Source organism: Arthrobacter sp. Y-9 (assembly GCF_029690065.1).
GTDB lineage: Bacteria > Actinomycetota > Actinomycetes > Actinomycetales > Micrococcaceae > Arthrobacter_E.
Genome location: NZ_CP121463.1, coordinates 3361739 through 3473744, shown reverse-complemented (window position 1 = coordinate 3473744; position 112006 = coordinate 3361739). Strand labels below are relative to the sequence as shown.

The following is a 112006-nucleotide window of genomic DNA, read 5'->3' as shown; positions in this document are numbered from 1 at the left end:
CGAGGCTGGAAGAGTCGGGTTGTCTGGTATGCAACGAAAGTTTTCACCATGGTATGGCCTGGATCACATTTTAATCAAATGGCATTTGGTTTTAGGTCGTGCGGGCGTGAACTGGAATACTCGGACCATGGCCAGACCCCGGACGCGTCTACTCTCGCGCGACATCATTCTGGACGCGGCGCTGGAACTGATCGACCGCCACCATGACTTCACGATCCAGGGGATCGGCAAGCACCTGGGCGTGAACCCGTCGTCGCTGTATCACCACCTCAGTGGCGGGCGGGACGAGATCATCAACGCACTCCGCGAGCGGTTCTACCGGAAGATCAGCCTTGACGCGCTGCGGGACGCGGACCGCCCCTGGCAGGAGCGCGTGGAGCACTGGATCCGTTCGTACCGCGAGGCCGTGGCGCAGTACCCCGCTGCGATCCCGCTCCTGATGGGGCGCATGGTGGATGACCGGCCCACGCTCGCCGTGTACGAGACGCTGGTCGCGCTGCTCGCGGAGGCGGGGGTGCCGGTCCGGCAGCGGGTCACGGTGGTGTCGATGCTCGACGCCGTCGTGTTCGGTTCGGCGGCCGACGCCGTCTCGCCGGACCCCCTCTGGCTCACGTCCCCGCTGTCGCAACCGGCGCTTCACGAGGCGGTCGCCGCCGCGACGCCGTCCGAGCGGGTGGCCGAAGGGCTCACCCTCGCCATTCAGGCGTCCGTCGCCTGGATCGAAGTCCTGGCAGCGAAAGCGTCCGAGGAGGCTACGCCGTCCCGGCCCCCGGCGCCCGGCGACGCATGAGCGCGCGGCCCGGCACGCCGTCGTACACCCGGGTGAAGCCAGCCTGCTCGAAGAGCGTCACCGTCCCGTGGAACAGGTCCGAGGAGGTCGCCTTGGGACGGTCGGCGGTGTCCACCGGGTAGCCCTCCACCCAGTCGGCGCCGTGCTCGGCCGCGAAGGCGACCGCCGCATCCAGGAGCGCACGGGCCACCCCGCGGCGGCGGTGCGTCCGCGCCACGACGAAACAGCTCACCACCCAGTGCTCGCCGTCCTCAGGCGGGACGGCGCGGTCGGCCTTCTGGACGAGCTGCAGGTGCTCCACGCGCGGGTAGCAGCGGCGCGGTGCGACGGCGGCCCAGCCGACCGCCGTCCCGTCGGCGAACGCCAGCACGCCCGGGGGCACCTCGTCCCGCTGGAATTGCTCGCGCAGCAGCTCCTTGCGTTCAGCGCGCGGCTGGCTCTTCCATTCGGCCGGACGCAGGGTGAACCACTGGCACCAGCAGCCCGCCGCGTCGCCGCCGAGGGAGAAGAGGCGCTCCACCTCCTCCCAGTCGGCAGGAGCTGTCCTGATGCCGTCGGGCCGGGGTGCGCGCGTGTCCACGGTGCTCATGAATCCACTCTGACGTGGGTCGGGTGTCCTGTCGAGAGCCGGGGTCCGTACCATCAGAAGGTGCGACTTCTCCTGATCGGCTTCGGTCTCCTTCTCCTCGGCGGCATCGCGGTGCTCACCGGTGTGCTGCCGGCCACCGAGGCGCTCGCGCTGGGCGAGCGGGTGCTGCCGGTACTGCTGTTCGCGGGAGGAATCACCGTGGTGGCCGAACTCGCCGCCGACGCCGGGGTGTTCCGCGCGGTCTCCGGCCTGCTGGCGGGCCTGGCCCGGGGCCGGACCGTCCTGCTCTGGCTCCTGATCGTGCTGCTCTCCATTCTGTGCACCGCGTTCCTTTCGATCGACACCACGGCCGTGCTCCTGACACCCGTGGTCGTCCTCCTCGCATCGCATGCCGGACTGCGGCCGTTCCCGTTCGCCCTGACCACCGTCTGGCTGGCCAACACCGCGTCGCTGTGGCTGCCCGTGTCCAATCTGAGCAATCTGCTCGCCACCCACCGGCTCGGCGACGGCAGCGCCGGGGGTTTCCTGCAACTGCTCTGGGCGCCTGCGCTGGTGGCGAGCCTGCTCCCGGCGCTCCTCATCTTCCTGCTGTTCCGGCGGGAGCTGCGGGGCACCTTCACACCGGAGGTGGTGAAGCCGCCGGAGGACAAGGTGCTCTTCTGGATCTCGGCGGCGGTCACGGCGGTGCTGCTGCCGCTGCTCACGAGCGGCCTGGAGCCGTGGATCCCGGCCTGCGCCGCCGCGGTGGCGCTCCTCGTGGTGTTCGCCGTGCGACGCCGGGCCTCCCTGAGCTGGCGGCTGTTCCCCGGGCCGCTGATCGTGTTCGTCTGCGGCCTCTTCCTCGTGGTGCAGTCGGTGCACTCGCTCGGCGTGACGAACGTCCTGAGCGGGCTGGGCAACCAGGGCTCGGGCCTTCCGCAGCTCCTCGCCATGGCCGGCAGCGGCGCCGTCGGCTCCAACGTCGTGAACAATCTGCCGGCCTATCTGGGCCTGGAGCCGTTCGCGACGTCGCCTCAGCTGCTCGGCAGTCTGCTGATCGGCGTCAACACGGCGCCCCTCGTGACGCCGTGGGCGTCCCTGGCCACGCTCCTGTGGCACGACCGCCTCAAGACGGTCGGCGTCAGCGTCAGCTGGGGCGCGTATGTCCGCCTGGGTCTGGTCGCCGCCCCGCTCGTGATGGTCGCCTCGGTCCTGGCCCTCTGGCTCACGCGCGGCTGAGGCGTCACCCTCGTTCGCTATGGTTGCTGTAGTCAACCGATCCCAGGAGGTCTCATGTCGTACATCGTGGATTTCGTCAACGTCTCCACCACCGGACTGGAGTCCTCGCCCGTCGTGGACGCGCTCGCCGGACTGCGGGCGAATGAGGCCCGGTACTTCAAGAACAAGTACGACCACGTCTTCACCGTCCAGCCCGCCGCCGAGGCGCCCGAGGTCCTGGAGCGCGTGAACCGCATCCTGCGCGAGGAGCGGGACATCGTCATCGCTTCCACGCCGTTGGAGGTCTCCTCCTTCGAGGTGGACGGGATCCGGATGGACTACGTCATCTACGAATCGGGCCTGGTCCTCAACGTGATGTACACGCTGGAGGACGGCGGGAAGCGGGCCGTTGGTTTCAAGCTCTCCCAGGGTATGGAGGTCCCGGAGGAGCTGGCGTCCCGCTTCAAGTTCGCCCGTCAGAAGTCGAAGCTGGCCGGCGAGATCCGCGGCTCGTACTTCGTGATCAAGGGCGAGTACTGAGCCCCCGACTGCCGAGCCCCGTCCCTGAACGGGCGGGCCGCCGCCCTCGTGAAAGGAAGTCCGGTCGTGCCCTCATCCCAGGCATCCCCGTCCCGGCCCGCCGTGCGCGCCGCCGGAGTCCTGCTCCTGCTGGCCCCGTGCTGGTACCTGTTCTGCGAGACCATCGCCGCGCTCGGCTTCCCCGGGTACGACTACGCCCGCAACTACATCAGTGACCTCGGCGTCCCCGCCGGCGGCGTGTTCGAGGGCCGGGCGATGGAGTCCCGCCTCGCCGAGGTGATGAACGCCGGCTTCGTCGGCGAGGGACTGCTGATCACGCTCGCCGTCGTCGCGCTCCTTGCGGCGGACGCCGGACGACGACGGCGCCGCGGCGCCCTCTTCGCCCTCCTCCTCGTGCACTCCGCCGGCATCGCCGTGGTGGGCCTGGTGCACGGCTCGCCGGAGAACGCGGCCAACGGGCTGATGCTGTTCCACGGCCTGGGGGCCGTGGCGGCCATCGGGGCCGGCAATGCCGCGGCGCTCGTGGCGGGGACCGGCGACGCGCTCGCATTCCGCGACCAGCCCGGCGGCGCGCTGTACCGGAGGATCAGCGCAGTCCTGGGCGCGGCGGGCTTCGTGTTCGCCGTGCTCCTGACGACGCACACCTGGCTGCCGGACGGCGTCTGGGAGCGTGGTTCCGTCTACACGATCATCGCCTGGGAGCTGGTCACGGGCATCGCCCTGCTCCGCCGCACCGGTCGCTGACCACTTCCGTCCCGCTCCCTCATCGCGAAGGAACAGCTCGCGCCCTTTCCCGCGCAGGGAAGGGGCGCCAGCTGTTCCTTCGCGGCGCGTTCAGGAGGCGCGAAGGGGAGACGTGCTCAGGGCGCGAGCCGGTAGAAGACCGAGCCGAGCTGATGGCCGGGTTCGGTGGCGGGGTCCCACGCGACGCCGTCGGGGGTGGCGGGGTTGCCTGGCTGGGAGTTGCTGCTCTGGGGCCAGACGAGCAGTTTCCAGTAGCCCGGCAGGTCGAGCCGGAACGAGCCGAGGGTGGCTCCGAGGTACACGCCGGAGGCATCGCTCACGTAGTCCGGGACGGTCAGCGCGCGCGGTGCGGGCGTGACCGAGGCGGCGGCGCCGGATTCGTGGACGAACTGGAAGAACACCGAGGTGGTCCGGTCGTTGCCCTCCGCGGGGGTGCGCCCGGAGGTCTTCGCACCGACGAAGAAGCGGTTGCCGTCGATCAGCCCGTCCGAGCCCGCGTCGATGACGTTGCCCCAGCCGGTCTGCGAATCGGGGCCGGGGTATCCCGGGACGCCCGCGGTGATGGTGTCCCAGGCGTTGACGCCGAGGGGCCGGCCGTCGCTGCCGAAGTGGATGTGCTCGAACGGCATGGACAGCGTGGTCACGGCGCCGTCGGGCCAGGTGGCGCGGATCGGCCACGAGTAGGAGCCGAACGGGGCGTTGGGGACGTCCGCGTCACCCCGGGCGGAGAGGAAGATCCGCTCGAAGTCGTCGTCCAGGCGCTGGGCGTGCACCATGTCGTAGCGCTGGCCGGTCGGGGGAGCGGTCGGACTCAGGACCGTCCAGCCGGCACCGGCCTCCGGGTGGAAGAGGTACTCGAGGCGGCGGGGGCGCACGCCGCGGGGGACGATCGCCGTGAAATCGGCACGGAACTCGTCGGGGCCGCCGCCGATGGCGTTGATGCCGCCGAGGAGGGCCATCGAGTACACCGCCTCCACGGTCAGGACCGCCGTCGCCGTGACGCTCGTCCCCCGGATCTCCGCCGCCACCGACGCGGTCCCGGCCACGGTCCCGGCCCGGAACGGCGGCACGGTGAACGCGCCGTCCCCTCGCCCGACCACACGCGGCAGGCCGGCGCCGCCCGCGCCGTCCACCCAGACGAAGCCGGTCGGCAGCGTCACCGCGACGTCCTGGCCGCCGGTCGCCGTCGCCGTCGTGATCACACCCTGCACCACTGCCCCCGCGACGACGACGCCCGGCACCCCGGTGAGCGCCAGACCGGGAGCCGCGCTCGCGACGGCGGCCGGCGCCGCGACAGCCGCAGCGATCACCGGGACCGACCACGCGGACGCCCGGACCACCGAGCGCCGGGAGTGCTGCGGCCGCCCGGGGCCGGTCGGACGGTCCCGGGGCCCGGGACCCGCCTCCGCCGGGGTCCGGTGGTGGGTGTGGAAGTGCTCGGTCATGGGTGCTCCTGGAAATCTCCGGCCCGTCGGCTCGCTGCGTCCGGGACTGCGCAGGGCCTCGGAAGGGCCTGCCTGACCTGGAGAAACTATCCGGGTGGACGGGCGGCAGAGCGGGATCTGAGTGTTTTTCCACCGGGCTTTCCACCTGCTGCGGCCGGGTCCGTGAGGCCCGTCACGCGGGGTGGTGAACGGCGTCTCAGCTTTCGAAGAAGCCGCCGCGTTCCAGAAGTTCCACGGCCTCCTGGCGGGAGTTCACCTGGAGCTTTCGGTAGATGGCGATCGCCTGGGACTTCACGGTGCTCGGGGCGACGTGGAGTTCCTGCGCGATCTGCGGGAGCGGTGTGTCCGAGCGGAGCATCGTGGCGACGAGCCGTTTCCGCTCGGACAGGGCGGGCAGCACGAGCGCCGGCTCCGCGGTCTGCAGCACGTCGTCGGCCTGCCGGAGCAGGAGCGCCGCGTCGGCTGTCAGCTCGGGGGAGTGCTGTGCCAGCCGGGTCGCGAGGTATTCGAGTTCCGGGAGCGGGGTGGTCAGCAGGGCCGGGCCGGACGCCGACAGCCGGAGGAGCTGCACCGCGTCGCCGAACTCGTGAAGGGCCGTCTGGGTGTTACCGAGACGGAAGTTCGCGATGGACCGACGCAGCAGCACCTGGGGCAGCGTCCAGAGGTTGTGGGCGCTGCGCAATTGGAGGCAATCGCTCGTCCCGCTCAGGACGCCCCGGTAGTCCTGAAGCTGCAGCGCCGCCGACGCGCGCAGCGTGCCGGTGCAGAGGAAGTGGTTCTCCGAGGATTCCAGACCCCGCAGCACGCCCTGCGCGCGAAGGGGATCGCCGCGGAGGATGAGGAGGAACGCCTGAAGGGACACCGCGTAATCACGGAGGAGCTTCGGCGTGAACGGCTGGCTCTTGCCCATGGCCAGCAATGACGCCTGGGCCATGGCCTCGTGGAGCCGGCCGTGCAGGACATGGCACAGCACGGACACCATGGCCACGAGCGACGCGGCGCTCGCGTCGGCCTCCTGCAACGCCTCGACCCGGGGCAAGAGCCGGTCCATCCTTCCCCGGTCCGCCTGCGTGAAGGCGAGGAGGGACTCCGCGATGCCCTCCATGTACTCGGCCCGGCGGGTGTCCCAGCCCTGTTCCCGGGCAAGACTCCGGAGGGCGTTCAGATGGTCCTCCGCCAGAAGATGCTCGCCGCCGAAGGCCGCGGCCGTCGCCAGCAGCCCGTGGGCCCGCTGCATCCAGCGCGGATCCCCGTGGGCCGCGGCGTAGTCGGCGAGCCGGACGCCATGCTCCAGGGCGCACGTGGACAGGCCGGCGGCGAGGGCGGCTTCGGACAGTGCCGCCTCCAGGGCCAGGAAGGCGGGGACGGCGTCCGTCGCAACGGGCGCGACCGCCAGCCGGGATTCGCGCACCGTTTCGGCCAGGTCCAGGGCGGCCGTCAGGTCGTTGACGCGGACCTGGGCCATGATCATGGCCGCGCCGATGCTCTGGCGTTCCGCCGCGGAGAAGGCGAAGCGGTCCAGGGAGGACGGCTTGACGAGCCGCAGCGTGTCGATCATGAACCGCGGGACCGTGGTGCCCCCGTGCAGGGTCGAACCGATGAGGTGTTCCGTCGCCTGGAGGATCCAGACGCGATGTGAGGACTGTTCCGCGGCCATGCTCGACCTCCCCCGTCGTCGGCCCTGCGAGCCGGGGCTGCCCGAGCTGACCAGAGGAATCCGCTGAGAGCTCGGTCCCGACGTCTGCGGTGGGCGGGTCCCGGTCCTCCGGTTATACCCCACCCGTTCCTCCGCTGCCACGCCGTGAAGCCGTGCGCCGCGAGCGTGCGGCGCTCGCCGCCGTCGCGCCTCCCGCTCCACGCGAGAGAACACATGGTGCCCCTTCCCATGCTGGGAAGGGGCACCATGTGTTACTTCGCGGGATGGAGAGGGATCAGATGCCGACCGAGGTGATCGCGTTGTTCACCTGGGTGCAGTCTGCGGTGGTGGTGCCGGCGACGCCGTTGGTGACGTTGGCGGTGCAGGCCTGCTTCAGTGCGCTCTTGAGGGAGGCGTACGTGGCGTTGGACGGCAGCAGGGTCTGCGTGGTCCAGTACAGCTCGGCCGCCTTGTGGACGCCCAGGCCGGTGATGGTCTGACCGTTGAAGGTCGCGCCGTCGGTGATCAGGTAGGCCAGCTTGTTGCCCACGCCGCTGTTGGTGTGGACTCCACCGTAGTCGTTGTTCTGGTTCGGGTTGGTGCTGGTCGCGTGCCAGTAGGTGCCCTTGTAGATCTCCGGCTGCTGGTAGTTCTTCGGGCTCTTCATGTCACGGATGACGCCCAGCGAGCTGCCCTCGCCCATCTTCCACCGGTTGGCGGCGGTGTCATCGGAGCTGCCGTTGCTGATGTCGGTGAGTTCGCCGAAGATGTCGGACATGGACTCGTTGATGGCGCCGGCCTCGTTCTGGTACTGCAGGCCGTTGGTGCGGGACGTGACGCCGTGGGTCAGCTCGTGGCCGGTGACGTCGTCGGTGGTGACACCCTCGCCGTAGACCATGGCGCTGATCTCATCGGACCAGAAAGCGTTGGTGTACGGGCAGGCGTCGCCGCTGACACACTGACGGACGCTGCCGCGGATGGCGGTGCCCAGGCCGTCGCTGTAGTTCGCGCCGACCAGGGTGGTCAGGTCACCGGCGTTGGTGTTGGCCGCGTAGAAGGAGCTGGTGTCGCCGAAGAAGTTGTAGACGGCGTTGACGTCAGCCACGGTGGAGGCCGCCTGGCCTTCCTTGCGCTTCAGGACGTTCTTGGTGCCCACGCCGCACTTGAGGTCGTCGTAGGTGACGCCGCTGTTGCGGTTGGCGTCACACACGGCGCGGTTGAGCTCGTGGGTGTTGGTGGCAGTGGCCAGGACCGTGGGTGCGCCGGTGGCGGCGACGGTGACGGTGAAGCTGGCGTCCTTGTTGCTCACCACGACTTCGTAGGCGGGCTGGCCGACGGTGCCGCCCTCCGGGAAGCCGGCGAGGGCCGGCGCGTACCAGACGGTCTTGGTGACCTTGGCCTTGGAGGCCGGGAGCTTGACCTGCGTGGCGGCCGCTTCCTTGGCGGCCTTCTCACCCTTGGCCAGGTCCCGCTGCTGCGGGAAGGTGGCGCTGGTGGTGCCGGTGGCCACGGAACCCATGGCCTGGATCAGGGCCCCGTCCTTGTCGAGGGTCTGGGCGATCGAGGAACCGGCCACTTCGTGACCGTCGATCACCTGCACGAAGCGGGCGAGATGACCGGTGCCGAGCTGCTGGTCACGGACCTGCTTGAACTGGGATCCGGGCGCCGAGCCGAAGGACTCCTCCAGCATTCCGCTGACGGTATTGCGATCGACACGATGTGACTTGCTCTTGAACACGAAGCTCTCGGCCTGGCCTGACTTCGAGGTGAACGCTTGGCTGTCATCCGGGTTGTTCTGGCCGGCCCAAGCCGTGTTGACGGAAAGGCCGACTGTGGCGAGTGCGCCGACAGCACACATGGTTCCCAGCCTCTTGAGGCCTGACGTGGATCGCACGATGATTCCTCCTGATTTTGATTGGTGTTGCCCCCCGACTGAGAATGCAGGAGAAGTTAACTCGCAGTCAAGAGGTTTTTAAATTTGTCATGAAATGACATCTTCAAAAAATCGGCGTGAACTGAGAGTCCACTCCGCCACTTCCGCGGGATGACGCGGGAAGAGCGGGTCATCGCCCGCCGCTCCGGGCTCCCGGGGAACTTCGCGCTAGCCTTGGAAGGCGGCGTGTGTCGAAGCCGTGTCACACCGTCCGGAGGGAGCTTTACCGATGCGCGAGCCGTCCAGGACCACCGCCCACGGCACGGTCCCCCCTCTGCATCTGGACCCCCGGGCGATCGGCTGGGTCTTCGGCGGTGGAGTGCTCGGCGCCTATGCGCGGTACGGACTGTCCGTGGCCGTCCCAGCTCCTGGCGACTGGCCCTTGGCGACCGTCCTGATCAACGTGCTGGGCGCCTTCCTGCTCGGCCTGCTGCTGGAGTCGCTCATCCGCCGCGGCTCGGACATCGGCTGGGCGCGCCGCATCCGTCTCGTGGCCGGCACCGGCTTCCTGGGCGCCTTCACGACGTACAGCACCTTCGCCGTCGACGCCGTCCATCTGCTGCAGGCCGGCCGCCTCTCCGAGGCGTTCGGCTACCTCGCCGCGACGCTCCTGCTCGGGGGCGCCGCCACGGCGCTCGGGATCTGGCTCGCCGCGCTGAGCCATCGCCTGCGGGAAACGCGCCGGGACGGTCGCGCGACGCCGGGAGGAGCGGCATGAGCGCGCTCGTCCCGTTGTGGCTGGCTCTCGCGGGAGGCGTGGGCGCGGTCGCGCGATTCATGCTCGACGGCGCGGTGCGGCGCCGCTGGCCCACGGACTTCCCCTTCGCGACCCTGGTCATCAACGTGACCGGGTCCTTCGCCCTGGGCGTGCTGGCCGGGGCTGTGGCGGCCCAGAGGATCGGCCCGGAAGCCCTGCTGATCGCCGGTACCGGGTTCCTCGGCGGGTACACGACGTTCAGCACGGCGAGCCTGGAGACCGTCCGGCTTCTGCACAATCGCGAGCCGCTGCGGGCGGTGCTCTACGGCCTGGGCGGCGCGGTGCTGTGCCTCCTGGCCGCGTGGGGCGGGATCCTGCTCGCCTGACACAGGGCCGGCCGGTGCTCACGGTTCAGGCACACGGTTCCGGTCACACGAAAGCCCGTCCGAACCGGCGGTGTCACCGGTTCGGACGGGCTTCGTGGTCAGGCCGTCAGAGCCTGCCCATCGCGCCGACGATCGGCCGTGGGTCAGGCGGCGCCGTCGGCACGGACACCGGCTTCGATCCGTTCGCCGACCTCCTGGTCGATCTTCTTCCAGTATTCGAAGACCCGGCTGAGGACCGGTTCCACGACCTGGCCGGACACCATGCCGACGACCGTGTCCACGAGGCGGTCCCGCTCGGCGTCGTTCATGACGTCGCGGACCAGCGTGTGGGCCTGACCGAAGTCGTCATCCTCGGCGTGCAGCGTGTACGCGGAACGGACCAGCTCGCCGTCGGCCTCCCAGCCGTTCTCCGCCCGGCCCTCCGTGTCCTGGTACGGGCGGCCGTACGAGTTCGGCGCGTAGACGGGGGCCGCGCCGCTGTGATGGTACTGCAGGGTCCCTTCCTTGTCGTAGGAGTTCAGCGGTACGGCCGGGCGGTTGACCGGCAACTGGTTGAAGTTGGTCCCGAGGCGGTTCCGCTGCGCGTCCGGGTAGGAGAAGGTCCGGGCCAGGAGCATCTTGTCCGGGGAGACACCGGTGCCCGGCACCAGATTCGACGGGCTGAACGCGGCCTGCTCGATCTGGGCGAAGTGGTTCACCGGGTTCTGGTTGAGCGTGAAGCGGCTCACCGGGATGCGGGGGTAGTCCTTCTTCGACCACACCTTGGTCAGGTCGAAGGGGTTGAAGCGGTAGCTCCGGGCCTCCTCGTACGGCATGATCTGGACCTCGACGCGCCAGGACGGGAACTCGCCGCGGCCGATCGCCTCGAAGAGGTCCCGGCGGTGGGCGTCGGCGTCCTCGCCGGCCAGGGTGGCGGCTTCGTCGTTCGTGAGGAACTCGAGGCCCTGCTCGGTCAGGAAGTGGTACTTGACCCAGAAGCGCTCGCCGGCGTCGTTGACCCACATGTAGGTGTGGGAGGAGTAGCCGTTCATGTGGCGCCAGCTCCGCGGGATGCCGCGGTCGCCCATGAGGTAGGAGACCTGGTGCGAGGATTCGGGGGAGAGCGTCCAGAAGTCCCACTGCATGTTGACGTCCCGCAGGCCGGAGTCCGGCAGGCGCTTCTGGGAGTGGATGAAGTCGGGGAACTTCATCGGATCGCGGACGAAGAAGGTCGGCGTGTTGTTGCCGACGATGTCGTAGTTGCCGTCCTCGGTGTAGAACTTCAGCGCGAAACCGCGCACGTCCCGCCAGCTGTCCGGCGAGCCGAGTTCGCCGGCCACCGTGGAGAAGCGGGCGAGCATCGGGGTCACGGCGCCCTGCTGGAACAGCTTCGCCTTGGTGTAGGCCGAGACGTCCTCGGTCACCTCGAGCTGCCCGAAGGCGCCGGAGCCCTTCGCGTGGGGGCTGCGCTCCGGGATGCGTTCCCGGTCGAAGCGCGCCAGCTTTTCGATGAGCGCGATGTCATGGAGCAGCAGGGGGCCGTCCGGGCCGACGCTGAGCGAGTGGGCGTCGCTGTCGCGACGGGCTCCCGATTCCGTGGTCGACGGCACCGGGGCGTCGAGTTGCGAGTCACTGTCGAATGTCATGTCGTGCTCTCCTTCGGTTGTTCGGGTCAATCCGTTCCCGGGCGAGGTGCACTCGGCGCCGAAGGAGAACCCCCGGCAGTCCGGATCCGCGGGGGACCGGAGCGTGGCGCCATCGCTCTGAGCTGGGGTTTCCCTCTCCGGACGGCACCGGGTCGCGAGATGCGCCTCGCACGGCCATTCTTCAAGAAACCATCACGAGCGTCAAAGGCATCGGTCCCGCTGGGTATGGCGACCGTGCGGGGAACGGGGTTTCATGCGCCGGCGCCGGAGGAGTTCGGGCGGATGTCCGGTGTCCAGCGTGAAGTGGGGATCATCGCCTGTCAGATCGCAAGGCGGCATGTCTGAAGCGAACCGTCCGCTGGGGGATACGGCGAACGAACGAGGAGCCCTTGACTCGCTGCTCCGTTCCTTTAGCGACGAAACCACGCGCACTCTGCGCCCTTTGGTCAGAGGAGCCCGCGTGTGAAACGCGGCTTTCCGGGCCAGTGGAAACGCTGAAGCGGGAGCACGGTATCTGGTCGGCAATCTCGTGGGCATCCTCAGCTATTTTGAGCCCCGCCTGAAAGCACTCATGACGAGCGTTAATGGGGGACAGCGGCTCGTTGGCCAACGGCCTGTCGGCGTGCACTATGTGTGGCTGGCCGTAACCGGTTGACTCAGACTCATCGTGCTAGCCACATCGATGATGCGCGGGGATGAGGGCCGTACGCCACCCGCGAAGCCGTCACGACCAACGACGGCTCGAAGGCCCGGACGATGGCTTCGACCCTGCGCCTACTCAAGGCCGAGCAGCAGTCCCCAACGAAAAGCTCAGCTACCTGCGCCGCGCGGCAGAGAACTAGGAACGCGGAGCCCGGGCGCGCACCTGCGGCGACGTCGCCGTGCTCGCCGGGCACAACCGAGCCCACCACCTGGTCTACCGGCCTTGGGCCGGTCCTGGAGGCCGCCGAGCTCGCGCAGCGCTGGCGGGGGACCTGGCCGCCGGGGTGGACGCCTTTCGGGACCGCTACAACACCCCCGAGACCGAGGCGACTCCGATCCCGGAGACCCTCAGGGAGCAGGAGATCGCCAAGGACCTTCACGAGCGCGTCGTGGCGACGTCCCGGACCGCGCATGCCAGCCGCACCCATGCCAAGAACGATGACCTCGTTCTTGACGGCATGAAGGAGGTCGAGAAGGCCGCGGAAACCCACAGGCACCGTCCAGTCACCGACACCCAAGCCACGCCTCATGACCCGGATGGAACGCCTCGCCGCGGAACGGGTCGAGAAGAACCGCCAAGCCCGCGAGGCCCAACGTGCAGCCGAGACGCCCGAACAGACACGGAACCGTGAGGTCGCCGAATGACTGGCCGCGGAGCAGGCGCGAGAGGCTGCCGAGCTTGCACACGGTCACGAGCTCTGATCAGCTAGGCCGATGTACCGTTCACCAGGGCGGTTGCAGCGAGGATTGCGAATAGCTGAAGTGGGCCCGGCAGGAGTACGAAAGGATAAAGATGACAGATGGGGGAACATGATGCTGCAACAAAGAAGGATGTGAAAGAACACGGCAATCAGCAACCCTTACAAAGGTCACTGAGTGCGGTTCTTCAAGATTTCATTACTGTAAGCGGGATCCTAACGCTTGCCACTATGATGATTATTGGCATAATTGCAGCCGATAAAACCAATGAAAAGTTTTTCGATCTAATGGAAAAGATCGGCATGGCTGTACTTGAAAACTACGGCTGGGCTTTCGGAGGCTACGTTAGTGTCCTCTTGGGTTTCTACGTCGTAGTTATCGGCGGCCAATTTATTGGCGATAGTGTTTTCCAACACAAAATTCGCCAAGACCTCGGTTCAATTGGACTGATTATTGCAGGAACTTTGGTCCCGTCGGTTACCCTTATCGCGCTTGGGTGCGCGGCCAAACCGGAAAAGGCTGGCGCGCTTTTCCTCGTAGCCCCGTCGGCACTTCTTGTGGGATTCCTTGCAATTCGATTGGCCGCTCTTGGTGTTTGGGAGAAGAACCTCAGGCTAGCTGCCGCGCGGGAGGATCGCATTCGAGCGAAACAAACGCTGAGTAGGCTGAAAGTTCGCTCAGACCGCAATCCAGTGGCAGTGGGAACTGTCAACGCATCCGTGGCTCTAATCTTTGGTTTTGCCGTTGAGTATCTAACCATGGGAATGCGTTTTTTGTCTGATCCTGTCTTAGCGTTGCTAACGCTTGGCGCTAGCGTAATGGTGGCATATTTGCTTGTACACGTAGCAATATTTTTCCACAGGAGAAATCTCCACTATGTTGGCTCGCAGCGTAAACTCATGCCGTGGTTTTTAATTGTAGCGACATATGTATGTACATTTACCACAATTGTGAGATTGCTGACCAGAGGCGTCGTTCCTGGTTTTGCATTGTTGGTTTCGACGGCCACGTTCCTGCTTGTGGTGACTACCATTCGAGGACGAAAGAATGGCTCTTTTTTTACACGGTGGTCTCTTTGGGGTGCAGCCGTACGTATGGCAATCAACGACACAAGGGCTACGTTGAGTCGCGCGGATCGTGAAATTCGAGAGCTAACCAACGTGTGGGTCAATCACTGACCGGACTAGCTGCTGACCTTCAGTTCGTCGGATTTTTTCGAGCGATGCGGCTCAATGCGGCCTCCGTCCTTTTTCTCCGCCGGTCGATGACCTGCGCCGTTCGTGCGGCGGGTAGGTCATGAACCCTGGAAGTGTATGCGCTGCGCCTCGAGCACAGCCCGGAGGCTAATCCCCAATGTAGGAGACGCGCTCGTCCCAGCCCTCCGGACCTGTGCGTCGTACTGGCCCCTGGCAGACTCTGCCAGGGGCCAGTACGACGGCCTCCGCGATCACCGCCCGCGAGACGCCAGCCTGGTGGATATCACGGATCCCGGAGACCACCAGGTCGTCGAGCCTGTTCACCAGGCCGAGCGCCCCGTGATGCGAGCTCGCCGCGTTGTCGGGGCTGGGGACCGAAGTCAGCCCTGCCTGATTGTCTCCCCGAAGCAAACCGAAAATCCCCCGGCCGGCGCGCCACTGCGCGCCGGCCGGGGGATTCAAACCCGGAGAACCTTCAGGATTCAGCCGGGGTAAGGCTTGATCAGTGGTGCTTCTTCTCGTCGCCCTCTTCGCGGCGGCGGTCCTGGGAGCCGAGCTCGGCGCCGTCGGTGCCTTCGAAGAAGTCGCCATCGCGCCGTTCCTGGCGCTGCTCTTCCTGCTCGTTGTGCTCTTCGCGTAGTTCGTCGTTCTTGTCGTGTCCCATGACAGCTCCTTGATCCGCTCGGTGTGAGCCATTCGGTGTGGTCGGTCTCAGGCTATACCCGCCGAGTGGTAACGTTCCTGTCGAAAATCGCAGTCCCGCAGGGGCGTTCCAAGGCTCCCTTACGCCGGAATGACCGGGCCTCCGGCGGCACTCCGGAGAAGTGCGGGGCTCCACGCGCCGGATGTCCGACGGCCACGCCCGCTGAACGGCGTCGTGAAGTTCTATGGTGGCTGTCAATCGGTGCGTGGTCGCAGGGGAGAGCACCCGCTCGCCCCTGCGACCGGCGCCTAGCTCAGGAACTCACGGGCGGCGGCCACCAGGGCCTTCACGCCGTTGTCCAGTGTCGGGTCGATCACGGGGGCGAAGAACGGCGAGTGGTTGGAGGGGATGTCGTCGGGCATCCGGCCGGTCTTCGCCACGATCTCCGCGAGGGACGGCTCGCCGCCGCCCAGGAACCAGTAGACCAGCGGCACGTCGGCGGCCGTGGAGAACTCCCCGACGTCCTCGCTGCCGGAAAGCGGCCCCGGGTTCAGCACCCGCTGCTCGCCGAGCACGCCCCGCAGCACGGTGGCGACCCGCTCGCTCGCGGTGGGGTCGTTGACCGTGACGGGGAAGCGCTCGAAGTACTCGATCGTCGGTTCCTTCGGACTGGCCGAGGCCTGCGCCTCCGCCTTGGCCACGCGCTCCACGCTCTCCAGGACCTTGGAACGGACCTCCTCGCGGTAGCTGCGCACCGTCAGGCCGAGGGTCGCCTTGTCCGGGATGATGTTGTTCTTGGTGCCGGCGTGAACCTGGCCCACCGTCACGACGGCGGTGTCCAGGGCGCTGATCTCGCGGGACACCACGCCCTGCAGGCGGTTGATGACATTGGCCGCGAGGTACACGGGGTCCACCGTCGCCTCGGGGCGGGAGCCGTGTCCGCCCACGCCGTGGAGCGTGATGCTGAGGCTGTCCGCGGCGGCCATGGCCGGGCCGGGCGTGAGACCGATGAAGCCGGCCGGGATCGGCGCGACATGCTGCCCCAGCACCACGTCAGGACGCGGGAAGCGGTCCAGGAAACCGTCGCGGAGCATCTCCGCGGCGCCGCCACCGGCCTCCTCGGCGGGCTGGAACACGGTGACGAGCGTGCCCGACCACTCCTCGCGGAACCCGGCCAGCAGTTCGGCCGCCCCGAGCAGGCAGGTCACGTGCACATCGTGGCCGCAGGCGTGCATGACGGGGACGTCGTTGCCGTCCGGATCGGTCCCGCGGGCGGTGCTGGCATAGTCGAGGCCGGTCTGCTCCTCGACGGGCAGGCCGTCCATGTCCGCGCGCAGCAGCACGGTGGGGCCGACGCCGTTGGCCAGGACGCCGACGACGCCGGTCCGGCCCACGCCCTCCGTCACCTCGAAGCCGAGCTCACGCAAGTGCCCGGCGACGATGCCGGCCGTGCGGGTCTCCTGGAAGGAGAGTTCCGGGTTGCTGTGGAGGTCCTTGTATATGGCGGTGAGATCCAGAGTCATGTCCCCAGGCTAGTTGCGTTGAGCAACCACAGGAAGCGCCGCGCCGGACGCACGGCCACCTCGCCAGCCAGGTTCTCTGGCCAACGGGAGCCGGGCGGGCGAGGCTGCCGGACGTCTGGTCAGCCGACGACGACGCGCTGCGCGCCGAGGCCCGGGGCCTCGATCTCGACCACGTCACCGTGCTTGAGGTAGTCGAACCGGCCGGACATGGCGACGCCTTCGGGGGTGCCGGTGATGATCACGTCGCCCGGCTCCAGGGCCATGAACTGACTGACGTGATGCACCAGGAACGCGGCGCGGAAGACCATGTCCGCCGTCGTCGAGCGCTGGCATTCCACGCCGTTCACGCGCGTGGCGAGGGGGAGCGAGGAGACGTCGAAGGGTGTGCCGTCCGCGCCGACGGCAGGGACCAGCCACGGGCCGAGCGGCGTGGAGCCGGGCAGCGACTTGCCCTTCGTCCACTGACCGCCCGCGCCGCCCAGCTGGAGGGAGCGCTCGGAGAGGTCGTTGGCGAGGACGTAGCCGGCGATGGCGGCCTGCGCCTCGTGTTCGTCGGCCAGGAGGTGCGCGGGGCGGCCGATCACCAGGCCGAGCTCCACCTCCCAGTCGAGCTGCTCTCTGCCGGGCAGGCCCGGGAACTCGTCGTAGGGGCCGGCGACGGTGTTGGCGGGCTTGAGGAACACGACCGGCGACGCCGGCGGCTCCAGGCCGGACTCCGCGGCGTGGGCCGCGTAGTTCAGGCCGATGCCCACCAAGGTTCCGGGGCGGGCCACCGGGGCGCCGATCCGGGCGGACGGCTCGACGGCGGGCAGCCGCCCGGCGTCGAGGGCCAGCTGGGTCTCGGCCACGAAGTCGCGGGAGAGGAAGGCGGAGTCGATGTCCTGCGTCAGGGGCAGGAGGCTGAAATGCCGGGTGCGGCCGTTGGCGTCATCGACAACCACCACGGGCTCCTCGGCCCCGAGGGAGCCGAAACGGGCGAACTTGAGGGTCATGCCACCAGTGTCCGGGCAGGCCGGGGTGAGGGTGAAATGTGACTGCGACGCGCGTCACGGGGAACGGGCGCCGGGGCTGCAGGCCCCGGTCGCTCCGGCCGCCCGGACCGACTCACCGCGGGGCGCTCGTGGAGGCCCGCACGATCAGCCGCGGCTCGATCGAATCGACCGTGAGCGTGGCCGGATCGGAGATGTGGCGCAGCAGATGATCGACCGCCACCCGTGCCATCTCCTCGAACGGCTGGGCCACCGTAGTGAGGGGTGGCGAACAATATTCCGCCAGCGGAATATTGTCCACGCTCACCACGGAGATGTCCTCCGGGACACGTCGGCCGAGCTCGTGCAGCGCCTTGATCACACCGAACGCCATCTCGTCGCTCGAGACGAAGACGGCCGTCACTCCGGGCCGGCGTCCCAGCTCCAGCCCGAGGCGATGACCGGACTCCGGTGACCAGTCGCCCACCAGTTCCTCGGGCGGGACGATGCCCGCGGTCTCGAGGGTCTGCCGCCAGCCGGCGCTGCGGCTCGCGGCGTCATGCCACTCCGGCGGGCCCGAGACGTGCCACACCGAGCGGTGCCCCAGATCCAGCAGGTGCCGGGTGGCCAGCTGGGCGGCCTGGGTCTGGTCGACGGCCACGACTTCGGTGGCGGAGGTCCGGGAACCGTCGATCGAGACGGTCGGGATCGCCCGCGTCAGCTCTTCAATGCCGCGCGTGGCATGTATCAGGGGAAGGGCCAGGATGATGCCCTCGACCCCCTGATCGGCGAGCACCGACATGGCCTCCTCGATGGCCGCCGGATCCAGGGAGGGACTCGTGGCGGCACTCAGCGAATAGCCCGCCTCCCGCGCCGCGGCCTCGACGCCCGAGATGATCGCCGTCCGCGAGTAGTAGCCCGTCTGGAGCTGCACGATCCCGAAGGCCCGGCTGCGGCCCGAGGACAGGGCGCGCGCCGCGTTGTTGCGGCGGTAGCCGAGCTGCTCGACGGCGGCCAGCACCTTGTCCCGCGTGCTGTCCTGCACATTCGTCTGCCCGCGGAGCACCCGCGAGACCGTCTGGGCCGAGACGCCGGCGAGTGCCGCGACGTCGACCATCCCCGGCGCCCTGCGGGGCTTCTTCACAGGCTCGATCACCCCGTGATCCTAACGCGGCACGGCCCGGGACGGACGGTCGTGTCCGGCCCGGGCCGTGTGTCACCGCGCGGGTGTCAGGTCCCGTGCGTCAGGTCAGAGGCTCAGCCGAGCGTCCACCGCTGGTTGGCGTTGCCCGTGCAGGTCCAGAGCTGGATCCCTGCGCCATTGGCCGTGGAGCCGTTGGTGACGTCGAGGCACAGCGTCGGGGACAGGGCCGAGCGGATGGTGCCGTCCGCGTTGACCGTCCACTGCTGATTGGCGCCGCCGTTGCAGTCCCAGATCTCCACCGCAGCGCCCGCGCTCGCCTGGGAGTTCGGCACGTCCAGGCACTTGGCGCCGTACACCTTCACGGTGCCGTCCGCCGCGGTGGTCCACTGCTGGTTGGCGCCGTTGTTGCAGTCCCAGAGGTCCAGGAGCGTGCCGTTCGCGGTGGCAGAGTTGGGGACGTCCAGGCAGCGTCCGGAACCTGCGCCACGCACCTGGCCGGTGGCCGGGACCTGGGCGAGCGTGATGGTCTGGGCTGCCGGGGTGCTCGTGTCGCCGGCGCTGCCGCTGTTGGTCCACGTCCTGGCGGGCGCCGTCTTGCCGGAACCCGTGAGGCTCAGGACGAGGCCGCTGTAGCGGTTGACCAGGCTGTACGTGCCGGTGCTCACGGCCGCGCCGGAGCTGCTCGGCGTGCTCACCTTCGAGATGACGAACCACTGCTGGCCCTGGGTCGCCCCAGCGGAGGGCAGCGAGGCGAGGCTCAAGGCGGTGCCCCAGGCGCGGTTGGCGGTGGAGCCGGAGTTCACGCCGAGGGCCAGGCCGGACGAGGTGTTGGTGATCGTGTAGGCGCCGTCGCCGGTGGGCGTGAACTTCCAGGCGGCCGTGCTGCCCGCGGTGGAGGTCGTCACCGTGGAGAGGGTGGAGGTCCCGCTCTGGTTGAGGGACTGACCGGCGGCCGACTGGATGCGGTACGACTTCGTGGCGTCGATGGTCCGCGCGGGGTTCGCGGTGTCGATGGTGACGTTGACGTACTCCGAGCTGGAGGCCTTCGTCGATCCGGACGGGATGGAGCAGGCGAAGTAGCAGTAGGACCGGAAGGTCTTGCCCACGATCGCGGTGCTCGTGGCGTTGGTCCCGTCCAGGAGCCAGCGGTACCAGGACTGCTGCGTGTAGTTCGGCGCGGTTCCGAGATCCACCCACTTCTGGGTGGCGAGATCCGTGGTGCCGTAGAAGTGCAGCGGTCGGTTGACGCCGTCGCCCAGATCGGTCTGCGGGGTGCCGATGTACATGCCGAGGTAGGCGTTGTAGGAGACGTTCAGGATGAACAGGTCGGAGCCGTTCGCGGGCAGCTGGCCGGCCTGCGCCTGGGCGGCGACACTGCCGGTGTTGGACGGCTTGTACTCGAGGCTCGAGGGCAGGTAGCCGGTGCTGCTCTGCGAGGTGGAGACGATGGTGCTCTCCGCCCCGCCGACGCCGGGGGTGGACCAGCTGCCGTTGTAGTACTTCTGCCAGGACGACGGCGCCATCTTCTGGCTGATCGGGGCGCGCGCCACGTGCTCGGCGAACCCGGGCGCCGCCCAGCCGCCGTTCTTGTTGATCACGCGGGAGCCGTAGAAGACGTAGAAGTAGCCCGAAGCGGTGTCCACGACGAGCCGGGGGTCGCCGTCGCCGTAGTAGTAGGTCTGGTTCGGGAACGCCGTGGTGTCGTTCCGGGTGGTGCTGTAGGGCGAGGTGATCGCGTGGCCGGCGATGGTCCACGTCTTGCCCTGGTCGGTCGACTTCGCGTAGTCGATCGCGTCGTAGTGCACGCCGTCGCCGAACGGCTTGGGCGTGAACTCGTTGTGCACGAGTCCGTACCAGTCACCCGTGTCGGGATCGACCCAGACGCCCGTGAGGTCGCAGTAGTTCTTCTGGGAGTAGGACGAGGTGTCCGGGGCGAACGTGGCGGAGGTTCCCGTGGGGCTGTTGTTGCAGCGTGAGGTGGTGTTGCCGTTCGAATCCGAGGAGTTCGACGGGTTGGTGTAGTTGCTCAGCGTCGAGTTGAAGGTCGCCGTGTCGAGCGTGGTGCCGGTGTAGAAGTCCCAGCGCCGGGCCTCGGTGGCGCCGTACAGGGCCGCCGATTGCTGGAAGTAGAACGACCCGTCCTTGTCGAGGTAGGGCCAGGCGGGGGTGTCCGTCGCGTGGCCGACCTGGACGACGGACCCCGTCGAGACGGTGTAATCCGAGGTGGTCGAGGCCGAGGCGGGCGCGGCGGCGGTGAGGGTGCCTCCGAGGAGACACGCCACCACTGCGGCGGTGCCGAAGCTGGCTGTTTTCATGAGCGATTCCTCTGCGTTGAGCTGGTCGGTGTGCCGCCACAAACCTGAGGACGCCCCCGGAGTTCGGCGCGGAGCCCGGGCGATCCACGGGGGATCGCGGGCTCTTTCGTCGCGCCGACCTCTCATCCATCGTTGAGAACATGCGTGGCATCGATAACATTACGACACGAATCCCCGTCCGGGAATAGCCTTTCGGCGACGGTTTCCCGGACGGGGAGCGTGGGTGTGGTCAGAGAGGGCGAGCGGCGGACGCCAGCAGTCTCCTGCGCTCGGCGGGATCCTGGGCGGCGCGGGCAGCCGCGGCGGCGAGCCCGTACGCGGCGTCCACGACAGCCAGGTCCGCCGACGCCCCGGCGCCGGCCAGGGCGAATTCCGCCGTGTGATGCGCGGCCCCGCCGACGTCGTAACCGACCATCGGGTGGATGCTCGGCACCCGGTGGGAGACGTTGCCCATGTCGGTCGAGGCGACCGCCTCGCCGCGCACGGGAACGCTCCGGCCGCGCCGTTCCATGGCCTCCGCGTAGGCACCGGCGAGGAAGCCGTCCTGCCGCAGATCGGCGAAGACGTTCCCCGACTGCTCGATCTCCAGCGAGCACCCCGTCGCGTGGGCGCCCGCTTCGAAGCACCGCCGCACGGCCGCCCACGCGGCGTCGAGCTGGTCGCGCCGTGGCGCCCGGACCTCGAGCCGTGTGGAGGTCCGGTCCGGGATCACATTGGGCGCCGACCCGCCGTCGGTCACCACCTGGGAGACGACGACGTCGCGCGGCAGCTGCTGCCGCAGGAGCCCCACCGCGGTCTGGGCGATGACCAGGGCGGACAGGGCGTTGACGCCCTCCTCCGGCGCGGTGGCGGCATGTGCGGCCCGACCGTGGAACGTCAGGTCCCAGCAGCCGAGGGCGAGGGAGGAGTTGCCCACGGCGTCCTCCCCGCTCGCATGGACCATGAAGGCCATCGCGGCGCCGTCGAACATCCCTTCCTCCAGGAGGTCGACCTTGCCGCCGTGGGACTCTTCGGCTGGGGTCCCGAGCACTCGGACCGTGAGGTCCAGCGGCCCGGCGGCGGAGGCCAGGGCCAGGGCGGCTCCGAGCGTCGCGGCGGCGTTCACATTGTGACCGCAGGCGTGGCCGATCCCCGGCAGGGCGTCGTACTCGATGCAGAACACGGCCACCAGCTCACCTTCGCCAAACTCCGCCCGCAGCGCGGTGGGCGCGGCCGGCTGCGGGACGTCGAGCCGGAACCCGGCTTCCGCCAGCAGCGCCCGCACCCGCTCCGCCGCCCGGTGTTCCTCCCCGCTGAGCTCAGGATCGGCGTGCAGGCCGTGGCTCAGGTCCAGCATCCGGGGCCGCCAGCGGTCCACCGCTTCGGCGATCAGGGTCTCCGCCCGGAGCTCCGTCGCGCCGCTCACGCCCGGACGCCTTCCGGGAGGGCTGCGGTCCGCTTCGGGTATCCGAGAGACACCACCCCCGCCAGGACGGCGCCCAGACCGAGGACCACCCACAGGGTGGCGAAGCCGCTGAGCGGGATCCTCCCGTCCACCGCGGACGCCGCGGAGATCAGGCGGACCACCGCGGCGCCGATCGAGATGCCGACGGAGAGGGCCAGTTCGTTGAGGCCGGCGGCCGTGGAGGTCTCCTCGACCGGGACGCCTTCCACGCTGAGGGTGCGGGTGGCGGACTGGTACATGCCGAGACCCAGGTAGAAGACCCCGAATCCGGCCACGTACCCGGACGCCGATCCGTGGAGCAGGCCCATCAGCAGGAAGCCCAGAGCCAGCACGGCCGCGGCGCATACGAGGCCTCCGCGCTCGCCGATCCGCGCCATGAGCGGCGGCACGGCGAGGGAGGACAGGAAACCGAGGGCCGAAGCGGCCGCCAGCACGACGGCGATGTCCAGCGGACCCATGCCGAAGCCGAACCCCGCTGTGGTGGCGTCCGCGTGCAGGAACAGGCCGTTGCTGCCGAAGTAGCTGATCGAGGAGAAGCCGAAGAGGAACGTCGCCACGGTGACCGTCCGGACGCGGGGGACCGCGAGCAGGTGGAGATCGATGAAGCGGCGGGGCGCCGCCGTCGTCGTGCTCTTGCGCAGGTCGAGCTTCACCCACAAGGCCAGGAGGGCGACGCCGAGGAGGCCGCTGAGCAGGGTCGGAGCGGACAGCCAGCCCCAGTCGGGGCCCATGGACAGGGCGGTCACGAGGCCGATGAGGCCCAGACTGCACAGCGCGAGGGGCAGGAGCGCGAGGGGTTCGCGCGTGGCGGGCAGACCCTCCGGCAGGAAGAAGGATGCGACGAGCGCGAGGGCGGCGAAGGGGACGGCCACCCAGAACCCGAGGGTCGGGCGTTCGGCGCCCACGATGCCCGCCAGCAGACCGCCGACACCCACCGTGATCATGAGCGTCCCGATCATGGCGCCGACCCCGTTGCGGGTGCTCTCCGGCCGGGTGGCGCGCAGGATCCCCATCATGAGCGGGATGAAGCCGACCACACAGGTCAGCAGCACGACGCCCACCGAGATGGTGAGCAGGCTGGGGGCGACCGCCATCAGGACCGCGCCGGCGGCGACGGTCACGGTGGAAAGTCGCAGGACCCTGCGGCATCCCCAGCTGTCCCCGAGGCGCGAGATGATCGGCGTGAGGACGGCGAAAGCGACGTTCGAGATGAGGAAGAGCCCGTTGATCGTGGGGTCGTCCAGGTGGAGCTCGGGACCGAGGGCGGGCAGGATCGGGTTGAGGTAGCCCTGGGTGATCCCGGACAGGGCCTCGACGAGCGCCATGGCGACGATCAGGCCGAGGACGCTGGTGCGGGTGGAGGGCGGGACGGAAGTGCTGGTGTTCATGGCGGCAACTCTCAGGACGGCGCTGTGGGGCGCCCGTGATGGACATCACTAAGCTAGGAGAATCCGCCTCCACTGCGGCGAAATTGCTTGAATCCTCCAGAGATGGCGTCCTGATGACCGAAAATGCCGAAATATCCGAAGTCGACCTCGCGCTCGCGGGTGCCTTGGAGGTCAATCCGCGCGCGGAGTGGTCCGTGCTCGGGGCCACGCTCGGTCTGGCGCCCACCACCGTCTCCCGCCGTTGGGCAGCGCTGAGCGCGCGGGGCGAGGCCTGGGTCACCCTCGCCCCGGGACCCCGCTATCTGGACGCGGGCTCTTCGGCCTTCCTCTTCCTCTCCACCGCCCCGAAGCGCCAGGAGGCGGTGCTCGACGCGCTCTGCGCCAGCCCCACCTTCGGGACGGTCTCGCGGATGACGGGCGAGTTCGACGTCATGGCGGACTGCTTCGCCCCGGACTATGACGAGCTCATGGACGCGGTCTCCGGCGTCCTGTCCGGGCTGCCGGGGGTGAGCCGCTGGGAGGTGGTCCTGGCGACCCGCCTCCATCGGGAGGGCGCCCAGTGGCGGCTCGGAACCCTGGATCCGGGCCAGGAGCGGGCGCTGGGCGGCGGCCCGGCCGGCCGCAGGCCTGGCAGGCTCGGCGCCGTGGATGCGGCCCTGGTGGCCGCGCTGAGTGAGGACGGCCGGGCGGGCTGGGAGAAGCTGGCGGCCCGGGTGGGGGTGTCCCCGCAGACCGCGCGACGGCGGACCGAACAGCTCCTCGCCGGTGGTCACGTGACGCTGCGGTGCGATTTCTCCACGGCCTTCCGCCCACGCCACCGGGAGGTGACGATCGTGCTGAGCGTGCCCGCGGCGCACCTCGAGCAGGCGGGCCGGTTCTTCGCGGACCAGCCCAGCTGCCGGGTGAGCGCGCAGGTCCTCGGACGCGGCAACCTCCTCGCCACGTTCTGGGTGCGGGACCTTCTGGAAGTCCACGCCCTCGAACTGCGGGTGCTCCAGCAGATCCCGAGCGCCGTCGTGCTCGGGCGACAGGCCGTGGTGCGGACGGACAAGAGGTCCGGGCACCGGCTGGATCGGGCGGGGCGTTCGATCGGCGTGGTGCCACTGCCGCTGGGAGGGTGAGGTGGTGGGCCGGGCGTCTCAGTTCCCCCGCAGGCGGTCCATCTCGCGGCGGTCCTTCTTGGTGGGGCGTCCGGTGCCCCGGTCCCGGACCGGGATGCCGAGCTGCGGGGCCAGCGGGCGCGGCGGAGTGCGGTCCGTGAACGCGTGCGACGCCGCCTCCGCCCCCACGCGCTTGGCGATCAGCTGGCGCACCTCGAGGATGCGCTCGTAGCCGGGCATGCGGATGCGGACCTCATCGCCGGGGATCACGATCTGTGACGCCTTGACCGGATTCCCGTTCAGCCGGACGTGGCCCGCCCGGCAGGCCGCCGTGGCCGCGGAGCGGGTCTTGTAGGCGCGCACGGCCCAGAGCCACGCATCCACTCGGACGGCGTTGGGCGCGGACTTGGAGAGGGACGAGGTCCCGGAAGGGGCAGCCATGGGTATTGATTATGCGCCTTAAGCGCCCTTGGCGTGCTGTTCCTCCGGATCCTGGGACGGCCGGAGGATGCCCGGGACGGTGTTCCGGCCCGAGCCGTTCGGCCGGGGTGCGCTGCGCCCGGCGCTCTTCTGCGTGGTCTTCTTCGGGGCGCGGGGGCTGCTCGCGGGGACACTCGTAGTGACTGCGACGGCGGGTTCCGGCGCCGCTTCCAGGACGGGTTCGAGCTCCGGATCCTGTGCGGCGCGGAGACCCGCCTGCTCGGCCCGGGGCGTTTCGTCGGCGAGCGGCGCGGCCGGTTCGGGCAGCGTCACCTTGACGGACGGCGCGGGCTTGGCGGCGTCGGCGTTGCCAGTGGGCCCCACGGCCGCGGCGGACGCGGTCTTCTCGGGCTTCTCCGCCGCATCCGCCGCCGGTGTGGTGGGGCCGGCGGGCTTGCGCCAGGACGCGATGAGACCGGACTTGCCGTTCGCCGTGGGCGTTCCGGAAGCCGCCGCGGCGGTGCTGGACGACGAGGCGGGAACCCGGCCAGGGCCGTCTCCCGCAGCAGAGGAGGTGACGGCGGCGGGCGCGGAGGCGTCGGCGTCGTGCGGCGTGGTCTGGCGTGCGGCGACCACACGGCCGCCGAGCGAGCGCCCCGCGCCGATCAGCCGGGTCGCGCCCAGATAGACCAGGCGGCCGAGGCCCGTGAAGACCAGCGCCATGCAGCCCGCGAAGAGCACCAGGGCCGCCAGGAAGGCGGCGATCATCAGCGTCCCCACGAAGGTGAGGTTCAAGATCATGGTCGTATCAGATGTCATTCGCCGTCATCCCCTTTGGCGGTGTGCAGACCAGGTGTCAGGGCGCTTTCCTAGGACGCTCTGACGGAACTCTGAAATTCAACGGTAGCGACCGGGGCGCGGTCAGGGGAACGACGTGTCGGGTCCGTTGCGGAATCGTAGTTCGTTTGTGATGAAAAATGACAGGTCCGGACCCGCCGCGCGGCCCGCGTACCCTTAAAGCTGGTCATTTTCGGCGTGCTTCGCTCCGCGCGGGGTCGAGAGGTTATGGAAAGGGGCGTGCCCGGTGGACACCACGGACCTCTCGCGACGGCTCGCCACGCTCGAAGTGCTGACCAAAGGCCCCGCCTGGGCGCTGACACGATCGGCCCCCTGGGTGATCGCCGTCCTGCAGTCCACCTTCACCCGGACCCGGCCGAGCCTGACCCTCGAGGAGTTCCACGCGGAACTCGACCTCTGCCTGGAACAGCTGCGCGCCACCGACCCGACGGTCGCGGGCGCGAACACCGGACGCACCGTGGCCGATGAGTGGACGCGCCGGAAGTTCGTGACCCGACGGCACCACTCCGGGCACATCGTCTACGAACTCACCGAAGCGGCGTCCCGCGTGCTCGCCTTCCTGGAGAGTCTCAGCTCGCCCCGCTCCACGCTCACCGGCTCCCGTCTCGGCACGCTGCTGAACGATGTCGAGAAGCTGGCCCACGAGACCAACCCGGACCAGACGGCACGCCTGGAGTCCCTCCGCGAGGAGATCCAGGAACGCGAGGAACTGATCCGCGGCATCACCTCCGGTGAGCTCGACGGGCTGCTGGACGAGGATGAGGCCGTGGAAGCCACGGAGAACATCCTGGACCTCGCCGCGAGCCTCCCGGCCGACTACAAGAAGATGCGCGACAGCATCGAGGACCTGGTGGGCAAGCTCCGTAACCAGATCATCGAGGAGTCCCTGACCAAGGGCGCCACGATGGCCCAGGTGCTGGAACAGGACCGCATCCTCCGCCAGAGCCCCGAGGGCAGGACCTTCCGCTCCTTCACCGCGTTCCTTGAGGACCCTCAGCAGCAGTTGCGGTTCCGCTCGGCGATCGCCGAGGTGCTGAGCCGTCAGTTCGCGGACACCCTCGCCGCCGAGGACCGCGAGACCCTCAAGAGCCTCGTCTCTGAGCTCCGGAACCAGCACGCGCAGATCCAGCGGATCTATGGCAAGCTCTCCGAGAGCCTCAACACCTATGTGCAGAGCGACGATTTCCGGCATTCGCTCCGCCTCCGGCAGGCGCTCCGGCAGGCAGAACAGGCCGTCCGCGGCCTTCCCTATGAACGGGACAAGCCGGGCTTCGCGGCCGCGCCGGAGCTGTTCGGCGGCGTGCTGGAATCGATCTCCATGGTGCAGCTGTTCGACCCAGACGAATTCGAGGAGCCGCCACGGCTGGCGGATCCCATCGACTTCGCCGAGCAGGACCGGACCCGCGCGCCGCGGACGCCGAAGGCCAAACCGGCGCTGATCCGGACCGCCCTGGCCGGGGCGCAGACGGTGGGCGGGGCCTGGTCCGCCCTCCCGCCCCAGGAACGGCACATCAACTCGATCCGTGCCCTGCTGTCCGAAGCGCTCAACTCCGGGGCGGCGTTCTCCGCCGGCGGCCAGGAGAACGTGGAGTTCGAGCAGGTGGACGGCAGCCTGCGCGCCGCGACGGTGCCGCTCGTGACGCTGCCGGGCAGTGCCGGCGGCACCGCCGTCGAAGGCGCGCATGCGCCGGACACGCCAGGTGGGCCGGCGACGCAGACGTCGAGCACCAAGCGCAGGCAACGCAAGAAGGAAGGACAGGAATGAGCGAGCAGATCCACGGCGTCGACGCCCGGGACACCTTCGTGGACGGAGCCGAGCTCTACCCCGGCGACACCGGCGTCCTCCCTCTGCGGCTCCGTCATGCCCTCGTGCGCCTGCTCAAGGGTCCCTATGTGGACGGCGGGCGCGACGAGAAGCTGTGGACCACGCTGACCGATCATCAGCAGGTCCTCCGGTCGCGCCTCTCGGAGCTGTTCCTGACCCTGCACCTGGACCACGAACGCAAGATCGCCGTCCTGCGCCCGGTGGACCCGGAGCTGCTCGGCGGCAACGCCCGGTCCAGCCTGCTCCGGCAGCAGCGGGCGCTCAGCCGCGTGGAGACCATCGTCCTGCTGCGCCTCCGGCTCCTCCTCGACCGGCACAGCGAGGCCCAGACGGAGCCCACGGTCACCCTGGAGGAGATCGCGGAGATCGTGGCGCACTACCAGCCCGCCGCGGAGCAGGACGCGTACCGGGACGCCAAGACCGTCCAGGCCGCCGTCGAGAAGCTCCGCGCCCGCCAGCTCCTCCTGCCGACCGGTCTGGAGAACGTCTACGGCATCAGCGGCGCCCTGCCGCTGGCCCTCCCGTTCGACAGCATCACCGCCATCACGGCCCAGCTGGAAAGACTCCAGCACGCCACGGAGGACGCGGTGGGCACCCAGGCGCTCCTGGACATCGACGACGCCGGTGACGTCGACGCGGAGCCGGACGACGCCGACTCGGACGTCGCCGACTCGGACGTCGCCGACTCGGACGTCGCCGACGTCGCCCAGCCCACTGACGAGCCCGGAACCCATGAGGAGGAGCAGGCATGAGCATCCCCGTGCTGCTGCCCATCGGTGACGACATCAACCCGGGCCAGATGCGACTGGCGAGGGTCCAGCTCGTCAACTGGGGCACGTTCCACGGCGCCCATGTCATGCACGTCGACCGCCGCGGCACCCTCCTGACCGGCAACTCCGGCGTCGGCAAGTCCACGCTCTTCGACGCCATGCTCCGCGTGTTCGACGCCCGGCCCCGTTCCAACGAGGCCGCCGCGGCCCGGATGGGCGGCGCGGTGGACGATAAGCGCACCACCTACACCTACATGCGCGGCAAGGTCGGCGACCGCGCCACCACGGACGGCGCCACGAGCGCGTTCCAGCGGCCGGGCGCCACCTGGTCGGCCGTCGCGCTGACCTTCGACAATGCCGCCGGCACCACGGTGACGCTCTCCGCCCTCTTCGACCTGCCGAAGAACGGCACCGAGGCCAATGTGGGCCGCCACTACATGATCGACTCCGTCCCGCTCGACGTGGACGTGCTGGAGACCCTGGCGCACAAACGCTTCACGCGCTCGGCCCTTGAGGACGCCTTCCCCGGCGCACAGGTGTTCGACGTGCACCGCACCTTCGCCGAACGGTTCCGGCGCATCCTCGGCATCGGCAGCGACCAGGCCCTGCCGCTCCTGCGCGTCATCCAGGCCGGCAAGGGTCTCGGCGGCAGCGTCAACACCTTCTTCCGTGACCAGGTCCTCGACCCGCCCGCCACGCTGGACGCCGCGGACGCCGTCGTGGAGGAGTTCAGCAACCTCATCTCGATCCGTCAGCGGCTCGAGGACGTCCGCCTCCAGCGCGATGATCTCGCCCCCGTCCCGCAGCTGAACAAGGACTACGCCCGCCACCTGCTGGAAGCCAACCGCCTCCGGACCCTGGGCGGCACCGAGTTCGACGCGCAGCGGCAGGCGCTCGCCGTCGTCGTGCATGAGAACACCGTGGCGCGGCTCAAGGCGCTCGCCGCGGACAAGGCGCAGGCGCTCAAGGCCGAGCGGATGAGCCGCGACGCGCTCGCCGCGCAGCTGCGCGAGCTGGAACTCGACTACAACAACCAGGGCGGCAACGCGATCGCCTCGATCGAGGCGGGTCTGGAGAACGCGCGGCTGGCGCAGCGGCTCCGTCGTGACCTCGAGACGACCGTGCAGAAGCAACTGCGCGACGCCGGTCTGGAACTCCAGTGGACGGCCGAGGGCTGGGCGCAGGCGCACCAGCAGGCCGAGCGGCGCAGCGCCGAGCTGACGGGCGACGCCGAATCCCTCAAGGCGCTCCGCTTCGAGGCTTTCGACGCCCACGCCACCGCCAAGCGCGAGCTGGAGGAGGCCGGGAAGGAGCTGCGGTCCCTGCAGTCGGGCACGTCGCTCATGCCGCAGCCCGCCCTCGAGAACCGGGCCGCGATCGCCGCGGCGCTGGAGGTCGAGATCTCGGAGCTGCCGTTCGCCGGCGAGCTGATGGACCTGCTCCCCGAGGAGGACCGGTGGCGTCCCGCCGCCGAGCGCGCCCTGCGCAATCTCGCCACCACGCTCCTCGTCCCGGGCGAGCTGTTCACCCGCGTGACCGAATTCCTGGACGGCACCACGATCCGCGGGGCCCTGCGCGCCGTCGACGTCTCCCGCGTCCTGCCCGGCGCGGAAGCGGCCCTGTCCGCCGTGGAACCCCGGGACCTGCTGGCGAAGCTGCGCTTCCTGGAGACCGGGCTGACACCGGCCCGGGAGACGGCCGTCGAGTGGCTGCGCGAGCGGATCGCGCTGGACTACGCGTATCCGTGCGTGGAGGACCCGGCCGAGCTCGCCGGGCTGGAACGCGGCCTGTCGCTGGGCGGCGTGGTCAAGCGCAACAGCCACACCGTGGAGAAGGACGACCGCTTCGCCGCGCGTCGTGACTTCGTGCTCGGCTTCGACAACGCCAGCAAGGTCGCCATGGTCCAGGACCGGATCGCCGAGCTGCGGGAGACCCTCAAAGCCGCGGAGACCGTGGCCCAGGACCGCGAGGATTCGCACCAGGGTGTGGCCCGGCAGCTCGAGGCTCTGCGCCGGGTCGCCGCGGACCACCGCGAGTGGAGCGAGGTCTCCGCGGAGGTCGCGGCCGAGGAGGTGCAGCGGCTGGAGCGGCGTCTGGCCGATGCGCTCGCGGCCCAGGCCGATCTGGAGCCCCTGCGGGCCAAGGTCGAGCAGACCCGGAGGCAGCACCAGGAGAGCACCGAGGCCGCGGCCGTCCTCCAGAACGAGTACAAGGCGCTGGACGCCCAGCTCGTCTCCGCGGACAAGCTGCTCGCCGCCGCCCGCAAGCGCGTGGCGGAGAACCCGCCGTCGCCCGAGACCGTGGAGGCGCTCGCCCCGCGGTTCGAGGAGATGGGGGAGTTCGGGGACATCGCCGAGCTCGACCTGGCCGCCGTGCGCGTGCGCTCCGCCCTGCAGGACGAGCTGCACTGGGCCGAAAGTGCCGCGCAGGCCACGGCCGAGCGCCTGACCAGGATCTTCGACTCGTTCGCCCGCCGCTGGGGCGGCACCGTCTCGGCGGATCACGGCACTGGGATCGGGGCCGCGCCGGACTACGAACAGCGCTACCACGCGATCGTCCGGGACGGTCTGCCCGCTCAGGAGGAGGAGTTCCGGGCCTTCTTCAACCAGCGCACCCACGAGTCCTTCTCCACCCTGCTGCACCTTCTGGACGAGGAACGGCGCGCCATCACGAGCCGCATCCTGCCGCTCAACGGCATCCTCGCCGGTGTGGACTTCCATGAGGGCAGCCACCTGGAACTCGACATCAAGCAGACGGTCCCGCCGAGCGCCAAGGCGTTCAAGGACGCCATCTCGCGGGCGCTGCGGGTCCGGCCTGCGCGCGGCGCGGAGGCGGCTTCCGAGGGTGCGCCCGGCGCCACGGCCGACGACGACGAGCTCACCATCCGCTACAAGACCCTCGAGAATCTGGTCACCAGGCTCTCCTCCCAGGCGCCGGAGGATCGCCGCTGGCGGGCGGAGGTCCTGGACGTCCGAGGGCACCTGTTCATCGCGTGCAAGGAGCACCGCATGGTCCAGGTGGAGGGCGAGGAGCCCCGGGCCGAGGTGTTCATGCACTCGGACACCGGCTCCATGTCCGGTGGCGAGCGGCAGCGGTTCACGGCGTTCATCATGGCGGCGGCCCTGAGCTACCAGCTGGGCATCGCGGAGCAGGGCTTCACGAGCTACGGCACCGTGATGATGGACGAGGCGTTCGTGCTGGCCAGCGAGGAGTTCGCGGGTCAGGGCATCGCCGCGCTGCACGAGTTCGGCTTCCAGCTGCTCCTGGCGGCGCCGGAGAACGTGATCGATCTCTCACGCCACCTCGGATCCGTCACGGAGATCCTGCGGGACCGCCGCACGAACCGCTCGGGCGTCCTGCCGATCGGGGGCAAGGCCGCCCCAGGTCAGCCCCGGAGTGAGGCGAACCCCGTGGACATCCGGCTGGGGTAGCGGGGCTGGCCCGGGTCGGTCCGGGGGCCGGGGTGGGAGTGGGCGTGGTCCGCAGGCCCGCCGCGGCTCTCCCCGCCGAAACAGTGAGTTTCCGCCGAAACAGTGTGTTCTGCTCACTGTTTCGGCGGAAACTCACTGTTTCGGCACGTGTTCGTCGCAGCGGGTCCGGCGGGGGCGTCCGCGGGGTGCGCGTCGGCCGGGGCCCGGGAGCTGTCGGGCCGCCGGGCAGCCGTGGGACAATGGAAGGTGATGGCTTCCTCACCCCGTAACCCCAGCTCCGAAACGCCCAGCAACGGCAAGGCTTCCGCGCGCCCGGCGCGTGCCGGCGTCGTGCCCGCCAAAATCCAGGGTTCGGCACACGGTGAAGCGGTCGCGAAGGTGGCCCTCACCGAGGACCGCCCGCAGGTCCGCCCCGCGGCCGAAGGCTGGGAGCAGGCCCGCACCACCGAGGGCCGCCCGCTCCTGCAGTTCGCCTCGCCGCGCGTGAAGCAACCGCCGCAGCACCTCGCGGACATGACCCTGGACGAGCGCGCCGCGAAGCTCAAGGAGCTAGGACTGCCCGCCTTCCGCGCCAAGCAGCTCTCCACGCACTACTTCCAGCACTGGACCACGGACCCCGAGCAGATGAGCGATCTGCCGAAGGCCGGCCGTGAGGAACTGGTCGAGGCCATGTTCCCGCCGCTCCTGACGCAGGTCCGCCGCCTCCGGACGGATGACGGCAACACCATCAAGTTCCTCTGGCGGCTGTTCGACGGCGCGCTGGTCGAGTCCGTGCTCATGCGCTACCCCGGCCGCATCACCCTCTGCGTCTCCTCCCAGGCGGGCTGCGGCATGAACTGCCCGTTCTGCGCCACGGGCCAGGCCGGCCTGACCCGCAATATGTCCACGGCGGAGATCGTGGACCAGGTGGTGGCCGCGAACCGTGCCATCGCCGCGGGCGAGCTGGGCGAGAAGGAGCACGACGACGAGCGCGTCACCAACATCGTCTTCATGGGCATGGGTGAGCCGCTGGCCAATTACAAGCGCGTCATGGCGGCGGTGCACCGCTTCGTCGACCCGTCCCCGCAGGGCCTCGGCATGAGCGCCCGCAACATCACGGTGTCCACGGTCGGGCTGGTACCGGCGATCCGTAAGCTCGCGGACGAGGATGTCCCCGTGACGTTCGCGCTGTCCCTGCACGCCCCGGACGACGAGCTCCGGGACGAGCTGATCCCCGTCAACAACCGCTGGAACGTGGACGAGGCGATCGACGCCGCGTACGACTACTTCCGCAAGACCGGCCGCCGCGTGAGCATCGAGTATGCGCTCATCAAGGACATGAACGACCATGCCTGGCGTGCCGCGCTCCTGGCCAAGAAGCTCAACCGGCGTGGCCGGGGCTGGGTCCACGTGAACCCGATCCCGCTGAACCCGACCCCCGGCTCGATCTGGACGGCCTCCGAGCCGGAGATCCAGGACCTCTTCGTCGCCACCCTGCGCGACGCCGGCGTGCCCACCACGCTGCGGGACACCCGCGGCAAGGAGATCGACGGCGCCTGCGGGCAGCTCGCCGCGGCGGAGTAAGCGGCACGTGACTCGGAGCGGCGCACTGGACGAGGCGCCCGGCGACGGCCGGGCCGCCGGAGGGCGCGTACGGGCCGTGGGCTCGTTCTTCCGGGAGATGCTGTTCAGCATCGGGCCGGCGGGGCGTGATCATCACCCGGCCGCCCGCGTGGCGCTCGGGCTCTTCCTGCCACTGCTCCTGCTGGTCCTGACGGGACGTCTGGACCTTGCGATCTTTGCCAACTTCTCCGCGTTCACGGGCATCTACGGCCGTAACGAACCGCACCGGATGCGTGTGGTCACGCAGGCGCGGGCCGGTCTCCTCATGTTCGGGGTGCTCATGGCCGCGACGCTCCTGGCCCGGCAGAGCCCCGGTGGGGTCCTCGACCCCTGGGTCAGCGTCGCCGTCACCACCGGCGTCGCGTGGGCCTGTTCGGTGATCGCGGGGCTGTGGCATCTGCGGCCCGCGGGTTCCCTGTTCTACATCTTCGCCTTCGCGGCCGTCGCGTCCGTGCCGCATCAGCCGCCCCTCTGGGAGGTGGCCCTGACCTCGATCCTGACGATCGCCCTGTGCCTCGGCATCGGCCTCCTGTCCCGGGTCAGGCCGTCCCATCGCACGCCGCTGAACTGGAAAGAGCTGCGGAGGGTCTGGCGGATCCGGGTGGCTCCCGCGGAACAGCGCATGGTGTGGATCGAGTCCGTGGGATACATCGTGGCGCCGGCCATCGCGGGCTGTGTCGCGACGGCGGTGGGCCAGGCGCTCGGCTTCGGGCACAACTACTGGGCCATGGTCGCGTCCGTGGTGCCGCTCGTGGGGCATTCCACCCGGCATCGTGTGACCCGCGGTCTTCAGCGTGTGTTCGGCACCGTGGTGGGTCTCGCCGTGCTCGGCGCGATCGTGGCGCTCCGGCCGGAGGTGTGGCAGATGGTGGTGCTCATCGCGCTGTGCCAGTTCGGCGTCGAACTCCTGATCACCCGGCAGTACTTCCTGGCACAGGTGCTCGTGACCCCGCTGGCCTTGCTGTCCACGCTCCTGGTCGCTCCGGTGGAGCCGGGTGCGCTGTTCCACGACCGGCTCATCGACACCGTGATCGGATCGGCTGTCGGCTTGCTCGTGGTGATCGCGCCGGCGGTGTTCCGGCGGGTTGTGGCGTCCCGGCGGGCGTGACCCTGGGTCTTGTGCCCGCCCCTGCTGCCGAGTTCGCTAGTGAGGGTGTGAGGTCGCTACATCGTGTAGCGACCTCACACCCTCGATAGCGAACTCACCCAGTTCTGCCTGACCCTGGACTCCCGGCCCCCGGCGCGAACCTCAGAGGCCCTGGACGCGGTCCAGGAACAGCTGGGCGCGTTCCTTCAGGCCCACGATGCGTTCCTTCACGACGACGGCGGGGTCCGGGTTGATCTCGTTCTTCGGCGGCTCCACGCGCACGTTGGCGCTGCAGTCGAAGTCGGCGCAGATCAACGTGCCGACGGTGTTCCCGTCACGGCCGGACTGGCCTGCGCGGCGGGCCACCCACAGGAACACGTCGTTCTTGGCGTGAACGGCCCGGCAGAGTTCGCAGAGCACGGACCGGTTCTTCCGGGCCCCGCCTTCGGGCGCCCGGAGCAGGACGGAGGTGAGCTTGCCGTCGTCGGACGGCAGGACGAGGTAGCCGCGCAGGGGCATCTTGGGGTCCCGCCAGCCGAGGTAGTCCAGGTTCTCCCAGTCCAGGGAGTCGAAGTCCTTGGGGAGGTTGAGCTTGGAGGCCTCGGAGCGGCTGGCGTTGATGAAGGAGGCGCGGATCTTCTGGGCGCTGGGTTGCTGCATGGTTCTGTGCTTTCACGGTGAGTCGGTGGAGAACCGCCGCGAGCTCGCCCGGAAGACTCCGGCGGGCAGAGATATGCCCGGGGTCTGAGCGAAGAGGAACCGGCGGTTCAGTGGTGAGAGGAGGAGGGCACGGGTGCGCAGCAGGCCATGACGGCCACCCCGCGATCCGCGGCATGAGGCACGGTACTGGTGCGCATGCTCAACTCCTCTGCCCGGACGGCACCGGGATGTGAAAGCGTCTTTTCCGACTTCTCCAGTGTAGCGCGCCCTGTGGAATGTGCGCTTCGTCACATCGGCGACGGAGGATTCCCAGCTCGGAGCAATAAGTGATAAAAACTTAACGTATTTGCCGCCGAAATAGCTTAGCCTTGCCTAAGCACCTTTCATTGTTCCTCGAGGAGCCCGTATGTCGTCCGACGTCAACCAGCCCAGCCGCCGCACTCTGCTCCGGACGGGAGCCGGCCTGGGCGCTGCCGCCCTGTCCGCCGTCGTCCTGGCGGCTTGTGCCACGGGCCCGGCCGGCGGCACCGCCTCGACCAGCGCACCGGCGCAGTCGAGCTCCGCCTCCTTCCCCGTGACCATCAAGCACGTGTACGGCGAGACCACCATCAAGGCGCAGCCGCAGCGCGTCGCCACCGTGGCCTGGGTCAACGACGACGTCGCCATCGCCCTCGGCGTGGTCCCGGTCGGCGTTCCGAAGGTCGAGTGGGGCGGCAATGACAAGGGCTCCACCCCGTGGAAGGACGCCGCCCTGGAGAAGCTCGGCGCCTCCTTCGGCACCGCCAAGGCCCCCGCCATGTACTCCGAGGCCGACGGCATCAACTTCACCGAGCTGGCCAAGACCAACCCGGACGTCATCCTGGCCGCCTACTCGGGTCTGAGCAAGGACGATTACCAGAAGCTCTCCAAGATCGCACCCGTCGTCGCCTACCCGGAACTCGCCTGGGGCACCCCCTGGGAGACCGCCACCACGATGATCGGCAAGGCCCTCGGCAAGGAGACCGAGGCCAACGAACTGGTCAAGAACGTCGAGCAGCAGATCAAGGACAAGGCCGCCGCCCACCCGGCGATCGCCGGCAAGTCCTTCATCTACGGCAACCTCGAGCCTGCCAAGGGTGACGGCGTGAACGTCTACACCGCCAACGACAACCGCCCGCGTTTCCTCTCCTCCATCGGCATGACCCTGGCGCCCGTCGTCGCGGACAAGAGCAAGGGCAGCAAGGAGTTCTTCCTGCCGTGGTCGGCGGAGAAGGCCAACGAGCTCGCCAGCGACGTCTTCGTCACCTGGGTGCCGGACGCCAAGACCACCGACGCCATCAAGAAGGACCCGCTGCTCGGCCAGATTCCGGCCATCAAGAAGGGCGCCTTCGTCGCGTTCGAGGACAAGACGGTCACCCTCGCCACCTCCGCGGCCTCCCCGCTGAGCCTCCCGTGGGCCCTGGACACCACGCTGGACCAGATCGCGGCCGCGGCCGAGAAGGCCGGCAAGTAGCCCGTGTCCCTCACTCAGGCACGGCCCTCCTCCGGGACGGACACAGGAGATGACGCCGTGCGGCGCCTGAACACTCCGTCGTCCCCGGGGACGGCCGCCACGGGGGAAGGCCGCGACGCGCGACGCCGCGGCCTCCTCCTGCTGACCCTCGCCGTCCTGCTGGGGCTGGCCTGCCTGGCCTCCCTGGCGGTCGGCGCGCGGGCCGTGCCGTTCCCCGAGGTCCTGGACGCCCTCGGCCACGCGTTCGCCCCGGCGGCAGACCCCGGCAACGGTGACCAGGCCGTCGTGCTGTCGCGGCTGCCGCGCACCGTGCTGGCCGTCGTCGCGGGTGCGGCGCTCGGCCTGGCGGGCGTCCTCATGCAGGGCGTGACCCGCAACCCCCTGGCCGACCCCGGCATCCTCGGCGTCAATGCCGGCGCCGCGTGCGCCGTGGTGTTCGGCATCCAGTTCCTGGGCCTCGCCAGCGTGGGCGCGTACCTCTGGGTCGCCTTGATCGGCGCGGCCGTGGCCATGGTGCTCGTGTACGTCCTGGCGACGTTCGCCGGACGCGCCCAGGGCGGCAGCGGCTCCGGCCCCACCCCGCTGTCCCTCGCCCTCGCCGGCGCCGCCCTCTCGGCCGGGCTGTACTCCCTCATGAGCATGGCCCTCGTGACCCGGCAGGACACCCTGGACCGTTTCCGTTTCTGGCAGCTCGGCAGTGTGGCCGCGCGCGAATGGGACGCCGTCCTCCCCGCTCTTCCCTTCCTGGCCGTCGGGGCCGTCCTGGCGCTCGGCATGGCCCGCCCGCTCAACGGCCTCGCCATGGGTGATGACGCGGCCCGCGCCCTGGGCCAGCGTGTCGGCCTGACCCGCGCGGTGGCAGGCATCGCCGTGGTGCTGCTGGCCGGTGGGGCCACGGCCGTCGCGGGGCCGATCGGCTTCGTCGGTCTGGTCGTCCCGCACGCCCTGCGCCGCTTCACGGGCCCGGATCACCGCTGGCTCCTCGGGACGACGCTCCTGGCCGCTCCGGCCCTGGTGCTCGTGGCGGACGTCCTGGGCCGCGTGGTCGTGCTGCCGGGCGAGATCCCGGCCGGTGTGCTGACCGCGATGGTCGGCGCCCCCGTCTTCGTCCTGCTCCTCCGACGCGGCAAGGGGGTGGGCGTATGAGCCCGGCTCTCACGGACCCGAGGGTCTCCGGCACCGGTCCCGCGGCTCCGGCGAGCGGTCACCCGCGGGAGGGCGGCGCGGAGGCGCCGGCCGCCGTCGTGCGCTCGCCGCGTGAGGCCCGCCGCCGTGTGCGGCCGCTGACCGTGGTCCTGGCGATCCTGGTGCCGCTGCTGGTGCTCGGGTACGTCCTGCTCGGCAGTTACACCGTGACGTTCCCGGACCTGGTGACCATCGTGGTGAGCAATCTCCGCGGCGAACCGGGCATCCCGGGGGCCAGTTTCATCGTGCTGGAGAACAAGATCCCGCGCGCCGTCCTCGGCGCCCTGGCGGGCCTGGCGTTCGGCCTGTCCGGCGCGACCTTCCAGACCATGCTCCGCAACCCCCTCGCCAGCCCCGACGTGATCGGCGTGAGCTCCGGTGCGAGCGCGAGCGCCGTGGCCGCGATCGTGCTGTTCGGCGCGTCCGGAGCGGCCGTCTCGGTGGCCGCGCTGGTGGGCGCCCTCGCCGTGGCGCTGCTGATCTACTCGCTCTCGCGAGGCGGCCTGGGCGGCGGCAACGCGGGCCTCCGGCTCATCCTGGCCGGCATCGGCGTGGGTGCGGCGCTTCAGGCCGTGGTGCAGTTCCTCATGGCGCGCACCGACATCCGCACCGCCGCCGACGCCCTGCTGTGGGTCTCCGGTTCGCTGAACCCGGCGTCGGGGGAGCGCATCACGGTGCTGACGCTCGCCCTCGTGGTGCTGGTCCCGGCCCTCCTCTGGCTGTCCCGGCCGTTGCGGGTGCTGGAGCTGGGCGACGACGCCGCCGCGGGCCTGGGCGTGAACGTCCCCCGCGCGCGCCTCGGGCTGCTGCTGGTCGCCGTCGCACTGGCGGCGTTCGGCACCGCCGCGGCCGGTCCGCTGGCCTTCGTGGCCTTCCTGTCCCTGCCGCTGGCCCGGCAGCTCGACCCCCGGGCCGGACTGCCGACCGCGGCCCTGAGCGGCGCGGCGATCGTGGTGATCGCGGACTTCGCGGGAGCCAATCTGGCGCCTCTCCTGCTGGGCGGCTCCGTCCTCCCGGTGGGTCTCGTCACGGGCGCTCTCGGCGCCCCCTTCCTCCTCTGGCTTCTGGTGGCCCCGGCCGGGCGCGCCCAGCGGGCGGACCGTACGACACGAAAGGCGGCGGCATGAGCCGGCTCAACGCCCAGAACATCACGCTCCAGTACCAGGACCGGGCGATCGTGGAGGACCTGTCCCTCACCCTGCCCGAGGGCCGGATCACCATGATCGTGGGGGCCAACGCCTGCGGGAAGTCCACGCTGCTGCGGGGCCTGTCCCGCCTGCTGAAGCCCGCGCAGGGCGTGGTGACCCTGGACGGCAAGGACATCCACACCCGCGCGGCCCGCGATCTGGCCCGCGAACTCGGCCTGCTGCCGCAGCACCCGCTGGCGCCCGACGCGATCACGGTCCGCGAGCTCGTGGGCCGTGGCCGCTACCCGCACCAGGGCTTCTTCCGGAGCGCCAGTGCGGACGACGACGCCGCCGTCCACCAGGCGCTCGAGGTCACCGGCACGCTGGAGCTGGCCGAGCGCCCCGTGAGCGAGCTGTCCGGCGGCCAGCGGCAGCGGGTCTGGATCGCCATGGCCCTGGCTCAGGAGACCGATGTGCTCCTGCTCGACGAGCCCACCACCTACCTCGACCTGGCCCACCAGGTGGAGGTCCTGGACGTGGTCACGGAGCTGAACCAGCGCCGGGGGACCACGGTGGCGATCGTGCTGCATGACCTCAATCTGGCCGCGCGCTACGCTCACTACGTGGTGGCCATGAAGGAAGGACGGATCGTGGCACAGGGTCCGTCCCAGGAAGTCTTCACCCAGGACCTGGTGTCCGAGGTGTTCGGCCTGGAATCCCAGGTCCTGCTCGACCCTGTCTCCGGGACCCCCTTGATCGTCCCCATCGGCAGGCACCACAGCACCCGACGCGAGGAGGCCCGCGCATGAGTGGAACGTCCGTGACGGCAGGCACCGCCGCCGTCGAACCCATGGCCATCGCTTTCGCCGTTCAGGTGACGGCGGTGCAGGATCTGGGCGCCAATTTCCGCCGGATCACGTTCGGCGGGTACAGCCTGCGCCAGTTCGGCGTGCACGGTGAGCTGCTGGACGCCCGCATCAAGGTGATCATCCCGCCGCGGACCGCCGACGGCTGGGCCGCGCTCCCGGAGTTCAACGCGCACGATGAGGGCTGGTACCAGCAGTGGCTCGCGCTGCCGGAGGAGGAGCGCGGGTCGATGCGCACCTACTCCGTTCGTCAGGCCCGTCTCGACGCGGCCTACCCGGAGATCGACGTGGACTTCGTGCTGCACGGCGTGCACGGCGACGGCGAGGCCGGCCCCGCGGCGACGTGGGCCGCCCAGGCGACGGCGGGCGACCGTCTGACCATCATCGGGCCGAACAACCGGGCCGCGCACTGCATCACTGCGCAGACCTACGGCGGCATCGAGTGGCGCCCGGGCCTGGCCCAGCGCGTGCTCCTGGCCGGCGACGAAACCGCGGTCCCCGCGATCTGCGCCATCCTGGAGACCCTGCCCGCCTACATGAGCGGCCACGCCTTCCTGGAGGTCCCGGAAGCGGGCGACTTCCAGGATGTGCGCACCGCGGCGGACATCGAGATCACGTGGCTGGCGCGTGGCGCCTCGCTGGGCCGTTCCCGTCCCCATGGCGAAGTGCTGCAGGAGGCCGTGCGCCGGGCCGTCCCGCTTCCGGGTCACGCCCGGCTCGGGGCCGACGGCAAGCCTGCCGTGGCGGGCTCCGAGCCTGCGGACGTCAACATCGACGCCGAGATCCTCTGGGACACCCCGCAGCTGCTGGATCCGTCTGAAGTGGAGGCGACACGCGTGCCGGGCGCACCTTCCGGCGCTCTGCCGTTCTACGCCTGGGTGGCCGGGGAGGCCGGTGTGGTCAAGGAGATCCGCCGCTACCTGGTGCGCGACGCCGGCATCGACCGCAAGCAGGTCGCCTTCATGGGCTACTGGCGCCACGGCCGCGTCATCGGCTGAGCCTGCTCCCCGCCGAAACAGTGAGTTCCCGTCGAAACAGTGTGTTGTGATCACTGTTTCGGCGGGAACTCACTGTTTCAGCACAGCGGCGGCCATCCTGAGTGACACGAGTTCACCCTCCCGTTCCGTGGACGTTCCGCGCCCGTCGCCCGGGGTCCTTAGGCTGGCGCTGTGGCCGAGCAGAACGGGGTGCGACGGTACCTCGCCCTGGGGGACTCCTTCACCGAGGGCGTGGGGGACCGCCATCCCCTGATGCCCAACGGGGTGCGGGGCTGGGCGGACCGTGTCGCGGACCGGCTGGCGAAGGCCGAACCCGGCTGGGAGTACGCCAATCTGGCGATCCGCAGCAAGAGGCTCCGCCACATCATCGACGAGCAGCTCGAACCCGCGCTCGCCATGAAGCCCACGCTCATCTCGCTCTATGCGGGCGGGAACGACATCCTCGACCTCGGCACCGACATGGACCGCCTCATGGAGGACTACCGGGGACTCGTGGCGTCCCTGGCGTCCACGGGCGCGCAGCTGATCCTCTTCACGGGCTACGACGTCAAGGTCTCCGCACTCCTGGAGCCCCTGAAGAAGCGCAACACCTTCTACAACGAACGCGTCCGGGAGATCGCCGCCGAGCACGACGCGATCCTCGTGGACTACTGGTGCTTCGACGCCTACAGCGACCCGCGCATGTGGGACACCGACCGGCTGCACATGTCCAAGGCCGGGCACAAGTACCTCGCCGCCCGGGTCCTGGAGCAGCTCGGTGTCCCGCACCGCATCAAGGAGAAGGACTGGGATCCGCCCACACCCCGGGGGTTCCGTGAGTGGGAAGCCGCTCAGCGCCGCTGGGTGCACGAGTGGGTCCTGCCCCTGTTCGGCCGGAAGCTGCGCGGGGTGACCCTGGGGGACACCCTCGAACCGCGCTGGCCGGAGCCTGTGAAGGTCCCCCGGAAGGGCGGTCTGAGGAAACTCGCGGAACGCCGTCTGCTGGACGCCGCATCGGACGGAGAGCGCCCGTGATCCTTGATCTGAGCGGCCCGCTGCGCTTCGTGGCTCTGGGGGACTCCTTCACGGAGGGCGTGGGCGATCCGGCGCCGGCCCTGCCCCACGGCTGCCGGGGCTGGGCGGATCGCGTGGCCCAGGAGCTCGCCCGCTTCAATCCCGGCACGGAGTACGCGAATCTGGCGGTCCGGGGGCGGCGTCTCGACAGGATCGTCGAGGAGCAGGTCGAGGCGGCGCTCGCTCTGAACCCCACACTGGTCAGTTTCTACGCCGGCGGGAACGACCTGCTCATGGCCCGCCTCGACCTCGCGTCCCTGCTCGACCGGCTGGAGCGGGCCGTGCGGACGCTGCGGGAGTCGGGAGCCCAGGTGCTCCTCTTCACGGGCTACAACGTGCCGCTCTCGCCGCTGCTGGAACCGCTCAAAGTCCGCAATGCCGCGTACAACACGAGGGTCCGGCGCGTGGCGCGCGAGCTCGACTGCCCCTTGGTGGACTACTGGTGCTTCGAGCGGTTCCAGGACCGGGCGCTGTGGGCTCCTGATCGTCTCCACATGTCCGCGGAGGGTCACCGCTATATGGCGGCCAAAGTCCTGGAGGTGCTCGGGGTGCCGCGCCTGACCGCGGCGGAGGAGATGCCGTCGTCGGGGGCTGAGGCGAAAGCGACCCTGGCGCGCCGCCTGAGGGACGACGCCGCGTGGCTGCGCCGCGATTTCGCGCCCTGGCTCGGGCGCAAGGTACGGGGAGTGTCCAGCGGCGATGCGCTGGGCCCCCGCTGGCCGGTGCCCGGCCCGGTGGATCCCGTGACGGGGCTAGTCGGCCTCGGGCGGCAGGAGCGCCTCGTACCCTTCGGCGACCCGATTGGGCACGAACTCCTCGATGTCGAACTCGGCCACGCCGTTGACGTTGAAGGGGTCGCGTTCCACGGCGGCGCGGACCTCGTCCAGGCCCGCCGTGGACAGCAGGATGCCGCCGGTGCGGGGAGATTTGCGGCCGGACGCCACGAACAGCCCGCGTGAGTAGCACTCGTCCAGCCACTCGAGGTGGGCCGGGATGTGGAACTCCACCACGTCGAGCGGGACTCTGTAGCTGAGGGACACCACGATCATGCTTCCAGGGTAATGGCCTCGCGGCCCCGCCGGACAGGGTGCCGGCGGGGCCACGTCACACGGCTTCGCGAGGCCGTGTGTCAGCCGTCGATGCTGGTCATCTCGTTGGGGACGTGTTCCAGCTGCGTGCTCCCGGTGACCTTGCGCGTGCCGAGGTCCACGGTGTGCAGGGTGCGCTTTCCGGGCTCGGTCACGTAGGCGGTGCCGCCGCGGACGTGGAGCGTCGGGCGGGGGTCCTGCCAGGTCTCCGATTCGGTCCAGGCGCCGACCACGGGGATGGTCGCGGAGATCTTCCCGGTCGTCGGGTCGATCACGCGCAGGCCGCCGTCGGTGCCGAGCACGAGCGCTTCTCCGGCGGGTCCGCGGCCGAGGGAACGGAACGAGTAGCTGGTCCCCAGCTCGACCAGCCGCAGGGTGGCCGTCCTGGTGTCCACGAGGGAGACGCGGGTGGGGCGCTCGAGGGTCGCGTCACGGTCCACCTTGTAGTCGCCGAGGATCACGGGCGACTTCTCCGACCCGGCCTGGTTGCCCAGGCGGCCGTAGGAGTCCGGGCTGTCGACCTTGGTGATCTTGCCGTCGCGGTAGATCAGCATGCCGTTCTGGCAGCCGACCACCACGGCCTCGTCCGCTGCGACGGCTTCGCCGTGCACGCCGGGGCAGTCGTCGTTCTTCAGCAGTTCGGGGCGGTTCTGGCTGCTGCCGCCTTTCGGAGCGGGACCGAGCACGGAGATGCCGCTCCGGGACCTCTCGTCGCCGCGGGTCACCAGGAGCTTCCCGTCGGAGAGTTCGACCGCCACGCCGTGATGGGGATGCGGTGTGGTGTAGACGGAGGTGGTGGGCAGGCCGGTCTTGAGGGCTTCCGTGAGGGTCTTCGGGTCGAAGGACTCGACCTTGCCGGAGCCGTCGCTGAACAGGACCGTCCGCCCGGCGTGCCGCACGACGTGCCCGGCGTGGTCGGCGGCGAACGCGCGGCCGGTCAGGCGCGGGGCGGAGGTGTAGTGGTGCGAGTGGTCGCCGTGCGGCTCGGACCAGGCCCCGGCGTCGAACACCCGGAAGGCGTCCCCGGTCGAGACGAGCACGTGACGGCCATCCCCGGCGGGATTGAGACGGAGGAAGCCGTCGAGTTCGGCGCCGCCCACAGGCTTGAGCGTCTTCGCGTCGAGGACGGTGAGGCCGCCGTCGTGGCTGAGGACGAGCCGAGGAGTCGGTCCGGCCGCCTCGCGCGGTTTCGCGCTCGCCGTCGGCGTGCTCGTGGCGGAGGTACCGGCGGCAGGCGCCGGGGTGCCGCAGCCGGTGAGCAGCAGCCCGACGACGGCGGCCGGCACGGCGAGCGCGAGCCACGGCTTGGTGCGGCGCGAGTCCGGGCGGGGGTGGGCAGGGGCGTGTTTCAGGAGGGTGCGGATCATTCGTTAAATGGTAATGATTCTCATTATCAGTTCAACTTGGCGGTGGTTCGTGACGCGGAGGCGGGAGGCGTCCGCGCTCAGCCGCAGTCGACGGAGTGCGGCCCGGACCGTGCCGGCATCTCCGCCCGTCCCCACGCGTCCCGCCCCGGCCGCCCCTCCCGCGCGCTCCGCCCGGCGCCGCGGAATCCGGCCCTGACCTCGCCCGTCAGTGCACATAGAATCTCCCTATGAAGGATGTACGGTGGCTCTCGCCGGCTGAGCGGCGGGCCTGGCTGGCGGTGGTGAGCGTGAGCACGCTCCTGCCCGCGGCGCTGGACACGGACCTCAACACCCGGGGCCGTCTCTCCCTGTTCGACTACAACGTCCTGGCCATGCTCTCCGAGGCCGACGGGCGGTACCTGGCCATGAGTGAACTGGCCGCTCGGACGTCCGCGTCGCTCTCCCGCCTCTCGCATGTCGTCACCAAGCTCCAGGGCCGCGGCTGGGTCCAGCGGGAGTCGCATCCCGAGGACGCCCGGGTCACCGTGGCGCATCTGACGGACGAGGGTTTCCAGACCCTGACCCGGCTCGCCCCGGAACACGTCGAAGTGGTGCGGGAGCTGGTGTTCGACGCGCTGGACGAGCAGGATGTGGAAGACCTGGCCCGCGTCGGTGAACGGATCGTGGAACGCCTCAACTGCGACCACTGGATCCTCCGCGAGGGCCGGGAACTCCAGGAAGGCCGCTGAAAGAAGGACCATGACCGACTTCACCACCCGTTACGTGGCACTGGGCGACTCCTTCACGGAAGGCGTCGGTGACATCGACCCCACCCGCCCGAACGGCGTGCGCGGCTGGGCGGACCGGTTCGCGGCGCTGCTCGCCCAGGACGCGGCCGACGACGGCGGGGTCGGCTACGCGAACCTGGCGATCCGCGGGCGCAAGATGCGCGGGATCCTGGCCGAGCAGATCGAGCCTGCGCTCGCGATGAAACCCACGCTCGTGAGCATCTACGCCGGCGCCAATGACATCCTCCGGCCCAGGATCGACATCGACGCGCTCCTGGCCGAGTACGGCCGGGCCGTCGCGCGCCTGAGGGATTCCGGCGCGCAGGTGCTGCTCTTCACCGGCTTCGACGCGCGCTCCTCCAAGGTCTTCGGCCCCATGCGCGGGCGGACGGCGATCTACAACGAACTGGTCCGGGGCATCGCCGAGGACCATGACGCGATCGTCGTGGATTACTGGCGCTTCGCGGAGTACAACGACTGGCGCCTCTGGGGCGTGGACCGGATGCACATGTCCACCCTGGGGCACCAGAACATGGCCGAGCGGGTGTTCCATCGTCTGCGCGGAATCCAGACGCCTGGCGCAGAGCCGGGGCCGTTCACCCCGCCGCTCCTGCCGGCGGCGCCCGTGGTCCCGCGGGCCGAGGCGTTCAAGGCCAACGCGGCGTGGACGCGCGACGAGGCCGTGCCCTGGGTCAAGCGCCGGCTGACAGGGACCTCCTCCGGGGATTCGCTGAGTCCTCGCTACCCCCACCTGGTGGACCCGGGCAGTCTGGACGACTGAGCCGGGGACCCAGCCGGTCGCGACGCCGGCGCCGCCCGCCGTCGTCGTGCGGGCGAAACACGCTGATTGGCCTTAATTGACGCGGCCCCGTAGACTTGATAGGCGCTCAGTTGTGTGAAGTGTGCCTGATTGCTCCGGCTTGCAGCGGACCTCGCGGTCAAGCTCGCCGGTAGTTAGGGGCTCAAGTCAGCCATTTCTGTTTCCCGTGCTCATCCTTTCAGGGGTGACGTGCGTGGACGCGACGGCGGCGCCCGGGATGGAAAACCCTCCCGGTATCACTGACATCGAGGAGTCGATCATGGCAGCACACTGCCAGGTGACTGGGGCCGAGCCGGGCTTCGGGCACAGCATTTCGCACTCGCACCGCCGCAACAAGCGTCGGTTCGACCCGAACATCCAGAAGAAGCGCTACTGGGTTCCGTCCCTGCGCCGTAACGTGACCCTGCAGGTTTCTGCCAAGGGCATCAAGGTCATCGACCAGCGCGGTATCGACGCTGTTGTCGCCGAGATTCTGGCTCGTGGGGTGAAGCTCTAATGGCAAAGAAGGACAAGGACGTACGTCCGATCATCAAGCTGAAGTCCACCGCGGGCACCGGCTACACCTACGTGACGCGCAAGAACCGTCGTAACGACCCGGACCGTCTGGTCCTGAAGAAGTACGACCCGGTTGTGCGCCAGCACGTCGAATTCCGAGAGGAGCGCTAAACATGGCGAAGAAGTCCAAGATTGCTCGTAACGAGCAGCGCAAGGTCATCGTTGAGCGCTACGCTGCCAAGCGCCTCGAGCTCAAGAAGACCCTGGTCGACCCGAACGCGACCGACGAGGCACGCGAGGAGGCCCGCCTGGGTCTGCAGAAGCTGCCCCGCAACGCTTCCCCCGTCCGCGTCCGCAACCGCGACGCCATCGACGGCCGCCCCCGTGGCACCTTCCAGAAGTTCGGCATCTCCCGTGTCCGCTTCCGCGACATGGCCCACAAGGGCGAGCTGCCGGGCATCACCAAGTCTTCCTGGTAGGACCGTGACCCTCTGAGGGTCGCGTCCATCTGAGACTGAAAGGCCGGTCATCCGCACGGATGGCCGGCCTTTCGCGTACCCGGGTGCGGTCCGGGCCGCGTCCGCGCCGCCGAGTTCGGGGGATCCTGCCGAGCGCACGGCCTGCAGCCCGTGCTGTCGGCGCGAACCCCCGACGTCGGCGGCGTCCACGTGCGACGCTGTCCACGTGCGCCGCCGGCCTCTCGCCCCGTCGGCCGGGCCTGCTGCGGCCGGGCACGCGAAAGGCCCCCGCTCGAGGAGCGGGGGCCTTCGGAAACGAGGGGCTGACGGGAATCGAACCCGCGTCACCTGCTTGGGAAGCAGGTGCTCTACCATTGAGCTACAGCCCCGCGGCCAGGGCCAAGCCGTGGCAGCACGCCTCAGCTTAGCGCAGCCGGGCCTCCGGTGCGAATCAGGTCCCGGGACCCGAAACCGCCGCTCAGCGGAAGATGTTCAGCGGTCCCCAGCCCCAGCCGACGGTCCGTGGAGTGAGCCACTGGCCGTTCCGGAACCCGTGGTAGACCAGCCCGCCGTTCGCCTGCCGCGTCATCAGGCCCCGGCTCCCGGCGCCCGCGAATCCGTAGTCCGCGAAGATGCTCGTGTACCCCTGCCAGCCTGTGGCCACCGTGGAGAAGCCTCGCACCGTTCCCGTGCCGTTGCCCGGGTAGGCGCGGAGCGTGCCGTTGGGCATCCGCGCCATGAGGTCGACCTGGCCGTCGCCGGTGAAGTCGGTCAGCGAAAGAGCCGCGCCCTTCCACCCGGCGCCGATGTAGGTGGCGGCCGCCGGGGCGCCGCCCGTGGGGTTGGCGTAGTGGTACAGGTAGCCGGCGGCGTTGTAGGCGACGATTCCCGGTCGCTGCCCGGCCTTGAGGCGTCCGATGGCCAGGGTCATGGGTCCCCAGCCGCTGCCGATCTGCTGGGCCGCCGCGAATCCGCCCTGGGCGCCGCCCCGGTACAGCAGGAGCCGTCCGTCCTTGGTGACGGCCACGATGTCGTAGATCCCGTCGCCGGTCCAGTCCACGAGGTGACCTTCCCGGAACCCGGACCAGCCGTTGCTGACCGTCCCGACGAGCGACACCGTCCCGTTGACGCCCCGATAGAGCCGCAGCGCGCCCGAACCGTCCACCGCCAGGATGTCGCCGCCGCTCTTGACGGTGGCCGCGCGGGCAGGGCTGCCGGAGAAGTACTGCTCCAGGGTCGGGATCTTCCGGGCGCGCATGTCCGAGGAGACGTCGCCGCCGACGTACCGCAGATGCCAGGGCTCGTAGGCGTAGCCCGTGGTGCCGGTGTAGCCGTTCGGGTACCGCACGATGAAACCGAAGCGCCAGGCGTTGGCCGCCACCCACTGGCCCTCAGGGGTGCTGCCGAAGCAGGTGCTGAGGCCGCAGTTGTAAGTGTTGCCGACGTCGACGGCCAGGCCCGTCTGGTGCTCGCTGTACCCGGGCCGGGCGGAGATGGTGTTGGCGTACGCTTCGCCGTACTGGCTGACGTAGTAGTTGTAGGTGCTGACCTGGGTCTGATAGCTCCGGAACGCGCTGACGACGGTGAGGGGCCGTCCCGCTGCGCCGGCCGCCGTGAAGAGGTTGTTCAGCGCCGTGGCGGCCTCGCGGCGGAGGGAGTATCCCGTGCCGCGGAAATTCACCAGATCGGACGGGTAGTACTGGCTCGGATTGAGGGGGCGCTGCTTGTTGACCAGCACCGCGATGCTCGACGCGGACGGCGAGGGGTCCGCGGACGGGAGGGGATTGCCGGTGGCGTGTGCCGGCGTCGTGAAGCTCAGAGTCAGCGCGGCGACGGCGGCCGCGGCGGCCAGCAGGCGCAGTCTGCGCGGTCTGCGGGCAGGTGACGATACGGACACGTGGACGGATTCGGACATGAGCAACCCCCTGTGCAGTCAGGCACATCATCTCCTTGTTTTCCGCCGGGTGGAAGGGGCACGGGGGAGGCGTTCAGCGTGGCAGGGGATAACCATTCGGTAAAACCTGGCCGGAAGTCCTGGTTGTACCTGCAAGTGAAACGTATTCTTTTTTGTGCCTTGATCGGGGGATACGGGCTGTTGACGACTCTCGAGGAAGGACTATGGCAGTGGTGCAGGCTTCGCATGATGTGCTCATCCGTTGTGATGCGCTCTCTGTCTTCAGCTTCCTGGCGGACGGCGCGAACAATCCCCGCTGGCGGGAAGGCTTGCGTTCCGTGATCCTGCGCAGCGGGTCGCCGGGCGCCGTGGGCGCCGTCTATCAGCAGTCGTACGAGCACGGCTCAGCCAGCAGCATCCCCGGCACCTACCGGATCACCGCCTCCCGCAGTGGCGCCGAGCTGGAATTCGCCGTGCTGTACGGGCCGGTGGGCACCCGCGGCGGTTACTACCTGAGCACCGAAGGCGACTCCACCCGCGTGCGGTACGCTCTTGATTTCACGCCGCGGGGCTTCCGTCGTTTCTACTGGCGCGATTCCCAGCGCATCCTGGAGCAGGAGGTCCGCCAGCTGGAGCGTCTCAAAGAAGTCCTCGAGACGCCTCTGGAACGCGTGGCCTGAGCCCGGTGCGGTATTTTTGAGACTGTGCTGATCTCTGACCGCGACATCCGATCCGAACTGGCCGCAGGGCGCATCGCTCTGGACCCCTTCGAGCCCTCCATGGTGCAGCCCTCCAGCGTCGATGTCCGGCTGGACCGGTTCTTCCGCCTCTTCGACAACCACAAGTACGCGCACATCGATCCGGCGCAGGAGCAGCCCGAGCTGACCCGTCTGGTCGAGGTGGACGGCGACGAACCCTTCATCCTGCATCCCGGCGAATTCGTGCTCGGCTCCACCTATGAGACGGTGACCCTCCCGAACGACATCGCGGCACGCCTCGAAGGCAAGTCCTCCCTGGGCCGTCTCGGCCTGCTGACGCACTCGACCGCCGGGTTCATCGACCCCGGGTTCTCCGGCCATGTCACCCTGGAGCTCTCCAACGTCGCGACCCTGCCCATCAAGCTGTGGCCCGGCATGAAGATCGGTCAGCTCTGCTTCTTCCAGCTCACCTCGGCCGCCGAGCACCCGTACGGCTCCCGCGAGTACGGCAACCGGTACCAGGGCCAGCGCGGTCCCACCGCCTCCCGCAGCCACCTGAACTTCCACCGGACGGACATCTGAGGGTGCCCGCCGCTCTGACGCTGCTGGACGGCGGCATGGGCCGGGAGCTGGCACGCCGGGGCGCGCCCTTCCGGCAGCCCGAGTGGTCCGCGCTCGCCCTCATGGAGGCGCCCGAGCACGTCCAGGCCGTCCACGAGGACTTCATCGGCGCCGGCGCGCGCGTCATCACCACCGACAGCTACGCCCTCGTCCCCTTCCATCTGGGCGAGGACGTCTTCGCCGCCCAGGCCCGGACGCTCGCCGACCGTGCGGGGCGTCTGGCGCGCGCCGCGGCCGACGACGCCGGCTCCGCGGGCGTGCGCGTCGCGGGCTCCTTGCCGCCGCTGTTCGGCTCCTACCGCCCCGATCTCTTCGACGCCGAACGCGCGCCGGAGGTGCTGGCTCCCTTGGTGGCGGGCCTGTCCGGGCATGTGGACCTGTGGCTGGCCGAGACCCAGGGGTCCCTCGCCGAAGCGCGTGCCGTGAAGGCCGGGCTTCCCGAGGACGGGCTCCCCTTCTGGATCTCCTTCACCCTGCGGGACGAGCAGGAGGATGGCCCGGCCGTGCTGCGGTCCGGGGAGAGTGTGGCCGAGGCTGCCGAGACGGCCGTCGCCCTGGGAGCCGCGGCGCTGCTGTTCAACTGCAGCCGGCCCGAGGTCATGGGGGCGGCACTCGCGGAGGCGGGCGCCGTCGTCGGGCGGCTGGGAGCCGAGCTGGAGCTGGGCGTGTACGCGAACGCCTTCCCGCCGCAGCCCGAGGACGCGACGGCGAACGACGGCCTCGACGAGCTCCGCGAGGACCTCGATCCGGCCGGATACCTGAGCTGGGCGGAGCGCTGGCGCGAGCAGGGCGCGACGATCATCGGCGGATGCTGCGGGATCGGCCCGGAGCATCTCGAGGTCCTGCGGGAACGGCTGAGCTGACTCGTCGGGGCGCCGCGGGCTGTCCGCCCGGGCTCCTGTCTACTCCTCGATCTCCGCGCCGACCGCCCGGAGGTAGCGGCGGAACGTCAGATCCGGGTCGTTGGCGCGGGCCGCGAGGAATCCGTCGAAGTCGGTCTGCTGCCGGAGGCTCGTACCCTGCAGCATCCTGAGGGCCTGACCGCGTTCGGTCTCGCGGATCGCCGCGGCGGTCTCCGCCACTTCCGCGGCGCGGTCGAGCGGGACGAAGAGGACGCCGTCGTCGTCGCCCAGGACGAAGTCGTCCGCCGTGATCACGTGGTCGCCGATCCGTGCCGATTCCATGGCGTCCGGCGTCCGTGGATCGAGGCGCTGTGGCCCGGCCGGCAGCGCGCCCAGGCTGAAGACCGGCAGCTGAATCGCGCGGAGTTCCGAGGTGTCGCGGTGCAGTCCCCACATGACGATGCCGGCCAGTCCCGCCCGGCTGGCTTCGAGAGCGACCAGGTCGCCGACGCACGCCTCGTCCGCGCGGCCGTCGTTGTCCACGACCAGGACGTCGCCGGGTTCGGCGCCGTTGATCACTTCGAGGAAGATGTCGGCGCTGCCGAAATGCTGCACCGGCCGGGCGCGGCCGACGACGGCGGCCCCGTCCCAGGGCGCTGTCGTGCCGGTGGGGGCGCAGCGGACCTCGACGCCGAGACGCAGGCATGCGTCGGCGACGTGGGGGGTGCTGAGGTCCTGATAGGCCTGTCGCAGCTGTTCACGGTCCATGCCGAGTGGGGCTCCTTCACGATTCCGGGATCCTTCGCGTGGCGGGCCGTTCCCGAGGGGTGCCGGCACAGCGCCAGTAAGCCAGTCTCTCCGAAAATGGCCTTGAAAGATGTAGCCAGTTGGAATCACTGGCCATGGGCGGGGCCGTCCTCCGTTGTGTGCTCAGTTGTTGCGGGTTCCACGGCGGAACACCCGCAACAACTGAGCACGCAACGAGAGCTCGCGCTGCCGCTCGCCCCCGGCGTCGCGCCTCCGTCAGGCGCCCTGGTTCTGCAAGGCCAGGAGGGTCAGCTTCTCGGCGGAGCGGGGCCGCGCTCCCAGGGTGCTGCCGCCGCTGACGTCGAGAGTCGTCCCGGTGGTCCGTGAGGCCCGATCGGACAGCAGGAACAGCACCGCCTCGGCCACCACGGACGGGTCCGCGACATCGCCCTGCACCGCGAACGTCGACATGTGGGCCCGCGCCTCGGGGATGCTGAACAGCTCGTGCCCGTTGTCGGTGAACCCGGGGATCACCGCGTTGATGCGGATCCCACGTTCCGCCAGCGACTCGGCCGCGTGGAACGCCATGGATTCGAGCGCCGCCTTGCCCATGGCGTACACGATGTCGTCAGGACAGGAGAAGTGCACTCCGGCGGAGGACACGTTGACGATCGAGCCGCCCGGCGGCATCCGGAGCGAAAGCCTCTGCGCCAGGAAGAAGGGGGCGCGCACGTTCACGGCCATGTAGGCGTCGAACTGCTCGTGGGTGGCGCTGCTCAGTGACGGCCCGAGGAGCATCGCCGCGTTGTTGACGAGGGCTTTGAGCTCGCCCCCGGTGCTGCTGAGCGCCTCCTCGACGGCGGCGTCCACGGCGTCGATGGCCTCGGGGGTTCCCAGGTCGCACGACACTGTGGCGCAGTGCGCACCGAGCTCTTCGAGAGAGCCTTTCAGCTGCTCGGCCCTGTCGTGCTGGGAGTTGTACTGTGCCACGATGTCGTAACCTTCGCGGGCCAGCAGGCGGCAGATGTCACGGCCGATTCCTCCGGTCGCCCCGGTGACGACGGCCAGGGGGCGGTTCGAGTGAGTCATGATGTCCCTTTCAAGTGCGTGATGATGAGGGTTCCAATGCGAGGCGTGAAAACATGCCACCCGCCCCGTTTGCTCATCCTAGCGAGCGGCGGATCGGCCGGCCCTGGACGGTTGTGTGCTCAGTTGTTGCGGGTTCTCGACGGAAAGACCCGCAACAACTGAGCACGTAAGACGACTGAGCACGCAACGCCGGAGCACACAGGGCCGGCCACGCGTGCGGCGCGGTGCCCTACGCCGTCAGGCGGTCCAGTTCCGCGCGGTCGCCGATCAGGCGCACCGCGTGGATGACGCCGTCGCGGAGCTGGAAGGTGAACGCCACCTGGACCACGCCGCGGTACTGCCACACGAGGCCTGGTTCGCCGCCCAGCATCGCGAAGCGTGCGGCCTTGGCCTTGCCGTTGAAGAAGCCGGAGACCTCGTCCCGTCCGAGTTTGAGGGCCGGGGAACCCATCGCCGCGGCGGTCGCGTCGGACGTCATGACGACGTCGGGATCCAGCAGCCTGACCAGCGCCGCCAGGTCGCCGCCCTTCGCCGCCGTCAGGAACGCTTCCACCACCGCGCGGGGCGCCCGCGCGCCGTCGGTGACGTCCGCCGTCGGGCTCTCGGGCACATCGTCCGACGACGCCGACGGTTCCAGTCCCGCCTGGCCGCGCACCCGGCGTCGTGCGCGGCTGGCCAGCTGCCGCGCGGCCGCGGCGGACCGTCCGGTGGCCGCGGCGACCTCTTCGAACGGTGCGCCGAAGAGGTCGTGGAGCACGAACGCGACCCGCTCGGCCGGGCTCAGCGTGTCCAGGACGACCAGGAGCGCCACGCTCAGAGAGTCGTCCAGCTGCGCCTGTTCCTCCGGTCCGGGCGCGACCTCGTCGAGCTGCCCGGCGAGCGTCTCCGCTAGCGCCTCGTGCCGTGCGTGGGAGCGGAGGGCGTCGAGGCAGATGCGGCTCACCACGGTGGTGAGCCAGGCGGGGAGGTTGTCGACGTCGTCGTCCAGCCGGGCAAGCCGGAACCAGGCCTCCTGGACGGCGTCCTCGGCGCCGAGCGGGCCGGACGGTCCGAGGATCCTCTGGGCGATGCCCAGCAGGCGAGAGCGCTCCTGGTCGAAGCGGGTGGCGAGTTCGAGCTCGGATTCCATGTTCTCCATGCCTCTTCGACGTCCGGCGGGCGCTGGATGTGACGCGTCGCCCTCGCCATGTCACATCGTCGAATGCCCAGACGTCAAGAGGGTGAATGCGGGAAGTGCCCGTATCGATCCTGAAGGAGAATCCCATGCGCTACGCCAAGAGCATGTTCTACGTCGACAACGCCAAGGACGCCGCCGAGTTCTTCGGCACCGCCTTCGGACTGCAGGCCCAGGTCTACGGCGAGGGCTACGCCGAAGTCGCTGCAGGCGACACCAAGCTCGCCTTCGGCACCCTCGAGGCCGCCGGCAACCACCTTCCCGGGCAGCCGCTCGAGGTCGCCGATCCCGCCCGCGTCACGGGCGTGCTCAGCTTCGTCGCCGACGACGCCGACGACGTCGACGCCGCCTACCAGCAGGCCGTCAGCGCGGGCGCCGAGTCGCTCGTGGAGCCCACCGACCGCGAATGGGGCCAGCGCGCCGCCTTCGTCCGCGCGCCCGGCGGCCTCGTCCTGGAGATCGGCAACTTCGCCTGAAGCGAGGCTGTGCCGTTCGCGGTGTCCCCTGGTTCCGCAACGCGGAGACCAGGGGACACCGGCGTTTCCGGGTCCGGAACGTCGTCGGCTTGCGCGGGTTCTCTATCGTAGGAGGCAGAACCGATCCGGATCCCGGGGCCCACCGCCCCGGCCTCGCGCAGGGAGAACCGCACATGAGCACCGCACGACTTGGACTCCGGCGGATGACGCCCCGCGACCCCTTCGAGTCGTTCCGCGCCGCCAGCCCGCTGGAACTGTTCTTCGACCTGGTGTTCGTGGTGGCGGTGTCGATGATCTCCGCGCAGCTGCACCACTTCTACGCCGAGAATCACGTAGGGGAGGGGATCGTGGCCTTCCTCCTGGTGTTCTTCGGCATCTGGTGGGCGTGGATGAACTTCACCTGGTTCGCCACCTCCTTCGACACTGATGACTGGCTCTACCGGATCCTGACGATCATCCAGATGGCCGGCGCCCTGGTCCTGGCCGGCGGCGTCGGGGCGGCGATGTCCGAGGGCGACTTCACCGTCGTGACCCTGGGGTACCTCGTGATGAGGGTTCCGCTGGTCTGCCAGTGGCTCCGTGCGGCGGCGTCCAGCCCGGAACTCAGGGTCACCGCGCTGCGTTACGCCGGCGGAGTGGCGGTGGTCCAGGTGCTGTGGCTGCTCAGGCTTCTCCTGCCGGGGCAGATCGGGTTCTGGGGGTTCGTGATCCTGGTGCTGGCCGAGGTCTCGGTGCCCGTCTGGGCCGAGACGGCGCGGAAGACCCCCTGGCACCCCAGCCACATCGCGGAACGGTACGGCTGCTTCACCCTGATCGTGCTGGGCGAGTCGATCCTGGCCTCCACCGGCGCGATCGTGGATGCCGCGGCCGCGCAGGAGCATCTCGGGGCCCTGCTGCCGATCGCCGCGTGCGGTCTGGTTCTCGCGGCGGGGATGTGGTGGATCTACTTCTCCCGCGAGCATCACGAGCATTTCGGCAGCCTCCGGAACGCGCTGACCTTCGGCTACGGCCACTACCTGGTGTTCGCCGCCGCGGCCTCGTTCTCGGCGGGGATCGAAGTGGCGATCGACTTCGCGGACGGGCACGCCGAGCTGGGCCGGGTGGCCGCCGCGGCCACCCTCACCGTGCCGATCGCGCTGTTCGTGCTCACCACCTGGTTCATCACGCTGCGGAAGTCGCTTCCGCGCCCCACCAGCCTGCTCTTCCTGGTGCTGACCGTGCTCCTGGCGGCCTGTGCGTTCGTGCCGGGGGAGAACACCCTCGGCTCGATGGTGGCCGCCGCCGTCGTCATGATCCTGCTGGTGGTGTTGCTCGAGCTGCCGGCCACCCTGGCGGCGTCGGAGCGGATCGAGGAGCTCGAGGAGGCGGAGGACGCAGGCGCCTGACCGTCCCGAGGGGTGGGTGGTGAGCCGCCCGGCCTACGCCTCGATGTCGTCCAGCCGCGCGATCACGACCTCCAGCATGCGGGCCAGTTCCTTCATCTCCGGGCTGCTGAGATCCTGAAGCACGTCCGTCTCCACGACGCTCGACCCCTTGATCGCGAGGTTGAAGAGCTGACGGCCCTCCTCGGTGAGACTCACGAACACGCGGGTGCGGTTGCCGGGGTCCTGCGTGCGTTCGACCAGCCCGCGCAGCGCGAGCTTGTCCAGGCGATGCGTCATCGACGACGGCGCGACGTTGCTCAGGTCCGCGAGCTGACTCGGCGTGAGGGGCTCCTTCGCCTTCACCAGCGCGGTGACCACGCCCCATTCACCGGCGGTGACGTCCAGATCGGCCAGCTGACGGGCGTACCACTGGTCCAGCTTCCTGTTGAGGGACTGCACGGCGGTGATGACCCGCTGCACGGTCTCCTCGCCGCCGGCCGCGACATAGGCCGCGACGCTCCGGCGGTGTTCTTCCTGGGCACTGGGCTTGCGAGGGGGCATTCAGGGATTCTCTCATGAACTTCGATGTGGTAATATTTCGATATCGAAATATTCGAAGTCGAATAAATGTGGCCGCGCTCACTCCGGGAGGAATGAGGGCGGCTCGTCCTGTTGAGCGCAGAGCCTGTTGAGCACAGGGCCCGTCAAGCACAGGGCATTCGACGCCACACATCCTTCACCGGACATCGTTCCTTCATCAGACCCAAGGGGGTGCACTCATGCGCGCGAAGCTTTTGATCCTCGCGTCCGCCATCGGTTCTCTCGGCTGGGGAGCCGTTCTTCCCTATCAGTACGCCTATGCCGCGGAAACGCGCGGCTGGGGCGCCCTGGTGGCCGCCGCGGCCGCCTCCTTGTTCTCCCTCGGCGCGCTCTTCGCCTCGCCGGTGGCCGGCCGGCTCGCGGACCGCTTCAACCCGGTCCTGGTGGCCGTGCTGGCACAGCTGATCGGCGCGGTGGCGGTCGGCTCCCTGATGTTCGTCCAAGAGCCAGGCACCTTCCTGCTGGGGATGCTGGTGTTCGGGCTCGGCCTGTCCGGCGCGGTCCCCGCGAAGCAGGTGCTCGCGCTCGAGTGGTCCTCGAGCGCCGACCGCCGCAAGGTCTTCGCCTACAAGTTCACGGGCGAGTCCCTCGGCATGGCCGCGGGCGCGTTCCTGGCAGGCCTGGTGGTCGACCTCGGCCGCGCCGACGGCCTGACGGTCGGTTTCCTCATGGCTGCCGGTGGCTTCGTGATCTCCTCGGCGATCATCGCGTTGGCCGGAAGCCTCGGCCGCGGCGCCGCCCTGGTGCTCGACGGCGTCGCCTCCACCGCCGATCAGGCGCTCGACGACGGCGGCCGCCGCCGCGGCGCGCTGCGGCTCATCTTCGCGGACCCCGCCATGCGCTGGACCGCCGTCGTGACGATCGCGCTGGCCCTCGGGTTCTACGCCCAGTTCGAGTCCGGCCTGCCCGCCTACGCGCTCACGGTGCTGAACGCCGAGCCGTCCGTGATCGGAACCGCGGCGGCCGTGAACTGCCTGGTGATCGTGGCGCTGCAGCTCGTCGTCGTGAAGCTGACGGCCAAGCGGCCCGCCGCGACCCTGCTCATGGCGGTCGGCTCGGTCTGGCTGGTGTCCTGGCTGTTGCTCTCGGTGGCGCAGTTCATGCCCGGGATCGCGTCGGCGCTGTTCGTCATGACCTACGGGATCTTCGCCGTGGGGGAGACGGTCTACAGCCCGGTGCTGAACCCGCTCACGGCGTCGCTGGCGCCCGCCGGCATGGTCGGCCAGACCCTCGGCGTGGTCGCGGCGCTGCAGACGGCGTTCTCCGCGGCCGGTCCGCTGATCGCGGGCGTGCTGCTGGGTGCGGGCCTCGGGGACGCGTTCCTGATCATGCACCTGGTCATCAGCGTGGTGGCGATCTTCGCGGCCTGGCGGATCCGGCAGGTGCTGGCGGCACGGGCGCGGGCCGGAATCCCCGTCCGGTCGGACGAGGCGCTCGCCGCCTGACGCCGACTCGCCGCAGCGATCCGACGGTGGCCGGAACCGGACCTCAGGCCGAGGTTCCGGCTCCGGCCACCGGTGCTTTGCGGGGTTTGATGAAGGGCTTGGCCCAGCTTTCGATGAACCGGGCGATCAGCGGCCCGAGCACCGCCATGATGAGCACGTAGGACGAGGCGAGAGCGGCCATCTGGCCCGGCACTGCGCCGGAGGCGACGGCCAGGCCCGCGATGACGATGGAGAACTCGCCGCGCGCCACCAGGGCCGCGCCAGCGCGCACGCGGCCCGGTTTGCCGATCCCCGCCCGTCCAGCGGCCCACCAGCCCGTGAGCATCTTGGTGGCCGTGGTCGCGACGGCCAGGAGCAGCGCCCAGCCGAGGACCGGCGGGATGGCCGTCGCGTCGGTGCTGAGGCCGAACGCCACGAAGAAGATGGCGGCGAAGAGGTCCCGCAGCGGTTCCAGCATCCGGGTGGCGTTGTGCGCCGTCGCGCCGGAGATGGCGATGCCCAGCATGAACGCGCCGACGGCGGCGGACACCTGGAGCGCCGAGGCGAGGCCCGCCACCAGGAGGGCCGCGCCGAGCACCGTCAGCAGGAAGACCTCGGCGTTCTCGCTGTGCACGATCGCCGAGACGCGCTGCCCGTGCTTCATGGCGACCAGGAGCACCACCGTGATGACCGCCAGCGCGATGGCCACCGCCTGCAGTCCGCCGAAGAAGCCGACGCCGGCCAGCGTGGCCGTCAGGATGGGGAGATAGACGGCCATGGCCAGGTCTTCGAACACCAGCACGGAGAGGACCACGGGCGTCTCGCGGTTGCCGAGCCGTCCCAGGTCGGTGAGGGTTTTGGCGGCGATCCCGGACGACGAGATGTAGGTGACGCCGGCCATCACGAGCGCGCCGACCGGACCCCAGCCGAGCAGGAGTGCCACGGCCGCGCCCGGGATGGCGTTCAGCACGGCGTCGAGCACGCCGGCCTGCCAGGACTTCTTGAGTCCGGTGAAAAGCTCATCCGCGCTGTACTCGAGCCCGAGCATCAGCAGCAGGAGGATCACGCCGATCTCGCCCGAGAGATGGCTGAACTCGCGGACTCCGTCGAGCTGGATGATGCCGCCCGCGCCGAAGCCCAGGCCGCCCAGCAGGTAGAACGGGATGGGGGACATGCCCACCCGTCCGGCAAGCCGGGCCAGGAGGCCGAGTACGAAGACCACGGCCCCCAACTCGATCAGGGTCACCGCGAGTTGGTCCACCGCTATCCCTTGCGGAGTATTTCGGCGGCCTTGTCCAGGCCTTCGAGCGTTCCCACTGCCACGAGCAGGTCACCACGGTGGAGCACGACGTCGGGGCCGGGCGAAGGGATGACCTCGCCTTCCCGCATGATCGCCACGATCGAGACGCCGCTGCGGGTGCGGATCGAGGCCGCCCCCATGGGACGGTCCCGGAACGGCGAATCCTGGAGGATGGAGAACTGGCGCGTCACGATGCCCGGGACATCCCGGTGCTCTTCCGTGAGCTGGTTGACGATGAGCTGGCCGCCCAGCAGCTGGGCGAGGGTGGTGGTCTCCTGTCCCGTGAGGGGGATGGAGGCCTGGCAAGTGTCCGGGTCGTCCCAGGTGGAGACGATGAACTCCGTGGTTCCATCACGGTGGACCACCACGCCGATCCTGCGGCCGCTGGCGGTCATGAAGTCTTTCCGCACCCCGAGTCCGGGGAGGTCGGTTTCATCCACGTGCATGGCATAAGCCTAGTCCCCGGACTCTTCTCGTGTTGCGTGCTCAGTAGTTGCGGGTCCAGACCCCAAACACCCGCAACAACTGAGCACGCAACGCGGTCATGAAGGCTCGCCGGCCGCGCGAAGCGCCCGTTGCACCTTCCGGACCACGCTTGGCCGCGTTCCGCGGAGGTCGGCGGCGCTGATGCGCAGTTCCTGCCAACCCAGCTCCGCAGTGATCGTCGCTCGCGCGATATCCCGGTCGTACTGCCGCTCCGCCCCGTGGACCTTGCCGTCGTACTGCACGCTGAGCCGTTGCCGCGGGTAGGCGAGGTCGGGCCAGACCCGCGGGGTGCCCCAGGGGTCGTAGAGAACCACATTGAGCTCCGGCTCGGGGACGCCATGATCCAGCAGGATCAGGCGCATCCGGGTCTCCTGCACCGAATCCGCGCCCGGGCGGATCAGGTCCAACGCCGCCAGGGCGTTCCTCTTCCCCTTCATCTTGGGGTGGGCCATCGTCACGCGGCGGAGGTCGGCCACCGTGCAGAGCGGCACCCGTGGGAAGGGATGATCCGAGCCGTGCTCGTTGACGAGGTGGTCCCCGGCAGCCACGAGATCCGCGAGGGGCAGATGGTGGGCCAGATCCAGCCAGGTTCGCGCCGCCGAGGTGATGCGCACACCGGCCAGGTACTCGACTTCCCCTGGGAGCAGTAGCGTTCGATGCCCGACGACGCCGGCGCGCCGAGCGTGCGTGCCACCCCGTGTGCGCGAGACGTGGATCTGTTGATCAGCCCAGAACGGCAGCGGGATGCCGCGGGCGCGTGCAGCGGTCAGCTCGGAGACCACCGTCGCGTCGTCAAGTGCGGTCAGAGCCCGAAGGCTCGCCAGGAGTGTCGGGTCCGCGCCTCGGGGAATGCGTATCCCCCGGCTCGGCGCCCGCAGGTCGGCGGCCCGGAGGCGGCTGGTGGACACACCACCTGCCAGGGCTTCCGCCACGGTGAACGAGGTGTTCTGGAATCGTGCGGGAAGTTCTTGTGCTCTCATCCACCCATCGGAACAAGGCGGGAGCGCGGATGGCCGCGCTGTTCCGGCTATGTGGATGGCTCAGGTTTCCGGTGGCTCCCTGTTCCCGCAGTTGCGTGCTCAGTAGTTGCGGGTTCGGGCCGGAAATACCCGCAACTACTGAGCACACAACGCGTGGGGCGTGGACGGCGTGGACGGCGTGGGTGTCCAGCGGGTCAGGCGGCTGCGTTGTCCTGCGCTGGGGCCTTGACCGGGATCAGGACCAGCAGGCCGGCCAGGAGCACCACCATGATGCCGAGGATCCCCCAGCGCTGTGCCTGGCCCTCCGCGACGTACTGGGACGCCACGGCGATGGAGACGGTGAAGAGCGTGGGCGCCAGGAAGGACACCGCGCGGCCGGTCGTGGCGTACAGGCCGAAGAGCTCACCCACCTCGCCGTCGGGGGCCAGCCGTCCCAGGAACGCCCGTGCGGAGGCCTGCGCCGGCCCCACGAAGAGGCAGAGCAGCAGCCCGAACACCCAGAAGGTCAGCTTGCCGTGCCACTGCATGCCGAAGAAGGAATATTCGCTGTTGCCCAGGATCAGAATGGCCGTCCCCGCCACGAGGAGGCCCACCAGGGACAGCTCGATCACGCGCTTCGGCCCGATGCGGTCGTCCAGGAAGCCGCCCAGGATCGCCCCCGCCGCGGCCACCACGTTCCCGAAGACCGCGAAGAAGATGACGTCCTTGAGCTGGAATCCGAAGGTCCCGGCCGCGATCACGCCGCCGAAGGTGAACACCGCCGCGAGGCCGTCCCGGAACACCGCGCTCGCCAGGAGGAAGTAAATGGTGTGAGGGGACCGCCGGAACAGTGCCCGGATCCGCCGGACGAGCACCACATAGGACTGCAGGAATCCCACCCGCGCCTCGCCCGGCTGAACCGGCGGTTCCGGGACCCGGAAGAACACCGGCAGCGCGAACACCCCGAACCACACCGCGGAGAAGAGCGCGACGAGGCGGATGTTGAGGGCGTCGTCGGTCGAGGCGCCGAACCAGTGGAACGCGGGCTGGACGAACAGCTGGAGCACCAGCAGCAGCGCCACGATCCCGCCGAGGTATCCGGCGGCCCAGCCGAAGCCCGAGACCCGCCCGATGGTCGCCGGGGTGGAGATCTGCGTCAGCATGGCGTTGTAGTTGACCCCCGCCAGTTCGAAGAACACGTGCCCCACGCTGATGAGGATCACGCCGAGCAGGAGGTACTCGGGTTCGGGCCGCACGAAGAAGCACAGAGCCATGAGGATGACCACCACGGCGCTGTAGATGCCGAGCCACAGCTTCCGCCGGCCGCCCGCGTCCGCGCGCTGTCCCGTCACGGGGGCGAGCAGGGCGATCGCGAAGCCCGCGAGTCCGAAGCCGAGTCCCAGCACGCCGGACGCGTGGTCCTCACCGCCGAATGCTTTGGATGTCAGGTACACGGTGAAAACGAACGTTGTCATGACCGCGTTGAATGAGGCCGAACCCCAGTCCCACGAGGCCCAGGCCAGGACCATGCCCCGCCGCCGTCCGGTCTCCTGCGACACGTGTTCGCTACCGGCGTTGTAAGTCGCTTCGGGGCTCATAGCACGAATAGTAACGGGCGCCAGTTGCTAAAATGAGAAGACACCTGTTTAAGGAACCGCTCCGGATGACAGGACTGCCCGCGGCCAGCAACACCGGAAGTGGTGATGACCACGTGACCCTAGTCCTCTGTTCCCTTTTCGCGCTTGCTGCGGTGGCTCCGCTGATCTTCAAGCGCCTGGGGCGGAACGCCTTCTACCTCCTGGCCGCGGCCCCTGCCGCCGCCTTCGTCTGGCTGCTCTTCCAGTACCCCGCCGCCTACGGCGCAGGCCTCGTGGAGCACTTCGACTGGATCCCTCAGCTCCAGCTGGACCTGACCTTCCGCATGGACCCGCTGTCCTGGGTGATGTGCCTCCTGGTCCTCGGTGTGGGATCGCTCGTGCTCGCGTACTGTGCCCGGTACTTCAAAGCGGACGACGCCGATCTGGGCAGTTTCGGCGCCCAGCTCCTGGCCTTCGCGGGCGCCATGTTCGGACTGGTCACCTCGGACGACCTCATCCTCATGTTCGTGTTCTGGGAACTGACCACGATCCTGTCCTACCTCCTGATCGGGTACGCCCGGGCCCGCCTGTCCGCCCGGCGCTCCGCCCTCACGGCCCTGATCGTCACCACGGCCGGCGGCCTGACCATGCTGATCGGCCTCCTGATGATGGCCCAGATCACCGGGACCAGCCGCGTCTCGACCCTTCTGGAGCGCGCCCCGGCCCTGCTGACGGGCGCGAACCGCGACGGCGCCGCGGCCGCCGCGCTGGGCGTCGCCGTCGTGCTGGTGCTGGTCGGCGCGATCACCAAGAGCGCGCTCTTCCCGTTCCACTTCTGGCTGCCCGGCGCGATGGCCGCGCCGACCCCGGTGAGCGCGTACCTTCACGCGGCCGCCATGGTGAAGGCGGGCATCTACCTCGTGGCGCGTCTGGCGCCCGGTTTCGCGCAGGCCGAGACGTGGCTTCCCGTCGTCCTCAGCCTGGGTCTGATCACCATGCTGGTGGGCGGGTACCGGGCCCTCCGCCAGACGGACATCAAGCTCATCCTGGCGTACGGCACGGTGTCGCAGCTCGGGTTCCTCACGATGGTGGTGGGCCTGGGGACGCCCGAGGCGGCCCTTGCGGGACTCGCCCTGCTTCTCGCGCATGGCCTGTTCAAGGCCGCGCTGTTCCTGGTGGTGGGCATCATCGACCACCAGACGGGCACGCGTGACGTCCGCAAGCTCTCCGGGGTGTTCCGCTCCTCCCGGGCGCTCGGCGTCGTGGCCGTCCTGGCCGCGGCCTCCATGGCCGGCATCCCGCCGCTCGCCGGATTCGTGGCCAAGGAGAGCGTGTTCACGGCGTTCGTCGACTGGGCCACGGGCGAGACGTCGACGGCGCCGGGGCCCTGGGGGCCGGTGGTGCTGATCGGCATCGTGGTGGGATCTATACTCACGTTCGCATATTCCGCTCGGTTCATATGGGGTGCTTTCTCGACGAAGCCGGGCGTGCCACCCACCCCGTTCAAGCCGATCCGCTTCTCCTTCCTCGCGTCGCCCGCCATCCTGGCCGCGCTCAGCCTGGTCTATGGCCTGTGGCCGGTGCCGGTGGATTCCTGGGTCCAGCCGTACGCGGCGCTCTTCCAGGAGACCGAGGAGCACATCGAGGAGGCCGCCTCCGCCGGCCACCTCGAACTGTGGCACGGCTTCACGGCCGCGCTCGGACTGACCGCTGTGACCTTCCTGGTCGGCACCCTGCTGGTGGTCGCGCGGGAGCGGGTCACCCGCTTTCAGGCGGCGATGCCGAAGGTCCCCGAAGCGGACCGGGTGTACCAGCACGTCATCGGCGGGCTCGATGACACCGCCGTCTGGGTCACGGGCCGCACGCAGCGCGGTTCCCTGTTCTTCTACCTCGTGGTGATCCTCGCCGTCGCGGTGATCATGCCGTCCGTCACGCTGCTCTGGCACGGCCAGGCGGTGCCGTCCAATCTGTACTGGATCGACCCCGGCTCGCCGTTCCAGTGGCTCATCGGCCTGGCGATCGTGATCGGCGCCTTCGGCGCGGTCCGCGCCGACAAGCGCTTCATGGCCGTGCTGTTCGTGTCCGTGACGGGCTACGGGATGGCGCTGATCTTCGCGCTCCAGGGCGCCCCGGACCTCGCGCTGACGCAGATGCTCGTGGAGACGGTGGCGCTGGTGGCGTTCGTCTTGGCCATGCGCCGGCTTCCCCCGGAACTCCGGGACCGCACGGGCGGGCATTTCCGGGTGATCCGCGTGATCCTGGGCCTGGCCTTCGGCGCCGCCATGGTGGTGTTCGCGCTCTTCGCCACGGATTCCCGGGTGGCGACGCCCATCTCCCTCGACTTCCCGAAGCTCGCCTACGAACAGGGCGGCGGGCTCAACGTGGTCAATGTGACGCTCGTGGACCTGCGCGCCTGGGACACCTTCGGTGAGATCTCGGTGCTGGCGCTGGCCGCCACCGGCGTCGCCAGCCTGATCTTCGTCCGGAACATCGGCAACAGCCTCGGCCGCAGCGCCGGGGTGGAGACCGGCAGTGTCGGACGGGTGCGCGTCCAGGCGGAAGGCTCCGCAGAGGCCGCGGCGCTGGCCACGGCCCGGAAGTTCGGTGCGCCGCCCCGCGCCAAGACCGGCGTGGCACTGCGGAACCCGTGGATCGTGGCCGGCCGGACCCTGGCGCCGGAGCGCCGGTCCATCCTCTTCGAGGTGGTCACCCGGCTCATCTTCCACACCATGGTGGTGCTGTCCGTCTACCTGCTGTTCGCGGGCCACAACCTCCCGGGCGGCGGGTTCGCCGGCGGCCTGATGGCCGGCATGGCGCTGACCATCCGCTACCTGGCGGGCGGCCGCTTCGAACTCGCGGAAGCGCTCCGGATGAGCCCGGGACTCGTGCTCGGCATCGGCCTCGCGCTGGCCGCCGTGTCCGGGCTCGCCCCGCTCCTGCTGGGCGGGAACGTGTTCCAGAGCGCCATCGTCCACTTCAGCCTGCCCGTGGTGGGTGACGTGAAATTCGTGACGAGCACCTTCTTCGACATCGGGGTGTATCTCGTGGTGATCGGCCTGGTGCTGGACGTGCTGAGGGGCTTCGGCGCCCAGATCGATGTCGAACTCGAGGAGGAAAGCGAGGTGGCGGCACGATGAGCGCCAATATGACCCTCCTGGTGATCATGGGGATCCTGTACGCGTGCGGCATCTACCTCCTGCTGGAGCGCAGTCTCACCCGCGTCACGCTGGGCCTCATGCTCCTGGCCAATGCCACCAACCTGCTGATCCTCGTGACCGGCGGGTACGCGGGCCTGGCGCCGCTCTTCGTCAAGGGCACCGACCCGCACGACTACAACGACCCCCTCCCGCAGGCCCTCATCCTGACCTCGATCGTCATCAGCTTCGCGGTCACGGCGTTCATGCTCGGCATCATCTACCGCACCTGGGTCCTGGGCCGCCAGGACGTCATCGCGGACGACACGGAAGACCAGAGAGTGGCCAACACGCCCAGCTTCGACGCCGAGGACGACGCCGTCATCCCGGACGAGACCACCGAGTTCCCGCTCACGGCCGACGACGACGCCCAGCACGGCGCGGTCCTCGCCGCCGTGGGCGCGGCCACCCATGCCCACGGCGCCGCTCCCACTGACGGCTCGGCGGGGGAGGGCGGCGAGAACGCCGAGGGCACCCGTTCCGCGGCGTCCAGCGCGGGGGCCGCCCTGGCGGACGGCGTGGACACTGAGACCCGCTCCGCCGATGGCGGGACGCGCGGTCCGGCAGCCGACGGCGCCGGCCCGCAGCCCGGCGTCGAGCCCCAGGAAGGCTGGAACCACCGCGCCGACCCTGAAGCCGACCATGGACAGCACCCCGAGGAAGGAGGACGGGCATGAGCGTCAATCTCGCGTACCTGGCCCCCTTGGCCGTCCTGCTGCCGATCCTGGGCGCGGCCGTGGCGTTCACGCTCGTCCGGCATCCCCGGGCTCAGCGCACCGTCAGCGTCTCGGTCCTCTCCCTGACGCTGCTCCTCGAGTGCTTCCTCCTGGCCTCCAGCTGGGACGGTGGCACCACGGCCGTCCGGCTGGGCCACTGGTTCCCGCCGTTCGGCATCGTCATGGTGGTGGACGCGTTCTCGTCGCTGATGCTCGTGGTCTCCTCGGCCGTGAGTCTCTGCGTGCTCCTGTACGCCTCGGCCCAGGGCGCCAGTGAATCCGGCTACGACGGCCCGGTGTCGATCTTCCACCCGAGCTACTTGATCCTGATCGCGGGCGTGTCCAACGCGTTCCTCTCGGGCGATCTCTTCAACCTCTACGTGGGCTTCGAAATCCTGCTCACCGCGAGTTACGTGCTCATGACCCTCGGCGGGACCGAGGCGCGCATCCGAGCCGGCGTCACCTATGTGGTGGTGTCCGTGGTGTCCTCGCTGCTCTTCCTGATCGCGATCGGGATGATCTACGCGGCCACCGGCACCGTGAACATGGCGGATCTGGCCGTGAAGCTCGCGCAGCTCGACCCCGGCATACAGACCCTGCTGCACGTCATGCTGCTCGTGGCGTTCGGCATCAAGGCAGCCGTGTTCCCGCTGTCCTTCTGGCTTCCCGACTCGTATCCGACGGCTCCGGCGCCGGTCACCGCGGTGTTCGCGGGTCTGCTCACGAAGGTCGGCGTCTACGCGATGGTCAGGACCGAGACGCTCCTGTTCCCGGGCGACACCCTCAACCAGCCCCTCATGGTGGTCGCGCTGCTGACCATGGTGGTGGGCATCCTGGGCGCGGTCGCGCAGAACGACATCAAACGTCTCCTGTCCTTCACCCTCGTCTCCCACATCGGGTACATGGTGTTCGGGCTGGCCCTGAGCTCCACCGCCGGGCTGGGCGCCGCCGTCTTCTACGTGGCGCACCACATCACCATCCAGACCTCGCTCTTCCTGGTGGCGGGCCTGGTGGAACTCCGGGCGGGCAGCTCGTCCCTCGACCGTCTCGGCGGTCTGGGCAGGCTGTCCCCGCTCCTGGCCGTGCTCTTCTTCATCCCGGCGATGAACCTGGCCGGCATCCCGCCGTTCTCCGGCTTCCTGGGCAAGCTGGGCCTGCTCCAGGCCGGCATCGCGCAGGGGACCGTGCTCGCCGTGATCCTCGTGGTGGGCGGTGTGTTCGCCTCGCTGCTGACGCTGCTGGCGATCGCCCGAGTGTGGAACCGCGCCTTCTGGCGCACGACCGACGACGCCGAGGACCCGGAGCCCGAACTCCTCATCACGGGCGCGGCGGCACGGCGTCTCATGCCGCGCGGAATGGTCGCCCCGACGGCGGCGCTCGTCGTCCTGGGCGTGGCCCTGACGGTGTTCGCCGGTCCGCTCTTCGGACTCGCGGACCGGTCCGCCGCCCAGATGCTGGACCGCAGTTCCTACATCCACGCGGTGCTCGGCCCGGACGTGGCGGTGCCGCCCCTGGAGGCGCCGCCGTCGTCCGCCGAATCCCCGGCGACGGGCGACCCGGCCGCCGGCACCCCGGCCGATGAAACCCAGGCCGCTGAAACCTCAGGAGGTGCACGATGAGTCTCCACCGCCGCAAGATCCGGTTCCTGCAGGAGCTGCCGCTGCTCATCTGGCTGATGCTGGTGTGGGCCATGCTCTGGCAGGACTTCAGCCCCGGGACGCTGCTCTTCGGTGCGCTGCTCGCGATCGCCGTGACGCGGGTGTTCTACCTGCCGCCGGTGCAGCTGAGCGGGCGATTCAACGTGTTCCACGCGGTCGCGTTCGGCATCGAGGTGCTGGCGCGCATGGCGTGGGCTTCGCTCCAGGTCAGCCTCGTGGCGGTCTTCCAGGGCCCGAACGTGCGGAACGCGGTGCTGAGCGTGCCCCTGCGCAGCCACTCGGACCTCATCCTGACCGCGGTGGGACACGTCAGCTCGTGGATCCCCGGGTCCATGGTGGTGGAGGTCGACCGCTCCACGTCGACCCTGTACCTGCACGCGCTGGACGTGCACACCGAGGCCGACGCCGAGAAGGTGCGTGCCGGGGTGCGGCGCATCGAGGCGAAGCTCATCGAGGTCATGGGCTCCCGCGAGGAACTGAAACGACTGCGGGCCGAACGGACCGGGGAGGTGACGGCATGATCAACCCGGTCTTCGTGACGGTGGCCGTCGTGGCGCTGGGGATCGCCTCCGCCGCAGCGATCTACCGGATCGCCAAGGGCCCGTCCCTGCTGGACCGCGTGCTCGCCACGGACGTGCTGCTGAGCATCGTGGTCACCGCCCTGTGCATCGACATGGCCGTGCACCGGCACCTGAACAATCTGATCCTGGTGATCTCGCTGACCGTGGTGGGTTTCATCGGTTCCGTGACCGTCGCACGCTTCGTGCAGGACCGCCGTGAGGAGCCCCGCGATGACCGCTGACGGAAACAGCATCGACTGGAACAGCGTGGTCGACATCCTGAGTGGTGTGGCCCTGACCCTCGGCGCTCTGCTGAGCCTCGGCGCCGCGGTGGGCATGGTCCGTTTCCCGGACCTCATGAGCCGCATGCACGCCGCGAGCAAGCCGCAGGTCCTGGGTCTGCTGCTGGTCCTGGTGGCACTGGGGCTCCAGATGCGCAGCTGGGTGGTCTGGCCCGTGCTCCTGCTCGCCTGGCTCTTCCAGCTGCTGACGGTGCCGATCTCGGCGCACATGGTCAGCCGCGCGGGCTACCGCACCAAGCACCGCCACCCGGAGCTGCTGACGGAGGACGACCTTGCCGCCGTCGTGTCCCAGGCCGCGGAGGAGCGGAAGACGCAGGACTGACCGTTCCCTGCGCTCAGGAGACCCCGCTCCGGCGCGAGGCCTCAGGCGGGGGCCGCGCCCAGGGCGGCTGCGGCGTCGCGCATGGCCTGTTCCGCCGTGGCCACGGTGATGAGGCTGTTCCCCGCCGTGATGTGCAGGCCGTACGCGTCTTCCAGCGCGACGAGGTTCATGGCCAGGGTCTCGGCCGGCAGGCGCAGGGCGAAGTCCCCGCTCGCCGCGCCGCCCTCCAGGATGCCCTGATAGGTCCGGAGCTGCCGCCGGTACATGGTCTCGACGAGTTCGTGGTGCAGCGCGGAGTTCCCGGCGAGGACGTCGAATTCGTAGAGCAGACGCATGAGGGCGTCGTCCGGGCCGCTCGGAAGGCCGTGCCGGATGGCTGCCGCGAGACGGGCGGCGGCGGTGGGCAGACCGGCCACGATCTCGTCCCGGGCGTCGCAGAAGCGGGCGACGCCGGCGCGGTGCGCCTCCACGAGCAGCTCGTCCAGATCCTCGTAGTAGTAGAGGACGGCGCCCCTGGTCAGACCGGCTTTCGCCGCGACGTCGGTCATCGAGATGGAGCGCAGCCCGCGCTCCGACGCCGCCTCCAGCGCCGCGGCCACGAGCTTCTCGCGTCGTGCTGTCTGGTTGCTCGGCCTCGCCATGCCTTGACGTTAGCAGAGCGCCGGTGCTTCACTGAGAGAGTTATTTGACGCTGATGTCAAAGAATATCTCTGACTCCGACAGGACCCCGCCATGCTCGATCTTCTCCTGACCCGCGCGACCGTCCGGACCTTCGACCCGGCCCAGCCGTGGGCCGAGGCCGTGGGGGTCACCGACGGCCGCATCAGCTACGTGGGCAGCGCGGCGGACGCACCGTCGGCCCGCCGTACCAGGGACCTCGACGGCGCGCTGGTCACCCCGGGCGTGATCGACTCGCACAACCATCTCCTCCTCGGCTTCGACGCCGACGCGGTCAGTCTCGAAGGCGCCGAGACGCTCGAGGAGGTCCGCCGGCGGATCAAGGAGCTCGCGGACCGTCGCCCCGAGCTGGACTGGATCTGCGCCGAGAACGCCGTGTACTCCGTGGTCCACGGCCGCCGCCCGAACGCCCGCGACCTGGCCGGGCTGACGGACCGCCCGGTGTTCGTCACCACGTACGATCAGCACTCCGTCTGGCTCAACGACGCCGCGCTGCGGGTCCTCGGCATCAGCGGGGAGGGCATCGGCCAGGTCGGCGGCATCCCCTGGGGCAACCCCGAGCTCGACGCCGACGGCCGCCCCACCGGCTGGGTCACCGACTTCTATACGAGCGCCATGACGACGGCGGGCCTGGCGGGTCTCCAGCGCGACATCCCGATGTACTCCCCGGACCGCCGCTACCGGAAGTTCCTGTCGAGCCTGGAGATGGCCACGGCCACGGGCATCACCACGGTCGTCGAGCCGCAGGTCCCCCTCGCCGAGGTGCCGCTCCTGGACCGCGCCATCCGCGAGGGCAAGCTGTCCTCCCGCGTGATCGCCGCGCTCTTCCATCCCGTCGACGCGGACGACGCCTTCCGCCGCGAACTCCGCGACGCCGTCGACCACGGCCCGTCCCACGACCGTCTCCGGCTCGGCCCCATCAAGCTCTACGCGGACGATGTGATCGAACCCCACACCGCCTGGATGCTGGACGATTACGCGAACCGTCCCGGCCATCGCGGACACCCTTCGGCGGCCCTGGGCGAACTCACGCGGATCGTCACCGAGCTGGACCGCCTCGGCTTCCAGACCCACACCCACGCGACCGGCGACGGCGGCATCCGCCTGGCGCTGGACGCGATCGAGCAGGCCGCGCGGGCCAACGGGACCACCGACCGCCGCCACGGGATCGTCCACATCGAATGCCTGGACCCCACGGACCTCCCGCGGTTCCGTGAGCTGGGGGTCACCGCGGCCATGCAGCCGCGGCACTGCTCCCCGGATCTCGTGGCCGGGACGTGGATGGAGAACGTGGGCGAACAGCGCTGGGACCGTGCCTGGCGGTTCCGGTCGCTCATGGAATCCGGGGCGCATGTGGCCCTGTCCAGTGACTGGCAGGTGGGGGAGATGGACCCCCTGGTGGGCTTCTACTCGGCGCTGACCCGGGCCGGGCTGGACGGTTCGGACGCCTGGACTCCGGCGGAACGGCTCACTCTGGATCAGGCCCTCCGCGGCTACACGGCCGAGGGCGCCTGGGCCTGGCACGCGGAGCGCGAACTCGGCGTCATCAGGCCCGGGGCTCTCGCGGATCTGGTGGCGTGGAGCGGGAATCTCTACGACCACGAGCAGGATCCTGCGGCGCTCCTGGACCACCGCGCGGCCCTGACGCTGGTGGGCGGCGAGGTGGTGCACGACGCCGACGTCGATCCGGCGCCCGTTCCGGTCTACGGCGGGCAGTCGCACTGCTCGGCTCACGACAGTCACGCGCCCGCCGAGGGCTGAAACGCCACGAGTGGGCCTTTCGATCACCGGATCCCGGAGGGGGATGGCGATCGGAAGACCCACTCGCGATGCGGGTGGTGCGGTTGCCGTCAGATCAGACGACGTCCCGCGACTTGTTGAACTTGGCGATGGCCTGCTGGGTGCCACGGTTGGTGAGGACCTGGATCACGGCGCTCACGGCGGCGGAGATGACCGCGAAGCTGAGGGCCGCGCGGAGGCTCGCCTCGGCGTCGTCGCCCTTCTGCGGCGGCTTGTTGCCTGTGGCCTTCTCCCACGCGGCGTTCACCAGCTTCGACCCCACGAGACCTGCGCCGATGCTCACGGCCGTACCGAGCAATTTGAACAGAAGCTGCATGTTTCTCCCTCACGGTGCTGACAATGCCGTCAGCCTAAGCCTAGTACGCGAGGGGCCTAGCGCGAGCTTGCGAGTTTGGGGAGCGGACTGGGCGCTGGTACGCAGGGCCCCGAACGCACCGGCTCCGAAACGACTGAGCCCCCGCCGGGTGGGCGGGGGCTCAGTGCGCGTGCGGGACGGGTCAGCGGTCGGCGCTCACCGGGTCGCTCTCCTGCTTGTCGTCACGCTGGGAGTCCTCCTCGCCGGCGGCCGGCACCACGGGGATCATCCCCGTCGCGATCAGCCGCTCGCGCTGACGGGCTTCGCGCCGTCCGCCCGGGATCGGATTGCCCAGTTCGCGCGGTTCGGCGTCGGGGAGCTGGATGAGCGCGTGGGACCCGGTCAGGGCGTGCGGCTCTTCCGGCTGCTCGACGACGACGCGCTTCCCCTTGGCCTTCTTCTTCGCCTTCGCTGGGCTCGCCGCAGCCGGGGCCGGGGCGGAGGCCGCCTCGCCGGCTCCGGAGGCGGCAGGGGCGGAGACGCCCGCCGCCGCGGTGGCCAGGGCCGGAGCCGTCCCGTCGGCGTCGTCGGTCGTGGCGGAGTCCTCGCGGTGGTCCTGGTTCAGGCGAGCGCCTTCCACGTCGACGTCGGGAAGATGCTTCTCCAGCCAGGCCGGCAGCCACCACGCCCGCTTGCCCAGGAGGTGCATGGCCGCGGGGATCAGGGTCATGCGGACCACGAACGCGTCCACGAGCACGCCGAACGCCAGGGAGAAGCCGAGCGGCCGGACCATCGTCAGGTGGTTGAAGATGAAGCCCGCGAACACGCTGGTCATGATGATCGCGGCGGCGGTGACCACGACGGCGGCGTGCTTGAAGCCGATCCGGACGGCCGCCTTGGCCTTCGCGCCGTGGACATAGGCCTCGCGCATGCCCGAGCCGATGAACACCTGGTAATCCATGGCCAGACCGAACAGCACGCCGATCAGGATGATGGGCAGCATGCTCAGGATCGGGCCGGGGTGCGGGACGTCGAACACGGAGCCCAGCCAGCCCCACTGGTACACGGCCACGACCGCGCCGAACGAGGCGGCCAGCGACAGCAGGAAGCCGGCCGTCGCCAGGACGGGGACCCAGATGGACCGGAACACCAGGAGCAGCAGGATCAGGGACAGGCCCACCACGATGCTCAGGTACAGCGGCAGGGCCTCGATCAGCTTGTTCGAGACATCGATGTTCGCGGTGGTCTGACCCGTGAGGCCGATCTTCACGCCGAGATCCCGCTGGATGTCCGCACCCTTGGCACGGATGTCCGCGACCACCTGGACGGTCTTCTCGCTCGCCGGTCCCTCGGTGGGGATCACCTGGAACACGGCGGTCTGGCGGTCGGCGCTGAGTGTGGCCGGAAGCGCCGCCACCACGCCCGGGACGGACCGCAGGCGGTCTGCGAGGTCGAGCTGTTTGAGGGCGGCGTCCTGCTCGCTGAGGCCGGCCGGGAACTCGCCCACCACCACGATGGGGCCGTTCATGCCGTCGCCGAAAGCGTTGCTGATGGTGGAGTACGCCTTGTAAGCAGTCGAGTCGGCGGCCTCGGAACCGCCGTCCGGCAGCGCCAGGTGCAGCTTCTGTGCGGGGAGCGCCACCACGCCCAGCACGACGACGGACACCACCACGGCCAGCCACGGCCACTTGGTGACCCAGGCGCCCCAGCCGCGGGCGGCGTCGTCGTGATCGGCCAGCGGGTGCGCGGCGCTGTCCGCGGCGCGCCGCCAGCCCCGCTTTGAGATGACGCGCTTGCCGACCAGGCCCAGCACCGCGGGGGTCAGGGTCAGGGAGACGAGCACCGCCACGGCGACCGTGGCAGCGGCGGCCAGCCCCATGAGGCTCAGGAACGGCAGACCCGGCACGGCGAGGGCGGCCAGGGTGATGACCACCGTGACGCCGGCGAAGAACACGGCGTTGCCGCTCGTGCCGGTCGCGCGGGCGACGGATTCCTCCATCGACATGCCGGACAGGATCTGGCCCCGGTGCCGGTTGACGATGAAGAGGGAGTAGTCGATGCCGACGGCCAGGCCGAGCATGAGGGCCAGGATCGGCGTCATGCTGTTCATCTGGATGACGCCCGAGAGCGCGATGGTGCCGCCGACGCCCACGCCCACCCCGACGATGGCCATGAGGAGCGGAAGACCTGCGGCGATCAGGGTGCCGAGCATGATGATCAGGACCAGCACCGCCACGCAGAGGCCGATGATCTCGGCGGGTCCGGCCAGGCTGCCCAGATCTTCGGAGAGTTCCTTGCTCGGGTAGACGTTGAGGCCCGTGTTCTCGGTGGCGACCAGGCTGTTCACCACGTGGTCCCGGTCCTCGGTGGAGAGGGCGCTCAGGGAGCCCTTGAAGCTGATCTGCGCGACCGCGACGGTGTCGTCCTTGGAGACGAAGCGGATGCCCTGCGAAGCGTCCGACTTCCGCTTGTTGAAGTCCAGCTCGGCCTGGTGGGCCGCGAGTTCCTTGGCGGCCGCGTCGGCCTTGGCTCGCCCGGCGTTGTAGTCCTTCTCCGCGGCGGCGATCTGGGCGGCGGCGGCCTCGGCCTGGGCGGCGGGCACCTGCACGCCCGAGTTCTGGGCCGCGGCGGCCTGCGCCTTGGCGCTGTCCAGCTGCTTCTTGGCGTCGTCCAGCTGCTTGTTGCCGGCCTCCTGCTGGGCCTTGCCGGCGTCGAGCTGCTTCTGCGCCGCGGCCAGCTTCGCCGGGGCGGCGTCCACCTCGGCCTGCGTGGTGAACGGGTCCACGCTCGACTGGACCTGCGAGGTGCCGTTGAGCTTGTTCAGGGCGTCGGAGACGGCCTTCTTCTGCTCATCCGTGAACGGCTTGCCGTCCTTGTTCTGGAACACCACGGAAGCCGTGCCGCCGGCCGCCTCGGGGAGGGCCTGCTTGAGGTGGTCGATGACCCGCTGGGTCTCGGTCCCCGGGATCTTGAACTCGTTGGTCAGCTGTCCCTTGAACAGCGCGGCGGAGCCGCCCACGGCCAGGAGTACCACGAGCCAGAAGGAGACGACCCACCAGCGGTGCCGGTAGGAGAACTTGCCGAGCCTGTAGAGCAGGAGTGCCATGGTCTGTGCCTTTGTTGGTGCCGGTGGTGCGGGGCGGAGTGCGAGTGGACGGGAGGTCTGGGGTTGTGGTGGTCCCGGGGTTTCCGGGTGGGCCGGGGTTCCCGGGTGGGCCGGGGTTCCCGGGTGGCCCGGGCCGCTCAGGCGAAGCCGTTGCGGAGGTGCTGGAGGGCCTGGGTGATGAGGTTTCTGAGGACCATGCTGTCGGCATCCGTCACCTGTCCACTGCGAGGAGCCTCGTGTTCCAGCCAGAACTCCGTTGCGGCCTTCCCGGCGCCGATGATGGCGCCCACCATGGTTCTGACGAAGAAGGGGTCCGCTTTTGTTCCCAGACGTTCCACGGCGGCGGCGCTGAGCTTGCTGGTCGCATCATCCCAGGCCATGAGCTGCCAGCGCTGGACCTGGGGCTGATTCTCGGTCAGAAGGCACATCCGCGCCATGCGGGAGAGTGATCCGGGCTCGACGAGCGCCATGACCGCGGCGATCGCGGAATCGAGGATCGTCTCATCGGCGGGGCGCTGGCGGAACTCTCCGATGGCGCCGTCCAGGAAGTTCTGGACCGTGGCCGCCAGGGCCGCCTCGGGGCTCGGGAAGTAGTTGAAGAAGGTGCGGCGGGAGATGCCGACGGCGTCGGCCAGGTCCTCCGCCGTGAAATTGCCCAGGCCGTTCTCGGAGAGCAGGTTGACCGCGGCCTCGATGATGGCTGCGCGGGTGGCCTGCTTGTTGAGCTCGCGGCGGGAGGTCTTCTCCTCCGCGGAGCCGCCGTGGGGATGATCCGGTGGAGTTCCGTCCAGGAATGTGGTGGAGTCCATGCTCCGATGCTACGGCAATTTGTGCACCCAGTGCAATTAGGGGACCGAGTGCAAAGTTCGACCCGGTGCGCTGCCCGCCCGTGAGTCCGCTGTCGAGGGGGTGAATCCGCTGACTCGTGGAGCGGATTCACGACGTCGACAGCTGACTCAGCAGAAGGCGGCGAGCCCGGGGCGGTGGTGGCGAAACTGCGGTGGAGAGCTCGGTGGACGCCCCGGTCCGGGGGTGGCGCTCAGTTCCCCAGCACCTGATCCAGCGGGGCCTTCAGGGTGGTGTAGTCACTGGAGTCGACCTGCAGCAGCTGGCCTTCCAGCACCACGGACGGGGTGCCCCGCAGGCCGAGTTCCTTGGCATCGTCGAGGTCGCGCTGGACGCGGGTTGCGACGGCCTGGGAGGTGAAGTCCTTGGCGAAGCGGTCCATGTTCAGTCCCAGCTCGCGGGCGTACCCGGTGAAGGTCGCCGCCTGGCCCGACGTCGACTTGGCCCATTCGGCCTGCTTGCTGAACACGAGATGGCCCATCTTCTCCAGGGCGCCCTGTTCGGCGGCAGCCTCCACGGCCTTGGCCGCGAGCGGGGCGTTCTCATGCATGGGGAGCGGGAAGTTCCGCACGACGATCCGCACCTCGGAGCCGTACTCCTTCTTGGCACGCTCGATCAGGGTGTCCATCTTGGCGCAGTACGGGCACTGGTAATCGGTGAAGAGGATGAGGGTGGTCCGCGGCTTCGCCGGGTTGGCGATGATCCGCGCATCCGAGGGGACGAGCTTCGCCATGAGCTCGGCGGACGGCGTGCCCGGTGCGGTGGCCGTGGCGCTCGCGGACGGCGCGGTCGCATGGGACGACGACGGCGCCCCGCACGCTCCCAGCGTCCCCGCGGCGACCACGAGGGCCAGTGAGGCGAGGAGGGTCTTGGCGGTCGGTCCGGCCTTCTGGGTGCGCATCAGTCTTCTTCCATCGTCTTCCGTCGTCACATTCGGCTTGCGTGTGAGCCTAACGAGGGCGCTGAGACGGGGCCAAGTTTCGTGAGGCGGGCCACCCGTGGGGTGAGCTCGCTATGAGGGGTTCGAGATCGCTGCGGGCGACAGCGAGGTGAAGCTTTTGATAGCGAGGTCGGCCTTGCCCGGCGCTGAACTCGCTATCGAGGGTTCGAGGTCGTTGCGGGCGAGCCGAGTCCGCTACGAGGGGGGTGATCTGGGCCTGACCCGGTGCTGATCTCGCTATGAGGGGTTCGAGATCGCTGCGGGCGACAGCGAGGTGAGGCCTTGGATAGCGAGGTCGGCCCTGCCCGGCGCTGAACTCGCTATCGAGGGTTCGAACACGCTACGGGCGACAGCGTGGTCGGGCTCTGCCTAGCGAGTTCAGCCGGCGGGAGAGGTCCCGCGGACACCCGGCCAGGGCTGACTCCCGCGGCGCCCGGGGAATGTGACAGCGGAGCCCGCGCCGCCGTCGTCGTGCAGGTATAAACTGGGAGGCACAACGAACGACAGGGGAGCGCCGCCACCGCAGGGTGTGTGGGCGCTGAGAGTGCGGAGTAACCGCAGACCCTCGAACCTGATCCGGTTAGTACCGGCGATAGGGAGTCGAGCATCTCAGAACGTGCCTCCGGGCACCTCCCCTCCTGTAATCCCAGGAGGATGACAATGACTACTCAGGCTGTTGCCCAGCGTCGTGGCTGGCGCGTGGTGGACATCGTGGTGGCGGCGCTGATCGCCGTGGCCGGTGGCGTGCTGTTCTGGGCGTGGTCCCAGGGCGCGAACCTGATCACCCCGCTGACCGCCGCCTACGCTCCGCTCTCGGGCCTCTACGCCGGCGGCTGGATGATCCCGGCCGTGCTCGGCGCCCTCATCATCCGCAAGCCCGGCGCCGCTCTCTTCTGCGAGGCGGTCGCCGCGAGCGGTGAGCTCATCATGGGTTCGCAGTACGGCCTCACCGTGCTGATCTCCGGGCTGCTGCAGGGCCTCGGCGCGGAGCTGATCTTCGCCGCGTTCCTCTACCGGAAGTTCAACCTGCCCACCGCGCTTCTGGCCGGAGCGGCATCCGGGCTCTTCTGCGGCCTCAACGACAGCTTCCTGCCCTGGGGCTGGAACATCGCCTACGACGGCACCGCCAAGTTCCTCTACATCCTCTTCTGCCTCATCTCCGGCGCCGTGATCGCGGGCGCGCTGTCCTGGGTGGCCACGCGCGGCCTGGCCCGGACCGGCGCCCTCTCCTCCTTCGCCTCCCGCAAGGCCGGTACCGAGCCGGTCTTCGGCTGATCATGGGCGGTTTCGCCGGCGGTGTGCGGCCGGCCCGCGTCACGGCACGAGACTGGGGCTGGCGCCATGGCGGACGCAGCCGCGCAGCTGTGGCAGGGCTCGACCTCGACCTGGAACCCGGGGAGAAGGTCCTCCTGCTGGGTCCGTCCGGCGCGGGCAAATCGACGCTGCTGCACGCCCTGGCCGGAGTTCTCGGCTCCGCGGAGGACGACGACGCCGACGAGTCCGGCACGCTGTTGATCGACGGTCGTGCGCCCCGGGACGCCCGGGGCCGGGCCGGCCTGGTGCAGCAGGATCCGGAGACGCAGGTGGTGCTCGGCCGCGTGGGCGACGACGTCGCCTTCGGAGCGGAGAACCTCGCCGTGCCGCCCGCGGAGATCTGGCCGCGGGTGCGCCAGGCCCTGCACGACGTCGGGCTCGGTTCCCTGCCCCTCGACCACCCCACGCATGCCCTGTCCGGCGGACAGAAGCAGCGACTGGCGCTCGCCGGGGTGCTCGCGATGCGCCCCGGGCTGGTGCTGCTCGATGAGCCCACCGCCAACCTGGACCCCGACGGCGTGCTCGAGGTCCGCGATGCCGTGATCCGCGCCGTCACCGCTTCCGGCGCGACGCTCCTGGTGGTGGAGCACCGCGTGGAGGTGTGGAAGGACTCGGTGGACCGCGTGGTGGTCCTGGGTGCGGGAGCCGACGGGCCGTCGGGTGTGGTCGCGTCCGGTGATCCCGACGCCGTCCTCGACGCCCAGGGTGAGGCTCTGGCCGCCCAGGGGGTCTGGATCCCGGGACGGGTGCCGGTACTGGAGGGCTCGGGTCGCTCCCTGTCCGGGGCCGGCGCGGGCCGCTCCGGAGATCGTCCCGTCGGCCGTCCGAGTGCTGGTTCCGTGGGGGCGCTTGCCGATACCTCGCTTGCCGGTGCGGTCCTCCTGGAAGCCCGGGACCTGGCCGTCAGCCGGGCTTCAGCATCCCGCCGTGGATTCGCGCCCCGGAAGTCCGTCCCCGTGCTGAGCGGGGTGGATCTGGAGTTGCAGGCCGGCAGCGCGCTGTCGGTGACCGGCCCCAATGGCGTGGGCAAATCGACCCTGGCCCTCACCCTGGCAGGGCTGCTCGCTCCGGCCGGGGGCGCCGTCGTCGGCTCGTCCGAGCTGCTGGCCGCGGGCGTTGCCGTGCCCCGGCATCCGGAGCCGTACCGCTGGAAGGCGAAGGAGCTGATCACCCGGATCGGGACGGTGTTCCAGGAGCCCGAGCACCAGTTCGTGACGGGCAGCGTGCTGGACGAACTGCGCTTCGGGCCGCGGCAGCTGGGCCGCGGCGAGGAGCGCGTGGACGAGCTGCTGCACCGCCTGAGGCTCGACGGCTTGGCCGACGCCAACCCGTACACGCTGTCCGGAGGTGAGAAGCGGCGGCTGTCCGTCGCAACCGTGCTCGCCGCCCATCCCCGGCTGCTGATCCTGGACGAGCCCACCTTCGGGCAGGACGCGCGTACCTGGGCCGAGTTGGGCTCACTGCTGCTCGAACTGCTGGACGAGGGCGTCTCGCTCCTGTCCGTCACGCACGACGCCGACTTCACCCGCGCCCTCGGCGCCACGGAGCTGGTGCTCGGGGGAGCGCCGGGGCCGGAGCTCGCGGGTGCGGCCGCCGTCGTGCGAACCGTGGACGAACCCGGGAAGGGGGAGGCATGAGTGTCGTGACCGAGGACCGCGCCGTCGTGGACCCGTATGCGGCGTCCCGTGCCGAGCTGCCGCTTCTGGGGCGTGCGAACCCGCTGTCCAAATTCGGCGCGCTGGCGATCATCACGCTCGCCCTCGTGTGGTCGATCGACTGGCTGTCGGCCGGGATCGCGGTGTTCTGTGAGCTTCTCGTGCTTCCGCTGGCGGGCCTGAACCTCCGCCTGCTGTGGGCCAGGGCGTGGCCGCTCGTGGCCGCCGCCGTCCTGGGTGGCTGGAGCACGGCGGTGCTCGCCCCGGACAAGGGACCGCTCCTCTTCAGTTTCGGGATCTGGACCATGGGCGAACATTCTCTGCTCCTGGGTGTCGGGTTCCTCCTCCGTGGGCTGGCGATCGCGTTGCCGGCGGTGATCGTCATGGCGTGCACCGAGCCGACCGATCTGGCCGACGCCCTGGCGCAGCTGGCACGCCTCCCGCACCGCTTCGTCCTGGGCACCCTCGCGGCGCTCCGCCTGGTGGGGCTCATGGTGGCCGAGTGGCAGACCATCGGCATGGCTCGCCGGGCACGCGGGGTCGGCGCCTCCGGGAACGTCCTGTCCGGACTTGCCGCGAAGCTGGGCCAGAGTTTCGGGCTGCTCGTCCAATCGATCCGCCGCGCCTCCCGTCTGGCCGTGACCATGGAGGCCCGGGGTTTCGGCGCCGGGCCGCGAACCTGGGCCCGTCCGTCCCGGCTCTCCGGGGTCGACACCTGGGTCGTGCTGGGTGCCGTGGTCATCGCCGGGCTGTCCGTGGGGATCTCGGTGCTGCTCGGCGTCTGGCACGTGGTGTACTGACCTGGTCGGCGGGCTGTTGGGTTGACGACCTTGGCGGGCGGCGAGTTCGGGGATTCGTTCCGAGACCACTGGTTGCAGCCGGTGATTCCGGCATGAACCCCCGAGCCCGGCGCGAAGGACCGCCGGTTCATCGGCTCCTCCGCAGGCCGGCCAGAATCCGCTGCTTGAGGGCGGACTCGTCCTGCAGGTCGCGCCAGGAGATCCGGATGAAGGACCACCCCTGTTCCATCAAGAGCTTTTCGCGCTGTCGCTCCTCCACGAGCGCCTGAGCCGTCGGCTTGAAGTCGAAGTATTTGGAACTCCCGTCGAACTCCAGAGCGAGCTTCTTCGCCTCCCACCCGAAGTCCAGGCGACGCATTCCACGGGCGGTCCACACCTCCAGCTGAGGCGTGGGCTGTTCGATGTTCATCCGTCCGAGCACGACGCGAGTGCAGCTCTCGCCGGGGGACTCGCTACGGGCATCTGCGCCGTCCAGGATCCGCCGGAGCTGCACCACGCCCCGGTGGCCCACCAGCTGATGCGTCGCGTCCAGCACCTCCTGATGGCGCACTCCGGATCGCAGCGCCTGGTCCATGACGACCATTCCTCCGCTGAACGTCAGAGACCGCGCGCAGTCCACGGCGGTCCGGCAGGCCGAGGTGACCACGACGCCGGACACCACCTCGATCTGGTCCGCCGGCAGCGGCGCGGTGTGCGCCACGACGTCGGGCGCATGCTGTCCCTGGCCCGGGCGGGCTGAACTCGTCACGTGGATCAGCGGTTCCGGATGGAGGACGGCCCAGCCGCGGAGCCGCGCTGCGGTGGCGTGGCTGTAGGCATACCGGCTCGGCGATGCCCGGACCGCCACGTGGGCGTGCGCGAGGATCCGCAGCGTGTCCTGTTCCCAGGGCTTCCGCTGGTCCCAGGCGGTTCGGGGGGTAATAACAGCCCCGTCGAAGCCGTTGAAGGTGACCGGCTCGGCGCAGCCATCGGATGCCCTGGTGTCCCACGCCGGAATCCAGCAGCTGACGGGTGCGCCAGAAGCGCGGAGCGCTGGTCTCGAGGTGCTCGAGGAATTGCCCGGTCACGGTTTTCATGTGTGAAGTCTCGTCTGGAACTCGAGCGAGGAAGAGGGGGCCCCTGGCCCATGTGGATAAGCGAACCGGACGGGTCTGTGGGTGCCGGGGATCTGGAACCTTGATCTGGGCCCAGTTCGGGGGTTCGTGCCGAAAGCACTGGCTGCAACCCGCGCGGCGAGAACGAACCCCCGAACTCGGCAGGTGGGTACGGCGGGTGGGGCAGGTGGGGCGACTCGGCAGGTGGGGCGAGTGGGCAGGTGGGGCGGGGAGGTACGGGGCGGCGGGTGAGGAACGGCGGTGAAGGCGGCCCGGGGTGCTGAGTGGCCCTGACCCGCGGATCGTGACGCGAAATTCCGGAAGAAATATCGCACCCTGCGACTTAGGTATCCCATATTCACCCTGACGGACCGGTGATTTGCGTCGCGGTAACTCACATCTGATATATTCATGCTCATGACTGAGACGATGGATCACCTGGCTTCCTGGCTTCGCGACGCTCGCAGCGAGAAGGGTTGGACGCAGGGCAAGCTGGCCGAGGAGCTCGGCACCAGCCAGAGCGCCGTGGCCCGCATGGAGACCGGCAAGCAGAATCTGAGCCTGCGCATGATCCGCCGCCTGGAGGATCTCTTCGAGGCGACGCTCCTGACCCCCGCGCGGCCGCGCGTCACCCACCTGCGGGTGGAGGGCGGACATCAGCTCAGCGGCGCGGTGGACGTCAACAGCAGCAAGAACGCCGGCGTCGCGCTTCTGCTGGCCAGCCTCATCAACCGCGGCACCACCACGCTGCGCCGCCTGGCGCGCATCGAGGAGGTCAACCGGATCGTCGAGGTGCTCGCGAGCATCGGCGTCGAGTGCACCTGGCTGAACGACAACGACCTGCAGATCCGCCGCCCCGCCGTCCTGGACCTGGACGCCATGGACGTGGACGCGGCCCGTCGCACCCGCAGCGTCATCATGCTCCTCGGCCCGCTCCTGGACGAGCGCGAGGAGTACCAGCTGCCCTACGCCGGCGGCTGCGACCTCGGCACCCGCACCGTGGAGCCGCACATGCAGGCGCTGCGCCAGTTCGGGCTCGCCGTGGAGGCCAAGTCCGGCTTCTACCTGGTCCAGGCCCCCGAGGCCGACAGCAAGGACCGCACCTTCGTGCTGACCGAGCGTGGCGACACCGTCACCGAGAACGCGATCATGGCCGCCGCGCACCGCACCGGCACCACGGTGATCCGCAACGCGAGCCCCAACTACATGGTCCAGGACCTCTGCTTCTACCTGCAGATGCTGGGCGTGACGATCGAGGGCATCGGCACCACGACGCTGCGCATCACGGGCCGCACCAACATCGACCAGGACATCGAGTACTTCCCGTCCGAGGACCCGATCGAGGCCATGAGCCTGATCACCGCGGGCATCGTGACGAACTCCGAGGTCACCGTCCGCCGCGTGCCGATCGAGTTCATGGAGATCGAACTGGCCTTCCTGCAGCACATGGGCCAGGAACTGGAGATCTCCGGCGAATACGTGGCGCGCAACGGCCACACGCGCCTGGTGGACGTCACCACCAAGCCCAGCAAGCTGCACGCCTCGGTGGACAAGATCCACCCCATGCCGTTCCCGGGCATGAACATCGACAACCTGCCGTTCTTCGCGGTCATCGCGGCCAACGCCGAGGGGCAGACCATGATCCACGACTGGGTCTACGAGAACCGTGCCATCTACCTGACGGAGCTCAACCGCCTGGGCGCCAACGTGCAGCTCCTGGATCCGCACCGCATCTACGTCAATGGCCCGACCAAGTGGCGCGCGGCCGAGATCGGCTGCCCGCCGGCTCTCCGTCCGGCGGCCTGCCTGCTGCTGGCGATGCTCGCGGCCCGCGGCACCTCGACCCTGCGCAACATCTACGTGATCGAGCGCGGCTACGCGGACCTCGCGGACCGTCTCAACTCGATCGGCGCACGGATCGAGTACTTCGAGGACTGATCTCCGCCGCTTCCCCACCACGCGAACCGCCACTTGATGCCCGTATCCACCCCGGAAAAGGGCATCAAGTGGCGGTTCGCGTACGTGGCCAGGGGGCGTCCGCCGGGGAGAATGGAGGAATGAGCTCCATCCACCAGCGTTTCTGGACCCTGCCCGGCCTGCTCGGCAAGCATGTCGCTCGGCTGCCCTGGTGGGTGGTGTTCCTGGTCGGCCTGGCGTCCCTGGCCGGTGGCGTCTGGCTGTTCCTGCATCCGCTCGGGGCGCTGACCCGCATCGAGATCTACGCCGGGGCGGGCTTCGTGCTGTCCGGCCTGGGCGATCTGGCCGACGCCGCGCAGGAGGCACGGGCGGAAAAGGCTCGACGACGGCTCTGGCCCTTCCTCCTCGGGCTCGTCTGGATCGCGGCCGGCCTGGTCGTGCTGCTGATCCCGCTCCCCTCCGCCGTGCTGGTGTACCTGGCGGCCCTGACCTTCGTCTCCAGTGGGGCCACGCGACTGGTCGAGGTGCTCCGCGACCACTCCGACGCGCCGTGGCAGGACCTGCTCCGGAGCATCCTGGATCTGGTCCTGGCCGCGTTCTGCGCGGTGCTGCCGGGCACCGGGACCACGGTGCTGGCCTTCGCTTTCGGTCTGCGCAGCGTGCTGGTCGGCCTGAAGATCGCCGTCCTGTCCGTCACGAAACTGCGCCGGGCTCAGGCTGCCGCATGAGCGGAGCGTCTCTGTTCGACCTTGACGTGATCGGCGCGGGGCTGCCCTTCGCCGCGGCGCTCGGGGAGCTGTCCGTCGCGCTCGGCGGACCGGACGGGTCCGCTTCCGGCCGGAGGGACGACGACGCCGGGCCCGCCGCTGTCGTCCAGGCGCCGCCCGGGACGGGCAAGACGACCCTCGTCCCGCCTCTCGTGGCCACTCTCGCCGGTGCGCGGGCCGCGGGGAGGAGCCCGCGCGTCGTCGTGACCCAGCCGAGAAGGGTCGCCGCACGGGCCGCGGCGTCGCGCCTGGCCGCCCTGGACGGGAGCCCGCTGGGACGGAAAGTGGGGTTCACGGTCCGGGGCGAACGACAGGCCGCGCGGGACACGGTCGTGGAGTTCGTGACCCCCGGCATCCTGCTGCGCCGCCTCCTGGCCGATCCCGCCCTGGACGGGGTGGACGCCGTCGTCCTGGATGAGGTGCACGAACGCGCTCTGGAGAGCGACCTGCTCTTCGCCATGCTCGCCGAGCTGCGGCAGCTTCGCGATGACCTGATGGTGGTCGCGATGTCCGCCACTCTGGACGCCGCGCGGTTCGCGGAGCTGCTCGGCAGGGCGGCGGGCGCGGCGCCCGTGATCGATTGCCCCTCGGCGCTGCATCCGCTCGACGTGGCCTGGATTCCCTCGCCCGTCGCCCGCATGGACGAACGGGGCGTGACCAGGGGTTTCCTGGATCACGTGGCCGACACGGCGGCCCGCGAGCACCGGGCCGCGCTCGCCGCGGACCCTGACGTCGACGCTCTCGTGTTCGTCCCCGGGGCCCGCGAGGTCAGGCATGTCAGCGAACGGCTCCGCGGTCTGGCACCCGACACGGAGGTCCTCGAACTCCACGGCCAGATCAGTCCCGCGGAACAGCAGAGAGCCGTCTCGGGGCGGCGGCCGGGGGACCGTCCGCGCATCGTCGTGTCCACGTCCCTGGCGGAATCGTCGCTCACGGTCCCCGGCGTGCGCCTCGTGATCGACTCGTGCCTGAGCCGCGAGCCCCGGAGGGATGCCTCGCGGGGCATGAACGGTCTGGTGACCGTCGCGTGTTCGCGAGCGAGTGCTGAACAGCGCGCCGGACGAGCCGCGCGGCAAGGCCCCGGCCGTGCGGTGCGGTGCTGCGACGAGCGGGCTTTCGCCGCCGCCCCCGCTCAGCCGACGCCGGAGATCGCCGCCTCGGACCTGACGGAGGCCGCCCTCGTGCTGGCCTGCTGGGGCGCGCTGCCCGGAGTTCTGTCCGGCGTGGATGGCCCCGCTCGTTTCGCCCTGCCCGATGCACCTCCGCTGCCCGCCCTGCGCGACGCCCTCGCCACGCTGACGGCCCTCGGAGCCGTGACCGCGGACGGTCAGCCGACCGAGGAGGGGCGGACCCTCGCCGGGATTCCCGCCGACCCCCGGCTGGGCCGGGCCCTGCTGGAAGGTGCCGCGCTCCTGGGCGCCCGTCCCGCGGCGGAGGCCGTGGCCCTCGTGGCGCGGGAATTCCGGGCGCCGGGCGCCGACCTGGGCAGACTCCTGAGCGGGCTGCGCTCCGGGCAGGACCCGCAGGCGCGGGCCTGGAAGGACGAAGTCCGCCGCTTCGAGCGCATCGCCGACTCCTCACGCACGACGACGCCGGCCCCCGCCCGGGCGGTGCCGCGCGGGGAGGAGGTGGGCGCCGTCGTCGCGCTCGCCTTCCCGGCGCAGGTGGCCCGCAGGGTGCCGGGCGAGCGGGAGGTCTACCTGCTGGCCTCCGGGCCCCGGGCGGCTCTGCCGTCGGGGAGTCCGCTCTCGGGGCACGAGTGGCTCGCGGTGGCGGAGGCGAGCCGGGCCGGCGGTCGTGAGGCCGCCGGGACCGGGGCCGTGATCCGTGCCGCCGCCGGGATCTCCGGGGAGACCGCGGCGCTCGCGGCGTCGCATCTGCTGGCCGATGGCGTGGAGGCGTCGTTCGACGGCGGCCGGGTGGCCGCGCGGAAGGTCTCCCGGCTGGGAGCGATCGTGCTGTCCTCGACGCCCGTGAAGCCCGGTCACCGGGAGGGCCATGCCGCCGTCCTCCGGGCCCTGGAACAGGAGGGGCTGGACGTCATCGGCTTCCCCGGCCCGGCGGACGCATTGCGGCGTCGACTCGCCCTGCTGCGCCGTGTGCTGGGGGATCCGTGGCCGGACATGTCGTCGGCGGCGCTGCTGGCTCGCGCCGATGAGTGGCTGGGGCCCGAACTCGAGGCGCTCGCCGGCGGAGCCTCCGTGAAGGCGCTGCCGCTCGTGGATGCGCTGCGCCGTCTGCTGCCGTGGCCCGAGGCCGTGCGGTTGGAGGAGCTGGTTCCCGCGGAGCTCGAGGTGCCGAGCGGACGCCGGGTGCGCCTCGACTATCCGGAGGTGGAGGAGGCTCCGGCCGACGGCGCTCCCGTGCCGCAGCCGGTGGTCGCCGTAAAGCTTCAGGAGTGCTTCGGCTGGGCCGAGACGCCGCGGCTCGTGGACGGAAGGGTGCCCGTGGTGTTCCATCTGCTGTCCCCGGCGGGGCGGCCGCTGGCCGTGACGGCAGACCTGGCATCGTTCTGGTCCGGTCCGTATGCGCAGGTCAGGGCCGAAATGCGGGGGCGGTACCCGAAGCATCCCTGGCCGGAGGACCCGTGGGCCGCCGTCGCGACCGCCCGCACCAAGAACCGGATGGGCGGATAGGGTCAGCCGGCCTGCGCGGCGTCGTGCTCGCGCTGGATCGCCCGCAGGCCTTCCTGATACGTGGTCACCGGGAAATCGGGGAAGCGCGTACGGAACCTGGTGGAGTCGAAGAGGTTGTCGTGCCGGTAGCGGGGCAGGAGTTCGCGGATCTCCCGGGCCTGGGCGTTGACGACGCCGGCGGCGCGGAGCACCCATTCCGGCGCCACCGTGTACCCGGGGTTCCGCCCGAACACCTGCGCCGCCTCCGTGACGAACTCGCGATAGGTGGGGTGCTGGTCGTCGACGGGGAGGTGCCAGGTCTGGCCGTAGGCGTCGTCGGCGCTGCCGAGTGCGGCGAGGGCGCGACTCGCGTCCGGCGTCCAGATGAGGCTGCGGCGCCGATCATCCCGGACCGGGACCACGGGCTTCCGGCCGGCCTTCAGGCGGTCGATGACCAGGGCGTTCGTGAAGCCCTGGGTGCGGCCGGGGCCGTAGAACTCGGGGGCGCGGGCGATCAGCACGGGGATGTCACCGCGGTCCATCTCCGCGAGGACCATCTCGGCCATGGCCGCGCGGACCCGGCCCTTCGCCCCGACCGGCTCGAACGGGGTGTCCTCGGTCTGGACCCGCGCGTCCTGCGGATACATGTAGGTGTTGTCGAAGTAGGCGAACCGCGCCCCGGCGGCACGGGAGGCGTCGAGGGCGTTCCGGAGCATGGTGGGGAACTGGGCTTCCCACAGTGCCGTGTCGGCGGGAAGTCCCGCCGTGAAGTAGACGGTCTCACTGCCCGCGACGGCAGCGTGCGTCTGCTCCGCGTCCAGGAGGTCGGCCCGCTGGACGGTGTCCGTCGCGTTGACCTTCCGTGGATTGCGGCTGACCAGTCGCAGGTCCGCGGTGTGGGCCCGGTGGAGCTCGCGCGCCAGTTCGACCGCGATCTGCCCGCTCGCCCCCAGGATCGTCTGCATGGTTTCCGCCTTTCCTTCGTCCGCGCTCCGCCCGGCCGGCGGATGCGCATCGCTGCCGCAGTGAGGTAATGTTGTCACTGCACACATCAGCGTACGAGTGGAAGTGTTCAGTGTCAACTTTGGAGAAGAGCTACCATCACGGGGACCTGCGCGCCGCGCTCCTGAAAGCCGCGATCGAGCTGCTGGAGTCCGGGGAGCCGTTCTCCATGCGGGCGGTCGCCCGTCGCGCAGGGGTCTCGCAGACCGCGCCCTACCGTCACTTCGCCGACCGGAAGGCGCTCGACGGCGCCGTCGCCGTCGCGGGTTTCCGGGATCTGACGGTGGATCTCGCCGCGGCGCTGGAGGCCGCTCCCGAGGGCGCGGCACCCTCCGACATCCTCGGCGGCCTCGGCGTGGCCTATGTCTTCTTCGCGCTCGAGCGTCCCGCGGAGTTCCGGATCATGTTCGGCAATGAGTGCGACGACGCCGACGACGACCGCGTCCTCGCCGCCGCGCAGCTGCATGCGGTCCTGGACGACGTCCTGGCCGGCATGTTCCCGGAGGCCGATGTCCCGAATCTGTCCGTCGCCTTCTGGGGCATGGCCCACGGCCTGGCCTTCCTGCATCTGGACGGCAAGCTCCGCCCGGAGAACCTCGACGACGTCGAGGCGCGGGTGCGCGCCGCCACCTCGGCGGTGCTGAGCATGGGCGGCGCCGTGTCCCGGTAGCCCGCCGTCGTCCCCCGTCGTCCTCGTCGTCCCGCCGACTTCGGGGGTTCGCGCCGAGAACACCGCCTGCAACCCCCGGCTTCGGAACGAACCCCCGAACTCGGCGACAAGCTCCCCTGAAGAAGATCACCAGGAAGAAGGAATCATGACCCGCATCCTGCACGTCGTCACCAATGTCAGCCACTACGACGATCCGGAGCACCCCACCGGCCTCTGGCTCTCCGAACTCACCCACGCTTGGGAGGTGTTCGAAGAGCACGGCTACGAACAGGTCATCGTCAGTCCTCAGGGAGGGAAGGTGCCGCTGGAGCCGCGCTCACTGAAGTTCCCGAGCTATGACAAATCCGCGAAGGCCTGGCACGCCGATCCGGAGCGGATGGCGCTGCTGGAGAACACTCTCAGCCCCGATCAGGTGAACGCGGAGGACTTCGACGCGATCTACTTCACCGGCGGGCACGCGGTCATGTACGACTTCCCGGACAGCGAAGGCCTGCAACGCCTCACCCGTGAACTGTGGGAGCAGGGCAAGGTCGTCTCCTCGGTGTGCCACGGATACTGCGGTCTGCTCAATGTCCGCCTCACGGACGGGAGCCTGCTGGTCGACGGCAAGCACCTCACGGGTTTCGCCTGGCAGGAGGAGGTCCTCGCCCGGGTCGACAAGCTCGTGCCCTACAACGCGGAGGAGGAGATGAAGAAGCGCGGCGCCCTGTACCAGAAGGCCAAGCTGCCGTTCGTCTCCTACGCCGTGACTGACGGCAAGCTCGTCACGGGCCAGAACCCCGGTTCGGCGAAGGAGACCGCCCAGAAGGTCGCAGCGCAGCTCTGAGGCGGGGCGGCGCTGACGACGTCGGCGACCGCCCGCCGTCGTGGATCAGTGGGCGAGGAGGGTCGTCAGCGCCGCCATGACCACCGCGACGGCGACGCCGATCAGCGCCGGGCCGACCCAGGCCCCGGCCGGCACGGCGAGGCCGCGCTGCACCCTGCTGAGGCGGGCGAGGGCCGGGTCGGTACCCGCGTTCGCGTGATCGTCCGGGGTGGCGAAGGGGTCGATGACCGCGACCGCAGGGTCGATGGGGCTCAGACGGAGCCACGCGCCGCTGGAAGGCTGGGGCGAAGCCGCCGCGGGGAGCCGGACGGCCACGGGAAGGACGCCCCGTTCGGGGGTGTTCGCCGCGAAAAGCGCCGTTTTGAAGGTGGCGCGCCGTCGTGCCGGCATGACGCGGACCAAGACCGCGGTCGCCGCAGGCCAGGCCGTCACGCCTGAGGTCATCGCGGCGGCGTCGCACTCGTTCAGCCGTCTTTGCAGGTTCCGCTCTTCCGAGGCCATGAGCGGAACGAACACCGCCATGATCACGATCGAGAGAACGACGGAGAGTGCGACCATCACGGCCGGGACCATGCTGCCGCTGTTGCGGCTCAGGCCGAGGAGCAGCCCCGCGAATCCACCGAGCACCAGCCCCACCGCGGTCAACTGGCACAGCGCGGCGATGCGGAAGACACGACCCTGACGCTCTGGAATGGTCTGCATGGCGACAGTGTATCCAATCGATGGGCTAATCCGATGAACCCGGCTGGGCCCCTCGGCGGGGACTCCCCGGACGCGGCTGTGGCCCGGGCATCGCCCGGGCCACAGCCTGCACGTCGCGAGTGGCGGAAGACCGCCGTCGGGATGCTACTTCTTGAAGATGTCCTTGACGTTGTCCACGGCCTCGGCCGCGGCGTCCTTGACCTTTTCGCCGGCCTGCTTCAGGCCCGCCGAAGCCTGGTCCTTCTGACCCTCGGCTTCGAGGCGCTCATCGCCGCTCGCCTGGCCGGCCGCTTCCTTGGCCTTGCCACCCAGCTCTTCAGCCTTGTTGTTGATCTTGTCGCCGATACCCATGATGTCCTCCTCGTCAGCGGGCTCGTGGCCCTTGGTCGAATCGTGGAACGGGCGGTAAGAGATGTCTCTCCCATCAACCGCTACGCCGTGAAGCGATACTTCAATCCTCATCACACTTGTTCTGGGTCCGCAACCCGGCGAATTCCCAGGAACCGCTGAAAAGCCCGGAATGGCGGGGGAGCAGGGGCGTGTTCGCGCTGCGCTGAACCGGTGTGGAGCCGGGGTCGAACCCGTCCGGCGCCCTGGTACCGCACCCCGGTCCGGCCGGCAGGGCGCGAGCCGCCCTGCCCGGGTACGCCCGTCGGGACCTTCCACGGTGCCCGGATTCCCGGCACGGTCCGGAAGCCTCCCGACCGCTGCTCCGTCGCGGTACGGTTCCGGCATGGACTTCGTCGCCCCGGACCTCGCCCCACCCACGCTCGGCCTGCCCGCGGCCCTCGAGCGGACCGAACGGCTGCTGGCGTCCGGGGAGCGTATCATCCTCGGCCTGGCCGGCTCGCCCGGCGCCGGGAAGACCACACTCTCCGCGACGCTGGTGGACCGCTTCGGCCCGGACCTCGCCGTCGCGGTGCCTCTCGACGGTTATCACCTGGCGAACGCGGTGCTGGAACGTCGCGGGCTGCGGCAGCGCAAGGGCGCCCCCGAAACGTTCGACGGCGCGGGCTACGTCGCGCTGCTCCGCCGGCTCCGCGCGCGGGATGAGGACGTCGTGTTCGCCCCGGAATTCCGGCGCGAGATCGAGGAACCGGTGGCGGGCGCCATCGCGGTCCCCCGGGAGGCGCGCCTGATCGTCACCGAAGGCAACTACCTTCTGCTCCAGGACGGGCCGTGGGCGGGCGTGCTCCCGCTTCTCGACGAGGCCTGGTTCGTGGAACCGGACGACGGCGTCCGGCTGGAGCGGCTCATCGCGCGTCACGAGGCTTTCGGCAAGAGTCCCGACGCGGCGCGCGCCTGGGCCCTCGGGACGGACGAGGCCAACGCCCGCCTGATCCGGGCCGCGCGGGGCCGGGCCGCCGTCGTCGTGCGGCCGGAGTGAGGGGTGAGGTTTACGCCGCGCCGTCCTGGGGGAGGACCATGAGGTGGATGGGCAGGTCGAGCTCGGGGTGCCAGGGCGCGGAGATGGTGGCGATGATCCGCCAGCCGCGCCGCTGGTAGAGCTGCACGGGGCGCTCGGCCGAGGCGACGACGTCGAGCACCGGCAGGCCGTCGGCCGCAGCGGCCCGGGTGGCGCGTTCCAGGAGCGCCGAGCCCACGCCGGATCCCGCCTGCGCCGGATCGGTGAAGAGGACGCTCACACAGCGCAGTTCGTCGATGCCCGCGTCGAGCGCGTCCGCCCAGAGCCGGCCCTCGATGCCGTCGTCGACCCGGGTGACCGCGACATGACCCAGCAGCGTGCCATCGGTGGCCTCGGCCACCCAGGAGGCCAGTTCGCCGTCGCGCACGAGGAAGGATTCGGCGCCGCCGGGGAACGGCCACACGAAGGGATAGCGGCTCGTGGGCTGCTGGCGTTCGAGCAAGTCGGCGAGGGCGGGGACGTCGCCGGGAACGCGGGGACGGATGGTGAACTCCATGAGGCCTCAGCGTAGAGGAATCGGCGGGCGAAACGGCTCAGCGGATGAGCCCCGCGGCGCGGAAGGCGCGGTCGTAGATCTCCCGGATGACGGACTCCTTGCGGGCGTTGTACTCCATGGAGTGTTCCCCCGCGGCGGTCGCCTCCGCTGAGGCGCGCAGCTTCGCCGCCTCGTAGCGTTCGCGATCATCGGGATTCCCGCGCAGCCAGTCGCGGAAGATCCGGTGTTTGACCGGTTCCGGGCTGTCCGGGCCGAAGACATGCAGGTGACAAGCCGGTTCCTGCAGGGCGAGCATCCGGTGGCCGAACCACCATGGCTCGCGGACCCTCAGGACGAATCCCTGCTGTTCGAGTGCCGGGACGTAGTCCTCCTCCCGCTCCGGGTCCGCGACGATCAGGTCGATGTCGATGGTCGGCTTGGCGGACAGACCCGGCACGGAGGTGGAGCCCACGTGCTCGATGGTCAGCGCTCTCCAGCCGAGCGTGGCGCGGATCCGCGCGGTCAGCGTCTCGAACAGCCCGGGCCACTCCGCCCGCGGCGGCACCACGGCGATCCCCGGGCTCGGCCCGGCGCCGTTCACATAGGGATCGACGCCTTCCGGGGCCGGTGGTTCCTCGAAGCTGACGATGCTCTCTCTGCTCGGCATAGGGCCATCCTTCCACGCGACCGCGCTTCCAGCGTGTCCCTCTCCTGCCCGTTTCCGACCGATCCGGCGCCGCCTCTTGCCCCGGACCCGCGGATCGCAGACGGTGGAGCCCACGTACCCGTCACGAGAGGAACCCATGCTCCCGCTCTCCCAGCACCTGCTGCCCGCCCTCGCCGAAGGCCTGCCCGGAGCCACCCCGGTGACCGTGCCTTCCTACGACCGCTCGCGGCTCACGGCGGGGATCGTCCATTTCGGCGTGGGCGGATTCCATCGGGCGCATCAGGCCATGTACCTGGACACCCTCATGAACCAGGGCGAGGCGTTCGACTGGGCCATCTGCGGCGTGGGCGTCCTCCCCGGCGACCGGCACATGCTGGACGTCATGGAGGCGCAGGACCACCTCTACACGCTGGTCATCAAGCACCCCGACGGCCGTCGTGAGGCCCGCGTCATCGGCTCGATCGTGGACTACCTCTTCGCCCCGGACGCCCCCGAGGCCGTGATCGAGAAGATGGCCTCCCCGGAGATCCGCATCGTCTCGCTGACCATCACCGAGGGCGGCTACAACTTCCACCACGTCACCGGCGAGTTCGACGACGCCGCCCCCGCCGTGCGGGCCGACCTCACCGCGGGCGCCGTGCCCGGCACCGTCTTCGGCCTGGTCACGGAGGCCCTCGCCCGGCGTCGCGCCCGGGGAGTGCCGCCCTTCACGGTGATGTCCTGCGACAACATCCAGGGCAACGGGGACGTGGCCCGCACGATGTTCACGGCTTTCGCCCGGCTGCGGGACCCGGAACTCGGCGCCTGGATGGAGGCCGAGGTGCCGTTCCCGAACTCGATGGTGGACCGCATCACGCCCGTGACCACCGACGCGGACCGGGCAGCCGTCCAGGACGACCACGGATACACCGACGCCTGGCCGGTGGTCTGCGAGCCGTTCACGCAGTGGGTGCTGGAGGACCACTTCGTGCCCGGCGCGTCGGGCCCCGGACGGCCGCCCTACGAGGACGCCGGGGTGCAGCTCGTGCCGGACGTCGAACCCTACGAACTCATGAAACTCCGCCTGCTCAACGCCAGCCACCAGGGCATGGGCTACTTCGGCTACCTGGCGGGCCACCGGTACGCGCATGAGGCCGCCCAGGACCCGGACCTCGCCCGCTTCCTGCTCGACTACATGGATCGCGAAGCCACCCCCACGCTCCGCCCGGTGCCCGGCGTGGACCTGGACGCCTACAAGCGTCAGCTGATCGAGCGCTTCTCCAACGAGCACATCAGGGACACCCTGGCCCGCCTCTGCGCCGAGAGCTCGGACCGGATCCCCAAGTGGCTGGTCCCCGTGATCCGGGAGAACCTCGCGGCGTCGGATGCGGGGGAGGATCGGGAGGTGGGCCGCAGCGCTGCGGTGGTCGCCTCCTGGGCGCGGTACGCGGAAGGCGTGGACGAGGCGGGGGAGCCGATCGCCGTCGTCGACCGTTTGAAGGAGCCGCTCATGGCCGCCGCGGCACGGCAGGCGGAGGAACCGCTGGCATTCGTCGCCCAGCGCGAGGTGTTCGGAGATCTGGTGGATGACCCGCGGTTCACCGAGCCCTACCTGGCCGCACTGGCGAGCCTGCACGAGCGGGGCGCCGCGGCGACCGTGGCGGACCTGGCGGGCCTCGCCGGACGGGAAGGCTGAGCATGGCGCTGGTCGCGGGGATCGACACCTCCACCCAGTCGTGCAAGGTGACCATCCGGGACGCCGAGACCGGAACGGTGCTGAGGCAGGGCCGGGCCCGGCATCCGCAGGGCACCGAGGTGGACCCGGAACACTGGTGGGATGCGCTGCACGAGGCCCTGCGCCAGGCCGGGGGACTGGACGGCGTGGATGCGGTGTCGATCGCGGGACAGCAGCACGGCATGGTCTGTCTCGATGATCGGGGCGAGGTCATCCGGCCGGCACTGCTCTGGAACGACGTGCGCTCCGCCCCGGACGCCGACCGTCTCGTCGCCACCGCCGGCCCCACTCCCGAGCTGGGCCGTGAGTACTGGGCCCGCACCACAGGAACGGTGCCGGTCGCCTCGCTGACCGTCTCCAAGCTGCACTGGCTCGCCGCGAACGAACCGGCCAACGCCCGGAAGGTGGCCGCCGTCTGCCTCCCCCACGACTGGCTGCAATGGCGCCTGTCCGGGCACGGTCCCGGCGATCCTGATCTGGACGCGCTGGTCACGGACCGGTCGGACGCCTCGGGCACGGGATACTACTCGGCCGCGCAGGGGGCGTATCTGCCCGAGGTGGTCCGGAACGTGCTCGGGCACGACGTCGTCCTGCCGCGGGTGCTCGGCCCGCTCGAGTCCGCGGGGCGGCTTCCGTCGGGCCAGCTTCTGGCGCCCGGCGCCGGGGACAACGCCGCGGCGGCCCTCGGGGTCGGCGCACAGCTGGGGGATGTGGTCGTGTCCCTGGGGACGTCCGGCACGATCTTCGCGGTGTCCTCGGCGCCCAGCCACGATCCGGAGGGCGTGGTGGCGGGATTCGCGGACGCCACCGGCAACTACCTGCCCCTGGTCTGCACGCTCAATGCGGCGCGGGTCTTCGACGCCACGGCGCAGCTGCTCGGCGTGAAGCTCGACCGGCTGGACGCGCTGGCCAGTGCGGCCCGCCCCGGCTCCGGCGGGCTGACCATGGTGCCGTACTTCGAAGGCGAGCGCACCCCGAACCTGCCTCACGCGAAGGGCGGCCTCCACGGGATGACCCTGGAGAACTGGACCCCCGGCAATGTGGCGCGGGCGGCGTTCGAGGGGGTCATCGCCTCGCTCGCCCTGGGCCTTGACGCGCTGGAGGCCCAAGGCGCCAGGGCCCGGCGCGTCATCCTCATCGGCGGCGGCAGCCAGGCCCACGCCGCGCGGGCCGTGGCGGCGGACGTGTTCGGCCTCCCGGTCCTCGTTCCCGATCCGGACGAGTACGTGGCGCGCGGCGCGGCGATCCAGGCGGCAGGGGTCCTGGCGGGCGCGTTCCCTGTGTGGCCGCAGGACGGTCACCTGGTGCCGCAGACCCTGGGCGACGGCGCCGCGCTCGCCGCCTTCCGGCACTGGTCAGCGGGGTATGGGGGCTGAGAGTTTCGGCTGTTCGATTCTCGCCCTCAGGCGAGGACGCCCAGAACGTGTTCGACGGCGTCGGCCACGGCGGCGCGCGCCGGGGCGGAGTACTTGCGGGGGTCCGTCAGGGCCGGGTTACCGGCCAGCGCGGACCGGACGGCGCCCGTGTAGGCGACGTTCAGCGCGGTGCCGACATTGATCTTCACCATGCCGCGCTCCGCGCCGCTGCGCAGCTGATCGTCGGGGACACCTGAGGATCCGTGCAGGACGAGCGGGACCGGGACTGCTTCCGCCAAGGCCTGGATGAGGTCCAGATCCAGTGCGGCGGTCTGTTCGGTCATGGCGTGCGAGGACCCGACGGCCACGGCCAGCGCGGCGACCCCGGTGTCTTCGACGAACTGCCGTGCCTCGGCCGGGTCGGTGCGGACTCCCGGGGCGTGGGCCCCGTCCTTGCCGCCGATCTCTCCCAGCTCGGCTTCGATCCACACGCCGTGCTCGGCGCCCCATTCGACCATGGCCCGCGTCCGGGCGACGTTGTCCGCGAACGGGAGGTGCGCGCCGTCGTACATCGCGGAACTGGCGCCCAGCGCGGAGGCCCGCTGGAGCAGGTCGGTGTCCGTCACGTGGTCCAGGTGGAACGAGGCGTCCGCGCGGGATTCGCGCGCGGCGGCGGTGATCGCGGCCGCGATGGCGGTAGGGGAGCCGTGGTACGTCACGGCGTTCTGACTCAGCTGCAGGATGACCGGTCGGCCCGCACGCTCGGCGCCCGCGAGGATGCCCTGAGCATGCTCCAGGGTGATGACGTTGAAGGCGACGACGGCGGCCTGGCGGGCCTGCGCGTCGGCGACGAGTTCGGCGGTGGTGATGAGCGCCATGGTGTACTCCGTGAGTCTTGGGCTTCTGAGGTATTTCCAATAGTATTGGCTTAAATCCAACCAAATACAACCCTTCGCACTCCGATTCAGGGAAGCCTCCATGATCCTCACCGTCACCCCCAATCCGGCCATCGACTGGACCGTCACCACGGACTCCTTCGCTTTCGACGCGGTCAATGTCGCCACCGAAAGCACCCGCGAGGCGAGCGGCAAGGGCGTCAACGTGTCCGTCGCCCTCCAGCGGAACGGGGTTCCCACGCGGGCCCTCTTCCCGGCCGGTGGGGGCACCGGGGTTTTCATGAGGGAACAGCTCGCTGGAATGGGTGTCGACGCCGTGGTGGTGCCCAGCGGTGCGGAGGTCCGGACGAACATCACCCTCCGCGTCCCCGGGCATGCCGGGACCAAGATCAACGAACCGGGGGCGCCCCTGGGGGAGGACCTTGCGCAGCGTGTGCTCGACGCGGTGCGCGTGGCGCTCTCCGAAGCACTCGCGGCGTCCGACGGCGTGACCACCCTCGCGCTGTGCGGGAGCCTCCCGCCCGGCGCCCCGGAAGGGTTCCACCCCGCGCTCGTGAGGCTGGGCCGGGAGCTGGGCGCCGCCGTCGTCGTGGACGCGTCCGGGGACGTGCTGAGCCGGGCGCTCGCGGCCGGACCGGGGCTCGTGAAGCCGAATGTGCACGAGCTGGCGGCCGAGACCGGCCGGGAGCTCGGGACGGTCGGGGATGTCGTGGAGGCCGCCCGGGAGGTTCTGATCCGGGGCGCCGGTGCGGTGCTGGCGAGCCTGGGCGCTGACGGCATGGTCTACGTGGATGCCGGGCACGCCCTGCATGGCTGGGCCCGCGACGTGCAGGTCCTCAACACGGTGGGCGCCGGGGACGCGTCGCTGGCGGGCTTCCTCGCCGCGCGCGACGGCGGCGCGGAGCCGGCCGAGTGTCTGGCCTCCGCGATCCTGTACGCGTCGTCGGCGGTCGGCCACGCGACGACTCTCTTCGACGTGGACCCGGACCTCCGGGACCGGATCACGGTGGCCGATGTGCCGGACGCGGCCCGGCCGCTCTCGGAGCCGGCGAAGGGCTGACGGGCTCCGGGGCCCAGTGCGGGGTCACTTGTCGTCGGATTCGGGGCCCTCAGGCGACATCAAGTGACCCCGCATCGGCATCGTCACCCCTCCCGCTGTGACCGATCGGGCGTCACAATGGTCGGATGGAACCACAGGAACGCCAGGCCCGGATTCTCGATCTCGCGCGGGAGCAGGGGAAGGTGGAGGTCGCGTCGCTCGTGCCCGCGCTGGGCGCCGCCGCCGAGACCGTGCGCCGGGATCTGCGGGCCCTGGTGGACCGTGGCGTGCTGCGCCGGGTCCACGGCGGAGCCGTCGCGGTGGAGACGGCCGGTTTCGAATCCGACACCGGCTACCGGGCCACCGCCAACGTCGCGGAGAAGCGGCGCATCGCGACGGCGGCCGCGGAGCTGCTGCACGGGGCCGAGACGGTGTTCCTCGACGAGGGTTTCACGCCCCGGCTCATCGCGGAGGAGCTCCGGGACGCACGGCGCCTGACCGTGGTGACCGCGTCCCTCCTCGCGGCGCAGGCGCTCTCGCGCAGTCCCGGGGTGACGGTGCTCCTGCTGGGCGGCCGCATGCGCGGCCACACCCTCGCGACCGTCGACCACTGGGCGCTGCGCATGCTCGGCGAACTGCAGATCGACGTCGCGTTCCTGGGCGCCAACGGCATCTCCCGCGAGCATGGCCTCACGACGCCGGACCCCGCCGTCGCCGCGATCAAACAGGAAGCGGTCCGGCAGTCCCGGCGGCGCATCCTGGTGGGCACCCACACCAAGTTCGGCGTCACCAGCTTCTGCCGCTTCGCCACGGTGCAGGACTTCGAAACGATCGTCACGGACGGCGCCCTCTCCGCGCACGAGGCCCAGCGGTACGAGACGCTCGGCCCGCGCGTGCTGCGCGTCTGACCACGACGGCGACCCGGCTCGACGGCGGCCGCGTCGCCGTCGAGCCGGTCACCACTCGGTCACGCGCAGCCACCCAAACGGTCGCCGGGGCGGGGCTGAACGCTGCCCATAATCGAGCTGTCCCCGCTTCGATCCCTGGGAGTCAGCACCATGCACAACGTCGTCATGCACCGCTTCTTCGAACGCCGCACCGGCACCCCGTCGTCGGTCATCAATCCCGCACTGATTGCCCGTTTCAGCCCGAATGACCACGCCGGGATGCCCGTTTCACCTGGGCGTATCGCTGGAGGTGTGGCGGATGCCACAATCGAACCCAGCCAAGCAGTCAGCTTCGGGCGCAAACTCTAAGAGACGGGCAGACATGTACCCAGTGGAACGCCATCGATGGATCATCGAGGCGGCCCGTGCGCAGGGCCGCCTCGAGGTTCCGGAGATCGCGGGGCAATTGGGCGTCGCCGTGGAGACGGTTCGCCGGGACCTGAACGTCCTGGAACGGCGCGGACTGATCCGCCGGGTCCACGGGGGAGCCATCCCCGTGGAGAAGCTCGGCTTCGAAAGCACGCTCCTGGCCCGTGGTTCCTCACACCCCGAGGCGAAGGCCAGAATCGCTCAGGCGGCGCTCGAGTACACGGACGAGGTGGAGTCGATCTTCATCGACGAAGGCTCCACGGCCGCCGCGTACGCAGCGCAGCTCCGGCCCAACCGGCCGGTCCTGGTGGTCACGAGCTCTCTGCCGGTGGCCAGCCAGCTGGCGGTCCGTCCCCATCTGGACGTGGTCATCCTCGGAGGCCGTGTCCGTCCGAACACCCTCGGCGCCGTGGACCACTGGGCCACCGACATGCTCAGCCGGCTGGTCCTGGACCTCGCCGTCGTGGGCACCAACGGCGCCACCGGCAAACACGGGCTCACCTGCCCGGACTCCTCCGTGGCCGCCGTGAAATCCGCGGCGGTGAGAGCGAGTCGCCGGACACTGCTGATCGCCGACGAATCGAAGTTCGGCGTCGATTCCAGCATCAAGTTCGCCGATCTCCATGACCTCGACGCCGTGGTCACGGAGAAGACCGTCCCGGAGTCCCACCTTCAGCCTTTCCGCCGGCTCGGAGTCCAGATCACCCAGGTCTGAGCTGCGCCACCGCACACTGCGCCAGAACAACCGCACCGGAACACCCCGCACCACCTCTCACCGCACTACACCCTTGCCTGAAACGGCCCTGGAAGAAAGAAAAACCGTGAAGATCCTGCCTACACCACGTCGCATCGCCGCGTCGCTCGCAGTCCTCGCCCTCGCCACCACGGCCCTGTCCGCCTGCTCCGGCGCAGGCGGCGGGGACGGTGCTGGAGACGCCCAGAGCATCAACGTCCTCATGGTGAACAACCCGCAGATGCTGGATCTCCAGAAGCTGACCGCGGACAACTTCACCAAGGAGACGGGCATCAAGGTCAACTACACCGTCATGCCGGAGAACGACGTCCGCGCCAAGATCAGCCAGGAGTTCTCCAGCCAGGCCGGCCAGTACGACGTCGCGTCCCTCTCCAACTACGAGATCCCGTTCTACTCGGCCAACAAGTGGCTCGCCCCGCTGGACGACACCGTCGCGAAGAACGCGGAGTTCGACCAGAAGGACATCCTCCCCGCCTACACGGCGTCCCTGACCGGCACGGACGGCAAGCTCTACGGCGAGCCCTTCTACGGCGAGTCCTCCCTGCTCATGTACCGCAAGGACGTGTTCCAGGCCAAGGGTCTGACCGTCCCGTCCAACCCCACGTGGGACCAGGTGGCCGATCTGGCGGCCAAGGCCGACGGCGCGCAGTCCGGCATGAAGGGTATCTGCCTGCGCGGCCAGCCGGGCTGGGGGCAGGTGTTCGCGCCGCTCACCACCGTGGTCAACACCTTCGGCGGCACCTGGTTCGACAAGGACTGGAACGCCCAGGTCAACGCCCCCGAGTTCAAGGCCGCCACGCAGTTCTACGTGGACCTGGTCCGCAAGCACGGCGAGGCCGGCGCGGCACAGGCAGGCTTCACCGAGTGCCTGAACAACATGGTCCAGGGCAAGGTGGCCATGTGGTACGACGCCTCCTCCGCCGGTGGCTCGCTGGAAGCCGACTCGTCCCCGGTCAAGGGCAAGATCGGCTACGTCCAGGCTCCCGTGAAGCAGACCAAGCAGGCCGGCTGGCTCTGGACGTGGTCCTGGGGCGTCCAGGCCGCGTCGAAGAAGCAGGATGCGGCGGGCAAGTTCATCGCCTGGGCCAGCTCCAAGAAGTACGAGGAGCTCGTGGCCAAGCAGCTCGGCTGGGCCAAGGTGCCCTCCGGCAAGCGCAGCTCCACCTATGAGAACGCGGACTTCCAGAAGGCCGCCCCGTTCTTCAAGGCGGAGAAGGAGGCCATCCTGAGCGTCGATCCGAAGAACCCGGGCGTGCAGCCCCGACCCACCGTCGGCATCCAGTTCGTGGGCATCCCCGAATTCGCCGATCTCGGCACCACCGTCTCCCAGGGGGTCAGCTCCGCGATCGCCGGGCAGACCAGCGTGGACGACGCCCTGAACAAGGGCCAGGAAGCCGCCACCAAGGTCGGCGACAAGTACAAGAAGTAACCCTTCCTTCGAACAGGGTGCGGCGTCCCTCCCGGGCGCCGCACCCACCAGGAGCCACCATGACCACCACAGCCTTGCCGGACACCGGCCGCCGCCTCGGACGGGCCCCGCTGCTCCGGCCGACGGCCCGCGAGCGCGCCACCGCGTGGGCGCGGCGGGCGCCTCTCATGCCCGCCCTCATCTTCCTCATCATCACCACGCAGCTCCCGTTCGTGGTGACGATCATCATCTCCTTCATGAACTGGAACGCCCTCAAGCCCACGGAGACGGGCTTCGCGGGGTTCAAGAACTACGTGGAGGTCCTCACCAACAACGACTTCCGCCAGGCCATCCTGGTCACGATCGTCCTCACGGTGTCCGTGGTCCTGGTCAGCCTGGTCATCGGCCTGGTGCTCGCTCTGCTGCTGAACCAGAAGTTCTTCGGCCGTGGCCTGGCGCGCACCCTGCTGATCGCGCCGTTCCTGGTGGTCCCGGTGGCCGCCGCCCTCGTGTGGAAGCACGCAATCCTCAACCCGACCTACGGTCTCATCAACGGTGTGCTGACCTGGATCGGCCAGCTCACCGGCAACGCCAATCCGCCGCAGCTCGATCTGCTGTCCACGCAGCCGCTCCTGGCGGTCATCCTGTCCCTGGTCTGGCAGTGGACCCCGTTCATGATGCTGATCCTGCTGGCAGGCCTGCAGTCCCGGCCCGCTGATGTCATGGAGGCGGCGCAGATGGACGGCGCCACCGGCTGGCAGGTCTTCCGCCACATCACCCTCCCGCACCTGCGGCAGTACCTGGAGCTGGGCGGGCTGCTGGGCGCCATCTACATCGTCCAGAACTTCGACGCCGTGTTCACGCTGACGTCGGGCGGGCTCGGCACCGCGAACCTCCCCTACGCCGTGTACCAGACGTTCTATTTCGCCAATGAGTACGGGGTCGCCTCGGCGGCCGGCGTGATCGTGGTGATCGGCAGCATCATCGTGGCCACGTTCGCCCTCCGCACCGTCTTCACCCTCTTCAAGAAGGAGGCCGCACGATGAGCAGCACTGCACTGACCGGCTCCGGCACCCGCCGCGGCGTCGGCGCCGACCCGGGGGCCGCGCCCCGCCGACGTCGTAAGTCACGCCTGGATCCCACCCGCAACAACACGGCCGCCGGAATCATCGCCTGGCTGGCTGCCCTGTTCTTCGCCCTGCCCGTGCTGTGGATGGTGCTCACCTCCTTCCACAGCGAGCAGGACGCGGCCACCAATCCGCCGTCCGTGGCGGCGTCGCTGACCCTGGACTCCTACGCCCAGTTCTTCGGCTCCAGTTCCGGCGTCAGCCCCTGGCCGCCGCTCATCAACTCGGCGATGGCGAGCGTCTTCTCCACCGTCCTGGTGCTGCTGCTCGCGATCCCTGCCGCCTACGCGCTGTCCATCAAACCCGTGAAGAAGTGGACGGACGTGCTGTTCTTCTTCCTCTCGACCAAGATGATGCCCGTGGTCGCCGCCGTGTTGCCGCTCTACATCTTCGCCAAGAGCTCAGGGTCGCTGGACAACATCTGGTTCCTCATCCTCATGTACACCTCGATGAACCTGCCGATCGCGGTGTGGATGATGCGGTCCTTCCTGGCCGAGGTGCCGGTGGAGATGCTGGAGGCGGCGCAGCTCGACGGCGCCAGCCTGGTGCTCACGCTCCGCAAGGTGATCGCCCCGGTCGCCATGCCCGGCATCGCCGCCACGAGCCTGATCTGCTTCATCTTCTCCTGGAACGAACTCCTCCTGGCCCGCGTTCTCACGGGGGTCCGGGCCGGGACCAGTCCGGTGTTCCTCACCGGTTTCGTCACCAGCCAGGGTCTGTTCCTGGCCCAGGTCTGCGCGGCGGCCGTGGTCATCTCGCTGCCGGTCCTGGTGGCCGGGTTCGCCGCTCAGGACAAGCTCGTCCAGGGCCTCTCCCTGGGGGCGGTGAAATGAGGGCGGCGCTCGTCACTGAGCCCGGCCGGATGGAGGTGGTGGATCTGCCGGACCCCACGCCCCGGCCCGGCGATCTCATCCTCAAGGTGGCCTCGGCCGGGATCTGCGGCACCGATCTGCACATCCTGCACGGGGGCTTCGCCCAGTCACTGCCGCTGGTCCCCGGACATGAGTTCGCGGGTGAAGTGGTGGCCGTGGGCTCGGAGGTCACCGGGTTCCGGGTGGGGGACCGCGTCACGGCGGATCCGAACATGCCGTGCGGGCGCTGCCCGTACTGCCGCGTGGGGCGGGGCAACCTCTGCGACGATTTCCAGGCTCTTGGGGTCAGCGAAGCGGGTGCCATGGCCGAGTACGTGAGGGTTCCCGCACCGTTGGCGGTGAAGCTTCCGGACCACCTCGCGCTGGAGGACGCCGCGCTGGTCGAGCCGCTCTCCTGCGCCATCCACGCCTTCGACGTCCTCTCCCTCCGCCTGGGCTCGCGCGTGCTCATCTACGGCGCGGGGACCATGGGGCTCATGCTCCTGCAGCTCGCCAAACAGGCGGGGGCGTCCAGCGTGCACCTGGTGGACCTCAACCCGGACCGCCTGGCGACTGTGGACCTGCTGGGCGCGACGGGCGCGGCGGCCTCCGCCGAGGAGTTCGACCGTCCCCAGGGCTGGGACGTGGTCATCGACGCCACGGGCAATCCGCGGGCGATCGCCGACGCGCTCGGCCGGGTCTCCAAGGGCGGGACCTATCTGCAGTTCGGGGTGCCGCCGGAGGACGCCCGGGTGGAGTTCGACCCGTTCCGCGTCTACAAGCACGAGATCAGCATCCTCGGTTCCATGGCCGTGCTGCACAGCTTCGAACGGGCCGCCGACCTGTTCGCCACGGGACTGATCCCGCCCGAGATCTTCATCAGCCACCGCTTCCCCCTCGAGCAGGCGCCGGAGGCGATGGCGCTGTTCGCCGCGGGGCAGGGACGGAAGGTCCTCGTCCAGCCCGGGGTCTGAGGCCCCACCGGTTCCGCCGACCCTGCACGCCGACCCTGCACCCCACCACCCCTCATCCGCATCAGCACCAGAGAAGGACAACCCCATGCCGCACCTCAACTCCGTCCTCGTCGTCGGGGACAAGTTCATCCCCACCGGGAGTTACGCCGAGCACCTGGACGGCTCCGGCCTGGACGTGAACTACATCGACTGGTCCGGGGAGAAGGCCGAGCAGCACGCCCTCCAGACGATCATGGAGCACCAGGGCCCCAACTCCGTGGGCACGCCTCCCGAGATGCTGGAGAACATCGCCGACGCCGAGGCCATCGCCTTCCACTTCGCCCCGGTCACCAAGGAGCTCCTGGACGCCGCGCCCCGGCTGAAGCTCATCTCGGTCGCCCGCACCGGCGTCGAGAACATCGACGTGGAGGAGGCCACGCGCCGCGGCATCGGCGTGGTCCAGGCGCTCGGGCGGAACGCCGGTGCGGTCGCGGAGCTGCAGATCGCGCTCATGCTGGCGGAGTCCCGCAATGTGGCCCGGGCCGACGCCAGCGTGAAGGCGGGCGGCTGGCGCAAGGACTTCCCGGGGGCGCGGGTGGAGATCCACGGTCGTACCGTCGGGATGGTGGGATTCGGGCACGTGGGGCGGATCTTCAGCGAGCGTATCTCCGGGTTCCGGCCGCGGCTGCTGGCCTTCGACCCCTACGCGAGCGACGACGCCCTGGCCGCCTCCGGCGTCGAGCGTGCGGAGAGCCTGGACGACGTCTTCCGCGAGAGCGATTTCGTGCTGGTGCAGGCGCGCCTGACCCCGGAGACCGAGCGGTTCATCGGGGCGGAGCAATTTGCGCTGCTGAAGCCCGAGGCGTACTTCATCAACGTCTCCCGCAGCCGCCTCGTGGACTACGACGCCCTCTACGACGTGCTGGCGTCCGGTAGGATCTCGGGTGCCGGGCTGGACGTCTTCGACGCGGAGCCCCTCGCCGAGGACGACCGCTTCCGCCGCCTCGACAACGTTACCATCACCACGCACTTCGGCGGCGACACCGAGGACACCAACGCCATGTCCGCGCGCCTGGTCGCCGAGGCCATCCTCGAATTCCGGGAGACCGGCCGGATCGCGCGCGCGCTCAACGCCCAGGAGCTCGGATGGCGCTGAGTTCGGCGCGGTACTTCCTGGGCCTCGACGCCGGCCAGACCTTCACCAAGGCGGTGCTCTTCACGGATGACGGCCGTCAGGTGGCGCGGGGTGCGGCGTCGGTGGAGACCTCCTCGCCCCGCGCGTCGTGGCAGGAACGGGACCTTGAGGACGTGTGGCACGCGGCCGCCGCGGCGATCCGCGAGTGCCTGGTGTCCGCCGGGGTGGTCGGCGCGCAGGTGGCCGGCGTGGGCGTCTGCGGCCACAATGACGGCGCCTATCTCGTGGACGACGACGGCGCCCCCACGCGCGCGGCCATCCTCGCCACGGACTCGCGCGCCGTCGCCGAGGCGGCCGAGCTGGGGGAGGGCGCCCGGGGCGCGGCGGCCTTGGCGGAGACCGGGCAGATCCCCGCGCCCTACAGCCCCTCCGCCCTCCTGCTGTGGCTCGAACGGCACGAGCCGGAAACCCTCGCGAAGACCCGCTGGTACCTGTTCTGCAAGGACTGGCTGCGGTTCAGGCTGACCGGTGAGATCGCGACGGACCCGTCCGAGGCGAGCGCGTCGTTCACCGGGCTGCACGAGCAGGAGTGGTCCGACGAGGCGCTGCGGATCTACGGCCTCGGGGCGTACCGCGAACTGCTGCCGCCGCTACGGGCGAGTTCCGCCGTCGCCGGTCACGTGACCCGGGCCGCGGCGGAGGAGACCGGACTGCTGCCGGGCACCCCCGTGGTGACCGGCGCGCACGACGTGGACGCCGCCGCTCTGGGCATCGGGGCGATCGGGGTGGGCTCCTTGAGCCTGGTCATGGGGACGTTCAGCATCAACCAGGTGGTGTGGGACGCGCCGGTCGGCGACCCTCGCTGGCAGGCCCGGTCCTTCCTGGAGCGCGGGGGCTGGCTGCACATGTCGACGTCGCCCAGCAGCGCGTCCAACTTCGAGTGGGCCATGCGGAACTGGGGTGGCGGGGCCGATTACGCGGAGGTCATCGAGGCGGCGCGGCTGCTGGATCCGGCGGCGTATCGCGAGGCGCCCCACTTCCTGCCGTATCTGTACGGAGCGCCGCTGGGTCACGGAGCGGACGGCGCCCAGCTGAGCGGTCTGCGCGGCAGTCACGACCGTCACGACGTGTTCCGGGCGGTCCTGGAAGGCGTCGCGCACCAGCACCGCTGGCATGTGGACGCGCTGCGGTCGGCCTTCACATTCTCCGGTGCGGCACGGCTGTGCGGTGGCGGGGCGAAGAGCGAACCCTGGACGCAGCTCATGTCCGATGTGCTGGACCTTCCCCTGGAGGTCACCGATTCCACGGAGGCCGGCGCCCGGGGCGCGGCGCTCCTGGCGGCCATCGGCGTCGGGGCGTACTCCGGTCTGACCGAAGCCGCCGACGCAGCCGTGACGGTGGTCCGCCGCCACGAGCCGCAGCACCACTGGGGTTCCGTCCTCGACGACCGGTACGCGGAGTTCCTGACCCTGATGCGCTAGACCCGCCCCTCCCCTCCCTTCGATCGACTGCTCCCTACGATGCTCTTTTTCCGGGATTTCGGCCCGGAACGGCGTCCTATGGAGCAGTCGATGGGGGAGCGCGGTCATGGGGGGGCCCGCCGGGTCCAGCAGGGCTCAGGCCACCTGGATCTCGAGGCCCGCGGCCCGGAGCGTGGCGAGCTGGTCCGGGGTGGCGCCGTCGTCGGTGATGAGGAGGTCGATGTCCTCGAGGGTGGCGTGCTGCACGGTGCTGATCGAGCCGATCTTGCTGTGGTCGCAGAGCAGGATCCGACGGCGCGCGCTCGCAAGCATGGCGCGTTTGACGTGCGCTTCGGCGGGGTCGGGGGTGGTGAGGCCACGCTCGGGGTGCAGGCCGTTGGTGCCGAGGAACGCGACGTCGGCGTTCAGCTCCGCGAGCGAGCGCAGGGCCCACTCGTCCACCTCGGCCAGGGTGCGCGAGCGTACGCGGCCCCCCAGCGTGAACACGTCCAGTTGCGCGTGACCGAGCAGTTTCAGGGCGATCGGCAGGGTGTTCGTGAAGACGGTGAGCGCGGGACCGGGCGGGAGGAGCTCGGCGAGGCGCTCGGTGGTCGAGCCGGCGTCGAGGAGGATCGAACCCCCGACGGGAAGGTGATCCAGTGCCGCTTCGGCGATACGGGTCTTCTCGCGGGCGAACCCGGTGCGCTCTTGGACGGGGGCCTCGAACGACGCGGACTCGGCGGGTATCGCGCCCCCATGCACCCGCTGGAGCTGGCCGTGGCGTTCCAGATGGATGAGGTCCTTGCGGATGCTCTCGATGCTGACATCGAAGGACTCGGCGAGGTCGCGAGTGTCGACCCGGCCGGCCGCGCGGAGGAGCGCGAGGATGCGCTGCTGGCGTTCGCCGGCGAAGACGGCGCGCTCGTCGGGTCCGTTGAGGCTCATGGTTTCCTGCCGCTGGTCGGGTGTCTCGGTCCAGACTACCGAGTGGCGGGTGCGGTGGGGTCGTGGGCGTGACGGCCGCCCGCGACTGCCGCCGGGGTGACGGTCGGCACCGAGGCGCCCCGCGTTAGTCGCCGAACGGGCGGGTGGGCACCGAGCGGATTCCTCCGCCGGTGCCCACCCGCCCGCTCCCTCAGAGTGGCGGATCAGCTCACTTCTCGGGCATGTAGGTGCAGCGTGCCTGACCGTACGCCGTATTGCTCTCCTGCTTCGACACCGACTTTCCGTCCACGAGGATCTCGCAGCCATAGGCCGGGCTGGCAGCGTCAGGATCCTGACCCCGTACGGTCAGAGTGAGCGTGCCGTCGGCCTTGGCCTGGACGGTGTTCGTGGAGTCAGCGTCGACCTCGACGGAGCGGTTGCTGCTGCTCTGACGGTTGCTGGCCGACCAGCGGGAGTCCGCGGACACCTTGCCGTTCGTCGTCACCTTGAACTCGACGGACACGTCCTTGGCAGGCTTCTCGGTCGAGTAGCGGGAGTACAGCCGGTAGTAGGAGCAACTGGCGGTGGCGTTCTTACCCTCGCCGGTCTCCTTCGCCATCGAGGTTCCGTCGACGAGGATCTCGCAGGTGACCTTGGCGTCCTTGGCCTGGCTGTCCGTAGAGATCGCCGAGACCCGGAGCGAGTCCTTGCCCTGAGCCGTGAATTCCGTGGTCTGGTCCTTGCTGACGTTCACCTCGGAGGTGCCGGTCGGGGTGTACCAGCGGACGTCCGTGGGGGTCGTCGTGGTGACGATGTATTTGACGGAGACCTGCTTGTTCCGGTCGTCGGTGTAGGTCTTGAGCGGATCGGGCCGGTCCACGATGCTGGTCAGCGCCGCGAAGGCGAGCATGGCGAGGATCGAGCCCAGGACGCCCACGAGGCCCAGCCCCGCGCCGAACCACGCCATGACTGTCCCGCCGAACTTCTTCACCAGCGACACCACGCCGAGCGCGATGGCGGCCAGACCGGCGACGAGAGCCACGACGTTGACGACCGGGATCCACGCGAACACCAGGGACGCGATGCCGCAGATCAGTGCCGCGATCGCCAGACCCTTAGGGCCCGACGACGCCGGCGGCGGCCCGCCGTACTGCGGCGCCCCATAGCCCGGGCCGCCATAGCCGGGGCCGCCCGAGCCGAATCCACCCTGGCCGGGACCTCCTGAGCCGAATCCACCGTAAGAGGGTGTCCCGCCAGAGGGGGAGCCGCCGTATGGGGCTCCGCCGGGTGCCTGTCCGGGACGGGCCTGGCCGGGGTACGACTGTCCGGGCTGAGGCCGGCCAGGCTGCTGGCCGGGACCCGCCTGACCCGGCTGGCCGGGAGCGGACGGCCGGGAGGAGGGCTGACCTGGGTAGGACTGGCCCGGCTGCGCAGGACCCGGCTGGCCGGGGTTGGCCTGACCGGATGCCGGTTGCCCGGGTGCTGCCTGGCCGGGGTACGGCGGAGTCGGGGGATTCCCCGGCTGGTTTCCTGGCTGTCGTCCGTCGGGTCCCGAACCGGCGGAAGGGGTGTTGTGCGACATGGTGCTCTCCGAGTGATAGTCAAGCGACTGTAGTTACCGCTTGACACCATCCTAAAGGCGGGGAGTCCGTCGGGCACCTGCGAAGTGAGGGGACGACTCCCCATTGACAGCGCTGTTGGGGGGTGAGCGGGGCCCGGCGGCGCGCCGTCGTCGGGCCCCCTCGTCATCAACCCCCGTCGTCGTCGGTCCCTAGGGAAAGCCGGTCAGGTGAGCAGGTCCACGTCGCGCGGTTCCTTCACGGCCGAGACCCCGATGAACGAGATGATGGCGGCGATGGCGATGTAGAGGCCGATCACCCAGGACGAGTGGAACTGGTTGAGGAGGGCGTCGGCGATCATCGGTGCGAAGGCTCCGCCGAGCACGGCGCCGAGGGCGTAGCCGATGGAGACGCCGGAATAGCGGACCTTCGCAGGGAACATCTCCGCGTAGAGAGCGGCCTGCGGTCCGTAGGACAGCCCGAGCCCCAGGGTCATGACGAAGAGCGCCACGAAGTAGAGGACGATGTTCCGGGAGTCGATCAGGAACCACATCGGGATGGCCCAGACGGCCAGGAGGATGTAACCGAGCTGGAAGGTCCGCACTCGTCCGAGTCGGTCGGAGAGGTGACCGCCCCAGAGTGTGAAGATCAGCCACCCGAACGAGGCGAGCGCGGTGGCCAGCAGGACGCTCGGACGGTCCATGCGCAATGCGGTCGAGGCGTAGGCCGCGAAGTACGCGATGAGCAGGTACCCGGCCGCGTTGTTCGCGATGAAGATGATTGCGGTCAGGAAGACCTGGCGGGTGTGGTGGCGGAACAGCTCACCGAGGGGTGCGGAGGACTCCTTACGGCGGCGGAGGAGTTCGTCGAAGACGGGGCTTTCCTCGACGGCGCGGCGGATCACGAAACCGACCACGATCAGCACGATCGAGAGCAGGAACGGGACCCGCCAGCCCCAGGCGAGGAAAGCCTCCTTGGACATCGAGCTCGTGAGGGCCCAGAGGGTGAAGGTCGCCAGGATCATACCGATGGGGACACCGATCTGGGGGAATGCGCCGAAGAGGCCGCGCCGGTTCTTCGGAGCGTGTTCGACGGCCATGAGTGCCGCCCCGCCCCATTCCCCGCCGGCCGAGAAGCCTTGCAGGATGCGGAGGAGGATCAGCAGGATCGGGGCGGCGATGCCGATGGCGTTGTAGTCCGGCAGGAAGCCGATCAGGGAGGTCGAGAGGCCCATCATGACGAGGGTCAGGACCAGCATCTTCTTGCGTCCGAGGCGGTCACCGAGGCGGCCGGCGACCACGGCGCCGAGGGGGCGGAACAGGAACGAGATGCCGATCGTGGCGAACGAGAGCACCTGAGCCAGGGCCGGGTTCTCGCGCGAGACCGGCGCCAGGAAGAGCGGAGCCAGGACGAGGGCAGCCGCCTGGGCGTAGATGAAGAAGTCGTACCACTCGATGGATGTCCCCACGAGCGTTCCGGCGAGGACCTTGCGTTCTTCGGAGGAGAGGTTCCGGCCCCGGGCGGGAGCGATGGCAGGTGACGACATGCGAACTCCATTGTTCTGAATCCTGCGCGGAGGGTGAATCCGCCCCGCGACGGTTACCGAATGTTCGGTAAGTTAGCCAGAGCATACTGGACGAATACAGGTGGGGGAAGGGGCCCTCGCCCCGGTGGTCAGCCGTTCTGGCTGGTGGCGATGGCTCCCACGCGGTACGTCGTGCCCATTTCGACGCTGTTGGGCACTTCTCGGCTGATCTGGGAGTCGCAGTAGACGACGTTCCAGTGCAGGTGCGGGCCGGATGCGATGCCGGTCTGGCCCGAATAGCCCAGAAGCTGTCCTTGCTGGATCGGCGTGCCGGCGCTGATCGTGGCGCTGCTCAGGTGTGAGTACTGGGTGCAGCGGTTGTCACCGTGGTCGATCCGGACCTGGATTTCGCCCGTGGTGCCCCAGCCGCTGAAGACGACGAGGCCGCTCGCGGAGGCGGTGATGGGTGCGCCCATGCCCGTGCCGAAGTCGACCGCGTGCTTGTTGTATTCCGGCAGGATGCCGCGGGCGTGCTCGGCGGGACCCTGAAGGATCGAGTACGACTTGCCCTTCGGGAACGGCAGCTTATACGGACGCATCCCGGCGGTGCTGGCCGCCACGGTCGACGCCGCCGAGGTTCGCGTCGCAGGGATGAACCCGGCCCGCGTCCCGGTCACCCGGATGGCGATCTGTGCGCCGACGTGCGAACTGTTCAGGGTGAGCGTGGTCGACGTGGCTCCGGCGATGGGAACGCCGTTGCGCAGCCACTGGTAGCTGAGCGACACGGTGCCCGGTCCCCACGTTCCCGCAAGTGCGGTGAGCGTCTGTCCGGCGGCCGGGTAGCCACGGAAGACGGGCGTGGGGGCGGGGCCCAGGAGCGAGCGCGTGGTCAGGGCGTTCGACGTCCGGACCGCCGTGGCGTAGCCGCTCAGCGTGCCGGTGACGCGGAAGCTGATGGCGCGACCGGCGTCGGCTTTGGTCAGGACGTAAGTCGTCGCCGTCGCTCCCGCGATCGGTGCGCCGCTGCGCAGCCACTGGTACGCGTATGCCGGCTTGGGATTCCAGGCGCCGACGACGGCGGTGAGCCGGTTGCCGACGTCGAGCCCGCCGGAGATGGTGGGATTCGGGGCCGCGGTGAACTGCTTGCCGGCACGCACCGGGGCGCTCACGGCGGTGGCCGTGTTGTAACCGGTGACGGCGCCCGTGACCACGGCGGTCAGGTCGGCGCCGGTGTCTGCCGCCGCGACCTTGTAGGACGCGGCAGTGGCCCCAGCGATGTTCGCTCCGTTGCGGCGCCATTGGTACGTGAAGGTGGCCGG

The 112006-nt window shown here is 69.8% G+C and carries 99 protein-coding genes, 1 tRNA gene, 2 pseudogenes and 1 riboswitch (1 of these 103 only partly in view); of the genes and pseudogenes, 59 read left to right on the top strand and 43 right to left on the bottom strand.

Features of this window, described 5'->3' with window-relative positions; all coding sequences use genetic code 11:
- The first annotated feature begins 127 nt into the window (after positions 1 to 127).
- The gene (locus P9849_RS15755; RefSeq protein WP_278267645.1) at positions 128 to 790 is read left to right on the top strand and encodes a TetR/AcrR family transcriptional regulator; all 663 of its coding nucleotides are present in this window, start codon (positions 128 to 130) and stop codon (positions 788 to 790) included.
- Here P9849_RS15755 and P9849_RS15750 read toward each other — a convergent pair.
- Positions 753 to 1379, bottom strand: a complete 627-nt coding sequence (locus P9849_RS15750; RefSeq protein ID WP_278267644.1) for a GNAT family N-acetyltransferase — start codon at positions 1377 to 1379, stop codon at positions 753 to 755. The genes P9849_RS15755 and P9849_RS15750 overlap by 38 nt on opposite strands.
- Before the next feature lie 60 nt (positions 1380 to 1439).
- Between P9849_RS15750 and P9849_RS15745 the strand changes: the two genes are divergently transcribed.
- The 3 genes from P9849_RS15745 to P9849_RS15735 all read left to right on the top strand — a co-directional run bounded on the left by P9849_RS15745 (position 1440) and on the right by P9849_RS15735 (position 3860).
- A complete protein-coding gene (locus P9849_RS15745; protein ID WP_278267643.1) occupies positions 1440 to 2597 on the top strand; it encodes an SLC13 family permease in 1158 nt (385 codons plus the stop codon).
- 54 nt (positions 2598 to 2651) lie between these two features.
- Positions 2652 to 3116, top strand: coding sequence for a phage tail protein (locus tag P9849_RS15740; protein ID WP_278267642.1), 465 nt, complete (start codon positions 2652 to 2654; stop codon positions 3114 to 3116).
- Positions 3117 to 3182: 66 nt separating this feature from the next.
- Complete coding sequence (locus P9849_RS15735; protein WP_278267641.1) at positions 3183 to 3860, top strand: DUF998 domain-containing protein; 678 nt, start codon at positions 3183 to 3185, stop codon at positions 3858 to 3860.
- Between the two features lie 116 nt (positions 3861 to 3976).
- On the opposite strand, the gene P9849_RS15730 is transcribed toward P9849_RS15735, so the two are convergent.
- From P9849_RS15730 to P9849_RS15720, 3 genes are all read right to left on the bottom strand, one after another.
- Complete coding sequence (locus P9849_RS15730; protein ID WP_278267640.1) at positions 3977 to 5305, bottom strand: hypothetical protein; 1329 nt, start codon at positions 5303 to 5305, stop codon at positions 3977 to 3979.
- Between the two features lie 196 nt (positions 5306 to 5501).
- Positions 5502 to 6962, bottom strand: coding sequence for a LuxR C-terminal-related transcriptional regulator (locus tag P9849_RS15725; RefSeq protein ID WP_278267639.1), 1461 nt, complete (start codon positions 6960 to 6962; stop codon positions 5502 to 5504).
- A gap of 274 nt (positions 6963 to 7236) precedes the next feature.
- Positions 7237 to 8631 carry a M4 family metallopeptidase gene (locus tag P9849_RS15720; RefSeq protein ID WP_278267638.1) on the bottom strand — a complete coding sequence of 465 codons (1395 nt, stop codon included), beginning with the start codon at positions 8629 to 8631 and terminating at the stop codon, positions 7237 to 7239.
- Between the two features lie 472 nt (positions 8632 to 9103).
- Between P9849_RS15720 and P9849_RS15715 the strand changes: the two genes are divergently transcribed.
- A complete protein-coding gene (locus tag P9849_RS15715; RefSeq protein WP_278267637.1) occupies positions 9104 to 9592 on the top strand; it encodes a CrcB family protein in 489 nt (162 codons plus the stop codon).
- Entirely contained in the window at positions 9589 to 9957 is a 369-nt protein-coding gene (gene crcB, locus P9849_RS15710; protein ID WP_278267636.1) for a fluoride efflux transporter CrcB, read from the top strand. Before P9849_RS15715 ends, crcB begins: the two co-directional genes overlap by 4 nt.
- Positions 9958 to 10100: 143 nt before the next feature.
- On the opposite strand, the gene P9849_RS15705 is transcribed toward crcB, so the two are convergent.
- Positions 10101 to 11582 (bottom strand): catalase, encoded by a 1482-nt coding sequence (locus P9849_RS15705; RefSeq protein ID WP_278267635.1) that lies wholly within the window; start codon positions 11580 to 11582, stop codon positions 10101 to 10103.
- Positions 11583 to 13084: 1502 nt separating this feature from the next.
- Here P9849_RS15705 and P9849_RS15700 point away from each other — a divergent pair.
- Complete coding sequence (locus P9849_RS15700; protein WP_278267634.1) at positions 13085 to 14161, top strand: hypothetical protein; 1077 nt, start codon at positions 13085 to 13087, stop codon at positions 14159 to 14161.
- A gap of 520 nt (positions 14162 to 14681) precedes the next feature.
- On the opposite strand, the gene P9849_RS15695 is transcribed toward P9849_RS15700, so the two are convergent.
- From P9849_RS15695 to P9849_RS15665, 7 genes are all read right to left on the bottom strand, one after another.
- Positions 14682 to 14843: a hypothetical protein gene (locus P9849_RS15695; RefSeq protein ID WP_278267633.1), complete on the bottom strand. Its 162-nt coding sequence runs from the start codon at positions 14841 to 14843 to the stop codon at positions 14682 to 14684.
- Between the two features lie 287 nt (positions 14844 to 15130).
- Entirely contained in the window at positions 15131 to 16345 is a 1215-nt protein-coding gene (locus P9849_RS15690) for an amidohydrolase (protein WP_278267632.1), read from the bottom strand.
- A 119-nt stretch (positions 16346 to 16464) separates the two neighbouring features.
- Positions 16465 to 17337 carry a fumarylacetoacetate hydrolase family protein gene (locus P9849_RS15685; RefSeq protein WP_278267631.1) on the bottom strand — a complete coding sequence of 291 codons (873 nt, stop codon included), beginning with the start codon at positions 17335 to 17337 and terminating at the stop codon, positions 16465 to 16467.
- Between the two features lie 112 nt (positions 17338 to 17449).
- Positions 17450 to 18469, bottom strand: coding sequence for a LacI family DNA-binding transcriptional regulator (locus P9849_RS15680; RefSeq protein WP_278267630.1), 1020 nt, complete (start codon positions 18467 to 18469; stop codon positions 17450 to 17452).
- Positions 18470 to 18570: 101 nt separating this feature from the next.
- The gene (locus P9849_RS15675; protein WP_278267629.1) at positions 18571 to 20772 is read right to left on the bottom strand and encodes an RICIN domain-containing protein; all 2202 of its coding nucleotides are present in this window, start codon (positions 20770 to 20772) and stop codon (positions 18571 to 18573) included.
- 229 nt (positions 20773 to 21001) lie between these two features.
- Entirely contained in the window at positions 21002 to 22177 is a 1176-nt protein-coding gene (locus tag P9849_RS15670; RefSeq protein WP_278267628.1) for an amidohydrolase, read from the bottom strand.
- Positions 22174 to 23604, bottom strand: a complete 1431-nt coding sequence (locus tag P9849_RS15665; RefSeq protein ID WP_278267627.1) for an MFS transporter — start codon at positions 23602 to 23604, stop codon at positions 22174 to 22176. Before P9849_RS15665 ends, P9849_RS15670 begins: the two co-directional genes overlap by 4 nt.
- Positions 23605 to 23717: 113 nt before the next feature.
- Here P9849_RS15665 and P9849_RS15660 point away from each other — a divergent pair, with 113 nt between their 5' ends.
- On the top strand, positions 23718 to 24725 hold the full coding sequence (locus P9849_RS15660) for an AsnC family transcriptional regulator (protein WP_278267626.1): 1008 nt from the start codon (positions 23718 to 23720) through the stop codon (positions 24723 to 24725).
- 18 nt (positions 24726 to 24743) lie between these two features.
- Here the strand turns inward: P9849_RS15660 and P9849_RS15655 are convergent, their stop codons facing one another.
- Positions 24744 to 25145, bottom strand: coding sequence for an RNA-binding S4 domain-containing protein (locus P9849_RS15655; RefSeq protein WP_278267625.1), 402 nt, complete (start codon positions 25143 to 25145; stop codon positions 24744 to 24746).
- An 18-nt stretch (positions 25146 to 25163) separates the two neighbouring features.
- Positions 25164 to 25925, bottom strand: coding sequence for a hypothetical protein (locus P9849_RS15650; protein ID WP_278267624.1), 762 nt, complete (start codon positions 25923 to 25925; stop codon positions 25164 to 25166).
- Positions 25926 to 26208: 283 nt separating this feature from the next.
- On the opposite strand from P9849_RS15650, the gene P9849_RS15645 reads away from it, so the two are divergent.
- The 5 genes from P9849_RS15645 (at position 26209) to P9849_RS15625 (ending at position 34718) form a co-directional block, all read left to right on the top strand.
- Entirely contained in the window at positions 26209 to 27747 is a 1539-nt protein-coding gene (locus P9849_RS15645) for a DUF3375 family protein (RefSeq protein WP_278267623.1), read from the top strand.
- Positions 27744 to 28559, top strand: coding sequence for a DUF4194 domain-containing protein (locus P9849_RS15640; RefSeq protein ID WP_278267622.1), 816 nt, complete (start codon positions 27744 to 27746; stop codon positions 28557 to 28559). Before P9849_RS15645 ends, P9849_RS15640 begins: the two co-directional genes overlap by 4 nt.
- Complete coding sequence (locus P9849_RS15635; protein ID WP_278267621.1) at positions 28556 to 32008, top strand: ATP-binding protein; 3453 nt, start codon at positions 28556 to 28558, stop codon at positions 32006 to 32008. Before P9849_RS15640 ends, P9849_RS15635 begins: the two co-directional genes overlap by 4 nt.
- A 249-nt stretch (positions 32009 to 32257) precedes the next feature.
- Positions 32258 to 33571, top strand: coding sequence for a 23S rRNA (adenine(2503)-C(2))-methyltransferase RlmN (rlmN, locus tag P9849_RS15630; RefSeq protein ID WP_107003302.1), 1314 nt, complete (start codon positions 32258 to 32260; stop codon positions 33569 to 33571).
- Between the two features lie 7 nt (positions 33572 to 33578).
- Positions 33579 to 34718 carry an FUSC family protein gene (locus P9849_RS15625; protein ID WP_347567906.1) on the top strand — a complete coding sequence of 380 codons (1140 nt, stop codon included), beginning with the start codon at positions 33579 to 33581 and terminating at the stop codon, positions 34716 to 34718.
- Positions 34719 to 34859: 141 nt separating this feature from the next.
- Here the strand turns inward: P9849_RS15625 and P9849_RS15620 are convergent, their stop codons facing one another.
- Positions 34860 to 35357 carry an FBP domain-containing protein gene (locus tag P9849_RS15620; RefSeq protein WP_278267620.1) on the bottom strand — a complete coding sequence of 166 codons (498 nt, stop codon included), beginning with the start codon at positions 35355 to 35357 and terminating at the stop codon, positions 34860 to 34862.
- A gap of 406 nt (positions 35358 to 35763) precedes the next feature.
- On the opposite strand from P9849_RS15620, the gene P9849_RS15615 reads away from it, so the two are divergent.
- The 7 genes and pseudogenes from P9849_RS15615 to P9849_RS15585 all read left to right on the top strand — a co-directional run.
- Positions 35764 to 36849 carry an ABC transporter substrate-binding protein gene (locus P9849_RS15615; protein ID WP_278267619.1) on the top strand — a complete coding sequence of 362 codons (1086 nt, stop codon included), beginning with the start codon at positions 35764 to 35766 and terminating at the stop codon, positions 36847 to 36849.
- A gap of 138 nt (positions 36850 to 36987) precedes the next feature.
- Positions 36988 to 37995, top strand: coding sequence for an iron ABC transporter permease (locus P9849_RS15610; protein WP_278269175.1), 1008 nt, complete (start codon positions 36988 to 36990; stop codon positions 37993 to 37995).
- Positions 37992 to 39161, top strand: a complete 1170-nt coding sequence (locus tag P9849_RS15605; RefSeq protein ID WP_278267618.1) for an iron chelate uptake ABC transporter family permease subunit — start codon at positions 37992 to 37994, stop codon at positions 39159 to 39161. The genes P9849_RS15610 and P9849_RS15605 overlap by 4 nt, the downstream gene beginning before the upstream one ends.
- Positions 39158 to 39970 carry an ABC transporter ATP-binding protein gene (locus P9849_RS15600; protein WP_278267617.1) on the top strand — a complete coding sequence of 271 codons (813 nt, stop codon included), beginning with the start codon at positions 39158 to 39160 and terminating at the stop codon, positions 39968 to 39970. Before P9849_RS15605 ends, P9849_RS15600 begins: the two co-directional genes overlap by 4 nt.
- Positions 39967 to 41025, top strand: coding sequence for a siderophore-interacting protein (locus tag P9849_RS15595; RefSeq protein ID WP_278267616.1), 1059 nt, complete (start codon positions 39967 to 39969; stop codon positions 41023 to 41025). The genes P9849_RS15600 and P9849_RS15595 overlap by 4 nt, the downstream gene beginning before the upstream one ends.
- A gap of 252 nt (positions 41026 to 41277) precedes the next feature.
- Complete coding sequence (locus P9849_RS15590) at positions 41278 to 42039, top strand: SGNH/GDSL hydrolase family protein (protein WP_278269174.1); 762 nt, start codon at positions 41278 to 41280, stop codon at positions 42037 to 42039.
- Positions 42036 to 42548: pseudogene (locus P9849_RS15585) on the top strand (SGNH/GDSL hydrolase family protein); the annotation flags it as partial. The gene P9849_RS15590 and the pseudogene P9849_RS15585, both read left to right, overlap by 4 nt.
- Positions 42549 to 42830: 282 nt before the next feature.
- Here the strand turns inward: P9849_RS15585 and P9849_RS15580 are convergent.
- On the bottom strand, positions 42831 to 43127 hold the full coding sequence (locus tag P9849_RS15580; protein ID WP_278267615.1) for a YciI family protein: 297 nt from the start codon (positions 43125 to 43127) through the stop codon (positions 42831 to 42833).
- Positions 43128 to 43207: 80 nt separating this feature from the next.
- On the bottom strand, positions 43208 to 44533 hold the full coding sequence (gene aztD, locus P9849_RS15575) for a zinc metallochaperone AztD (RefSeq protein ID WP_278267614.1): 1326 nt from the start codon (positions 44531 to 44533) through the stop codon (positions 43208 to 43210).
- 227 nt (positions 44534 to 44760) lie between these two features.
- Here aztD and P9849_RS15570 point away from each other — a divergent pair, with 227 nt between their 5' ends.
- The 5 genes from P9849_RS15570 (at position 44761) to rpsN (ending at position 47094) form a co-directional block, all read left to right on the top strand.
- Complete coding sequence (locus P9849_RS15570) at positions 44761 to 45261, top strand: MarR family transcriptional regulator (protein WP_066213888.1); 501 nt, start codon at positions 44761 to 44763, stop codon at positions 45259 to 45261.
- A gap of 10 nt (positions 45262 to 45271) precedes the next feature.
- Positions 45272 to 46081, top strand: a complete 810-nt coding sequence (locus tag P9849_RS15565) for an SGNH/GDSL hydrolase family protein (protein ID WP_278267613.1) — start codon at positions 45272 to 45274, stop codon at positions 46079 to 46081.
- A 298-nt stretch (positions 46082 to 46379) separates the two neighbouring features.
- Complete coding sequence (gene rpmB / locus P9849_RS15560) at positions 46380 to 46616, top strand: 50S ribosomal protein L28 (protein WP_066214183.1); 237 nt, start codon at positions 46380 to 46382, stop codon at positions 46614 to 46616.
- A complete protein-coding gene (rpmG, locus tag P9849_RS15555; RefSeq protein WP_066213893.1) occupies positions 46616 to 46786 on the top strand; it encodes a 50S ribosomal protein L33 in 171 nt (56 codons plus the stop codon). The genes rpmB and rpmG overlap by 1 nt, the downstream gene beginning before the upstream one ends.
- A gap of 2 nt (positions 46787 to 46788) precedes the next feature.
- The gene (gene rpsN, locus P9849_RS15550) at positions 46789 to 47094 is read left to right on the top strand and encodes a 30S ribosomal protein S14 (protein ID WP_066213895.1); all 306 of its coding nucleotides are present in this window, start codon (positions 46789 to 46791) and stop codon (positions 47092 to 47094) included.
- A gap of 297 nt (positions 47095 to 47391) precedes the next feature.
- On the opposite strand, the gene P9849_RS15545 is transcribed toward rpsN, so the two are convergent.
- Together P9849_RS15545 and P9849_RS15540 are read right to left on the bottom strand one after the other, a co-directional pair.
- Positions 47392 to 47462 (bottom strand) — tRNA-Gly (locus P9849_RS15545).
- Between the two features lie 89 nt (positions 47463 to 47551).
- Positions 47552 to 48988 (bottom strand): M15 family metallopeptidase, encoded by a 1437-nt coding sequence (locus tag P9849_RS15540; RefSeq protein ID WP_278267612.1) that lies wholly within the window; start codon positions 48986 to 48988, stop codon positions 47552 to 47554.
- A 203-nt stretch (positions 48989 to 49191) separates the two neighbouring features.
- On the opposite strand from P9849_RS15540, the gene P9849_RS15535 reads away from it, so the two are divergent.
- From P9849_RS15535 to P9849_RS15525, 3 genes are read left to right on the top strand one after another with little or no spacing between them, the layout of a single operon-like run.
- The gene (locus P9849_RS15535) at positions 49192 to 49647 is read left to right on the top strand and encodes an SRPBCC family protein (protein ID WP_278267611.1); all 456 of its coding nucleotides are present in this window, start codon (positions 49192 to 49194) and stop codon (positions 49645 to 49647) included.
- Between the two features lie 24 nt (positions 49648 to 49671).
- Positions 49672 to 50247, top strand: coding sequence for a dCTP deaminase (dcd, locus tag P9849_RS15530; RefSeq protein WP_066213902.1), 576 nt, complete (start codon positions 49672 to 49674; stop codon positions 50245 to 50247).
- Between the two features lie 2 nt (positions 50248 to 50249).
- Positions 50250 to 51149: a homocysteine S-methyltransferase family protein gene (locus P9849_RS15525; RefSeq protein WP_278267610.1), complete on the top strand. Its 900-nt coding sequence runs from the start codon at positions 50250 to 50252 to the stop codon at positions 51147 to 51149.
- A gap of 39 nt (positions 51150 to 51188) precedes the next feature.
- On the opposite strand, the gene P9849_RS15520 is transcribed toward P9849_RS15525, so the two are convergent.
- The 3 genes from P9849_RS15520 to P9849_RS15510 all read right to left on the bottom strand — a co-directional run bounded on the left by P9849_RS15520 (position 51189) and on the right by P9849_RS15510 (position 54102).
- The gene (locus P9849_RS15520; RefSeq protein WP_278267609.1) at positions 51189 to 51896 is read right to left on the bottom strand and encodes an RraA family protein; all 708 of its coding nucleotides are present in this window, start codon (positions 51894 to 51896) and stop codon (positions 51189 to 51191) included.
- Positions 51897 to 52151: 255 nt separating this feature from the next.
- On the bottom strand, positions 52152 to 52964 hold the full coding sequence (locus tag P9849_RS15515; RefSeq protein ID WP_278267608.1) for an SDR family oxidoreductase: 813 nt from the start codon (positions 52962 to 52964) through the stop codon (positions 52152 to 52154).
- Between the two features lie 229 nt (positions 52965 to 53193).
- On the bottom strand, positions 53194 to 54102 hold the full coding sequence (locus tag P9849_RS15510) for a sigma-70 family RNA polymerase sigma factor (protein WP_278267607.1): 909 nt from the start codon (positions 54100 to 54102) through the stop codon (positions 53194 to 53196).
- A 125-nt stretch (positions 54103 to 54227) separates the two neighbouring features.
- Here P9849_RS15510 and P9849_RS15505 point away from each other — a divergent pair, with 125 nt between their 5' ends.
- A complete protein-coding gene (locus P9849_RS15505; protein ID WP_278267606.1) occupies positions 54228 to 54614 on the top strand; it encodes a VOC family protein in 387 nt (128 codons plus the stop codon).
- Between the two features lie 173 nt (positions 54615 to 54787).
- Positions 54788 to 55999, top strand: coding sequence for a low temperature requirement protein A (locus tag P9849_RS15500; RefSeq protein ID WP_278267605.1), 1212 nt, complete (start codon positions 54788 to 54790; stop codon positions 55997 to 55999).
- A gap of 33 nt (positions 56000 to 56032) precedes the next feature.
- Here the strand turns inward: P9849_RS15500 and P9849_RS15495 are convergent, their stop codons facing one another.
- Entirely contained in the window at positions 56033 to 56539 is a 507-nt protein-coding gene (locus tag P9849_RS15495) for a MarR family transcriptional regulator (RefSeq protein ID WP_066213914.1), read from the bottom strand.
- A 218-nt stretch (positions 56540 to 56757) separates the two neighbouring features.
- Between P9849_RS15495 and P9849_RS15490 the strand changes: the two genes are divergently transcribed.
- The gene (locus P9849_RS15490; RefSeq protein WP_278267604.1) at positions 56758 to 58023 is read left to right on the top strand and encodes an MFS transporter; all 1266 of its coding nucleotides are present in this window, start codon (positions 56758 to 56760) and stop codon (positions 58021 to 58023) included.
- A 43-nt stretch (positions 58024 to 58066) separates the two neighbouring features.
- Here P9849_RS15490 and P9849_RS15485 read toward each other — a convergent pair whose 3' ends face one another.
- From P9849_RS15485 to P9849_RS15470, 4 genes are all read right to left on the bottom strand, one after another.
- Positions 58067 to 59263: a cation:proton antiporter gene (locus P9849_RS15485; RefSeq protein ID WP_278267603.1), complete on the bottom strand. Its 1197-nt coding sequence runs from the start codon at positions 59261 to 59263 to the stop codon at positions 58067 to 58069.
- A gap of 2 nt (positions 59264 to 59265) precedes the next feature.
- Positions 59266 to 59748 carry a TrkA C-terminal domain-containing protein gene (locus P9849_RS15480; protein WP_066213925.1) on the bottom strand — a complete coding sequence of 161 codons (483 nt, stop codon included), beginning with the start codon at positions 59746 to 59748 and terminating at the stop codon, positions 59266 to 59268.
- A 96-nt stretch (positions 59749 to 59844) separates the two neighbouring features.
- The gene (locus P9849_RS15475) at positions 59845 to 60768 is read right to left on the bottom strand and encodes a hypothetical protein (protein WP_278267602.1); all 924 of its coding nucleotides are present in this window, start codon (positions 60766 to 60768) and stop codon (positions 59845 to 59847) included.
- Positions 60769 to 60962: 194 nt separating this feature from the next.
- Positions 60963 to 62276 (bottom strand): MFS transporter, encoded by a 1314-nt coding sequence (locus tag P9849_RS15470; RefSeq protein WP_278269173.1) that lies wholly within the window; start codon positions 62274 to 62276, stop codon positions 60963 to 60965.
- Positions 62277 to 62410: 134 nt separating this feature from the next.
- Here P9849_RS15470 and P9849_RS15465 point away from each other — a divergent pair, with 134 nt between their 5' ends.
- The 6 genes and pseudogenes from P9849_RS15465 (at position 62411) to mnhG (ending at position 69076) form a co-directional block, all read left to right on the top strand.
- Positions 62411 to 65461, top strand: coding sequence for a Na+/H+ antiporter subunit A (locus P9849_RS15465; RefSeq protein ID WP_278267601.1), 3051 nt, complete (start codon positions 62411 to 62413; stop codon positions 65459 to 65461).
- Positions 65458 to 65874: pseudogene (locus P9849_RS15460) on the top strand (Na(+)/H(+) antiporter subunit C); the annotation flags it as partial. The gene P9849_RS15465 and the pseudogene P9849_RS15460, both read left to right, overlap by 4 nt.
- 317 nt (positions 65875 to 66191) lie before the next feature.
- The gene (locus P9849_RS15455; protein WP_278267600.1) at positions 66192 to 67853 is read left to right on the top strand and encodes a Na+/H+ antiporter subunit D; all 1662 of its coding nucleotides are present in this window, start codon (positions 66192 to 66194) and stop codon (positions 67851 to 67853) included.
- Positions 67850 to 68413, top strand: a complete 564-nt coding sequence (locus tag P9849_RS15450) for a Na+/H+ antiporter subunit E (RefSeq protein WP_278267599.1) — start codon at positions 67850 to 67852, stop codon at positions 68411 to 68413. Before P9849_RS15455 ends, P9849_RS15450 begins: the two co-directional genes overlap by 4 nt.
- Positions 68410 to 68694, top strand: coding sequence for a monovalent cation/H+ antiporter complex subunit F (locus P9849_RS15445; protein ID WP_278267598.1), 285 nt, complete (start codon positions 68410 to 68412; stop codon positions 68692 to 68694). The genes P9849_RS15450 and P9849_RS15445 overlap by 4 nt, the downstream gene beginning before the upstream one ends.
- The gene (gene mnhG / locus P9849_RS15440; protein WP_278267597.1) at positions 68684 to 69076 is read left to right on the top strand and encodes a monovalent cation/H(+) antiporter subunit G; all 393 of its coding nucleotides are present in this window, start codon (positions 68684 to 68686) and stop codon (positions 69074 to 69076) included. Before P9849_RS15445 ends, mnhG begins: the two co-directional genes overlap by 11 nt.
- 41 nt (positions 69077 to 69117) lie before the next feature.
- Here the strand turns inward: mnhG and P9849_RS15435 are convergent, their stop codons facing one another.
- The gene (locus tag P9849_RS15435) at positions 69118 to 69717 is read right to left on the bottom strand and encodes a TetR family transcriptional regulator (RefSeq protein WP_278267596.1); all 600 of its coding nucleotides are present in this window, start codon (positions 69715 to 69717) and stop codon (positions 69118 to 69120) included.
- A 91-nt stretch (positions 69718 to 69808) separates the two neighbouring features.
- Between P9849_RS15435 and P9849_RS15430 the strand changes: the two genes are divergently transcribed.
- Complete coding sequence (locus P9849_RS15430; protein WP_278267595.1) at positions 69809 to 71515, top strand: amidohydrolase; 1707 nt, start codon at positions 69809 to 69811, stop codon at positions 71513 to 71515.
- 94 nt (positions 71516 to 71609) lie between these two features.
- On the opposite strand, the gene P9849_RS15425 is transcribed toward P9849_RS15430, so the two are convergent.
- The 4 genes from P9849_RS15425 to P9849_RS15410 all read right to left on the bottom strand — a co-directional run bounded on the left by P9849_RS15425 (position 71610) and on the right by P9849_RS15410 (position 76702).
- Positions 71610 to 71870: a DUF4235 domain-containing protein gene (locus P9849_RS15425; RefSeq protein WP_066213955.1), complete on the bottom strand. Its 261-nt coding sequence runs from the start codon at positions 71868 to 71870 to the stop codon at positions 71610 to 71612.
- 181 nt (positions 71871 to 72051) lie between these two features.
- Positions 72052 to 74955, bottom strand: coding sequence for an MMPL family transporter (locus P9849_RS15420; protein WP_278267593.1), 2904 nt, complete (start codon positions 74953 to 74955; stop codon positions 72052 to 72054).
- Between the two features lie 137 nt (positions 74956 to 75092).
- Complete coding sequence (locus tag P9849_RS15415; RefSeq protein ID WP_066213958.1) at positions 75093 to 75764, bottom strand: TetR family transcriptional regulator; 672 nt, start codon at positions 75762 to 75764, stop codon at positions 75093 to 75095.
- Between the two features lie 230 nt (positions 75765 to 75994).
- Positions 75995 to 76702, bottom strand: a complete 708-nt coding sequence (locus tag P9849_RS15410) for a thioredoxin domain-containing protein (RefSeq protein ID WP_278267592.1) — start codon at positions 76700 to 76702, stop codon at positions 75995 to 75997.
- A gap of 534 nt (positions 76703 to 77236) precedes the next feature.
- Positions 77237 to 77357, top strand: a riboswitch (TPP riboswitch).
- A 44-nt stretch (positions 77358 to 77401) separates the two neighbouring features.
- Between P9849_RS15410 and P9849_RS15405 the strand changes: the two genes are divergently transcribed.
- From P9849_RS15405 to P9849_RS15395, 3 genes are read left to right on the top strand one after another with little or no spacing between them, the layout of a single operon-like run.
- Positions 77402 to 78016 (top strand): ECF transporter S component, encoded by a 615-nt coding sequence (locus P9849_RS15405; protein ID WP_278267591.1) that lies wholly within the window; start codon positions 77402 to 77404, stop codon positions 78014 to 78016.
- Positions 78017 to 78018: 2 nt separating this feature from the next.
- Positions 78019 to 79692 carry an ATP-binding cassette domain-containing protein gene (locus tag P9849_RS15400; protein WP_278267590.1) on the top strand — a complete coding sequence of 558 codons (1674 nt, stop codon included), beginning with the start codon at positions 78019 to 78021 and terminating at the stop codon, positions 79690 to 79692.
- The gene (locus tag P9849_RS15395) at positions 79689 to 80510 is read left to right on the top strand and encodes an energy-coupling factor transporter transmembrane component T (RefSeq protein ID WP_278267589.1); all 822 of its coding nucleotides are present in this window, start codon (positions 79689 to 79691) and stop codon (positions 80508 to 80510) included. Before P9849_RS15400 ends, P9849_RS15395 begins: the two co-directional genes overlap by 4 nt.
- Before the next feature lie 127 nt (positions 80511 to 80637).
- On the opposite strand, the gene P9849_RS15390 is transcribed toward P9849_RS15395, so the two are convergent.
- Positions 80638 to 81357, bottom strand: coding sequence for a hypothetical protein (locus P9849_RS15390; RefSeq protein WP_278267588.1), 720 nt, complete (start codon positions 81355 to 81357; stop codon positions 80638 to 80640).
- A gap of 664 nt (positions 81358 to 82021) precedes the next feature.
- Here P9849_RS15390 and P9849_RS15385 point away from each other — a divergent pair.
- From P9849_RS15385 to hrpB, 3 genes are all read left to right on the top strand, one after another.
- Complete coding sequence (locus P9849_RS15385; RefSeq protein ID WP_278267587.1) at positions 82022 to 83542, top strand: UDP-N-acetylglucosamine 1-carboxyvinyltransferase; 1521 nt, start codon at positions 82022 to 82024, stop codon at positions 83540 to 83542.
- A gap of 119 nt (positions 83543 to 83661) precedes the next feature.
- On the top strand, positions 83662 to 84249 hold the full coding sequence (locus P9849_RS15380; RefSeq protein ID WP_278267586.1) for a DUF308 domain-containing protein: 588 nt from the start codon (positions 83662 to 83664) through the stop codon (positions 84247 to 84249).
- Complete coding sequence (gene hrpB / locus P9849_RS15375) at positions 84246 to 86924, top strand: ATP-dependent helicase HrpB (protein WP_278267585.1); 2679 nt, start codon at positions 84246 to 84248, stop codon at positions 86922 to 86924. The genes P9849_RS15380 and hrpB overlap by 4 nt, the downstream gene beginning before the upstream one ends.
- Before the next feature lie 2 nt (positions 86925 to 86926).
- Here hrpB and P9849_RS15370 read toward each other — a convergent pair whose 3' ends face one another.
- Entirely contained in the window at positions 86927 to 87868 is a 942-nt protein-coding gene (locus P9849_RS15370; RefSeq protein ID WP_278267584.1) for an NAD-dependent epimerase/dehydratase family protein, read from the bottom strand.
- 110 nt (positions 87869 to 87978) lie between these two features.
- Between P9849_RS15370 and P9849_RS15365 the strand changes: the two genes are divergently transcribed.
- Entirely contained in the window at positions 87979 to 88575 is a 597-nt protein-coding gene (locus P9849_RS15365) for a TetR/AcrR family transcriptional regulator (protein WP_278267583.1), read from the top strand.
- Positions 88576 to 88720: 145 nt separating this feature from the next.
- Positions 88721 to 89401, top strand: coding sequence for a type 1 glutamine amidotransferase domain-containing protein (locus P9849_RS15360; protein WP_278267582.1), 681 nt, complete (start codon positions 88721 to 88723; stop codon positions 89399 to 89401).
- A 45-nt stretch (positions 89402 to 89446) separates the two neighbouring features.
- Here the strand turns inward: P9849_RS15360 and P9849_RS15355 are convergent, their stop codons facing one another.
- Together P9849_RS15355 and P9849_RS15350 are read right to left on the bottom strand one after the other, a co-directional pair.
- On the bottom strand, positions 89447 to 90103 hold the full coding sequence (locus tag P9849_RS15355) for a hypothetical protein (RefSeq protein WP_278267581.1): 657 nt from the start codon (positions 90101 to 90103) through the stop codon (positions 89447 to 89449).
- Between the two features lie 144 nt (positions 90104 to 90247).
- Positions 90248 to 90454 carry a CsbD family protein gene (locus tag P9849_RS15350; protein WP_278267580.1) on the bottom strand — a complete coding sequence of 69 codons (207 nt, stop codon included), beginning with the start codon at positions 90452 to 90454 and terminating at the stop codon, positions 90248 to 90250.
- A gap of 382 nt (positions 90455 to 90836) precedes the next feature.
- On the opposite strand from P9849_RS15350, the gene P9849_RS15345 reads away from it, so the two are divergent.
- Positions 90837 to 91490, top strand: a complete 654-nt coding sequence (locus P9849_RS15345; RefSeq protein ID WP_278267579.1) for a nucleoside/nucleotide kinase family protein — start codon at positions 90837 to 90839, stop codon at positions 91488 to 91490.
- A 10-nt stretch (positions 91491 to 91500) separates the two neighbouring features.
- On the opposite strand, the gene P9849_RS15340 is transcribed toward P9849_RS15345, so the two are convergent.
- Complete coding sequence (locus P9849_RS15340) at positions 91501 to 92025, bottom strand: GNAT family N-acetyltransferase (RefSeq protein WP_278267578.1); 525 nt, start codon at positions 92023 to 92025, stop codon at positions 91501 to 91503.
- Between the two features lie 37 nt (positions 92026 to 92062).
- Complete coding sequence (locus tag P9849_RS15335) at positions 92063 to 92671, bottom strand: GrpB family protein (RefSeq protein WP_278267577.1); 609 nt, start codon at positions 92669 to 92671, stop codon at positions 92063 to 92065.
- A gap of 136 nt (positions 92672 to 92807) precedes the next feature.
- On the opposite strand from P9849_RS15335, the gene P9849_RS15330 reads away from it, so the two are divergent.
- Both P9849_RS15330 and xylB read left to right on the top strand, forming a co-directional pair.
- Positions 92808 to 94346 carry a mannitol dehydrogenase family protein gene (locus P9849_RS15330; protein WP_278267576.1) on the top strand — a complete coding sequence of 513 codons (1539 nt, stop codon included), beginning with the start codon at positions 92808 to 92810 and terminating at the stop codon, positions 94344 to 94346.
- A gap of 2 nt (positions 94347 to 94348) precedes the next feature.
- Positions 94349 to 95761, top strand: a complete 1413-nt coding sequence (gene xylB / locus P9849_RS15325; protein ID WP_278267575.1) for a xylulokinase — start codon at positions 94349 to 94351, stop codon at positions 95759 to 95761.
- 26 nt (positions 95762 to 95787) lie between these two features.
- Here xylB and P9849_RS15320 read toward each other — a convergent pair whose 3' ends face one another.
- The gene (locus P9849_RS15320; RefSeq protein ID WP_278267574.1) at positions 95788 to 96618 is read right to left on the bottom strand and encodes a class II fructose-bisphosphate aldolase; all 831 of its coding nucleotides are present in this window, start codon (positions 96616 to 96618) and stop codon (positions 95788 to 95790) included.
- Positions 96619 to 96718: 100 nt separating this feature from the next.
- Between P9849_RS15320 and P9849_RS15315 the strand changes: the two genes are divergently transcribed.
- The 10 genes from P9849_RS15315 (at position 96719) to P9849_RS15270 (ending at position 106700) form a co-directional block, all read left to right on the top strand.
- Positions 96719 to 97696, top strand: a complete 978-nt coding sequence (locus P9849_RS15315; protein ID WP_278267573.1) for a 1-phosphofructokinase family hexose kinase — start codon at positions 96719 to 96721, stop codon at positions 97694 to 97696.
- Positions 97697 to 97821: 125 nt separating this feature from the next.
- Positions 97822 to 98583, top strand: a complete 762-nt coding sequence (locus P9849_RS15310) for a DeoR/GlpR family DNA-binding transcription regulator (protein ID WP_278267572.1) — start codon at positions 97822 to 97824, stop codon at positions 98581 to 98583.
- Between the two features lie 150 nt (positions 98584 to 98733).
- Positions 98734 to 98931 carry a hypothetical protein gene (locus tag P9849_RS15305; RefSeq protein WP_278267571.1) on the top strand — a complete coding sequence of 66 codons (198 nt, stop codon included), beginning with the start codon at positions 98734 to 98736 and terminating at the stop codon, positions 98929 to 98931.
- 13 nt (positions 98932 to 98944) lie between these two features.
- The gene (locus tag P9849_RS15300; RefSeq protein ID WP_278267570.1) at positions 98945 to 99706 is read left to right on the top strand and encodes a DeoR/GlpR family DNA-binding transcription regulator; all 762 of its coding nucleotides are present in this window, start codon (positions 98945 to 98947) and stop codon (positions 99704 to 99706) included.
- A 106-nt stretch (positions 99707 to 99812) separates the two neighbouring features.
- Positions 99813 to 101174, top strand: a complete 1362-nt coding sequence (locus tag P9849_RS15295; protein WP_278267569.1) for a sugar ABC transporter substrate-binding protein — start codon at positions 99813 to 99815, stop codon at positions 101172 to 101174.
- A 59-nt stretch (positions 101175 to 101233) separates the two neighbouring features.
- Positions 101234 to 102199 carry a sugar ABC transporter permease gene (locus P9849_RS15290; RefSeq protein WP_278267568.1) on the top strand — a complete coding sequence of 322 codons (966 nt, stop codon included), beginning with the start codon at positions 101234 to 101236 and terminating at the stop codon, positions 102197 to 102199.
- Positions 102196 to 103113: a carbohydrate ABC transporter permease gene (locus P9849_RS15285; protein ID WP_278267567.1), complete on the top strand. Its 918-nt coding sequence runs from the start codon at positions 102196 to 102198 to the stop codon at positions 103111 to 103113. The genes P9849_RS15290 and P9849_RS15285 overlap by 4 nt, the downstream gene beginning before the upstream one ends.
- Positions 103110 to 104105 (top strand): zinc-dependent alcohol dehydrogenase family protein, encoded by a 996-nt coding sequence (locus P9849_RS15280; RefSeq protein ID WP_278267566.1) that lies wholly within the window; start codon positions 103110 to 103112, stop codon positions 104103 to 104105. The genes P9849_RS15285 and P9849_RS15280 overlap by 4 nt, the downstream gene beginning before the upstream one ends.
- Positions 104106 to 104190: 85 nt before the next feature.
- A complete protein-coding gene (locus P9849_RS15275) occupies positions 104191 to 105240 on the top strand; it encodes a 2-hydroxyacid dehydrogenase (RefSeq protein WP_278267565.1) in 1050 nt (349 codons plus the stop codon).
- The gene (locus P9849_RS15270) at positions 105231 to 106700 is read left to right on the top strand and encodes an FGGY-family carbohydrate kinase (RefSeq protein WP_278267564.1); all 1470 of its coding nucleotides are present in this window, start codon (positions 105231 to 105233) and stop codon (positions 106698 to 106700) included. The genes P9849_RS15275 and P9849_RS15270 overlap by 10 nt, the downstream gene beginning before the upstream one ends.
- A 135-nt stretch (positions 106701 to 106835) precedes the next feature.
- Here P9849_RS15270 and P9849_RS15265 read toward each other — a convergent pair whose 3' ends face one another.
- The 4 genes from P9849_RS15265 to P9849_RS15250 all read right to left on the bottom strand — a co-directional run.
- On the bottom strand, positions 106836 to 107624 hold the full coding sequence (locus P9849_RS15265; RefSeq protein ID WP_278267563.1) for a DeoR/GlpR family DNA-binding transcription regulator: 789 nt from the start codon (positions 107622 to 107624) through the stop codon (positions 106836 to 106838).
- A gap of 208 nt (positions 107625 to 107832) precedes the next feature.
- Positions 107833 to 109185: a hypothetical protein gene (locus P9849_RS15260; protein ID WP_278267562.1), complete on the bottom strand. Its 1353-nt coding sequence runs from the start codon at positions 109183 to 109185 to the stop codon at positions 107833 to 107835.
- Positions 109186 to 109388: 203 nt separating this feature from the next.
- On the bottom strand, positions 109389 to 110708 hold the full coding sequence (locus tag P9849_RS15255; protein ID WP_278267561.1) for an MFS transporter: 1320 nt from the start codon (positions 110706 to 110708) through the stop codon (positions 109389 to 109391).
- A gap of 128 nt (positions 110709 to 110836) precedes the next feature.
- Positions 110837 to 112006: the 3' portion of a peptidoglycan DD-metalloendopeptidase family protein gene (locus P9849_RS15250; RefSeq protein WP_278267560.1), read on the bottom strand. The gene runs 708 nt beyond the window's last position; only the last 1170 of its 1878 coding nucleotides appear in the window; its start codon lies beyond the right edge, outside the window; it ends in the stop codon at positions 110837 to 110839.

What these genes read in the sequence shown, in the direction of transcription:
- P9849_RS15435 (WP_278267596.1), bottom strand. Translation starts at nt 69,717, where the DNA reads ATGGCGAGGCCGAGCAACCAGACAGCACGACGCGAGAAGCTCGTGGCC.
- P9849_RS15515 (WP_278267608.1), bottom strand. Translation starts at nt 52,964, where the DNA reads ATGACTCACTCGAACCGCCCCCTGGCCGTCGTCACCGGGGCGACCGGA.
- P9849_RS15380 (WP_278267586.1), top strand. Translation starts at nt 83,662, where the DNA reads ATGAGCTCCATCCACCAGCGTTTCTGGACCCTGCCCGGCCTGCTCGGC.
- P9849_RS15540 (WP_278267612.1), bottom strand. Translation starts at nt 48,988, where the DNA reads ATGTCCGAATCCGTCCACGTGTCCGTATCGTCACCTGCCCGCAGACCG.
- P9849_RS15315 (WP_278267573.1), top strand. Translation starts at nt 96,719, where the DNA reads ATGATCCTCACCGTCACCCCCAATCCGGCCATCGACTGGACCGTCACC.
- P9849_RS15535 (WP_278267611.1), top strand. Translation starts at nt 49,192, where the DNA reads ATGGCAGTGGTGCAGGCTTCGCATGATGTGCTCATCCGTTGTGATGCG.
- P9849_RS15465 (WP_278267601.1), top strand. Translation starts at nt 62,411, where the DNA reads ATGACAGGACTGCCCGCGGCCAGCAACACCGGAAGTGGTGATGACCAC.
- P9849_RS15490 (WP_278267604.1), top strand. Translation starts at nt 56,758, where the DNA reads ATGCGCGCGAAGCTTTTGATCCTCGCGTCCGCCATCGGTTCTCTCGGC.
- P9849_RS15310 (WP_278267572.1), top strand. Translation starts at nt 97,822, where the DNA reads ATGGAACCACAGGAACGCCAGGCCCGGATTCTCGATCTCGCGCGGGAG.
- P9849_RS15335 (WP_278267577.1), bottom strand. Translation starts at nt 92,671, where the DNA reads ATGCCGAGCAGAGAGAGCATCGTCAGCTTCGAGGAACCACCGGCCCCG.
- xylB (WP_278267575.1), top strand. Translation starts at nt 94,349, where the DNA reads ATGGCGCTGGTCGCGGGGATCGACACCTCCACCCAGTCGTGCAAGGTG.
- P9849_RS15660 (WP_278267626.1), top strand. Translation starts at nt 23,718, where the DNA reads ATGACCGAAAATGCCGAAATATCCGAAGTCGACCTCGCGCTCGCGGGT.
- P9849_RS15755 (WP_278267645.1), top strand. Translation starts at nt 128, where the DNA reads ATGGCCAGACCCCGGACGCGTCTACTCTCGCGCGACATCATTCTGGAC.
- hrpB (WP_278267585.1), top strand. Translation starts at nt 84,246, where the DNA reads ATGAGCGGAGCGTCTCTGTTCGACCTTGACGTGATCGGCGCGGGGCTG.
- P9849_RS15455 (WP_278267600.1), top strand. Translation starts at nt 66,192, where the DNA reads ATGAGCGTCAATCTCGCGTACCTGGCCCCCTTGGCCGTCCTGCTGCCG.
- P9849_RS15720 (WP_278267638.1), bottom strand. Translation starts at nt 8,631, where the DNA reads ATGCTGGAGGAGTCCTTCGGCTCGGCGCCCGGATCCCAGTTCAAGCAG.
- P9849_RS15750 (WP_278267644.1), bottom strand. Translation starts at nt 1,379, where the DNA reads ATGAGCACCGTGGACACGCGCGCACCCCGGCCCGACGGCATCAGGACA.
- P9849_RS15350 (WP_278267580.1), bottom strand. Translation starts at nt 90,454, where the DNA reads ATGGGTATCGGCGACAAGATCAACAACAAGGCTGAAGAGCTGGGTGGC.
- P9849_RS15655 (WP_278267625.1), bottom strand. Translation starts at nt 25,145, where the DNA reads ATGGCTGCCCCTTCCGGGACCTCGTCCCTCTCCAAGTCCGCGCCCAAC.
- P9849_RS15345 (WP_278267579.1), top strand. Translation starts at nt 90,837, where the DNA reads ATGGACTTCGTCGCCCCGGACCTCGCCCCACCCACGCTCGGCCTGCCC.
- P9849_RS15505 (WP_278267606.1), top strand. Translation starts at nt 54,228, where the DNA reads ATGCGCTACGCCAAGAGCATGTTCTACGTCGACAACGCCAAGGACGCC.
- P9849_RS15580 (WP_278267615.1), bottom strand. Translation starts at nt 43,127, where the DNA reads ATGATCGTGGTGTCCCTCAGCTACAGAGTCCCGCTCGACGTGGTGGAG.
- P9849_RS15475 (WP_278267602.1), bottom strand. Translation starts at nt 60,768, where the DNA reads ATGAGAGCACAAGAACTTCCCGCACGATTCCAGAACACCTCGTTCACC.
- rpsN (WP_066213895.1), top strand. Translation starts at nt 46,789, where the DNA reads ATGGCGAAGAAGTCCAAGATTGCTCGTAACGAGCAGCGCAAGGTCATC.
- P9849_RS15705 (WP_278267635.1), bottom strand. Translation starts at nt 11,582, where the DNA reads ATGACATTCGACAGTGACTCGCAACTCGACGCCCCGGTGCCGTCGACC.
- P9849_RS15370 (WP_278267584.1), bottom strand. Translation starts at nt 87,868, where the DNA reads ATGCAGACGATCCTGGGGGCGAGCGGGCAGATCGCGGTCGAACTGGCG.
- P9849_RS15520 (WP_278267609.1), bottom strand. Translation starts at nt 51,896, where the DNA reads ATGGACCGTGAACAGCTGCGACAGGCCTATCAGGACCTCAGCACCCCC.
- P9849_RS15255 (WP_278267561.1), bottom strand. Translation starts at nt 110,708, where the DNA reads ATGTCGTCACCTGCCATCGCTCCCGCCCGGGGCCGGAACCTCTCCTCC.
- P9849_RS15330 (WP_278267576.1), top strand. Translation starts at nt 92,808, where the DNA reads ATGCTCCCGCTCTCCCAGCACCTGCTGCCCGCCCTCGCCGAAGGCCTG.
- P9849_RS15600 (WP_278267617.1), top strand. Translation starts at nt 39,158, where the DNA reads ATGAGCCGGCTCAACGCCCAGAACATCACGCTCCAGTACCAGGACCGG.
- P9849_RS15605 (WP_278267618.1), top strand. Translation starts at nt 37,992, where the DNA reads ATGAGCCCGGCTCTCACGGACCCGAGGGTCTCCGGCACCGGTCCCGCG.
- P9849_RS15570 (WP_066213888.1), top strand. Translation starts at nt 44,761, where the DNA reads ATGAAGGATGTACGGTGGCTCTCGCCGGCTGAGCGGCGGGCCTGGCTG.
- P9849_RS15725 (WP_278267639.1), bottom strand. Translation starts at nt 6,962, where the DNA reads ATGGCCGCGGAACAGTCCTCACATCGCGTCTGGATCCTCCAGGCGACG.
- rlmN (WP_107003302.1), top strand. Translation starts at nt 32,258, where the DNA reads ATGGCTTCCTCACCCCGTAACCCCAGCTCCGAAACGCCCAGCAACGGC.
- P9849_RS15400 (WP_278267590.1), top strand. Translation starts at nt 78,019, where the DNA reads ATGGGCGGTTTCGCCGGCGGTGTGCGGCCGGCCCGCGTCACGGCACGA.
- P9849_RS15685 (WP_278267631.1), bottom strand. Translation starts at nt 17,337, where the DNA reads ATGACCCTCAAGTTCGCCCGTTTCGGCTCCCTCGGGGCCGAGGAGCCC.
- P9849_RS15270 (WP_278267564.1), top strand. Translation starts at nt 105,231, where the DNA reads ATGGCGCTGAGTTCGGCGCGGTACTTCCTGGGCCTCGACGCCGGCCAG.
- P9849_RS15430 (WP_278267595.1), top strand. Translation starts at nt 69,809, where the DNA reads ATGCTCGATCTTCTCCTGACCCGCGCGACCGTCCGGACCTTCGACCCG.
- P9849_RS15290 (WP_278267568.1), top strand. Translation starts at nt 101,234, where the DNA reads ATGACCACCACAGCCTTGCCGGACACCGGCCGCCGCCTCGGACGGGCC.
- P9849_RS15355 (WP_278267581.1), bottom strand. Translation starts at nt 90,103, where the DNA reads ATGCAGACCATTCCAGAGCGTCAGGGTCGTGTCTTCCGCATCGCCGCG.
- P9849_RS15425 (WP_066213955.1), bottom strand. Translation starts at nt 71,870, where the DNA reads ATGCAGCTTCTGTTCAAATTGCTCGGTACGGCCGTGAGCATCGGCGCA.
- P9849_RS15275 (WP_278267565.1), top strand. Translation starts at nt 104,191, where the DNA reads ATGCCGCACCTCAACTCCGTCCTCGTCGTCGGGGACAAGTTCATCCCC.
- P9849_RS15360 (WP_278267582.1), top strand. Translation starts at nt 88,721, where the DNA reads ATGACCCGCATCCTGCACGTCGTCACCAATGTCAGCCACTACGACGAT.
- P9849_RS15730 (WP_278267640.1), bottom strand. Translation starts at nt 5,305, where the DNA reads ATGACCGAGCACTTCCACACCCACCACCGGACCCCGGCGGAGGCGGGT.
- P9849_RS15300 (WP_278267570.1), top strand. Translation starts at nt 98,945, where the DNA reads ATGTACCCAGTGGAACGCCATCGATGGATCATCGAGGCGGCCCGTGCG.
- P9849_RS15285 (WP_278267567.1), top strand. Translation starts at nt 102,196, where the DNA reads ATGAGCAGCACTGCACTGACCGGCTCCGGCACCCGCCGCGGCGTCGGC.
- P9849_RS15690 (WP_278267632.1), bottom strand. Translation starts at nt 16,345, where the DNA reads ATGACTCTGGATCTCACCGCCATATACAAGGACCTCCACAGCAACCCG.
- P9849_RS15495 (WP_066213914.1), bottom strand. Translation starts at nt 56,539, where the DNA reads ATGCCCCCTCGCAAGCCCAGTGCCCAGGAAGAACACCGCCGGAGCGTC.
- mnhG (WP_278267597.1), top strand. Translation starts at nt 68,684, where the DNA reads ATGACCGCTGACGGAAACAGCATCGACTGGAACAGCGTGGTCGACATC.
- P9849_RS15650 (WP_278267624.1), bottom strand. Translation starts at nt 25,925, where the DNA reads ATGATCTTGAACCTCACCTTCGTGGGGACGCTGATGATCGCCGCCTTC.
- rpmB (WP_066214183.1), top strand. Translation starts at nt 46,380, where the DNA reads ATGGCAGCACACTGCCAGGTGACTGGGGCCGAGCCGGGCTTCGGGCAC.
- P9849_RS15510 (WP_278267607.1), bottom strand. Translation starts at nt 54,102, where the DNA reads ATGGAGAACATGGAATCCGAGCTCGAACTCGCCACCCGCTTCGACCAG.
- P9849_RS15305 (WP_278267571.1), top strand. Translation starts at nt 98,734, where the DNA reads ATGCACAACGTCGTCATGCACCGCTTCTTCGAACGCCGCACCGGCACC.
- P9849_RS15265 (WP_278267563.1), bottom strand. Translation starts at nt 107,624, where the DNA reads ATGAGCCTCAACGGACCCGACGAGCGCGCCGTCTTCGCCGGCGAACGC.
- P9849_RS15470 (WP_278269173.1), bottom strand. Translation starts at nt 62,276, where the DNA reads ATGGTCCTGGCCTGGGCCTCGTGGGACTGGGGTTCGGCCTCATTCAAC.
- aztD (WP_278267614.1), bottom strand. Translation starts at nt 44,533, where the DNA reads ATGATCCGCACCCTCCTGAAACACGCCCCTGCCCACCCCCGCCCGGAC.
- P9849_RS15695 (WP_278267633.1), bottom strand. Translation starts at nt 14,843, where the DNA reads ATGGGACACGACAAGAACGACGAACTACGCGAAGAGCACAACGAGCAG.
- P9849_RS15480 (WP_066213925.1), bottom strand. Translation starts at nt 59,748, where the DNA reads ATGCACGTGGATGAAACCGACCTCCCCGGACTCGGGGTGCGGAAAGAC.
- P9849_RS15395 (WP_278267589.1), top strand. Translation starts at nt 79,689, where the DNA reads ATGAGTGTCGTGACCGAGGACCGCGCCGTCGTGGACCCGTATGCGGCG.
- P9849_RS15385 (WP_278267587.1), top strand. Translation starts at nt 82,022, where the DNA reads ATGACTGAGACGATGGATCACCTGGCTTCCTGGCTTCGCGACGCTCGC.
- P9849_RS15700 (WP_278267634.1), top strand. Translation starts at nt 13,085, where the DNA reads ATGGGGGAACATGATGCTGCAACAAAGAAGGATGTGAAAGAACACGGC.
- P9849_RS15620 (WP_278267620.1), bottom strand. Translation starts at nt 35,357, where the DNA reads ATGCAGCAACCCAGCGCCCAGAAGATCCGCGCCTCCTTCATCAACGCC.
- P9849_RS15675 (WP_278267629.1), bottom strand. Translation starts at nt 20,772, where the DNA reads ATGAAAACAGCCAGCTTCGGCACCGCCGCAGTGGTGGCGTGTCTCCTC.
- P9849_RS15665 (WP_278267627.1), bottom strand. Translation starts at nt 23,604, where the DNA reads ATGAACACCAGCACTTCCGTCCCGCCCTCCACCCGCACCAGCGTCCTC.
- P9849_RS15320 (WP_278267574.1), bottom strand. Translation starts at nt 96,618, where the DNA reads ATGGCGCTCATCACCACCGCCGAACTCGTCGCCGACGCGCAGGCCCGC.
- P9849_RS15260 (WP_278267562.1), bottom strand. Translation starts at nt 109,185, where the DNA reads ATGTCGCACAACACCCCTTCCGCCGGTTCGGGACCCGACGGACGACAG.
- P9849_RS15500 (WP_278267605.1), top strand. Translation starts at nt 54,788, where the DNA reads ATGAGCACCGCACGACTTGGACTCCGGCGGATGACGCCCCGCGACCCC.
- P9849_RS15415 (WP_066213958.1), bottom strand. Translation starts at nt 75,764, where the DNA reads ATGGACTCCACCACATTCCTGGACGGAACTCCACCGGATCATCCCCAC.
- P9849_RS15590 (WP_278269174.1), top strand. Translation starts at nt 41,278, where the DNA reads ATGCCCAACGGGGTGCGGGGCTGGGCGGACCGTGTCGCGGACCGGCTG.
- P9849_RS15640 (WP_278267622.1), top strand. Translation starts at nt 27,744, where the DNA reads ATGAGCGAGCAGATCCACGGCGTCGACGCCCGGGACACCTTCGTGGAC.
- P9849_RS15280 (WP_278267566.1), top strand. Translation starts at nt 103,110, where the DNA reads ATGAGGGCGGCGCTCGTCACTGAGCCCGGCCGGATGGAGGTGGTGGAT.
- P9849_RS15635 (WP_278267621.1), top strand. Translation starts at nt 28,556, where the DNA reads ATGAGCATCCCCGTGCTGCTGCCCATCGGTGACGACATCAACCCGGGC.
- rpmG (WP_066213893.1), top strand. Translation starts at nt 46,616, where the DNA reads ATGGCAAAGAAGGACAAGGACGTACGTCCGATCATCAAGCTGAAGTCC.
- P9849_RS15715 (WP_278267637.1), top strand. Translation starts at nt 9,104, where the DNA reads ATGCGCGAGCCGTCCAGGACCACCGCCCACGGCACGGTCCCCCCTCTG.
- P9849_RS15340 (WP_278267578.1), bottom strand. Translation starts at nt 92,025, where the DNA reads ATGGAGTTCACCATCCGTCCCCGCGTTCCCGGCGACGTCCCCGCCCTC.
- P9849_RS15740 (WP_278267642.1), top strand. Translation starts at nt 2,652, where the DNA reads ATGTCGTACATCGTGGATTTCGTCAACGTCTCCACCACCGGACTGGAG.
- P9849_RS15410 (WP_278267592.1), bottom strand. Translation starts at nt 76,702, where the DNA reads ATGCGCACCCAGAAGGCCGGACCGACCGCCAAGACCCTCCTCGCCTCA.
- P9849_RS15565 (WP_278267613.1), top strand. Translation starts at nt 45,272, where the DNA reads ATGACCGACTTCACCACCCGTTACGTGGCACTGGGCGACTCCTTCACG.
- P9849_RS15405 (WP_278267591.1), top strand. Translation starts at nt 77,402, where the DNA reads ATGACTACTCAGGCTGTTGCCCAGCGTCGTGGCTGGCGCGTGGTGGAC.
- crcB (WP_278267636.1), top strand. Translation starts at nt 9,589, where the DNA reads ATGAGCGCGCTCGTCCCGTTGTGGCTGGCTCTCGCGGGAGGCGTGGGC.
- P9849_RS15615 (WP_278267619.1), top strand. Translation starts at nt 35,764, where the DNA reads ATGTCGTCCGACGTCAACCAGCCCAGCCGCCGCACTCTGCTCCGGACG.
- P9849_RS15420 (WP_278267593.1), bottom strand. Translation starts at nt 74,955, where the DNA reads ATGGCACTCCTGCTCTACAGGCTCGGCAAGTTCTCCTACCGGCACCGC.
- P9849_RS15595 (WP_278267616.1), top strand. Translation starts at nt 39,967, where the DNA reads ATGAGTGGAACGTCCGTGACGGCAGGCACCGCCGCCGTCGAACCCATG.
- P9849_RS15450 (WP_278267599.1), top strand. Translation starts at nt 67,850, where the DNA reads ATGAGTCTCCACCGCCGCAAGATCCGGTTCCTGCAGGAGCTGCCGCTG.
- P9849_RS15445 (WP_278267598.1), top strand. Translation starts at nt 68,410, where the DNA reads ATGATCAACCCGGTCTTCGTGACGGTGGCCGTCGTGGCGCTGGGGATC.